Source organism: Pantoea sp. Sc1 (assembly GCF_000255315.1).
GTDB classification, from domain to species: domain Bacteria; phylum Pseudomonadota; class Gammaproteobacteria; order Enterobacterales; family Enterobacteriaceae; genus Pantoea; species Pantoea anthophila.
Map to the genome: position 1 here is coordinate 226,061 of NZ_AJFP01000002.1, position 115,343 is coordinate 341,403.

Below are 115,343 nucleotides of genomic sequence, written 5' to 3' on the forward strand. Positions count from 1 at the left end.
TGTGCATGCCGTAGTCATCGGGCGCAGCTGGGTAAAATTTTCCAATCTCATCATCACAGGCGCGATAACACTCAATCAGACAGATCGGCTGATCGTTGCAGCAGCCAATCAGTGCCGCTTTGGGATCCTGTGCCGTCAGTGTCTGATAGAACGCCGCAACCTGCTCCAGGCTCTGCTGCTGCATGCCCCAGAAGCGCGCATAGTCGCGGGTGACCCAGCTGTGGATGAGCGGCGCATCGCTGGCCTGCATCGGACGAAGGGTGAACAGACCCGCGGGACGGCGGGCGCTGAACAGGACAGATGAACTCATTTCAGCGCTCCGTTTTAGCCGGGAAGGTCTGGAAGGCGATCTGACGCTCGATCGGGTAAACCTCGCGTCCGGTCAGTTCGCGCAGCAGCACCGAGTTGCGGTAGCAGGCCATCCCCAGATCCGGGGTGACAAAGCCGTGGGTGTGTAGCTCGGCGTTTTGGACAAAGACCTGATTGTGATGGTCAATGCTGTAGTTGCGCTGCACGTCGTAGCGACCTTTCTCATCCCAGCGCAGACGCGTGGTGATCCCCTCCAGAAACATCGGTGGCCGATAGTGATAGCCGGTTGCCATCACCAGCCCTTCGGTGCGGCGGGTAAAGGTACAGTCCTGCTCCTCCTGATGCAGCGTCAGCTCAAATTCCCCCTCCGGCAGCCAGCGCATCGCGGTCAGGGCCGAGTGGGTGAAGAGATTGACGTTCAGATCGCCATCGAGCTGTTTAACGTACATCAGATCGTAAATGTCATTAATCAGGCTGCTGTTGATCCCCTTGTAGAGGTTCTTATGCCGGGCATTGAGTTCGTCGCGGGTGCTGGCAGGCAGGGCGTGGAAGTAGTCCACCCACTCTGGCGAAGTCATCTCCAGCGTCAGCTTGGTGTACTCCAGCGGGTAAAAGCGCGGCGCACGGGTGATCCAGTTGAGCTGATAACCAAAGCGATCGATATCGGTCAGCAGGTCATAGTAGATCTCGGCTGCACTCTGACCGCTGCCCAGCACGGTTATCGACCGCTTCTGCTGCAACGCGGCTTTGTTCGCCAGATAGTGACTGGAGTGGGTCAGGCGCTGACGATGCGGCTGGCTGCACTCCGGCATCCAGGCCACCGGGCCGGTGCCGAGAATCAGATGGCGCGCCTGATAACGCTGTTTCTCGCCGCTGCGGGTCTCTCTGACCTCCAGCTGATAGAGGCCGGAGGCCTCATCGTAGCTGACATACTCGACGTGGCTGTTCCAGCGCAGATTTGACAGCTTCGAGCTGGCCCACTGGCAATACTGGTTGTACTCCTTGCGCATCAGGAAGAAGTCTTCCCGGATGTAGAACGAGTAGAGTTTCCCCTTCTCCTTCATGTAATTAAGCAGGCTGTACGGGCTGGTCGGATCGGCCAGCGTCACCAGGTCAGCCATAAACGGGGTCTGCAGATGAGCGCTTTCCAGCATCATGCCGGTGTGCCAGTCAAATCCCGGATTCTCATCCAGGAAAAGACCGTTCAGACCCTCAACCGGCTCACTCAGGCAGGCGAGACTCAGGTTGAAAGGGCCGATGCCGATGCCAATAAAATCGTAAACAGGACTCTTCATTTCACATCTCTCCCTGGTTCGCCGCGCGCAGCGCAGACGCCCGGACCTGCTCGCGGCCATAGTGCGCAATCAGGCTCAGCACATCTTCGAGGTCGGCAGGGGTCGTGGTCGGATTTAGCAGGGTAAATTTCAGATACTGGCGGCCGTCGACTTTGGTGCCGGCAATCACGGCATTTCCGGAGCGGAACAGCGCTTTGCGGATTGCGGCGTTGATTTCGTCGATCTGCGCATCACTGGCGTGTTTGCCCGGTACGTAACGGAAAATCTGGGTGGTCAGCTCCGGGGCGTGCAGCACTTCGATAGACGGGTGATCGCTCAGCAGCTGATGCGCCGTCTGCGTCAGCGCGATCAGAGTATCGAAGGCCTCACCCAGCGCCGCCGGCCCCATGACGCGCAGCGTCAGCCACATTTTCAGGGCATCAAAACGGCGGGTGGTCTGAATGCTCTTGTTGACCAGATTTGGCGTCCCTTCCTGCTGGGCGCTGAGCGGATTCAGGTAGTCGGCATGGTGGGTGACATGCTTCAGGTTCTGGCTATCCCGGACGAAGAAGGCCCCGCAGCTGACGGTCTGGAAGAAGGATTTGTGATAATCGACGGTGACGGAATCCGCCCGTTCAATGCCGTTCAGACGTGAGCGATGCTGCTCAGAGACCAGCAGCCCGCAGCCATAGGCGGCGTCAACGTGCATCCATAAACCGTAATCGTCACAGAGACGGGCGATTTCCGGCAGCGGATCGATGCTGCCAAAATCGGTGGTGCCGCTGGTGGCGACAACCGCAATCGGGATCAGCCCTTCGCTGCGGCAGCGCTCAATCTCCTGCGCCAGCAGGGCCGGGTCCATACGGAACTGCTCGTCGTGATCGATAGCGATCACCGCATCGTAACCCAGCCCCAGGATCGCCATCGATTTCTGGATGCTGAAGTGGCTCAGCTTCGACGTAAAGACGCGCCACTTCGGAGCGGTCTCTGGCAGGCCGCGCTGCTTGATCAGGTGACCGGGATGATGCGCCGCGCACCAGCTGTCACGCGCCAGCAGCATCGCCATCAGATTCGACTGGGTGCCGCCACTGGTGAAGATCCCGTCTGATCCGGCGGGCAGGCCGATGCGGCCCAGCGTCCAGTCGATCACCTTCTGCTCAATGAGGGTGCCGCCTGCGCTCTGATCCCAGGTATCCACCGAGCTGTTCACCGCCGCCATGATCTGTTCAGCCATCAGCGAAGGCAGCACAACAGGGCAGTTGAGGTGCGCCAGATATTTCGGGTGATGGAACCAGACGGCGTCACGCAGATAGAGCTGACTCAGCTCCGCCAGAGCGTCATCGTTGTTACCCAGAGGACGGTCAAGATCGACATCGCTGAATTCCGCCGCCAGTTCATGAGGCAGGATGCCGCTGAACGGCTTCTCGACACCGGTGACGGTGCGGGTCATCAGCGCCAGCACCTCCTGCGTCTGCTGCGACCAGGCAGCCAGTTGCCGATCGTTGAAAATCGCCGTTTCGGCCGTGCAGGCAGTGGAGGCCGGTTCGAAGTCCTGTGCCGATTGAATAGATGAGCGTAAAAGCATGTTCAGTTCCTGTGCGTTAAAACCATAACCCTGCCGACCTGAATCAGCAGCGTGGGATATCCGCTCAAAACTCCAGTAAACATAAAAATGACTAACCAGATAAAAGCCCTGACAATCCTGGGGACCAGGGTTTTCATCCTGAAACAGGTAAATACCGCATATTTTTTGTGGATTAGGCCGCGTTTATCGCGTTGTTATATGCGGATGAGAGTGTAAATGTTAATCATTATCATTCAAATGTTTTGTTGTTAAATTTTATTTATTAGCGCATCTAATGTTGAAAGTGTGACTCAGATCACTTTTTTGAATCGGAATAGTCCTTTTTTTTGCGGCTTTCAGGGCCAGCAGAAGGCCGTGAAACAGGCAAAATAGCGCCTGCAGGCGGAGCAGAAGAGAATGGAGAGGGGATGGAAAAGGGGCGTCTGACGGCTCTGAGAAGGGCGGCACTCACCTGAAAAGAAACAACCAGAAAGTCACGCCTGCCCTTTCTGGTTGGGAACAAAAATGGAAACTAGCCTGCATCGGTTTCGGCAGGCATTTTCTTTCTGGCGGTGAAGTTATAGAGCACTAACAGAGCGAAAATACCGGTAACGATCAGGGTAATGGTGCCCTTATCCATAAAGTGAGCCATGTTGCCCAGCAGAATGCCTGTGACGCCGAAGTCGGTGTCTGAGAAGGTGGTGTTGGTCAGCCCAATCTGTCCCAGCACGGGCAGCAGCGCCACCGGCAGGAAGGTGATTAACAGGCCATGTGCAAAGGCCCCGCAAATCGCCCCGCGTTTGCCGCCGGTCGCATTACCAAAGACCCCCGCGGTGGCACCGCAGAAGAAGTGAGGAACCACACCCGGCAGAATCAAAACCCAGTGCAGCTGGCCGAGGACAAACAGCCCCACCAGACCCCCGGCAAAGCTGGAGATGAAGCCAACCAGAACCGCGTTCGGGGCATAGGGGAAGACAATCGGGCAATCCAGCGCCGGGCGGGCTTCCGGCACCAGTTTTTCTGAAAAGCCGGTAAAGGCCGGAACAATTTCAGCCAGGATTAAGCGAACCCCCTGCAGAATGATGAAGACGCCTGCGGCAAAGGTAATGGCCTGAATAAACGAGTAAACGAGGTAGTTCTGACCATTGCTGAAGGTGGATTCCACATAGGCTTTACCGGCCGAGATCGACAGGATTAAGTAGATAATCATCATCGTCAGTGAGATGGAGATGGTACTGTCGCGCAAAAAACTCAGGTTTTTTGGCATGTTCATCTCTTCGGTCGAGCGCGAGCCTTTTCCGACCAGAGAGCCGATCCAGCCCGACAGGACATAACCGATGGTGCCGGTGTGCGCCAGCGCCACCTGGTCACCGCCAATGATCTTCCGCATATAGGGCTGAGCGATGGCCGGAAACGTGGCCATCAGCATCCCCAGTGCCAGCGAACCGGTATAGATGAGCTGAATGCCTTCAAAACCCGCGACCGATAATATGATCGCGATCATGCAGGCCATATAAAAGGTCACATGCCCTGACAGGTAAATATATTTAAGCCGGGTGAACCTGGCGACGAGGATATTGGCGACCATACCAAAGGCCATAATCATCGTGGTCGGCGCACCATATTTTGCCAGTGCGATAGAGACCATCGCCTCATTATTCGGGATAATGCCCTGAACATTGAACGCATGTTTAAAAATGTCGCCAAGCGGCGTCAGGGAACCGACCAGAACGGTCGCGCCACCGGCCAGCACCAGGAAGCCCAGAATCGTTTTTACCGTGCCCTTAATCACATCCGGGAAGGGTTTCTTCTGCGCAACCAGGCCGAAAAATGCCACCAGTCCGACTAATATAGAGGGCACTTTCAGCACGTCGACGACGAACTGCAAAAGATTTTGAGTAAACATATTAACCTCGAGGGTAAGTGTTTATCGGCTTATAACTGTCCGTTTTTCTCAAAATAGTCTCGTATTTTTTGCTCAATCTCTTTCAGGTCAATAATGTTATTGATGATGATGATTTTCTCTTCCGGAAGATTGGCGCTGTAGGCAATATCTTTTGCCATCACAAAAATATCCGCCACGTCGGGCGTCACCGAGCCGAGATCGGAATGTTCAACCTCAGCCTCCACCCCTAATGTCTTCAGCACTTTTTTGATGTTCATTTCCATCATGAAACTGCTGCCCAGACCTGAACCACACACTGCCATCATCTTCATATCAGACCTCATTCTCTGGTGATCAAAATTAACGTGTTAACGGGTACATCAGACGCCTGACAAAATTGCCAGCAGCGCTTCATGGCTGTCTGCATTAAAAACCTGCGCCATGATGTTCTCATCGGAGAGGACTTCCGCCAGCTGGGAAATCATTTCGATATGGCTGTTACTGTCCGGTGCGGCAAACATAAAAAGCACTTTCACCGGATCGTTCTCTTCAGAATCAAATTTCACCGCCGTTCCCAGCAGCAGCACCGACAGCCCCAGTCCGAGCGCGCCCTGTTCAGGACGAGCGTGAGGCATGGCAATCTGCGGAGCGATAACAAAAAAGGGGCCGATCGCCTTTTTTGCTGGATGATGGCATCAATGTAAGCCTGTGAGATGACGCCTTCGCTGAGCAGAGGACGCCCTGCCAGCACAATCGCTTCCTGCCAGTCAGCCACGCGCTCCACGTACTGAATTCGCTCGCTATTCAACCAATCCGCCAGATGTGACATCGCTGTAATCCTGTCTCTCGTTGCGCGTTCAAAGTTAACGCCACGCAGATGCCGTTTGCGCGTCGCCGCGCTCTTCGGCACGGCTGCGTTCGTTAACTCTCCCTGAACCTGTACAGACACTTTCCAGAGATTCGCCCTGATGACTTCCCGCTGTGAGGGGGCCAGCCGGTGGATGAGTGACCCGGCAACACATCTGTACAGGTTAAAGATGTCTAGTCATCCTGATGATGTCCTTCGACGTGTAGGGACACAACCGCTAAAATTAAAATATGGCTACACAGGCTTAACATCTGTGCCAATTTGATAGGTTGGTCACATATTCACCTGACCGGAGTAGTACTTCTCCGGCAATGTCAGGCAGAAAGGGAGTGGCACGGATACAGGGAGTCTCTCCTTCACGCAAATGGGAAGAACGTCGATGGCTGATGGCATGACTGAAAAGCAGAAAGAGGTGGTCGATTATATCCTCACGCGGATTAAAGATGACGGCCTTCAACCCGGCGAAAAGCTGGATACGGAAATAGCTATCGCAAAGTGCCTCGGTATTACCCGCACAACGGTGCGTGAAGCGACCCGAATTCTGGTGGAGCAGCAGCGTATTTATCGGGTGAAGGGATCGGGGATATTTGTGGGTGCGACGGAGATCAGTAGCCAGGCTCACCGATATCACGTGCTTTCCCCGTTTGATTATCAGGCGCAGAGAAACGGACACAAAGGCGTCCGTAAAATTATCTCTGCCAGCATTATCCGGGTGCCGTCGGCAGAGATGGCGCAGGCGCTGCGCATTAAAACCAGCGATCCGATCTACAAAATATTACGACTGATGTGCTTCGATGAGACGCCGGTGGCGCTGGAACATATTCATCTGCCGGTGAATATGTTTAACAGCATGGAGTTCAGCAAGCTGGAAGTGTCGAAATATGCCTATATCGAGGAAGTGACCGGAAAAAAAGTGCAGCTGCGCGACCAGCATTTAACGGCCATTAACCTGACGCAGGCTGAGACGCTGGCATTACTGAAATTAGGGGCGGGGGATGCGGTTATCCAGATTAATGAGACGGTTTTTCTCGATGATGGCGTTCCCTGCGAGGTTAATGTGGCGATTATCAACACCCGCTTTTTTCCACTGAAGCAGAACTCTCAGCGCCCCTGAATAAAGCCGGTAATTCAGCGCTTCACATAAGACGATTTTGTGCAATCCTTTGCCACTCTGCACGTTTTATTCACTCTGAACCCGCCCTGATAAGGCGATAACAGGCCCGGCCTCGGGGCTTTCGTCGCTTATTTGTCTTTTATTTCGCCGCGCCCCGCCAATATGACGAATTCAATAAAGCATAAAACAATATGATGTTTTACCAATAATCGCCTGCGCAGCACACTGGTCAGCAACCGGAATCAATAAGGACCAGGTGAATGGCATATCAATTAAGTCTGTTAGACAAAGCGCCCATCCTGCAGGGCGAGACGCCTGCGGCGGCGCTTCAGCGCACGCTGCAACTGGCGCAGCGGGCAGAGGCGTGGGGCTATCACCGCTTCTGGCTGGCGGAACATCACAACACTGCACAGCTTGCCAGCCCTTCACCGGAGCTTCTGATCGCCTGGATCATTGCGCAGACCCGCCATATCCGGGTCGGATCGGGCGGCGTGATGTTGCAGCACTACAGCCCCTATAAAGTGGCCGAAAACTTTAACCTGCTCGCCTCACTGGCGCCGGGGCGCATCGATCTCGGCGTCGGGAAAGCGCTAGGCGGGTTACCGCTCTCCACCCAGGCGCTGCAGCGGGGTGTTGATGCCGCCAGCAAAGGCAGCTTTGCCGAACAGCTTCAGCTGCTGGATAGCTGGCTGAAACCAGATCAGCCGAAACCGGATGAAGAGGGGCTGGCGGCGACACCGTTGCCTGCACGTCCGGCTAGCCGTTTTCTGCTGGGGGCCAGCGAAGAGAGCGCACGGCTGGCTGCCTCGCTGGGCTGGCAGTTTGTCTTTGCGGCGCATCTGAATGGTGACCGCGCGTTGCTTGAGCATGCGCTGAGTACCTACACCCGCCTGAGTCACGGTCAGCGCGCGCTGGTTGCGGTTCAGGTGGTGGTGGCTGACTCGCCCGCCGAAGCTGACCTGCTGGTTGCCTCTCTGCGCCACTATCATGTGGCGGTGAAAGGGGGCCCGGGTGTCAACGTCGCCAGCCTGGAGCAGGCGGAGCGCTTCGTGCGTCAGGGAGGCTATCGCGACTATCAGATTGAACCTCGCACCCCGTCACTGCTGAAAGGCACGGCGGCGCAGGTGCATGCTCAGCTGGACGCCCTGCATCATCACTTTGCTATCGACGAGTTCGTCATCGATACGCCCGTTACCGATCCGGTTGCCCGCCAGCGCTCGCTGGAACTGCTGGCCACCCACCATCTGATTGCGGCCTGATCCCCAGCCAGCGGAGAGTCATCATGTACCCTGAATCACAACTGATTGAATGGCGACGCGAACTGCATACCTGGCCGGAGCTGTCCGGACAGGAGTTTGCGACGACCGCACGGCTGCGCGGCTGGCTGCAGGCCGCAGGCATCCGGCTGCGCGATTACCCGCTGGAAACCGGTGTGGTCGCTGAAATCGGCCAGGGTGAAACGGTGATTGCTCTGCGCGCCGACATTGACGCGCTGCCCATCAATGAGGCGAGCGGGGTGCGTTTTCACTCCCGTCATCCCGGCGTGATGCACGCCTGCGGTCACGACCTGCACAGCGCGGTGATGCTGGGCGCGGCCCTGCAGCTTCAGGCTCAGGCCGACACCCTGCCCGGACGGGTGCGCATCCTGTTTCAGCCCGCCGAGGAGATTGCGCGTGGTGCCCGGCAGTTCATCGGGGCGGGCGTGCTGGATGAGGTGCAGGCTATCTTCGGGATGCACAACGAACCTTCGCTGCCGCTTGGTACGTTTGCCACCCGCAGCGGCGCGTTCTACGCCAATGCCGACAAATTCATCATCCGCGTGACCGGTAAAGGTGCGCATGCCGCCTACCCGGAGCAGGGCGTCGACAGCATCGTGACGGCCAGCCAGATTATTCAGGCACTGCAGGGGCTCACCAGCCGCAGTTTTAGCGCCTTCGACAGCCTGGTGCTCAGCATCACCCGCATCGACGGCGGCAAAAGCTGGAATGTGTTGCCGGGCGGGGTGGAATTTGGCGGCACGGCACGTACGCACGACCTGCAGGTGCGCGCCGACCTGGAGCAGCGGGTGCGTACCCTGGTAGAGCAGTTTGCCGCGGCCAATGGCGCGCAGGCGACCCTGACCTGGCAGTCTGGCCCGCCGGTGCTGATCAACGATCCCCACTGGGCAGGATTCTGCAGCGATGTGGCCCGCCAGGCGGGTTACCGGGTCCAGACCGCCGAACTGCATCTGCTGGGTGAAGACTTTGCTTTTTATCTGCAACAGGTGCCCGGCGCCTTTGTCAGCATCGGCAGCGCCAGCGAGTTTGGCCTGCATCACGCCAGCTTTACTCCCGACGAGGCGCTGATTGCGCCCGCCGCTAACTACTTCGCTCAACTGGCCCGCCAGGCGCTGCAACATCTCAGTGCGCGATGTCCGGCATCCCTTCCACTCTGAATAGCATTTATCTGCTGCCGTAACCGCACGACGGTGCTGAACAGCGTCGTCAGGCACCGCGACGACTAAAAAAGAGAGAACATCATGACCACAAGACAACTTCGGCTGGGCACCATTCTGCATGGCGCCTCAGGCAACATGTCCGCCTGGCGGCATCCGGCGGCCCAGGCCGATGCCAGCATCAGCCTGGATTACGCCAAAAAAATCGCCCGTAAGGCGGAGCAGGGCAAACTCGATTTTCTGTTTGTCGCCGACGGGTTGTTTATCAATGAGAAATCGATTCCCCACTTTCTTAACCGCTTTGAGCCGCTGACGCTGCTCTCGGCGCTGGCCGGTGTCACGGAGCACCTGGGGCTGGTCGGCACCGTCTCCACCTCCTACAGCGAGCCGTTCACCGTGGCGCGTCAGTTCGCCAGCCTCGATCATCTCAGCGGCGGGCGCGCAGGCTGGAACGTGGTGACGTCACCGCTGGAAGGATCGGCAAAAAACTTCTCCCGTCAGCAGCATCCGGAACATGCGCTGCGCTACCGCATTGCCGATGAGTATCTGCAGGTGGTGAAAGGGTTGTGGGATTCGTGGGAGCAGGATGCGTTTGTGCGGGACAAGGCGAGCGGGCGGTTTTTCGATCCGGCGAAGCTGCACACCCTGGATCATCACGGTGATTTCTTCCAGGTGCAGGGGCCGCTGAATATCGGCCGCACGCCGCAGGGCCGTCCGATTATCTTCCAGGCGGGCGCATCCGCAGACGGCAAAAAGCTGGCGGCGCGTCATGCCGACGCCATCTTCACCCATCAGCCAACGCGCGAAGAGGCGCAGGCCTTCTATCAGGATGTGAAGCAGCAACTGGTGGCCAATGGCCGTCAGCCGGAAGATCTGCACATCTTTCAGGGTGTAAGCGTGATTGTGGGCGATAACGCCGATGATGTCGAACAGCAGTACCAGACCACTGCGGCGCTGGTTTCGGTGACTGATGCGCTGAACTACCTTGGACGCTTCTTTGACCATCACGACTTTTCGCAGTACCCGCTGGATCAGCCGTTTCCCGATATCGGCGACATCGGACAGAACAGCTTCCGCAGCACCACCGACGAGATCAAACGCAAAGCGAAAGAGCAGGGTCACACCCTGCGTCAGGCGGCACTGGAAGCGGCCACCCCGCGCCCCCTGTTTCACGGCACGCCTGAAGAGGTGGCGGATGGCCTGCAGCTCTGGTTTGAAACCCACGCCACTGACGGCTTCATCATCAATGGCGGCACGCCTGACACCTTTGAACGCTTTGTCGATCGGGTGGTGCCGATTCTGCAGGCACGCGGCCTGACGCGCCGTGACTATCCGGGCACCACCCTGCGCGACAGCTTCGCCCTGCAATCACCCGTTAATCAGTTCACCTCACAATAAGAGTCCGGATCATGCAAAAACCCTTACGTCTCATCGCTCTGCTTATGCTGGCCGCCAGCAGCCACGCTCTGGCAGAGGGCACCAGCGTCTCCTACAACGGCCAGCGTGTCAGCGTGGAAGCCAATAAAACGCCGATCAACACCGCGAAAAATGCGGAGGCCATCGCGCAGCTGCCCGCCGGTCACCATTTTGTGGTGCCGGGCGCGTTTACCGTGGCGGTGGCCGCGCTTAACTCTCCGCCGCTTACGGTCTTTTCTGACGACAACAAAACCCTGCTCGGCAGCGAGGTGGATATCGCCCGGCTGGTCGCCGACAGCCTGGGACTGAAGCTGAATGTCGTCCCGACCTCCTGGGAGGACTGGCCGCTCGGCGTCGCCTCGGGCAAGTATGACGCGGCGATCTCGAACATCACCGTGACGAAGCCACGTAAAGAGAAGTTCGACTTCGCGACCTATCGCAAAGACTCGCTGGGCTTTTATGTCCGGACCGGCAGCCCGATTCAGTCGCTGACCAAAGCGGAGGAGATTGCCGGACTGCGGATCATCGTGGGATCCGGCACCAATCAGGAGGCGATCCTGCTCGCGTGGGATAAAGAGAATCAGGCTAAGGGCCTGAAACCCTTTACGCCGATCTATGCCAAAGATGATGCCGCGCAGACGCTGGCGCTCCAGTCGGGTCGGGCAGACGCCTATTTCGGGCCGAATGTGATCGGGGCCTGGAAGGCGGCTCTGACCGGGAAAACCCGGCTGGTGGGGAGTGTGGATGGGGGCTGGCCAAAAGCGGCTCACATTGCGGTGACGGTGAAAAAAGGCAGCGGTCTGGCCGAACCAATTAGCACGGCGCTGAATGGCGTGATCGGCAATGGCGACTATCAGAAGGTGCTCAACCGCTGGGGCGAGGGCGTTGAGCAGATTGGTCATTCTGAAGTTAATCCCGCCGGACTGGGCGATTAAGGAGCTGAGATGAGTGAATTAACGTTTCGCGAGGTGTCGCCCGAGGCGCCGGAGCTGCAACCGATCCTGGGCGGCCTGTTCGGTGAATATGCCGCACGCTACGGCGACTATTTTGCCCGGCTTAAGGAGCAGGAGCTGACAGAGTGGTATCTGCCGCCGCAGGGGCTGTTTATTGTCTTGGAGCGCGACGGCGAGATCATCGCGATGGGCGCCTACAAACCTTATGACCTGCAGACCGCCGAGCTGAAGCGCATCTGGACCCGCAGCGATCTGCGCCGTCAGGGTCTGGCGCTGGTGGTCCTGCAGGAGCTGGAGCGTCGGGCCCTGCAGGCGGGCTACCAGCGGCTGTTTCTCACCACCGGCTTCCGTCAGCCTGAGGCCGTCCGGCTCTACACCGGCCACGGTTATCAGCCTCAGTTCGATCTCAGCGGCGATCTGGAGCGTTACGGTCAGCCGCCCCACGACGGGCGACTGCGTTTCATTAAAGTGATTGGCGTGTACAACGTCGCGGAAGCGAGTTAAGGATTGACGATGAGTAAACCTCAGCATCAACAGTTACAGGTGGTGCCGGCCCGTTATCCGGCACGCACCGCTGGCGCGATCGTTGCGCTGTTTATCCTGGCAGGCGTCGTGCAGTCGGTGGCCTTTAATCCGCGCTGGGAGTGGGGGGTGTTTGCACGCTGGTTCTTTGATCCGGTGATCCTGCACGGTCTGGGACAGACGCTGCTGCTCACCCTGCTGGGGACGATCTTCAGCCTGCTGGCTGGCGGTCTGCTGGCTCTGGCGCGCCTCTCCTCCTCCTGGCTGCTGAGCACGCTGGCATGGGGCTACATCTGGCTGTTTCGTTCACTGCCGCTGATCGTCGTGCTGATTATTCTTTATAACTTCTCCTATCTCTATGAAACGCTCTCGATAGGGATTCCGTTTACCGGCCTGTCGTGGGGCGCGTTTCAGACCATCAATGTGCTGGGACAGTTTCCGACCGCAGTCATCGGCCTGACACTGGTGCAGGCGGCCTACAGCGCGGAGATCATTCGCGGCGGCATTCTCGGTGTCGATCAGGGGCAGGTGGAGGCGGCTTCTGCGCTCGGCCTCTCTGCCACGCGCCGCACCTTCCGCATCATTCTGCCGCAGGCGCTGCGCACCATTATTCCGACCACGTTCAACGAGATCATCAGCCTGGCGAAAGGCACGGCGATGGTTTATGTGCTGGCCATGCCGGAGCTCTTTTACACCATTCAGATGATCTATAACCGCAATCAGGAGGTCATCCCGCTGCTGATGGTGGGTGCCGCGTGGTATCTGATTATCACCACCGTGCTCTCCGTCATTCAGTACAACGCAGAACGCTGGATGGCCCGCAGCGTGACGCGTGAACCGCAACCCTCTCGCTGGCGTCAATGGCGCAACCGCGTCTCGCCACTTCAACCGACCGAGGAGATCAGCCATGTCCGAAGCCATTGATTATCGTCTTTCTCACACCAGCGGGGCCATCAGCATCACCGGCGTCAGTAAACGTTTTGGCAAACATAAAGCGCTGGATAATGTCTCACTCTCCCTGCCGCCTGGCTCGGTCACGGTGATCCTCGGCCCCTCCGGCTCCGGTAAATCCACCCTGCTGCGCACCATCAATCATCTGGAGCGGGTCGATGAAGGCTTTATTCAGATTGATGGCGACTATATCGGCTATCAGCAGCGCGGCAACAAGCTCTATGAGCTGAAGGAGCAGGCGATTCTGCGGCAGCGCATAAACGTCGGCTACGTCTTCCAGAACTTTAACCTGTTCCCGCACCTGAGCGTGCTGGATAACCTGATTGAAGCACCGATTGCGCATCGCCAGCTCTCCCGGCAGGCGGCGATTCAGCGGGCCGGTGAACTGCTGGACATTGTCGGCCTGCGCCACAAAGCCGATGCCTGGCCGCGCCACCTGTCAGGCGGGCAGCAGCAGCGCATCGCTATCGCGCGGGCGCTGATGCTCAATCCCAGGGTGATGCTGTTCGATGAACCCACCTCGGCGCTGGACCCGGAACTGGTCGGCGAAGTGCTCGATGTGATCAAGAAGCTGGCGCGCTCCGGCACCACGCTGGTCATTGTGACGCACGAGATCGGGTTTGCCCGCGAAGTGGCTGACCATGTGGTCTTTATGGTGGATGGCCGTATTGTGGAGCAGGGCACGACCCAGCAGGTGCTCAGCAATCCGCGTCACGAGCGCACCCGTCGCTTCCTGGCGCGCGTCTTATGAGGCGCCTGACTCCCCTGGCGCTGGCTTTCGTGGGGCTGATCCCGGCGCTCTCCATGGCCGCCCCGGAAAAGCCCGACATCCGCCGCAACGAAACGCCCATCCATGCTCCGGCTAATCCGCTGGCGATCGCTAAAATTCCGGCGAACTATCATTTTATCGAGCCGGGCACCCTGACCGTGGCGACCTCAGCCACAAACTCGCCGCCGCTGGCGCTGCTGGCCTCTGACAACGTGACCCGCATCGGCAGCGATCCCGACATCGCCAGGCTGCTGGCTGACAGTCTGGGGTTAAAGCTGAAGCTGGTGCCGGCCTCCTGGGAGGACTGGCCGCTGGGGATCAGCGCCGGGCGCTATGATGTGGCGATGTTTAATATCGCCGTCACCGAAGAGCGTAAGAAGAAGTTCGACTTTGCCACCTATCGTGCTGACAACCACGCTTTCGCGGTGAAAAAGGAGAGTCCGATCAGACAGATTAGTGCCCCTGCTGACATTGCCGGGAAGCGCATTATCGTGTCGTCGGGCACCAATCAGGAGCGGATCCTGCTGAGCTGGGATGCGCAGAACCGGGCGAAAGGCCTGCCTGCCGTGACGCCAATCTATCTGACCGATGATGCCTCTGCGACGCTGACGCTGCTGTCGGGACGGGCCGACGCCCTGTTTGGCCCGCACTCCATGGCCGCCTGGAAAGCCGCCTCGCGCGGCCAGACCCGACTGGTGGGCAACGGGCCGTTTCGTGCCTGGGTCGCCGTCACCACCAAAAAGGGCAATGGCCTGGCCCCCGCTCTCCAGACTGCGCTGGATGGCACCATCGCGGGCGGCCAGTATCAGCAGGTGCTGGCCCGCTGGGGTGAACAGGATGAGGCCGTCGACCACTCCCTGATAAACCCGCCGGGTATCGTTTACTGACACCGCCAGACCGGTTGCACTGCGCTAACCGGTCTGGTGCACGGCATGCTGATAACCCGATAATTGCACTACACTCTCCGGCGTGACTGTTTTATCCTGCCCCCTCAAACTCATAAAAAATTCTGTTGTGTGGCGGAGTTTCAGCCCTGGAAGCCCATGAAAATCAGATTCCTTTCTGCCAATGAGCAAAAGCTGGCGGAGGTGCGCAAGATACTCGAACCTGTCGGGGTCGAAGTGCTGCCTATCGCCCGTCGCATCGAAGAAATACAGACAGAAAACGAGCTTGACCTGGTGCGTGACAAGCTGACCAAAGCTTTCGCGCTGATCGGGCGGCCGCTGTTTGTTGAGCACACCGGCCTCTATCTGGATGGCCTGAATGGGTTACCCGCGGGTCTGACCCGCATCTTCTGGAATCGCCTCGACGCTGAGCGCTTTACGGCGCTGGTGCAGGGACTCGACAGCCAGGCCGTCACGGCCAAAACGGTGCTGGGTTACTGTGACGGCCGCAAGATGTATCAGTTTTCAGGCGAGCTGCGCGGCACCATCGCGGCAAAACCCGCCGGCACGCGCGGCTTTCAGTGGGACTGCGTCTTTATTCCGGAAGGCTATGAGCAGACCTTTGCGGAAATGGGTGAACTCAAGAATGAGATCTCCATGCGGCGTATCGCGCTGGATCGCTTCGCCACCTTTTTGAAAACCGCCCGGGGAGTGGCATGAAACCTGAACTCAAACGCGCCTATGATTCCGGCAAACTGATCCTGTTTGCCGGTGCCGGTATCTCACGCAATTTCGGCCTGCCGGAGTGGCATGAGCTGATTGCTCACCTCGCGCATGAACTGGGCTACGATCCAAAAATCTTTAATACTTACGGCACGCACCTGTCGCTGGCGGAGTATTACAAACAGAAAAAAGGCTCGCTGGGCCCGCTGCGCAGCTGGATGGATCGCGAGTGGCACCGGCCCGATATTGATGTCCGCTCTTCTGAAATTCACACCATGATTACGCAGGGTAATTTCTCGCGTATCTACACCACTAACTACGATCGCTGGCTGGAGGCGGCGCACGATGCGCACGGGGTTCCCTATTATAAAGTGGCGAATGCCGCCGATCTGGTGTCGCTGACCGAAGAGAAGCGACATATCATCAAACTTCACGGCGATTTCGACGACGATACCTCTATTGTGCTGGATGAAAGCAGCTATTTTGAGCGTCTCTATTTCGACTCGCCGCTCGACATCAAACTCACCCACGACGTGATGGGCAATTCGGTGCTGTTTGTCGGCTACAGCATCAGTGACTTCAACATTCGCCTGCTCTTTTACCGCCTGACGAAAATGTGGGGCCGCACCGGGCTGGCAACGGCCCGGCCAAAATCGTACCTGTTTACCAACCGCAACAACCCGGTGGCAAAAGAGGTGCTGGGGCAGTGGGGGATCGAAGTGATCGTCTCAGAAGAGGATGATCCGCGTAAAGCGCTGGCACAGTTCCTGGAAGAGTTGCTGGTGTAATGCCCGTATCGCCTGCTCAGAGAGTGGCTGCTTACAATCAATCAATGCGTGGCGTTATGATCAGAAGTGTTGTGAAGGGTACAGTGATCGGTTTTACGGGGCTTGTTCTGCTGGCCCTGACAGGGACAGGAGCGCTGATCTATCTGAAAACGGGTGACCAGTACTACAGTGAGGAAAACCTTGCGGCGTGCAAACATTACACGGTTGAGCAGGCAAAACAGACCGTGCTGAGTGCCTGGCTGAGACAGCCCAACGACTGGCAAAACTGGCATGAAGCAGCCGAAGTCGCCCGCCAGCAGGGCATACGGTTCATTGACGCAGAGATAAGCGGCCCGGCTGAGCAATGGCTGGTCCCTTTTTATGCAGAACGCGTTACGGACAGAAAGCAGTACGGCATGCTGGATTGCGGCAAACTCAGCGTTGAGTTCGCGTCAGATTAGCAAACCCTGCGCAATAACAAGGTCTGACTGCCTGTTCCCGTTAAACTCCATTCTCTGCTGGCAAAGCGAACTGAGCATGATATACTGTATGTATACACAGTACCTGAGGGCGAAAAGATGGCTGTTGAAACAAAATTTGTAGTAGTCAGAAAGGGTGAAGAGAAGATGACGTTTGCCAATAAGAAAGAGGCCGATGCCTACGACAAAATGCTCGATATGGCCGAAGCCTTCACCGACTGGCTTTTACAGCATCAGCCCGCGATGGACGAAGCACAGGCGGAAACGCTGGGCCTGCTGATTGCTGAGCAGAAAGAGTCGGTACAGCATATCCTTCGCACCAGCAAACTGCCGGAGGCGACGACCCACGCTTCCCGCTCAGACGATGCTGACAGCCAGGCTGATGAGCCTGCGGCGAAGAAAGTGCGCGCAGTAAAAGCGGCCTAATCTTCACTACAACGCCGGAAGCGAACCTTCCGGCGTTGCTGTTTCTGACTTAAGATTCTCTTCCCGTCTCATCCGTATTAGCTCATTAAATGAGCCCCATCGTTCATCGTTATTCCTGAGCACCCTGATTCTGACAGAACAGGCGGGGGGTAATGCACATTAAAATTCTTTTCTGAAAAATATAAGCTCATCAAAATTCTTTGCCCGCACTCTCCCTCTGCCATTCTGTGCGACCCATCAGTGATGACAGTAGTGCTCAGACAGGGTCAGCATGCCTGTTCCGCCTCTATCAATCTCTCCTGGCAGTAAATAAGGCATCCTGAAACAGAGTAAATCCTGCTTAAGTCCGGAAAGAAAATGTGAAAACCCTTCCGGAACCTCCCCAATCATTGAACAGGAAAGTGCTACTGAATGTTTTAATTCTTTTATGAACCTGTACGTTAAAAACGCGCTTTCCAAAAAAATTATTATATTGGACTTTTTTTAATTAACATCTACCGCCTGTCATGTATAGAAATCATAAAAACGGAGAGGAGGTTCGATTTTGATTATACTTGTGAATAAAAAAACCAGAAGCCTGTTTTGTAAAGGAAAGGTAATTTCCCTCAGCAGGAACGAATTCACACTTTTTATTTTTATGATCAAAAGCAGGAAAGCAAGGGAGATTGATGTTGCCGATTTAATTTTACAGGTATGGGAAGCAAGATATAAATCCATCTCTGCTAATAATATCTCTCAGCTTTTCTATCTGTTGAGAAAAAAAGTTCAGATAATAGACCCCCTTTTGAATCTGACTTACTCAAAAAGCAAAGGCGTTCAGTTTTTTATACCCAAAAGCCTCGTTTTTATCATCTGTAATGAAAAGCTCTACTTCTTTTTACAAAAGAAAATGACCTGGTTCAGGAAATTTACACGCCGCACTCTGTTTTTTATTTGAGCATTGCGCTGATCTTCATTATCACTATATCCACTCCAGTTACGACAGGAGGCGTTAACATGTCAGGGGAGATATATGAGAAATGAACCTGAAACAATCTGGCTGATGATCTTCTTGCTGATATCCTTTTTCGGGGGCGTAACAAGATATCTGTTAAGTGCTTACGCAGGAAGAGCAGCGCCAACGATACAAACACTTTTATCTGCGCTGACCATCTCAATTTTCTGGGGACTTCTTGGAGGTATTATATGTGTTAATTATGGATTAAGTCTGTATGAAGCCATTGTTATAAGTGGGTCTGTCTCATTTTTCTGTGGTGGATGTGTTTACCGTTAAATCTGAAGAGGTTAAATAAGGACATTCTATGAGCAACCAGATTACAACTGCATTCCCGTTAAAAACGTTCCGCACTGATTTTTTAAACTGGTCAAAAGAGACATCCGGGAAAAATATTCTCTCATGTTCACCTAAGACCAGTGCTGAATTACTCGATGTCATTAACTGGGCTGTTGATAATAAATTCAAAGTTCGCCCGGTAGGTATTCAGCATAACTGGTCAAGATTGACTATTGATAATAATGCTGACAACAGTGATGTTGTCCTGGTTGACATGACGAAACATCTTAATGCTGCAACGATAGTTAAACATGGTGATTACGGCTATATCACGGCTCAGACCGGCATTCAGATGGAAGCTCTTGTTACTCTGCTTGAGAAAAAGAAACTAGGCTTTTACAGCATGCCTGCACCGGGCGATCTGACGCTTGGCGGTGTTCTCGCAATAGGAGGACATGGGACCGGCATCGCCTCTGTCAATGAAGAACGCCCCGCAGGGGGGAGTTGGGGAACCGTCAGCAATAACATTGTCGAACTCAAAGCCATTGTGTGGGATGACAAGCTTAAGCAGTACGTGTTGAAAACGTTCGAAAGAACCAACCCGGAGATATCAGCCTTTATGGTGCATGTCGGGAGAGCATTTATTTATGAAGTTAAACTTCAGGTGCCGCGCAACAAGCGTTTACGCTGCCAAAGTTTTGTCAATGTTCCCGCCGTCGAATTATTTGGTCAGGAGGGTGAAGGTATCAGAACCTATACCTCCTATCTGGATAAATGCGGGCGTGCTGAGATCATCTGGTTTCCGTTTACTACCACACCATGGTTAAAAATCTGGACAGAGTCTCCAGCCTACAACAGGATATCTAAACCCGTCCATTCTCCCTTTAACTATCCTTTTTCGGATAATATTCCTGTTCAGGTTTCCGATTTGGTCAGGAAGATTCACAATGGCTTTCCGGAACTCACACCTTCATTAGGAAACCTGATGTTCAATCTGGTCAATATCGGACTTGGTGCGACAATCAGTAGCGACCTGTGGGGGTGGAGCAAAGATGTCTTGATGTATATCAAGCCAGACACGCTTCGGGTGACGGCTAACGGCTATGTCATCATCACCCGCAGAGAGAACATTCAAAAGGTACTCAGTGAATTTAAGGCGAAATATGAGAGCATGGTGGATATCTACAAAAAATCTAACGCTTATCCCATGAATGGTCCGATTGAAATTCGTGTGACCGGTTTAGATAATCCAGCTGATACCGATATTGCTGGTGCTGTTCCTCCTGCACTCTCCGCAGCCCGGCCTGTTGATGCTCACCCTGAATGGGATGTTGCAATCTGGCTGGATAATCTGACGATGCCTGGTACTCCTGACTCACTGAAGTTTTTCAGAGAGTTGGAAGAGTGGGTGTTCAATCACTATTCTGGCGATTATGCAACGGTACGCGTTGAGTGGAGCAAAGGCTGGGGATATTCAGAAAAAGATGCCTGGGATAATGAGACGGTTATCGACACCCTTATTCCTGATAGCTTAACTCAGGGTATCACCGATGGGTATGACTGGCGTTTTGCAAAAGCGACGCTCGATAAGTATGACCCTCACTACCTCTACTCTTCACCTTTAACCATGAGGCTTTTTAAAGCGACCCTGTAGTCATCATTCGGTCGCTATGAATGAAGCCACCTAAACGGTGGCTTCATATCCGGATAGCTTATTTTTAATCACCCCATTCCTCATTGAAATGGTAGTTAATCTGACTGGCATCGCCACCCAGCGCACTGCCTAATGAAGCAATCGTTGTAAATATAGCAAAGCCAATCGAGTCAAGGGCGTGATGAATGCTTCCTAAGCCGATGGCATCCAAAAGTCTCCCTGGAAAAGAGAGCAGGGGGGTATTGAATAAGTCGTTAATCAGCTTTACACCACCAACAATAATTTCACCAACGTTGCCACCTGAGACTGAGTTTACTTCGCTTATAGTAAGTTCACGCATTGAAATTTCCTTATCACAATAATAAATGGCAAATTTATTACAAAATAATTCCGCCTTCAATTGATGGTTGCATAAGCCAGACAGGCTGTCAATAATCCGGAAGACAACCTCTTTTCATGATAAAATAATAAATCTTCTCCAGCCTGATATCCGGAAGGAGTCGTTTAAATTATTTGTCATTATTCAGGATGTCTATTTCCGGTTTTTTATTGTGCCCTCGCGATCTCAGTATCGGTGGCATGTTAATTCGCTCACGCTTTTTCTGAAACAGAAATTCCCCGGCTTTTCACTGCCCGCGTTCGATATTAGTGTGGCCTCATCATCTGCAAGGGGTTATTACTGGTTAACAGGAAAAACCTGAGCGTTTCACGGTTTCTGCCACTGTGAGGCGCTCAGGTTTTTTTTGCCTTGCTCGTCCCTTCAGCTGGCTGGAACTGCAGCCCGGCATTCAGTACTGGCATCGCCCGGCGGGTATCGCCCGCACTCAGGATGCCTGGGTGACGAAACGTAAAACCGTGGAGACATTTTAAGTTTCCCTGTGGAGCAGGATCGCCGTCACGCTTTTCACCTAGGCAGATTGAGGTCCGTCTCAAAAATGGTAGAGTGCGCGTACTGGATTGTTACTGCTCAGGCAGGCAAAACCTGATTTCTGGCGTCAGCCGGAGGTCAGGTTTTTTGTTTTTGGGGTCTGGATGAAAATCGCCAAAGTGCTTAATAACAATGTGGTGGTGGTTCAGGACGAACAGGGACGTGAGCAGGTCGTGATGGGACGCGGACTGGCTTTTCAGAAGCGTGTCGGGGACAGTCTTGATACCGCGCAGATTGAGAAAGTATTCGCGCTGCAAAGCGATCTTCTGGTGCGCCGTCTTGAGGAGTTACTGAACCAGATCCCTGCTGAGGTCATGACGACCTGTGACCGGATTATCAACCTGGCAGCGCAGCGATTAGGGAAACTGCAGGAGAGTCTCTACATCACATTAACGGATCACTGTTTCTTTGCCATCGAGCGGCAGAAGAAGGGGCTGGCGATAAAAAACGTGCTGCTCTGGGATATCAGGCGACTCTATCCGCGGGAGTTCGAGCTGGGTCAGGAAGCCCGCGCCATCATCGCCCGTCGTCTGAATGTTGAATTGCCTGAGGATGAAGCCGGATTTATCGCGCTTCATCTGGTAACGGCTCAGCTCAACAACGAAATGCCGGAAGTGATGGATGTGACGCGGGTGATGCAGGACGTTCTGCAACTGGTGAAGTATCAGCTGCAGCTGGACTATGACGAGTCATCGCTGAGTTACCAGCGGTTCGTCACCCATCTGAAGTTTTTTGCCCAGCGGATGCTGACACGCACCGTCGTTGATGACGATGATGTGTCACTCCATACCGCGGTCAAAGAGAACTATCCCAAAGCGTGGAAATGCGCGGTGAAGATCGCGCAGCATCTGCAGCAAAGCTATCAGCGCGATCTGACAGCGGAAGAGATGATGTTTCTCGCCATTCATATCGAACGGGTGAGAAAAGAGGGGCGTTAACCCCCTTAACCTGGATTGTTACTGCATAGTGCAGGCAAAACCTGAGCGCGGCCTCTGAAAAGAGGTCGTTCTCAGGTTTTTTTATTTTTTGGCTCCCTCAACGGATGTCTGCGGACATTGCTTGTAAGGAAAGAGAGATGGAATATCAGAAACTGGCGCAGGAGATCCTCAGCCATGTGGGTGGTAAAGCGAACATCGTCAGCCTGGAGCATTGTGCCACCCGGCTTCGTTTCAGACTGAAAGAGAGTCAGAAGGCGGATGCGGAGGCACTGAAGAAAAACCCGGGTGTGATTATGGTGGTTGAAAGCGGCGGGCAGTTCCAGGTCGTCATCGGCAACCATGTGCATGCGGTCTGGCAGGCGGTTCGCGCTGAAGCGGGACTGCGCGGTGACGCTCCTGTCGCAACGGATGAAAACGACAGTGGCGGTAACCTTTTCAGCCGGCTTATTGACATCATTTCAGGTATTTTCACCCCTTTTATCGGCATTCTGGCCGCTTCGGGCATTCTTAAAGGCCTGCTGGCCCTGGCTGTGGTCTGCGGCTGGCTTTCCGTTGAGAGCGGCACCTATAAAATCTGGTTTGCTGCCAGTGATGCGCTGTTCTTCTTTTTCCCGCTGGTGCTGGGTTATACCGCCGGTAAGAAGTTTGGTGGCAATCCCTTCATCACCATGGTGATCGGCGGGGCACTCACCCATCCGACCATGATCGCCGCCTTTAATGCCAGCCAGCAGACCGGCGCAATGGCGGACGCGTTTCTGGGTATCCCTGTAACCTGGTTCAACTACAGTGCGTCGGTCATTCCGGTGATTCTTGCTGCGTGGGTGAGCTGCTGGCTGGAAAAACAGAGCAACAGGCGGCTTCCTGCCTCCATGAAGAACTTTTTTACGCCCCTGATCTGCCTGGGCGTTACCGTGCCGCTGACTTTTCTGGTGATTGGCCCCGTGGCCACCTGGCTGAGCATGATGCTGGCCAACGGCTACCAGTGGATTTATGCGCTGGCCCCCTGGCTGGCTGGCGCCGCCATGGGTGCGCTGTGGCAGGTCTGTGTGATCTTTGGTCTGCACTGGGGGCTGGTGCCTCTCATGATCAACAACCTGGCGGTGCTGGGGCACGACTCAATGCTGCCGATGCTGCTGCCCGCCGTCATGGGTCAGGTTGGCGCCGCGCTGGGGATTTTCCTGCGCAGCCGTGATGCCCGGCAGAAGGTCCTGGCTGGCTCGTCCGTGACGGCAGGGATTTTTGGTATCACCGAACCGGCTGTGTATGGCGTCAATCTGCCGCTGCGCCGTCCCTTTATTTTTGGCTGTGTTGCGGGTGCTATCGGCGGGGCGATTGTCGGCTTCAGCCACACACACGTTTACTCCTTTGGCTTTGCCAACGTCTTCACGATTGCTCAGATGATCCCGCCCACCGGGGTCGATGCCACGTTATGGGGCGGGATTGCCGGAACAGTGCTGGCGCTGTTTCTGAGCTGTGGCATGACCCTGCTTGCCGGTATGCCCAAAGCCGCCCCCCCTGTGGCGGCGACAGCCCTCTCCTCAGACGAAAACGCGATCCTTTCCCCGCTGTCTGGCACCGTGCTGGCGCTCGATCAGGTGCCGGACGCCACGTTCGCCAGTGGCCTGCTGGGACGCGGTGTCGCCATCATTCCGCTTGATAACAAAGTCATCGCGCCATTTGCCGGTGAGGTCGCCTCGCTGTTTCAGACCCGGCACGCCATCGGCTTACTGAGTGATAGCGGCGTCGAGCTGTTGATCCACGTCGGCATCGATACGGTAAAGCTCGACGGCAAGCCGTTTATCGCACACGTCAGCGCAGGCGACAAAATTCAACCGGGCGATCTGCTGCTGGAATTTGATCGCCAGGCGATTCTTGCTGCCGGCTATGACCTGACCACCCCCATCATTATCAGTAACAGCGATGACTACGCTGATGTCACCACGGCTGCAGCCAGCACCGTGACGGCCGGACAACCGTTACTCAGCCTCAGCCATCAATAACAGGAGAACAGCATGAAAACTTTCCCGGATTCATTTTTATGGGGCGGCGCCGTTGCCGCAAATCAGGTGGAAGGGGCCTGGCGTGAGGCGGGTAAAGGCCTTTCGACCTCCGACCTTCAGCCGCAGGGGATTTTTGGTCCGGTTTGCGAGCGGGGCCCAGGCAGTCACAGCCTCAAGGATGTGGCGATTGATTTTTACCACCGCTATCCGGAGGATATCCGCCTGTTTGCCGAGATGGGTTTCAGCTGCCTGCGGGTCTCAATTGCATGGACACGCATCTTTCCGCAGGGTGATGAGCAGCAGCCTGCCGAGGCAGGTCTGGCTTTTTATGACCGGCTGTTTGACGAGCTGGCCGCGCACAACATCACGCCACTTGTGACACTGTCACACTATGAGATGCCCTGGGGTCTGGTGACGCAGTATGGGGGCTGGGGCAATCGGCGGGTAATTGATTTCTTCAGTCACTACGCCCGCACGGTATTTACCCGTTACCGGCATAAAGTCAGACTCTGGCTGACCTTTAATGAGATTAACATGTCGCTGCATGCCCCTCTGACCGGGGTGGGTCTGCCGGAAACCGCCAGCAAAGGTGAGGTGTATCAGGCGATTCACCATCAGCTGGTCGCCAGCGCGCTGGCGGTAAAAGCCTGCCATGAAATTATCCCTGACGCCCAAATCGGCAACATGCTGCTGGGTGGGCTGGTCTATCCATTGAGCTGCAAACCCGAAGATGTTCTGGAAGCCCTGCAGGAGAACCGGACATGGCAATTCTTTGGCGACGTTCAGTGCCGTGGCGCTTATCCGGGCTACATGTTGCGCTTCTTCCGCGACAACCATATTGCCCTTGAGATCACCGACGCCGACCGTGAAGCGCTGAAATCGACCGTCGATTTCATCTCTTTCAGCTACTACATGACTGGCTGCGTCACCGCCGATGACGCGCTGAATCAGCAGCTGCGGGGCAATATCCTGAGTATGGTGCCGAACCCCCATCTGCCCGCATCTGAATGGGGCTGGCAGATTGATCCGATCGGCTTGCGCACGCTGCTCAATCTGCTGTGGGATCGCTATCAGAAGCCGCTGTTTATCGTTGAGAATGGGCTTGGCGCGAAAGATAAACCCGATGCCGCCGGGGTCGTGCAGGATGACTACCGCATCAGCTACCTCAACGATCATCTGGTGCAGGTCCGTGAGGCGATTGAAGATGGCGTGGAGGTCATGGGCTATACCAGCTGGGGCCCGATCGATCTGGTCAGCGCATCGAAAGCCGAACTCTCTAAACGCTACGGATTTATCTACGTCGATCGCGACGACAACGGTGAGGGTTCACTGGCGCGCAGCCGCAAAAAAAGCTTCTACTGGTATAAAGAGGTCATCGCCACCCGAGGAGGATCGCTGAAAGGGTGATCGCCGCGGGAAAGCGGCATCGCGCTGCCTGCGGTCTCTTTTCCCTCCGTGCAAAACCGGCTGAGTCAGGGTGTCTCGCCGGTATTAACCTGATAGCGGGTGCTCCTGCCGCCGCCTTCCAGCCGGTAAAGGCACCCTTTTTCGACCAGATCCGCCAGATGTCGGGTTGCGGTCGCTTTACTGACTTTTGCCACCTTCTGATACTGACTGGCGCTGATCCCCTGTTCAAATCCCTGCTCGCCGCCATCCAGCAGCCGGTTCAGCACTTTAACCTGCTCCTGACTCAGTCCCGTTCCCTGATAGCGCAGCCAGAATCGCGCCTTAATCTGCGTGCGGTCAATCACGCTCATCGCCTGTTGCAGGCTCTCATCAAGGATATCCAGGAACCACACCAGCCAGCGGGTGATGTCGGTGTCGCCTTTTTGCGTCTGTTCCAGAATGCGGTAATAGTCCGCACGGTGCGCCAGAATGGCGGGAGACATGGCGTAGAGACGGATACTCTGACTGTCGGCCTGGGCCAGTGCCAGGTCGGTAAGTGCCCGCGTGATGCGGCCGTTGCCGTCATCAAAGGGATGCAGGGTCACAAACCAGAGGTGACAGATCGCGGCCCGCAGCAATGGGTCGAGCATGACGTCCTGCTGGCTCTGGTTAAACCACGCAATAAACTGCGCCAGCTGCGGCTCCAGTCCGTCACGCGGCGGGGCTTCAAAATGGACGGTAGGCCGGTCGATACGCCCTGAGACCACCTGCATCGGCTCGCTGCCACGCAACATCCCGACGCTCAGACGCTGCACCGTCCATTCATCTGCCGGAAACAGCCAGTGATGCCACTGATACAGTCGCTCCATCGTCAGCGGCTGGCTGCGATTGTTGATCGCGTCCAGCATCATCGCCGCCAGGCCCTCTGAGCGGTCAGAGACCGGCCAGGGCTGCTCTTCCGTGACGCCCAGCCGCCGTGCCAGCGACGAGCGGACCGACTGCACGTTAACCCGCTCCTCTTCAATGGCCGATGAGGAGAGGATATTACTGAGCAGGGTATCCAGCGTCTGGCTTTCGCTGTCGGGGTGCAGACTGGCGCGGCCCAGCAGCAGGCCGCGCTGCTGCTGCAGATGGCGCAGGCGCGGTAACAGCACGGCATCCTGCCAGTGAAAGTGGGGCCAGTCGGCCTGTTGCCAGATCCAGTGGGTGTTCATCGTCAGCTCAGGGTCAGGAAATGAGCCGAATCACGCACCTTATTCGGCTCACAGAATGAGGCGATAATAACAAACAATCGGCTCACAGAATACGCTGGCGAACCTGAGGACAGAAAAAAAGGGCCCGAAGGCCCTGTCTGTTTAGCGGGAGAACTGAATAAAGGTGTCTGAGTAGTAATGTACAATCCAGGCAACATAAGCCAGCCAGATAATTAACCCACCTGTTAAACCGAATTTACCAATCATTGATTTCTCTCCACAGTGATAAAGGTCTGCAGCAATGTTTTACATAAACTGACAGTTGTGGAGAGCGGCTGTATTGTCGCAGATCAAAAAAATCCTGTTCATCATTCACGACATAATCCCTTAGCGATCAATTTCCCCGAAATAATCAGGCAGCGTTCTGGGTGCCGCAGGCTTAGCGCAGGGTAAAGTTCAAAAAAACGCCGCCGATAGATGATCTCAGGAGCACTATAACCACAAGGAGGTAAAGAGCAGGATCATTTCCAGGGGAAAAAATTATGTCCAGTTCGTTACTAAAAAAGAAAAAATGAGTACCCGTGCGCAGATGCTGCTCATGGGCGGTTTAACCATCACGCTGGGCTTTACCGTCACCATCGGTGTCCTCAGCTGGCAGTCCGGTAAAGAGCAGAAAGCGCTGGCAGAGAAGTATCTGCAGCAGATTGCCCAGAGCCGGGGTCTGCAGGTGCAGCAGGAGCTGACGCATGCGCGCGATGTGGCCAGTCATCTTGGACAAAGTCTGATCGCTTTACCGCATGCAGGCATTACCGATCGCAAGGCAGCGGACAAAGTGATGGAATATGCGCTGCGCGCCAATCCTGAGTATCTGTCGATGTCAGTGATATTCGAACAGAATGCGTTCGATGGCCGCGATGCGGAGTTCGCCACCCAGCAGGGTCAGGCGCCACAGGGCCGCTATGCCTGGTTTGTTGACCGTGATGCCTCAGGCCATTACGCCATGCATCCTCTGCTTTCTTACCTCACGCCGGGACAGGGCGACTACTATCTCATCCCGCAAAAGTCTCAAAAAGATACGCTTACCGAACCCTATAGCTACGCCTATAACGGCGTGCCGACATTACTCACCTCTGTTGCTGCGGTAATTATGGATCAGGGCACGCTGAAAGCGGTCGTCACGTCAGATATTTCGCTGGCCTCGCTGCAAGCGAAAGTGAACCAGATTAAACCCTGGCAGGGCACCGGCTATGCGCTGCTGCTCTCCAATGGCGGCAATGTGGTCTCATCGCCGGTTAAAGAGGAGGCCGGAAAACCCTGGAAAGGCCAAACCGATAACTTTACCTCGAAGGTGGTGCAGCATTTTGATGGGGTACTGGGTGAAGAGGCGCTGGTCACCTGGCAGCCGGTCGTGATCGGCAACAGCGATAAGCCCTGGTATCTGGGTGTGGTCGCGCCGGTCAGCCAGGTGATGGCCGCCGCCAACCGCCAGCTGATGTGGGCGGTGATCCTGATGGTGGTGAGCATTCTGCTGGTCGGTACGGTGCTGGGTATGCTGTTCAGCCGTAAGGTGCTGCGTCCGATTGGCGGCGAGCCGGTTGAAGCGGCTCAGATCGCGCTGGCGGTAGCCGATGGCAAACTGGATAACGCGATTGCCGTGCAGAAGGGCGATCGCAGCAGCCTGTTCTTTGCCCTTGAGACCATGCAGACCCAGCTGCGACAGATTGTCGGACAGATTAAAGATGCCAGTGAGTCGGTGCGTCAGGGGGCGGGGGAGATTGCCAGCGGCAACCTCAACCTGGCGTCGCGCACCGAGGAGCAGGCTGCTGCGCTGGAGCAGACCGCCGCCAGCATGGAGCAGATTAGCGCCACGATTCGTCTGAACGCCGACAACGCACAGCAGGCGACCAGCCTGACCGAAAACGCCACGCACATCGCCAGCCGCGGTGCCACGCTGGTCGGTGAGGTCGTGCAGACCATGGCGCAGATCGATGACAGCTCGAAAAAAATTGGCGATATCACCACGATGATCAACAGCATCGCTTTCCAGACCAATATTCTGGCGCTGAATGCGGCAGTGGAAGCGGCGCGTGCTGGTGAACAGGGACGCGGCTTCGCCGTGGTCGCCAGTGAGGTGCGTAATCTGGCTCAGCGCAGTGCCAACGCTGTGAAAGAGATTGGCGCGCTGATCGAAGAGTCAAGCGTGCGGGTCGAAAGCGGCGTCCGGCTGGTGAACGATGCCGGTAAGACCATGCAGGAGATGATGCAGGCGGTGAACTCGGTGCAGGGAATTATCGGTGAGATTGTCACTGCCTCTGACGAGCAGGCGCGTGGCATCAGTCAGGTCACGATTGCCGTCAACGAGATGGATGGCACCACCCAACAGAACGCCGCGCTGGTGCAGCAGATGTCCGCCGCCGCCAGTTCACTGGAGGATCAGGCGCAGCAGCTGGCGCAGACGGTGGAGCAGTTTCACCTGGCATAAAACGCACTGACAACGCCGTCGCTGCCGGACAGGGCGACGGCGCAGATGCCTTCCGCAAAGTCGCAACACCCGCCATCCCTGGCGGGTTAGCCCTCTGTGTGGGCTGTCTGATGCAGATTCATTACGCCTCTGTCAGGCGCTCACCGCTGACGGCATCAAACAGGTGCATCTTGTCCGGATTAACCGTTACCGGCAGCGTGCCACCCGGCACGGCATCACTGCGGCCGCTCAGCTGCATATGCAGCAAAAATCCCTGCCACGCCAGATGTAACAGCGTCGACTCCCCCGTAATCTCGACGATATTCACCGTTGCCGGTTGCCCGCTGACATCGGTGACCAGATCGTGAGGGCGCACGCCCAGCGTGACCGGCTGACCCGCCTGCTGCTGTGCGGCACGGTGCCAGCGGGAAGGAAGCCGCAGCCACTGCTCACCACAGCAGACGCCTGGCACGGCGTCCCGTACTTCAAAGCGGGCATCCAGCAGATTCATCGGCGGTGAACCGATAAACCGCGCCACGAAGGTGTTAACCGGGCGATCATAAATCGCCAGCGGCGCACCCTGCTGCACGATAACGCCATCCTTCATCACCACGATCTGATCGGCCAGCGTCATCGCTTCGACCTGATCGTGGGTGACATAAACCATGGTGGTTTTAAAACGCTGATGAAGCGATTTGATTTCGGCGCGCAGCTCCATCCGCAACTGCGCATCCAGGTTCGAGAGCGGCTCATCGAACAAAAATACCTGCGGGTTGCGCACCATCGCCCGGCCCATCGCCACGCGCTGCCGCTGTCCGCCCGATAAAGCCCGGGGATAGCGCTGCAACAGCTGATCGATGCCAAGAATGCCCGCAATCCGGGCGATTTTGCTCTTCTGCTCCTCGCGCTTCACCTTTTTCACCTGCATATGAAACGCCAGGTTCTCAGCAACGGTCAGGTGCGGATAGAGCGCGTAGCTCTGAAACACCATCGCGATATCCCGGTCGGCGGGGTCGAGATCGTTGATGCGCTTTTTGTCGAGCAGGATGTCGCCGTCAGAGACGCTATCCAGACCGGCAAGCAGCCGCAGCAGGGTGGATTTACCGCAGCCGGAGGGACCGACCAGCACGGTAAAAGTGCCGTCAGGAATGGTTAAATCCAGCGGCTGCAGTACGTTCTGTTTACCGTAGCGCTTCGCCACCTGTACAAGTTCAACACTGGCCATGATCAGCGCACCTCATTTGAAAGTTGGAGTTGTTGCCAGCTGGGATAGCGGCGCGGTGAGCTACTGATTGCCTGTGACGCCACGTCAATGCCCCAGCGCAGGGCGGTATGAGAGGAGTGCTGATAGAGCAGGGCGGTGAGAAAACCGGCATTGAAACTGTCCCCCGCACCGATGGTGTCGACCACCGTCACCGGTTGTGCGGCGGCAAATTGCACAGAGGCGGCAGACCAGAGGCGTGCGCCCTCTGCGCCGCACTTGATCACACATCCGCCGCGGCCGCTGAGCCGCGCTGACAGCTGTTTGCCGCTCTGCTCCAGCAGCTCTGCGCCCGCCAGACCCAGCGCCTCCACCTCATTCAGCAGCAGCCAGTCGCAGTCCGCTAACCAGGACGCAATCTGTAAGCGAAGGGCATCGCTCCAGCCCGCTGGCGGCCAGCCGGTGTCCACCGCCACACAAAAACCACGCTGCTGTAAGGTGGCCAGCAGCGCGGGATAGTGTGCATAAAGTTCCAGGCAGAGAAAGGTGCCGCACAGCAGCACGATGTCACCCGGGACGGCCTGCGGCGGCAACTGAGCCAGCACATCGTCGACGGTCAGCAGGGTGATGTGCCCGTAGTTGCTGAGAAAGGAGCGTTCGTTATCGGGGTGAGTCACGCCCACCGTCAGTGACGTCTCGCAGGCGTAGCGCGGCCACTGCTTCGCGCTGTGCGGAAAATGGCTGGCCAGCCAGTGACTCAGACCATCATTACCCTGGTTGGCGATAGCGCGATGCGGCACCTGCATCGCCTCCAGCGCCAGCGCGCAGTTTCCGGCCGAGCCGCCGGGACGAAGCTCACTGTGCTGCAGCATCACTTCGGTGCCGCGCTGCGGCCAGTCACTGAGCGTACTCATGATTAAATCGACGTTGATATTGCCCACCACATAGAGGGTGGCGACAGTGGAATGGTTCATAGTTATCCCTTACTTCCCCCGCTGGTGAGGCCACTGACCAGCGTTTTCTGCAGCCAGATGGCGATAAACAGAGGCGGTACCGATGCCAGAATGCCAATGGCGGCGATCAGCCCGTCATCCGTCGCCCGTCCGGCGGTAAAACCGGCAATGGCGACCGGCAGAGTCTGGGCCGACAGATTGCTGGTGAACAGCAGCGCGTAAAAAAACTCATCCCAGGCGAGCAGCCAGCCAAACAGGGCAGCGGCACCCAGCACCGGTTTTGCCAGCGGCAGCGTGATGCGCAGCAGAACCTGCCAGAAGCGCAGGCCATCCAGCCGGGCTGCCTGTTCAATATCACGGGGCAGGGCGTCGAACTGATTCTTCAGCATCCAGGTCAGAAACGGCAGGATCAGCGAGCAGTAGACCATCACCAGACCGGGACGGGTGTTGAGCAGACCCAGCTGTTGCAGCAAAAAGTAGAGCGGCAGTACAAAGGCCACGGGCGGCACCATATAGATCGCCAGGGCGCCGGAAAGCCAGGCATCGCGACCGCTGTAGCGTGAGAAGCTGAACGCCGCCGGGATCGCCAGCAGCAGGGAGATCGCCGTGGCGACCGACGCGACCAGCAGACTGTTTCCCAGCGCATGCAGGAAAATCGTGCCCGGCTGGCCAGGTGCCAGCGAAATCAGCCCCTGATAGCGGCTGAAATCCCACTGGCGCGGCAGCCATTCTAACGGCACCCGGGAGAGATCGCTGGCGGAACTGACGCTCATCAGAAACAGCCAGCCCATCGGGGCGAGAATGCTGAGGGCGACCAGCAGCGCAGCCCCGTAACGCAGCCCCTGGCGCAGTTTAGTTTTCATAGGCGGAACTCCGGCGGCGCTGATGCCATAACATCAGCAGATAGAGCGTGATCAGCAGGGCGCACATCAGGGTCATCAGGATGGCGTAGGCAGCGCCGCTGCCCGCACGCAGGTAGCTGAACGACTCCTGATAGACGAAGAAGCTCAGGGTTTTGGTGCTGTCCACCGGCCCGCCGCGCGTCATCACATAGATGATGTCAAAAATTTTGAAGGCATCGATGGTGCGCAACACCAGCGCCACGCCCAGCGGCGCGACAATCGCCGGGAAGGTGATCGCCCGGAAACGACGCCAGGCGGAGGCCCCATCCAGTCGCGCCGCCTCAAACAGATCGTCGGGGATCGACTGCAGCGCAGCCAGCACCAGCAGCGTCACCAGCGGATAGTTTTTCCAGATGTCTGCAAACATCACCGCATTCAGGGCGGCATCCGGCGACCCCAGCCAGCTGCGATAGCCGTCAATAATGCCCAGCTGGGTGAGCAGGGCGTTGATGCTGCCGTAGTCGGGGTTGAAGTTCAGCCGCCACATCATGGCGTTGACAATCGTGGGCAGCGCCCACGGCAGGATCACCAGCACCCGCAGCACGTTGCGTCCGTGGAATCGCTGATTCAGCAGCAGCGCCACCAGCACGCCGATGATCCCTTCACAGATGACAGAAACCACGGTGAAATAGAGGGTACGCCAGATCGAAGCCCGGAAATCGGGATCGCTCAGCGCATAGAGGTAGTTTTCCAGCCCGACCCAGCCTGGCGTTTCCCCGCTGCCAATCAGCGCAGCATCGGTAAAGCTGAGCCAGATTGTGCGCACCAGGGGCCAGGCGGTCAGCAGCAGCATCACCAGCAGCATGGGTGCCAGCAGCACCCATGCCTGACGCTGTTCGCGTTGACGCAGACTCAGCATCATCACTCCTTAACGCAGCCGGGCGGCGCTTTTATCAACCGTCGCCATCGCATCCTGAGCCGACGTTTTGCCCAGTAACACCTGCTGCAACTGCTGCTGGAGCTGGTTCGACAGGCGCGAGTAGTCGGCCGTCTCAGGACGTGACAGCATCACGTTAAGCGATTTATCCGCCGCGGCGATCAGACTCTCCTGACCTTTTTTCACCGCCTCATCCTGATAAGACGATTTCCAGATCGGCAGGCTGAGTTTCGCATACTGATTCTGCACCGGCTGAGAGGTCATATAGCGGATGTACTGCCACGCTTCATCCGCATGGCTGCTGCCTTTGGTGATGCCCAGCCCCATTGAGCCGTTGACCGCACCCACTTTGCCCGGTGCATCCCCCGGCGCAGGCATGATGCCTACCTCACCCGCCACTTTGCTCTGCTTGGGATCGTTGGCCATGTTGTACATGTAGGTCCAGTTCAGCGCGAACGCCGCATCGCCATTGGAGAACGATTTACGCACATCCTCTTCCAGATATTCACGCGACGCCGGATTGCTCAGCCCCTGATCGAGTGAGCTTTTCATCAGCGCCAGCGCCTTCAGAGAGGCCGGGCTGGAGAAGCTGAGCTTACCGTTCTGATAGAACTGGCCGCCAAAGCCGGAGACCAGTGTGGTGTAATCGCACACCAGCGCTTCCGCCTGAGACCAGCTCCAGACGAGCGGATAGGTGACGATCTTTTTCTCTTTAATGATTTTCGCGTCATCCAGCACCTGCTGCCAGGTCTCTGGCAGCGTCGTAATGCCCGCTTTCGCCAGCATCGCTTTGTTGTAATAGAGGTACTTGGTGTCGAGGATCCACGGCATGCCGAGCGTTTTGCCTTTGAAGACCACCGTGTTCATCGCACCCGGGAATACCTTCTCTTTTTCGTCAGGGGTAATGCGTGATGAGACATCCTGCAGCAGATCGAAACGGCTGAATTCTGCCGGCCAGATGGCATCGAACAGCACCACGTCATAACCATTGCCGCCCGCACCGCGCGCCGCCACGATCTTGTCATGCAGTGCTTCATAGGGAACAAACTCCAGATTGACGCTGACATCCGGATGCGCTTTCTGAAAGTTCTGCGTCATGGCGCGGATATCATTTTCGCTATAGGCGGCCTGCGTCATAAACAGGGCATTAATCTGCGTGGCCGCCGCGGCGCTGCCTGCGCTTAACATCAGTAAGGCGGCGAAGCCGGCTTTGAGTCGGGGGGTATAACGCTGTGACATGGTCTTCTCCACTATGCAGCAACAGGCTGTCGGTTAATTAAATCAATTTGATTGATTTAATCAGGGGCGTAATGGTCAGCGGGCAGGCTGACCTGTCAGGAATTAAGCAAAGGACGTGCCAGTAAAGGGCGGTAACATTAACAACGTCGTAACAACGCTGGCGCCCAGCCTGCGCTTTTATCGCCGCCTTGCCTATCCTGAACCGCGGAAATTGCGTACACGATCAAAGATATTGTTTGCCTCCATTGCTCCGCATACCAATACTGTGAGGTCGCGCTGTAAGGGAAAACAACATGAGAACCTCAGGCACCAACCTTGAACATGCGCGGGCGCATAACCGCCGTGTGGTGATTGAAGCGATTCGCCTGCATGGTGAGCTGACCCGTGCCGAACTGGCACGGCTGACTGCGCTGACGCCGCAGACCGTTTCCAACATCGTGGCAGAGCTGGAGCAGGCTGAACTGCTGACCAGCCGCCAGCCACGCCGCAGCGGGCGTGGTCAGCCCTCCATTCCGGTCACGCTGAATCCGACCAGTGCCTGGTCGATCGGGATTCACCTCGATCACCAGACCCTGCTGCTGGTTCTGGTCGATCTCAGCGGCGAAGTCCACTTCCGCCGCCTCCTGCTGGTGCAGAAGCCCCAGCCTGCTGCCACCCTGGCGTGCATTGCTGACGTGCTGACGGAGATGCGGGCCTTTCTCGGCGCGCAGTGGCAGAAAGTGTTAGGCATAGGCGTGGTGATGCCGGGACCGTTCGGCGTAGAGGGCATCTCATCAGTGGGCCCGACCACCCTGAACGGCTGGGAGCAGGTCGATATCGAAGCTGAACTTGGCGCGATCAGTGGCCTGCCGGTGACGCTGGAGAATGACGCCACCGTGGCCGCCATTGGTGAACGGTTTCATGGCATAGCCCGTCAGCTTAACTCCTTTATCTATCTCTATATCGGCACCGGCCTGGGCGCGGGGATCTTTACCGATGGCCATATATATACCGGCCATGCCCATAACGCGGGGGAGATCGGCCACATCGTGGTCGAGCCGGGCGGGCGCGACTGCTACTGCGGCAATCAGGGCTGTCTTGAGCGTTATGTCTCGTTACAGGCGGCCTATGAGTTCTGCGGCCTCGATCCGATGCGGGCGCTGCCTGACGACCTGCTGCAAATTGATCCTGCGCGTTTCAGTGCCTGGATTGAAAGCATAAAGACGCCACTGCGCCAGGCAATCAATATTCTGGAGTCGGTGTTTGATGCAGAAGCGGTGATTATCGGCGGGATGATGCCCGCGCCGTTGCTGGAGCAGATGGTCGCGCAGTTACCGCCGCTCTATCAGTCGGTGCGCGGACGCTATCTGAATGCGATGCGACTGAAGACCGGCATGACCGGCAGCGATACCGCCGCGCTGGGTGCCGCCGCGCTGCCCATCTTCGATGAGTTTAACCCGCAGTTTCAGGTGCTGATGAAGTAGAGAGGAAATGGCGCTGTTGCAGACAACAGCGCCACCGGGATCAGCCCGGATAGATCCCGCGATCTTTACGCGCCATCAGAATACGCTCACACGCCACGATGTAGGCCGCGGTGCGCAGTGAGCACGCTTTCTCTTTCGACTTGTCCCAGACGTGAACCATCGCTTCTGTCATGATCTTGTCTGAGCGACGATTGATCTCATCTTCACTCCAGAAGAAGCTGGCCATGTCCTGCACCCATTCGAAGTAGCTGACGGTTACGCCGCCCGCATTGCAGACCACATCCGGCACCACGATAATGCCGCGCGAAGCGAGCATGTCGTCGGCGTCAGGGTAGGTGGGGCCGTTCGCGCCTTCCAGCACGATTTTGCAGCTCAGCACCTCAGCACGCTCACGGGTAATCTGACCTTCCAGCGCCGCCGGGATCAGAATGTCCATCTCCGTCGTCCAGAACGCCTCTTTCTCAATGCTCTGCGCGCCCGGGAAACCGGCGATCTGCTTGTGCGCAATCTGCCATTCCGTCAGGGCTGCCATGTCGATACCGTCGGCATTGAACAGGGTGGCCGTGTGATCCTGAATCACCACCACGCGCGCGCCCGCCTCGTCAAACAGTCGGGCCGCTTCACTGCCGACATTACCAAACCCCTGAACCGCCACGCGGGCACCTTCAATTTCAATGTCTGCGCGACGCGCCACTTCGCGTCCGGTGATAAACACCCCGCGGCCGGTGGCTTTCTCACGGCCCAGCGAGCCACCCAGATGAATGGGTTTACCGGTGACGACGCCGGTGACGGTGGTGCCGAGGTTCATGGAGTAGGTGTCCATCATCCACGCCATCACTTTACCGTTGGTGCCGACATCCGGAGCCGGGATATCTTTCTGCGGCCCGATGATGATGCCAATCTCACTGGTATACCGGCGTGTCAGACGCTCCAGCTCGCCCTCAGAAAGTTTAAAAGGATCGACGCGGATGCCCCCTTTTGCGCCACCGTAGGGCAGGTTGACGGCCGCACACTTGATGGTCATCCAGGCGGAAAGCGCCATGACTTCGTTAAGGTCGACATCCGGATGATAGCGAATGCCCCCTTTGCCGGGACCGCGTGAAAGGTTGTGCTGAACGCGATACCCTTCAAAATGGCGAATTGAGCCATCATCCATCTGCAGGGGAATGTCGACAATCAGTGCCCGCTTGGGATGACGTAAAGTATCTATCCAACGTGAAAGATCGCCCAGATAGGGCGCCACCCGGTCGATTTGCTGCAGGTAGGTTGACCAGGCAGATGTGCTGCTTTCAGACGCATAAGATAACTTATCCATAAAAAACCTTTCTTAATGAAGTTATTTATTGTGTGGAGCCGTGGATGACGCGCGTACTGTTTTGCGCCGTCATAATCTAACACTCCTGAAACAAATAAGATGTGGCAGGCGCCCGGCCCCGACCGGGTTATGCCCCATTCTGGGGCAGACAAAGTGAATAGTTTGCTGATTACACCCCGCACAAGGCGAATAATGATGCGCGTGAAGTGCGTATTTTGTGCATAGCGTGAGAAAACTCGCTATCTTTCAATTCTTTGAAGGCGTTCAAAAAGTTAAAGAATTGATCGACGCGATATTGACTTTATTGCACCAATTAAGTGCATGAGAATAAGTAATCAACCGATTACATTAAGTAATGGATAAAAGGTGAATAGCGGTGATTATTCAGCAGGTTAGAAAACAGACGGGAAAAATTAAAAAATAAGAGGCCAGCGCTGCTGGCTGGCCTTATCAGATTAGTGAGTCAGCGCCTGTTCCGCTTCCTTCAGATCCTGACGCGCCTCAGCAAGCTTCTCTTCACGCTTGCGGATTTTGCTGGCACTGCGTTCTTCGGCTTTCGCCTGAGCCAGTTCCTGTTCACGCTCCTGAACCTTACTGCGCTTTTCGGCCACTTTTTCCTGACGCTGCTTCAGCAGGCCGCTTTCGGTGCAGTGCTCTTCAACCTCACGCCGCGCTTTTTCCAGCCCGGCAATCTGGTGAGAATTATTGTGCTGTCGGGCAAAGGAGAGCTGCGTCTCAATCTCCTGCTTTTTTGCTGCACAACCGGTTAACGCAGAGTCGGCATGCGCCGCCGTGAAGGTCAGGGGAAGCAGGCAAAGGCTGAGGGCCAGTAAGGTCTTTTTCATTGTCGTCTCATCTATGAGTCAGGAGGTGGAGACAACAGTATACGAAGCCGCCTTAAGCGGTTCTTAACAGAAAAAAATATTCACTGGCGCGGAAAAAGCGGAGAGGGGGAAAGGCTGCCTGCTGTCAGGCAGCGCTTGAGGCGTTTGACCGGGAAAGGCTAAGGCGGCAATCAGGACCACTGAGCATGACGGGATGCCCCTGCTGACTCTGCTGTCTGAAATAGTCCTGCATCACCTGACTGATGCCGGCACCACACCACATGACATGATGCGCATGGCGTCCGGTGTTAAACGCCGGTTGTCCGCTGGCACTGGCGTCCACCTCGACAGTAAAACCCATCGCGGTCAGACGAATGGCTTCCAGCCAGATTTCGGTTTTGTCCAGGACGCTCACGGCTTCCAGAAACAGCGGAACAGAGGCGTGGTTTCGCGCCGCGTCACGCATCATCAGGTCAGCCTGCTGCTGCACCGTTTTTTCAAACCGGGCAAGACGGCGTGTGGCCCCCTGACGCCGGTCTGCGTGAAGCCAGACACTCAGAGGGCGCAGCAGATTAATAATGAAGTCATCACCGCTGTAGTTACCGGACATATTGTTCATCTGGCGCGAAAGCGACAGGGGTGTCCCGAACTCAAGCTGCCAGAGCATGTCACCTTTACGCGCCGCCCAGCCGTGGGTCATGATCGAGGTGGCAGTCTGCTGACCCTGTCTGATCTCCTCGGGCGTCGCGCCCGTGGCAGTTAAGTCAACCAGCGTGCGGATTTCACTGAGCTGTGCGTCACTCCAGTGTTCAGCGTGTTGTCTGGGTGTCAGTAACCCCTGCTTCACCCAGCGCTTCAGGTTCGCAGGATGCGTGCCGGTTATTGCACAGACCGTTTCCGTTGTATGAAAAAGCATATCGTGCCCTCTGTTGAGGGAATGGCCGCCGGGGTTAACCGGGGATGAACGTCTACTATGAACCTGATAACCGCTAATGAACAGGGGGGCTCCGGAGGAAAAACAGCGTCCCCGCGGCGTGACGCTGCGTTTATTCGTCGTGAGCAGCCGGGTAAATTGAGGCTGATCAGCAGGTTAAAAAATCTGCGGCTCGTGAAAAAAAGACTGTTTATTTATTCAGTAAAAATTCTTTACGCAACTATACCGGGCAAACCAGGGATATTTTAACTTTTTTAAGAGGATACCGATCTCTCCTCCTCTTTTATCTGCCAGGCAAACGACTAAAATATGGGGTTCTGATGATCAGGAGAAAGAGTGCCCAATGCCTTATCGTTTTACCTTCGCCGCGTTGACGGTTGCTGCGTTATTAACCGGCTGTGCGAAACAGACGCCCAGCGATACGCCAGATGAATTTGCTGCGGGTCCGACGCAGATTGATGTTTCACACGTTAAAACCCGTGCCGATGATGGTTCAAGCGTCTTCCTGACGGTAGATGGCAAAGATGCCGGTAAATTACCGAATGGCGAAAGCATGCTGCTGCACGTTCCGGCCGGAAAACACCAGATTGGCGGTTATGTACCGACGCTGTTCGGGATGGGGCGCGTCACCATCGCACCGGTGGAAGTGACCACGTCACCTCAGGACGTCAAGAAAGTGGCCTATACGGTCACCCGTAACAAAGCCACCTTTGTCGAGAACAAGGACGAGCAGGGCTAAGCAGAGGACAGCGGAGAGCAACGCTCTCCGCTGAACGCGCCACGGTTATAAGCCGAGTTCACTCAGGGAAGGGTGATCGTCAGGCCGGCGTCCCTGCGGCCAGTGGAAAAGCCGCTGCGCTTCGCTGATTTTCAGATCGTTGATGCTGGCAAAGCGCTGCTTCATCAGACCCTGCTCGTCAAACGCCCAGTTCTCATTGCCGTAAGAGCGATACCACTGCCGCCGCTCATCGTGCCATTCATAGGCAAAGCGCACCGCTATCCGGTTTTGATCGAAACTCCACAGCTCCTTAATCAGCCGGTACTGCTGCTCCCGCTGCCATTTTTGCTCCAGAAAGGCGATGATCTCACTGCGGCCGGTCAGAAAGGTATCGCGGTTGCGCCACTGGCTGTCCACAGAATAGGCCAGGGCTACCCGCCCGGCATCGCGGCTGTTCCAGCCATCCTCAGCCAGACGCACTTTCTCTGCCGCCTCTTCAGGCCGGGTAAAAGGGGGTAAGGGCGGACGTGAAGTTTCCAATATTTCTCCTTAACGACGCAAAGGCCCGGATGTTATCGCTGCCCGGGCTCTGTTGCGTCCATATTAAAGTTCAAGCGCGTGGATCTGGCAGACGGCACGGGCCGCTTCCTGACCTTTTTTCACGAAGTGCTGGGTATAAAAGTCGATGAACTCCGCTGAAGGCTGGAAGTTATGCGGCGTCAGGGAGACCGAGAAGACCGGCACGTTGGTGGCCAGCTGGGCCTGCATCAGACCACTCACCACCGCCTGAGCCACAAAGTCATGGCGATAGATGCCGCCATCCACGACCAGCGCCGCGCAGACAATCGCATCAAAGTTGCCGGTCTGTGCCAGACGCTGTGCCAGTAGCGGCATCTCAAAGGCGCCCGGCACATCCCAGGTTTTGATCTCATAGGAGGTTCCCCGGCTCTCCAGCTCCTGTTCGAATCCGGTCAGAACCTGAGAAACGATTTCGCTATGCCAGTTAGCTTTAATAAAGGCGACTTTCAACGGCTGCATGACTTACTCCAGTAAAAGGTAATATCCCGTGGTAATGAGCGCGATGACGTCCCTGAACCCCGGATGAAACGTTAAGCCGGACAGGCCGGTAACCTGCTGACTCTCATCACTATACTGTAATGTAAACAGCCTGTGTCCACCATTGTCATTATGTGTGAATAACCTTTCCTCTCTTTGCGGGGATTAAACTCTGTCAGACAACCGCCAGAGCCGTTCAGACGCCTGATCCTGCCCGCAAAATCACTTTCACCGCCCGGTTTGCGTAACAGCTTCCGGTTATGAAACTGCTTAAATAAAATACTGGATATCTGAACAGTATTTTGTATAATAAATGGACTGCCCGCCGGGTATTGGTAGCGTTAGCGAGGGGTGAACCCATGATGATTTCGACTGAAAGCCTCAAATCTCTGGAACAATCGGTCACAATGAGCAGCCGTGAGCTGGCTCAGATGACCGGTATTACACATGGAGAAGTGAAGCGGTTAATCAAAAGTCTGGAAACGGCTCAGCGTCTTTCTCAGCCGCTCAAAGTGAATGACTATGAGCGCGAAGGGGAGGTGCGTCAGGAGTACCGCCTGAGCAAGCGTGACTCCCTGCTGGCCGTGGCACGCCTGTCGCCAGGCTTTACGGCCGAAGTGCTGGATCGCTGGCAGGACCGGGAAAGAACCACCCATCTGCCGGACTTTACCAACCCGGCTGAGGCTGCACGTGCCTGGGCTGAACAGTTTGAACAGCGTCAGGCGGCGGAGCAGCAGCTGGCTCTCTCCGCGCCTAAGGCCGCCTTCTTTGATAACTTCGTTCAGGTGGATGACTCGCTGGGCTTTCGTCAGCTCTGCAAAATGCTGAAAGCGAAAGAGCCGGAGTTTCGTCAGTTTCTGCTGGAGCGCAATATCATGTACCGCGCCAAAGGTACCCTGACGCCGCAGCATTACCATCTGCAGGCCGGCTACTTTACGCTGCACACCGGCACCGGCGAAAACCAGCACGCCTTCTCGCAGGCGCGTTTTACCGCAAAAGGGGTGAAATGGGTGGCCAGCCTGTGGGCAGCGCATCTTTCCGCTCAGCCAAAAGGGGCCGCTGCGTAGCGGTGCCTCTGGCCTGGCGGGCTGGCGCGGCGTGACTGGCAGAGGTTAAGGCGCAGGCATCCGCTCATACTGTGCTGACATAAAAAAGGCCGCATCGGAATGCGGCCTTTTTTGATTTTTTGATCTCAGGGATGCATTGCGGGCGATTACCAGCCTTTAATTGCATCGCCTTTATAAACTTCTTCCGCTTTAGCCGCGACTTCAGGCGACTGCAGCGCCGCTTTCAGCTTCTGAATTTTATCGCTGTCTTTATTGTCTTCGCGTGAAACCAGCGCATTGACGTAAGGCGAAGAGGCGCTCTCCATAAATAAACCATCGCGGTGAGCGGATAATCCCGCCTGAGCCGAGAAGTTGGTATTAATGATCGAGAACGCCACGTTCGGATCATCCAGCGTGCGGGTCAGCTGCGGCGTATCCACTTCAACCAGTTTCAGGTTTTTAGGATTTTCGATGATATCCAGTGAGGTGGGTAAATAACCCACACCCTCTTTCAGCTTAATCAGGCCCTGCGCCTGCAGCAGCAGCAGGCTGCGTCCCAGGGTGGTAGCTTCGTTAGAGATGGTCACTGTCGCACCATTCTGCAGCTCACTGATGTTCTTGATTTTGTGCGAATAGGCAGCAATCGGGAAGACGAACGTCTTGCCAACTACCGCAAATTTATAGCCGCGCTCTTTAGACTGATCTTCCAGATAAGGCAGGCTCTGGAAAGCATTGGCGTCGACTTCCTTGTTATTCAGCGCTTCGTTCGGCAGAACATAGTCATTGAAGTTCAGCACTTCGACATCGAGCTGATATTTATCTTTTGCAACCTGTTTCACCACCTGCCAGATCGCTTCATCCGGCCCGGTATTAATCGCCACTTTGACTTTGTTATCGTCATCTTTAGAGCAGGCGGATAATAATAAAACAGAACTGGCCAGTAATGCGGCAAACAAACCTTTCATTATCAGAAATCCCTCAGAGAATTGATGGCTTCAAAGATAATACAGAAATGTCAGGTTGCGAACTGACGGTGGGATATATCTTATAACCACACACCGGATATTGTTCATTAATTCACCATGCTGGCGGCTTATGCCCGTGAATTAACCGATGCCATTCACGGCTGTCCGGGCGGTTTTATTCCTCTGGCGCACTCATCCGGTCAACATCCCCTCAGTCAGTCCGCGCATTCTCTTCTACGCTTAAAGCCTGCGGTTCGCAGCATTGCATTGATTGTTAACAGGGAATACTGATGTCAAAAGATGAAAAGAACGGGATCGAAGCGGTTGAAGTCATGCGCAGCGGGGAGGCCTGGAACGGAGAGGTCATTGAATCCTATCCGCACGGCGAGCCGGAACTGACCGTAATGCGCCTGTCACTGCCTGCCCATACGTCATTGCCGTGGCACACGCATCCGATGCCGAATGCGGCGTTTATCCTTTCAGGCACCCTGATTGTGGAAGACAAAGCGAGCGGGGAGCAGCGTACCTTCCACGCCGGAGAAGCGCTGAATGAGACGGTCAACAGTGCGCACCGCGGTTACACGCTGGAGGAGCCCGCCGAGCTGGTGATTACCTATGCCGGGGTCAAAGGACAGGCGCTGACCGAACCACTGCCGGGAGAACCCGAAGAGTTCTGACGCCCTTGCAAAACGGCGGTGCAGCGCGCTGCCGTTATTCATCCCGCCCGTAGCGCCGACGCTATTCACTTCCCTGATAAGCGATTCGCCAGAACCTGCATATCCACATCCTGAAACCGCTGTTTTAGCGACAGGCGAGGCGCGTCACAGCTGAGTTCACCTGCGCTCAGAAATGGCATCGTGAAGAGGAGTGAATCCCGGCACTGATTATGTGCAACGCACGCTGCTGACTCACCATCACGGGGCCTGTCGTTTTACAGCCTTTATAAGTGCATGATTAAATAGAATTTAAATTCTGGTACGCCAATTGCAATAACCCGTTCAGTAAGCAGCGCACTACACAACTGATACTGAATAGCTGGCTAGGGTTCCGGTTCACGCAGGTGAATGTCTGGTCCGAGAGCTGGCGACCTCTGCGAGGTTACACGGCGGGACAAAAGCCCGGGAGACAGCGGCACCATCTGGTGTCTTGCGCTGCTCCCGTTTTTTTGTGCCAACCAGAGGTCAACCATGAAGACATTTTCCCTTCTCCGCACGCTCATTCTCTCCCTGGCACTGCTGACCAGTGTGCCCTCTTTCGCCGCAGTTAAAAAAGAGTTCAACGTCTGCTGGACCATCTATGCGGGCTGGATGCCCTGGGGCACGATCGCTAATGAAAAAATCATCGATAAGTGGGCCAGCAAATATGGCATTAAAATCAATATCGTCCAGCTGAATGACTATATCGAATCGATCAACCAGTACACCGCAGGGCAGTTCGACGGCTGCACCATGACAAATATGGATGCCCTGACCATTCCCGCCGCGGGCGGCGTCGATTCCACGGCGCTGATCACCGGCAGCTACTCCGAGGGTAACGACGGCATCGTTCTGAAAGGCGTGAATAAAAAACTCAGCGACCTGAAAGGCATGTCGGTTTATCTGCCCGCGCTGTCCGTATCGCACTATCTGCTGGTGCGCGGTCTGGAAAAGGCCGGACTGCAGGAGAAGGATGTTAAGGTCGTGAACACCTCCGATGCCGATATCGTCTCCGCCTTCGGCACCAGCGGTGTCAAAGCCGCAGTGGCCTGGAACCCACAGCTTTCCGTCATCAAAAAGAGTCCGCAGACCACAGAAGTGTTCAGCTCCTCCGCCGTGCCGGGCGAGCTGATCGATATGATGGTCGTGAACACAGAAACCCTCCACGATAACCCCGCACTGGGCAAAGCGCTGACCGGTGCATGGTTTGAGATGATGGCAAAAATGCAGGCGGGTGATACCCAGGCGCTGAGTGCGATGGCCGCGGATTCCGGCACTGACCTCGCCGGTTATCAGGCACAGCTCAAAACCACCCATCTGTTCTGGACCCCTGCCGATACAGAGGCTTTTGTCGCCTCGCCCGACCTGGCAAAAACCATGCAGCGCGTGGCCGCGTTCTCTTTTGATAAGGGTCTGCTCGGCGAGGGTGCGCAAAGCGCTGACTTTATCGGTATGGCCTTTCCCGGCAACCAGACCCTCGGGGACAAAGCCAACATCAGGCTGCGCTTTGACGACAGCTATCTGAAGATGGCCGCGGCAGGCCAGCTCTGAATTCCGGGCTGAGGAGCTTACGCCATGCGCCACATTAACCGTTATCCCCGACAGGGAATGCGCCTGACGCTGATGCTGTTGCCGTTTGTCTTGCTGATCGCCGCCTGGTTTATCAGCTCGGCGGTGCGGCTGGAAGCAAACCCGCAGGATAAACTGCTGCCCGGTCTGTCGCAGATGATCGCCGCGGTTGACCGGATGGCGTTCACGCCCGATAAACGCAGCGGTGAGTTTCTGCTGTGGGCGGATACGCTGATCAGTCTCACCCGTCTGCTGACGGGCCTGATGATCTCTGCGCTGATCGGCCTGGGCATCGGTATTGCCGCCGGGGTGTTTCCCATGACCCGCGCGGCGCTGTCGCCGTTTATGACCGTCGTGTCGATGATCCCGCCGCTGGCGCTGCTGCCGATGCTGTTTATCGTCTTCGGGCTGGATGAGCTGTCAAAAGTGATGCTCATCGTCATCGGCATCACCCCGATGCTGGCCCGCGACCTGGAACAGCGGGCTCGGGAGATCCCGATCGAGCTTTTCATCAAAGCCCAGACGCTGGGCGCGAACAGCTGGACGGTGGTGTTGCGGGTGGTGCTGCCCCAGCTGCTGTCGCGACTCATTACCTCGCTGCGCCTGCTGCTGGGTTCGGCGTGGCTGTTCCTGATCTCCGCCGAAGCCATCTCTGCCACCGCCGGGCTGGGTTACCGCATCTTCCTCGTCCGCCGCTACATGGCGATGGACGTCATCATTCCTTATGTCATCTGGATAACCCTGCTGGCCTGGCTGATGGATCTTGCGCTGCGTCAGCTGCACAAAGCCTGTTTCCCGTGGGCGGAAGGAGGCCGGGAATGAGTTTTATCGATATCAAAAACATCTGGCAGGAATATGGCGATCACGTGGTGCTGGAGCGCATCAATCTGCAGGTCAGGGAAGGGGAGTTCTGCTCGCTGGTGGGTGCCTCCGGCTGCGGAAAATCGACCTTCTTACGGCTGCTGCTCGGTCAGGAGCGACCAACGCGCGGCACCATCACGCTCGATGGTGAGCCGCTGCCGGCGGAGCCCGATCGCAGTCGTGGCGTGGTCTTTCAGCGCTACTCGGTTTTTCCTCATCTCAACGTGCTGGATAACGTCACCATCGGTCTGGAACTGCCGGCGTCACCGCTGTGGGGCCGGCTACTGGGCGCCCGAAAACGTCAGGCGCGTCAGCAGGCCAGAGAGATGCTGGAGCGAGTGGGGCTGAGCCACGCGCTCGACAAATATCCGGCGCAGCTGTCGGGCGGGATGCAGCAGCGGCTGGCGATTGCCCAGGCGTTTGTCATGCAGCCACGGGTGCTGCTGCTGGATGAGCCCTTTGGCGCACTCGACCCCGGCATCCGCAAAGATATGCACGCCCTGCTGCTTCAGCTCTGGAGCGAAACCCGCATGAACGTCTTTATGGTCACGCACGACCTTGCAGAAGGGTTCAACCTGGGCACCCGGCTGCTGGTTTTTGACAAGGTGCGCTTCGATCCCCAGGCACCCAACGCGTGGGGGGCGCGTATCACCTATGACATTCCGCTCAACGAAACGCGGCTGTCCCAGCTGGCGACCGGCCGCAAAGACAACATTTACCCCTTAAAGGAGAACGCTCAATGACGGCACTTTTTCACTCCGGCCCCAGCCTGCGCGAAGAGCAGCTTCCTGGCGGCGCGCATACCTCGCTGATCCTGCGTAAGGGCGGGATCCTGCGCCTGACCGATATCGACGGCGGGGCTAACGTCAGCGCCATGATGCTCAATCCGCACGAAAAAAGTGAACGGCTGAACCTGCCCGACACCCTTAAGGGTCAGCACACCGCGCGGCTGACCACCGGCCACTGTTTTTACTCTGATATGGGTCGCGTCCTGGCGGCTATCGTGGCGGACAGCTGCGGCTGGCATGACCCGTTCGGCGGCGTCCTTAACGCCGCCGAGACGCACGACAAGTACGGCAGCGGACGCTATCAGGAACTGCGCAACGGTTTCTACCGTAACGGCGTCGATAACCTGCTGGTGGAGATGGGCAAATGGGATCTCGGCCTGCAAGACCTGCTGATGGTGGTGAACTTTTTCAGCAAAGTCACGGTGGATGAGGCGGGACGCTTTGCCTTCATTTCAGGCAACAGTCAGCCCGGCGATTTTGTTGAGCTGTATGCGCCGATGGACGTGCTGATCGTCCTGACCGCGCTGCCTCACCCTCAGGATCCCGCCACTGAGTATCTGCCGCGCCCGATTCAGCTGAACTGGTATCAGGCCGATGCGGGTCAGGCCCTCAGCGACGCCATTTTCACCCGCGATGAAAATCAGCGCGCCATGCAAAACACCCAACACTTTTCCCTGTAAGGAGGCTGTGATGACAGCGATTACCCCTGATTATCATCCTGAAACGGCCGTCTGGCGTCATGTGATCCCGGCCGGGGAGCCCTGTCTGTTCGAGGTCAAAAAAGGGCAGCGGCTGCGGCTGCTCGATCTCGAAGGTAACCAGGCGATCGATACCCTGTTCTATCGCGCCGATAACCCCCGCGAGCGTTACGATCCCCAGCGCACCCTGCGTCGTCAGGGAAAGGTCTATCTGACTACCGGCAGCGTGCTCTACTCCAATCTCGGTAATCCGCTGCTGACCCTGGTTGCCGATACCTGCGGACGCCACGACACCCTGGGCGGGGCCTGCTCCCAGGAGAGCAACACCGTGCGCTATGCCCACGATAAGCGCTACATGCATAGCTGCCGGGATAACTTTCTCTGCGCCTGCCTGCATGATGGCCGCCTTCACAAGCGCGACATCGGCGCCAATATCAACTTTTTTATGAACGTTCCGGTGACGCCGGAAGGGCGGCTGACCTTTGAAGATGGACTGTCAGCCCCCGGCAAATATGTTGATCTGATCGCGGCGTGTGACGTGATGGTGCTCATCTCGAACTGTCCCCAGCTCAATAACCCCTGCAACGGCTGGAACCCGACGCCTGCAGAGGTGCTGGTGTGGAACTGAATCTGCATCCGACAGCGCAACATCCGGGCCTGACATTCCCGCTCTGATCGATCGCCTGTCTGCCTCTACCGCCGCTGCACTGTTCAGGTGCCGGTCATCCCCGGGGACGGCCCCAGGGAATAGCAAATTCTGCGGGACGACCCGCCTCCCTGTGAGCATCACCTATGTTTGATACGTTACTGATTGCCAATCGCGGCGCGATCGCCTGCCGCATTCTGCGTACCCTGCACGCCATGCAGGTGAAAGGCATCGCCGTTTACTCTGAGGCTGACCTGAGCAGCCTGCATATCCGTGAGGCGGATAGCGCGATCAGCCTGGGCGACGGGCCCGCCGCGCAAACCTATCTGGTGGCGGAGAAGATCATCGCCGCCGCACGGCAGAGCGGGGCGAAAGCGATCCACCCCGGCTACGGTTTCCTCTCGGAAAATGCCGCCTTTGCCGAGGCATGCGAGGCGGCGGGCCTGATTTTTGTCGGCCCCACGCCGCAGCAGCTGCGTACTTTCGGCCTGAAACACACGGCACGCGCTCTGGCAAAAGCCGAAGGCGTTCCGCTGCTGGAGGGAAGTGAACTGCTGGCGGACCGCCATGAAGCCCGCCGGGCAGCGGCCCAGGTCGGCTATCCGGTCATGCTGAAAAGCACCGCAGGCGGCGGCGGCATCGGTATGCGCGTCTGCCGCGATGAGGATGAACTCGCCGACGCGTTTGACACTGTGCAGCGTCTTGGCCAGAACAACTTCAGCGATGCCGGGGTCTTTCTCGAAAAATATATCGAACGCGCCCGTCATCTTGAGGTACAGATTTTCGGTGATGGCAAAGGCGGAGTGATCGCGCTGGGGGTGCGTGACTGCTCGGTTCAGCGCCGTAATCAGAAAGTCATTGAAGAGACACCTGCACCCAATCTGCCTGGCGGCATGGCAGAGGCACTCTGTTCCGCCGCCATCGCCCTAGGCAAAGCGGTGAACTATCGCAGCGCCGGAACGGTGGAATTTGTCTATGACAGCGCGGCGCAGCACTTCTATTTTCTGGAAGTGAACACCCGCCTTCAGGTCGAACATGGGGTCACGGAGCAGGTGTGGGGGGTTGACCTGGTGCAGTGGATGATCGAACTGGCCGCCGGGGAGCTCCCGCCGCTGGATCGTTTAGCCGCCACGCTGAAACCACAGGGCCACGCCATTCAGGCCCGGATCTACGCGGAAGATCCGGGACGGCAGTTTCAGCCATCACCCGGTCTGCTGACCGATGTTTTTTTCCCGCCAGCCGGAGGAAAGACGCTGCGTATCGACCGCTGGGTGGAGGCGGGCAGTGAAGTGCCGCCCTTTTTCGATCCGATGCTGGCGAAAACCATCGCCTGCTGTCCCACTCGCGACGAAGCCATTGCCACGCTGGCTCAGGCGCTGGCGGAAACCCGGTTATATGGCGTCGAGACCAATCGCCTCTATCTGCTGCAGATACTGGCTTTTGCGCCATTCACCACGGGGGAACCCTGGACCCGCTGTCTGGAGCAGCTCGGTTATCACGCGGCCACGCTGGAGGTGCTGAGTGCCGGAACCCAGACCAGCGTGCAGGACTATCCCGGCCGTCTGGGCTACTGGGCGGTGGGGGTGCCCCCTTCGGGGCCGATGGATGACCGCGCGCTGCGCTTCGGCAACCGCCTGCTGGGCAACGCTGAGGGCGATGCCGCGCTTGAGATCACCCTTAACGGCCCGACCCTGAAACTGAATACCGATGTGCAGGCGGTGGTCTGCGGAGCGCCGCTCCCCGTCACGCTGGAGGGGGTCGATCAGCCGATGAATACTGTCTTTACTGTTCCGGCAGGCTCAACGCTGAAGCTGGGCGCGATCGCCGGTTCAGGCGTCAGAAGCTACCTCTGCCTGAGCGGCGGGATTCAGGTGCCGGATTATCTGGGGAGCAAAAGCACCTTTACGCTCGGCCAGTTCGGCGGACACGGAGGCCGGGCGCTGCGCAGCGGCGATGTGCTTCACCTGGCACCGCGCCCGGCCGACGTGACGGGCACATCACTGCCCGCCTCGCTCTGCACGGGGCTGGCCGCGGTGCGCACGCTGAGGGTGATTTATGGCCCCCACGGCGCGCCGGAGTTTTTTACGCCCGACTATATCGGGACTTTTTTTGCCACCGAATGGGAAGTGCACTTCAACTCCAGCCGTACCGGTGTTCGCCTGATTGGACCGAAGCCGATCTGGGCCCGCGAGAGCGGGGGTGAGGCGGGACTGCATCCTTCCAACATTCATGATAATCCTTACGCGATTGGCGCAGTGGATTTCACCGGCGACATGCCGGTCATTCTCGGTCCCGATGGCCCCAGTCTGGGCGGCTTCGTCTGCCCGGTGACGGTCATCGAAGCGGATCTCTGGCAGCTGGGGCAGCTTAAAGCCGGTGATAAAGTGCAGTTTGTGGCGGTGGACATTCCCACCGCCCGCCGACTGGCCGCAGGAGGACGTGCCGAGCTGGCAACGCTCGAGCCACAGGCGATCGCCTGGCAGCCGGCACCGCTCACGTCGCCTGTCGTGATGACCTGCGGTGAAAAGGATAAGCGTCTGGTGGCGCGTCTCTCAGGCGATACGCATCTGCTGCTGGAAGCTGGCGAGCCGGAACTGGATCTGGTGCTGCGTTTTCGCATCCACGCGCTGATGCAGGCGATGGAAGCGCAATCCCGTCCGGGGGTCGTTGATATCACGCCCGGCATCCGCTCCCTGCAGATCCATTTCCAGCCGGAAACCCTGACCCCGGAGGCGCTGCTGGCGTGGGTGCGGGAGGCGTGGGAGGGGGTCTGCACAAGTGATGACCTTCAGGTGCCGACGCGCGTGGTGCATCTGCCGCTCTCCTGGGACGATCCCGCCTGTCAGAAAGCGGTCGAAAAATATATGACCACCGTGCGGCAGGACGCCCCCTGGTGCCCGGACAACCTGGAGTTCATCCGCCGGATCAACGATCTGCCGGATAAACAAGCCGTATGGCAGACGGTGTTTGATGCCCGCTATCTGGTGATGGGGCTGGGCGACGTCTATCTCGGCGCGCCCGTCGCCACACCGCTGGATCCCCGCCATCGTCTGGTCACCACGAAATATAATCCGGCACGCACCTGGACAGCCGAAAACTCGGTGGGCATTGGCGGGGCTTATCTCTGTGTCTACGGCATGGAAGGGCCTGGCGGCTATCAGTTTGTTGGCCGCACGCTGCAGATGTGGAATCGCTATCGCGATGTCGCCGATTTTGGCGGTAAGCCCTGGCTGCTGCGCTTTTTCGACCAGATTCGTTTCTATCCGGTTTCGGCTGATGAGCTGCTGCAGATCCGTCGCGATTTTCCCGTAGGACGCTATCCGCTGCGCATAGAACAGGGCACGCTGCGGCTGGCGGAATATCAGCATTTCCTCGACCGCGAAGCCGGAAGCATCAGCGCGTTTCGTCAACATCAGCAACAGGCGTTCAATGCTGAGCGTGACCGCTGGCTAGCCAGCGGACAGGCACATTACACCACGCAGGAGAGTGAGGTGGCGGAAACGGGAGACGCGCCGCTTCAGGCCGGGGAGCAGGGCGTTGAAAGTCCGGTTTCCGGCAACCTTTGGCAGGTTCAGACGGCAGCGGGGTGCCGCGTGAAGGCGGGCGATACGCTGGTGGTGCTGGAATCGATGAAAATGGAAATTCCGCTGCTGGCCCCCTGTGACGGGGTGATTCAGCAGGTCAGCGTGCAGCCGGGCAGCGCCGTGCGGGCAGGACAGCGGGTAGCCATCATTCTTGAAGATCGGTCTTAACAGTCCTGCGTGACAGGGTCACCTGTCACGCAGAACACTTCTTAGCCTGCGCCCGCTTCACGCAGCCAGCCGATCAGCGCCTCGCTGCCCGGCTGACTCAGCGTGCGCTGCGGCCAGGCAAGATAATAGGGTTTGCTCAGCGGCAGACTGAAATCGTCGACAATCACCAGTTCGCCCCGCGCCAGCTCCGCCGCGATCAGGCGGCGCTGCCCCAGCAGCAGACCGGCCCCCGCCACGGCAGCATCAATTGCCAGCGAGGTCAGATTGAAACTGAATGCGGGCTGCGGAGCCGGTTCGTCCACGCCTCTGGCCTGAAACCAGCTTCGCCAGTCCGGCAGAAACCGGCCCTCATTGCCCCAGTCGAGGTGAATTAAAGGTGCCTGACGGAAGATCGTTTCTGGCGTATAGCGCTGGAGTAAGGCGGGGCTGGCAACCGGCAGCACCTCATCATGGAATAACCACTGTTTGTCCAGCTGCGGATAGCGATCTTCCCCAAAGCAGATGACGAAGTCTGCAGGCATCGCCGTGAAATCAACCTGCGCGTGCGTGCCGTGTAACGACAGATCGCTATCGGGGCAACAGGCGCGCCAGCTCGCCAGCCGGGGCAACAGCCATTTGGACGCCAGCGCCGGTAAGGCATAGAGCGTGAGTGTCGGCGCTTTCGCCGCATGGCGGATATTCTGCTGACCCAGGTGCAGGATATCAAAGGCTTCGGTGACGTAGCGCAGATAGGCCTTGCCGGTGTCAGTCAGCATCACGCCGCTCTGGGTGCGTAAAAAGAGCGCACTGCCGAGCTGCTCCTCCAGCTGACGAATCTGCTGGCTCACCGCCGCCGGCGTCAATGCCAGCTGGGCCGCCGCTTTCGCCAGGCTGCCCAGTTCGGCGGCCACTTTAAAGGACTGGATAACACTGATTTTGGGCAACCGGGGTGAGTGGGCAGGCATTAACGCTTCCTTATCAGGGTATTAAGTTTTTATCGTTACACAGGCTTAGCAGGCGACAGGTAGAGTAGCATCACTCCTGCTCATGATGAGAACTGTTGCTATGACTGACTCCCTGGTTCGTCTCGATCTTCATCCGCTGGCCGATCGTGGCTGGCGTCACCGCTGTCGTGAACAATTAAATCACGCTGGCGCGCTGGTCCTGCGTCAGTTCTTACAGACCGCCGCTCTGGAAGCGATAGTTCAGGAGGGCAACGCGCAGCGTCACCTGGCTTATCACACGCTCAGCAAACATAACGTTTATCTGATGAAACCTGATGCGGCCTTCAGCGCCGATCATCCGCGCAATCGTGACGTGATCAGCACCAAAGGCTGCATTACCGATGACGCTATTGCGACCGACTCCCCGCTGCGTCAGCTTTATACGGATGAGCTGTTCAAACAGTTCCTGTGCGACGTGCTGGGAGAGGACGCGCTCTATCCCTATGCCGATCCGCTTTCGTCGATCAACCTGCATTATGCGCCTCACGGCCAGGAGCTGGGCTGGCACTTTGACAACTCCTCTTTTGCTATCACCCTGCTGGTGCAAAAACCGCAGGCGGGCGGAGTGTTTCAGTATGTGAAGGATCTGCGGGATGCCGATGCCGGTGAGATGAATTATGCAGGCGTCGCGGCGGTGCTGGATGAACGCCAGCCGGTCGAGGCCCTGGCGATTGAGCCCGGCGATCTGGTGCTGTTTCGCGGGCGCAACGCCCTGCACCGCGTGACCCCGACCGAAGGTGAGGTGACCCGCATGCTGGCGGTGCTGGCTTACAACACGCAGCCCGGCATTGCGCTATCCGAAACCGCGCGGATGACTTTTTACGGCAGACTGTGAAATCAGGGCACGCCAGCCGCGCTCAAAGATTTGCTGCGTGCGGAAAGCCACTAACGCCCGCCAGTCTGCATCGCAGGGCCAGAATCCTTCGACAAGGTTTGCTTTGATCCTCTGGCCCTCTGCACTGGCGGGGTCGCCAGAGAGATGAAGCCAGTGATCGTCCCGCACCCGCCGATGCATCTCTTCCCCTTCATAAGTTCCGCATTCGACCACCAGCGGTAAAATCAGCGTACCGTCGAGGGCGGTCAGCAGATACTGTGACAGATAGCCTGTTGCGGTTGCCGTAATGCCGGTGGCGCTGTCCCGCCCGGCGCCGGTATAGAGCAGCGTCAGCCACTCGCTATAAATGTCTTTGCCCCACTCATGGGCGGCATAATGCTGCTCTGCAATGGAGAGCAGCATGGGATGGCCCCAGGCTCCGGCTCCGGTGTGGAGATCGAAGCTGATGATGGTTTTCGCCACGGAGAGATGCTGCGCAACGATCTCCGCCATCGTGTTAAAGGACCAGGCGGGCTGTGTTCCACCAAAGAAAAAGCCTTCAGCAGACGTATACTGCCCCGCTTCTGCAATGCGTTTAACTGCCTGCCAGCCGGTGTCACGCAGGACTTCGGCCAGCTGCCGATCAGCGCTGTCACGGTCGCCATGATATAGGGAGTGTAACCCGGCGTAGGCGGGGTTAGCGGGCAGCGGCTGGCTGAAGTCGATAAAATGACGGTTAAGATCGATATTATCTTCATTGACGCGCCGCAGATGAGCTGCGCCCCAGGGATTAAGCAGATGCACCAGCACCAGCGCCGTGTCAGCAGGGAGCGCGTTTTCGTCGCGCGTCTCCAGCCAGTCTATCTGGCAATCCGAACCATAATAACCTTCGACGCCGTGTATGCCGGAGATAACCAGCATCACGCGTGACGCGTCGGCAGGACCCCGTCGGGCCACATCCGTATAGAGCGCCTCGCCCTGCGGGCCAGGCAGGGGATGGCGGTAAGAGGTCACCACCGCACCTGTGCGCTCTGCAGCCACCAGAAAGCGTGCGCGCTGAACCTGATAGTCGGGCAAGGCCATAGTATCCAGACGCCTGCAATCGTCGCGCGGGACCGTCACGGGTAAACCCTGAATCTGAAGTACTTTCTGGTCAGCTGGTCGTAGGTGCCGTTGTGATGAAGCTCCGCCAGCGCCGCGTTGATCATCTTCAGGTTAGCATCATCGCCCTTGCGTAACGCGATACCCACACCATCGCCAAATATCGCTTTATCCACCAGGGTGCCTTTAATGGCGTAGGGCTTGCCTTCCTGAGTGGTGAGAAATCCCTGCTCAGCGGAGACCGCGTTGGCCAGGCTGCCATCGAGACGCCCGGCAACCAGATCGGGATAGACCTCCATCTGATTAGGGTAAGAGATGACTTTCACGCCCTGGCCTTCCCATTTAGTTTTGGCGTACGTTTCCTGAATGGTGCCCTGAGCCACCCCGATCGTCTTGCCGCGTAATGTGGCAACGTCGGTCGTCAGATTACTGGCCGCCGGTGCCAGTAACGCACTGGGGGTGTTATAGAGCATGTCACTGAAAGCCACCTGCTGGCGACGCTTATCGGTCATCGACATCGCTGACAGGATGGCATCAAATTTCTTCGCCTGAAGGGCAGGGATGCTGCTGTCGAACCCCATCTGCACCCACTGACACTTCACCTTTGCCTGCGCACAGATGGCATTACCAATATCAATGTCAAAACCCTGCAGCGACCCATCTGCCGCCTTAGATTCAAAAGGGGGGAATGTCGGGTCAACCCCGAAGCGCAGCGTCTGCTGCGCCAGAGCCACCTGTGAGAAAGCGGTGAGCGAAAACAGTAACGCGAGAGAGACGTTCTTTTTCATGTTTATTTCCCCGAGTCAGGTGAATGTCATAGTGACCTCAGATTTAATAGCATGGGGGTTCTCTCATCACCAGCGAATAACCGCACTGAACCAGAGCAAAATCTTATAGTAATAAAGGGGTTAGCGGGTTTTTATGCGGTATTAACTTTTGCTTAATGACGGATCATTACCCTCTGAGGGACGTGAGCCGCTGATGCAGGAAATCGATAAACGATCGGACTTTCTCAGGCACATGGCGCGTATTGGGGTAGAGCGCATAAATCCCCTGCTGCGGAAAGTGATGATCGGGCAGCAAGCGAACTAATCCGCCATTCGCAATGTCATCTGCGACAAGCCACTCAGGCAGGATCGCCACACCTGCCCCTGATAACGCAAAAGCCCGTAAAGATGAGGCGCTGTCGGCGACAATCCTGGCGGGGTGACGGGCGCTCAGAAGCACACTCTCTCCGTCCGGGGTCACTATCTGCCAGCTTAAGGGCGTCGACAGACGACTGTGCGCTATCCATGTTGCTGACGCGAGCTGTTCGGGATTCTGGATGGCGGAGTCAGCCAGGGTGTTGAGATAAGAGGGCGCTGCGACCGCATAAATCGCAAACTGATCGAGACGTCGCGCATGATGAGTCGAATCGGCAAGATGACCCAGTCGTATCGCCACATCAAAGCGCCCGGCAATAAGGTCATCGGTCTGAGACGATGACACATGCTGTATCCGCAGCTGAGGGTGTTTTTCCGCAAACGCAGCCAGGGCTGGCACGATGACGCGCGCACCATACTCAGGGGTAGTCGTAATCCTTAGTGAGCCGCTTAATCCTGTGTGATCGCCGCGAACATCCTCCAGCACGCTTTCCGCATCCTGAAGCAGCTGAAGGCAGCGATGATAAAATCGTTCGCCGGTATCGGTGGCTGAAACACGTCGGGTGCTTCTGACGAGTAACGAGACACCCAGCTCTTCTTCAAGCTGTTTGATGTTGAAGCTCACGACGGCCCGGGTAAGTCCGAGCGTCTGAGCGGCCCCGGTAAAACTGCCAGCCCCGACGACGGCGACGAAGATTCCCAGCCGCTGCATATTGATCATTGTGCTTCCTTTGGGTGAGACCATTGTCAAAATAATTTTGACAGTGTAACAAGCGGGAGTGAATTTATCCCCATACTGGCTCCCCCTATACTGCGTGCCTCCTGTTCTCTACGCCGGAAAAAATATGAGTTATCGCGGGCGCGTGGCCAGCCTTTACCTGCTGGGTTTTTTCGTCGACTTAGTGAATATGTTTATCGCCAATGTGGCATACCCTGAGATCGGCAGACAGTTTGATGCACCGGTGAGCCAGCTGGCTTGGATAAGTAATGGTTACATCCTGGGTCTGACACTGGTCATCCCGCTGAGTGGCTGGCTGGCCAGACGTATAGGGTCCAGACGCCTGTTTATGCTTTCACTGCTGGTTTTTATGGCTGGCACCTGTGGCACAGGCGCATCAACCTCAATGGCTCAGCTCATCCTATGGCGTTTCATCCAGGGCCTCGGTGGTGGACTGTTGATCCCCCTGGGTCAGACGATGACTTATCAGCTCTACAGGAGCAGTGAACGCGCAAAGTTATCGTCTGCCGTCATGCTGGTAGCTTTGCTCGCACCTGCACTTTCGCCTCTGTTGGGGGGTGTGCTGGTGGAGAGCCTGAGCTGGCGCTGGGTGTTCCTGATCAGCCTGCCACTCGCGGGTGTGGCGTTTGTCCTGGCGGCATGCTGGCTGAAAGCAGAGAGGGTGGTGGAATCATCTGAAGCTCTGGACCTGGTGGGTTTAATCAGCAGCTGTACCGCACTCACGCTGATCCTTCTCGGACTGACCGTGCTGGGTGAAGCTGACCGCTTTGCTCAGGGGGCAGGGATGCTGCTAATGGGTGTGATAACGCTGGCTGGCTACGTGAAGAACGCGCTGGGAAAGCGCCATCCCCTGATTAACCTGCACCTTGTCAGGGAGCCGCTTCTGCAGACCGCCATGCTGATTTATCAGTTCATACCCGGGGTGTTCACCGGGGTCAGTATGCTCACCATGCTCTATCTGCAAAACCAGCTCGCTATGCACGCAGGCTTTGCGGGCGCACTGATGCTGCCATGGTCACTGGCTTCCTTTGCCGCCATCAGTCTGACCGGCAGGCGATTTAACCTCTGGGGACCGCGCCCGCTGTTTATCGCTGGATGTCTGGTGCAGGCTGCAGGTATTGGCATGCTGGCAATGACAGACCAGACAGCAGATGCCGTTGTTTTTGTCATCGCATTCACGTTGATGGGATTGGGTGGCAGCTTGTGTAGCAGCACGGCTCAGAGTTCTGCATTTATTCAAATCACCCATAACGATCTGGCTGATGCCAGTGCCATATGGAATATCAACCGGCAACTCAGTTTTTGCCTGGGTGTCACACTGGTCAGCCTGCTGTTTAACCTGCTGGTGAATACAGGCTTCCCGGTGATGCGCGCTTATCATCTCTGTTTTGTTATAGCGGCATGCAGCGCTGTCATCCCTGTGCTGTGCTGTTTTCGTATTTCAAATCAAAAGGTTGTCAGTACACTTAATGAGGAGTGAAAAATGAACCGTTACTGTCAGGAAGTTCTGGATGCCCATACGCTGATCAGCCGCTGGCTCGGCGATGAAGCGGCTCACGATGACGTTTGCGAGAAACTGCTGGGCCGTTTTAGTCCTGCGTTCTCCATGGTGACACCGGGCGGCGCCGTGATGGACTTTGCTGCTCTGAACACTTTTTTCCGCACGCAGCGCGGGGCAAGACCGGGTCTGAACATTGATATCGGCGATATGCAGGTCATTGCTGAAGGCGAAAAATCTGCCACCGTCGTCTATAAAGAGTGGCAGCAGCTTCCCGGACAAAGCGCCACACTCCGTTTTTCTACGGTGGTGTTTGAATCAGAGGATGATGGCAATATACGATGGCGCCATCTGCACGAGACAGCGTTGCCGCAGGCATAAAATCAGATGGCCGCTAAATGCGCATAATCTATCTTATGTTAAATAGGGTCTCTCAGACATTCAGGGGGGTCGATGCGACATCAACTCACCTGCTGTTCAGGTTCTTTAGTCACATGGAGGCAGTAGCGTTACTACTCCGGAAGAGTTTTTATGATTAATTTCAGCGGTGATGTACTCAGTTAGTCCGGTCAAAATTAGCTTTCTGGCGGCTCCCGCTCAGATAAAAGCGTAATAACATCCCGCGAGCTATGCAGAAATCTTTCTATACGTACTTCGTAATCCATCACCCTGAACACAATAAGATATCGTCCGTAAGCACAACTTCTGATGCTCTGACCCAGTTCCGGTCTTTCCCGGTAGATAGCTGGGGACTCCGCTATCAGCAGACACTGCTGATACAGTTCTTCCATAAAACTTATCGCACGGATCGGGTTATCCTGCGCAATATAGTCACCGATGGCCTCCAGATCCTGTTCTGCCAGAGGCGACAGACCCAGTTTCATTACGCTTTACCACCCTCGGCCTGCCGCCGATATTTCTGCGAAAGGCGACTAAACACCTCTTCCGCGTTTTTACTCTCGCCGCTCTCTATGCCAGCGCTGACTGCTTTTTGCAGAGCATCAAGTTTCATCTGTTGCTCACGTTCTTCAAGCGCTCTGAGTCCCGCACGGATCACTTCACTGGTGTTGTTATATCGCCCGCTTTCTATCTGGTCTCGTATAAATGCTTCAAAATAAGGGCTTAGGGCTACGCTTGTTGGCATGATGACACTCCCTCCGGGTTACTATCAGTTAATAACTATTAGTATTTCAGAGTTATCTTTCCCCATCAACTTTCGGCTTCATGAGTTCCGGCAATTTTGCCGAATAAGTAACTTTGCATCGGCCAACGGTGTGCTCTCGCAATGGCACTGCTGATACATAACGTTAAACCCCGGCAATTTAGCCGGGGTCAGAATCACGCGTTACTCTTTCGCGATCGGCGTCTCGCTCTCGTCAATCTTCGTCTCGCCCTGAATGCTCCTGATGCGTTTCTCTACGTCACTGACCTGCTCGCTGCTGTGCAGCAGGGTGTAAGTCAGATCAAACGCGGTGCTGGCACCCGGCTGCAGCTGCTTCACGCGCTTCTGCTCACGTTCAATCGTCACCGGATAGGCATAACTGGTACCGGGTTCAATGCCGGTGACATAACCCTGTTTCAGGGTGTCGGTATTTTTCCACAGGGTCAGCAGCGGCAGCTGGCGGGTATCAAACTGAATTGAGGCACCGCCCGTCCCGGCTTTATTGATGACTGCGGCAACGGTCTGGTGATTGCTGTCCGACAGCGGCTTGATGTTAAACACCATCTCATCAAAATCTTTGGTCGGACCTTTATAGGTCTGCCACTCTTTTAATCCGGCTTTGGCATAGTCGTTGAACGGACTGATACCGGACATCGGTGCCAGGAAGCGTGCGCCCTCTTCCAGAATCGGCGTGCCGAAGTTGCTGTGATAGATGATCTGATAGTCGTGCGGATAGTCAGCATGGTTGGTCAGCACATCATGCAGGCTGAAGCTGTTACTGCCCGGCACATAGCGCAGTTCGGTCAGGGTCTGCAAATCGGCTTTCTTAAAGGTGCTCTCTTTAATCAGACCCCGAATGCGGATCTCATGGGGTGCCGCGTCAGCCACCTCAACTTCCAGCTGAGAGACGGGTGTGTTACCGGCTTTGCCGTGCAGCGTATAGATGCGCCCTTCGTCCGTCACCGGATGACCGGTCCATTCATAGCCGCAGCGCACCATCATCTCATTAAAGCCATCCAGCCAGCCCAGGCCATTACGGCTTTCAAGATTGATGTAAGCCGGGTTGACCACCTCTTTCACGGGAGAATCCCAGCCCATACGGGAACCAAAACCTTCCACGCGCAACAGATTCATCCCGCGGGTCGGACTCAGCGTAATGGTCAGGCCATCCTGACTGCGAATCGTCAGGATCTTACTGCCCTCCTGCTTACCGCCATGAAGCACTTTCTGTTCGATGCTGAACGGTTTACCCTGCAACTTCAGCTCACCGCTGGAAATCTGCCAGTTTCCCTGCTCAGTGCCCTGTTCAGCACTCGTCAGCACCCAGGTTTTTGCCGCAGCAGAACCTGAAACCAGCACCGCCAGTACCGTTAACGCCAGTTTAATCTTCATTTATAGCTCCGTTAGCTGAATCGTTTTTTCATAACATAAGTAAAATTTACTGACTGAAGGTTAAAAGAAACGTGACGATGCTCACCTGACGTGAAATGGCTCTGTTTTAGCGACAGTAATGCGGGCTGAATCACATAAAAAGCGTCCGGAAATGAATAATCACGACGGATTTTGTGAAATTGAACTTGCCTGGCTTTACTCGATTCAGCGTGTGACACGCACTGTTCGCATAACCGGCAGATAACAGTGGATTAAAAAAACGATAAAAAAATTTTCAGACGCCGCAACTTTTTCCGTTTTTAAACGAACCTGTTAACAGGGACGTCAGACAACCCCGTCTGATCGTCAATGGAGAGAGTAAAGCCAATGAAAAAGACCCTGAAAACCCTGGCTGTCGCGACGCTGCTGGCCCTTAGCGTTCCGGCAACCTCCGCCTTTGCGGCATTACAGGCTGGAGAGAAAGCGCCAGATTTTAAACTGGATGCGGCCCTCGCGGGTAAATCCACCACCTTTTCACTGCAACAGGCCCTGAAAAAAGGCCCGGTTGTGCTCTACTTTTTCCCTGCGGCCTTCAGTGCGGGCTGTACGCTGGAAGCGCACGATTTTGCTGAAGCGACCGACGAGTTCAGTAAACTGGGTGCGACCGTCATTGGCGTGACCGCGGGTAACACCGATCAGATTGCGAAGTTCTCTCAGCTTGAGTGCCGTGACAAGTTTACCGTTGCCGCCGATCCGGGTGCGAAAGTTGCCGCAGAGTATAAGAGCACGATGGAGATGAAGGGGCAGAAGGTGTCAGACCGCACCTCTTACGTCATCGCGCCCGATGGAAAAATCCTGCTGAGCTACACCGATAAAAACCCTGACGCGCATATCCAGAAAGCCATGGATGCCGTTAAGAAATATCGTCAGGCCAACCCGGCATAACTTCATCATCTGAGCAGGTAAATCATGCTGACTGCGATTGCAGCCGCCTTTCTGGGCGGCATTATACTGAACCTCATGCCCTGCGTGTTTCCGGTGATTTCACTGAAAGCGCTGAGCCTGATCCGCCATCATGCCACCCCTTCGCACGCCAGAGCGGAGGGCGTGGCGTTTCTGCTGGGCGTCGTGGTGACCATGGTCGCCCTGACGGCGGTGCTGCTGCTGGCACGGGCAGGCGGTGCATCGGTGGGCTGGGGCTTTCAGCTGCAATCGCCACTGGTCATTGCTGCCCTGATTCTGGTGATGCTGGGTTCGGCGCTGAACCTGCTCGGACTGTTTGAAGTCGGGCTGTCGATACAGCGGGTTGGCGGCGTGGGAAGCGACCGCGGTGGTCTGGTGGGGTCGGCACTGACCGGCGCGCTGGCTATTATCGTCGCCACGCCCTGTAGCGCACCTTTTATGGCGAGCGCAGTAGGCTACGCGCTGACGCAGCCCCCGCTGGTCAGCCTGGTGATCTTTATCGCGCTGGCGCTGGGCTTCGCTGCCCCCTTCACCCTGATCTCCTTTTTCCCGGTACTGGCGCGGATTCTGCCAAAACCGGGCGCCTGGATGAACACGCTCAAACAGGGCCTGGCCTTCCCGATGCTCGGCGCGGTGGGCTGGTTGATCTGGGTGCTGGAACGTCAGGCAGGCTCAGCCGCTCTGGCCGCAATTCTGGCCTGCTGCCTGCTGCTGAGTTTTGCAGCGTGGCTGTATGGCATGGCGCAGAAACGCCGTATGATGGATCAGCGTCACGGGCTGCTGCATGTTGCCACCGCGTTTTTTCTCGCGCTGGTCGTGGTGCCTTTGATGAACCTTAACAGTTTTGCCGCCGCGCCTGCCGACACAGATACCGCCTCACAGGCGGCCGCTGCCGTTGCCTGGTCACCGCAAAACGTTGACGCGATCAAAGGCCAGGGCAAGCCCATTTTAGTGAACTTCACGGCCTCCTGGTGTATCACCTGTCAGGTCAACGACCGCACCTCGCTGTCGACGCAGGCGGTAAAAGCCGCGATGGCGCGCACCAGTACGATCTACATGGTGGCGGACTCCACCCAGTACAATCCTGATGTGGAACAGGCACTCAGCGACTTCGGTCGTGGCGGACTCCCGCTCTACGTGGTCTACCCGGCTGACGGGGGGAAACCGGAAGTGCTGCCACAGGTGCTGACGCCGGGGATTGTCATATCAGCGCTGGATAAGGCGACGGAAAAAGGAAAGAAAACCTGAGACAACTAATAAAACGCGCGCCCGGGGCGCTGACCGGCTGATGTCCGATGCCAGAAACTGATCGGCGCGCACAGCAGTGGCCAGCGCTGATGGCACGCGCACAGGCGGGCGACAGAGCGGCCTATAACCAGTTACTGAAAGCGATGGTTCCGGCCATCCGGGCACTGGTGTGCAAAAAAATCCGCGACGAGGCCCTGGTTGAGGATGTGATTCAGGAGACGCTGCTGGCGATCCACCGGGTGCGGCATACCTACGATCCGCAGCGGCCTATCCTTCCCTGGGTAGCGGCTATCACCGCTGCCCGGACCATTGATGCGCTGCGTCAGCATGGCCGACGTCAGGAAGTCCAGGATGAGGAGGTGCTGCAACGCCAGCCTGCTGCAGGGGCTGACACCGCCGCGGATGCCGATATCCTCTCGGGTTATCTGGAAACCCTTCCGCTGCGTCAGCGGGAAATTGTTGAATCCGTACATCTGCGTGAGCAGAGCCTGGCGCAGGCGGCCGCTGAAACGCATCAGTCGCTCTCTGCGGTTAAATCCCTGTTGCATCGCGCAATGGTTAATCTTCGTAAATATGGACGGGGTCATCATGAAAAATCATGACCAGTTAATCAATCAGCTCAGCGCCTCTGCGCAGCCGGTACGACGGGTGTGGCCAACACCCTGGCGGGTGGCGGGCTGGATCGCGCTGGCCCTGCCATGCGGTGCGCTGAGCAGCTGGGCATTTCACACCAGGCAGACAGACTGGTCACAGCCCGGCGCGTTACTGGCGCTTGCCGGCCTGGTGCTGTCACTTATCATCGCGGGCAACATGCTGGCGGCAGCCTTTACACTGAGCATTGCGGGAAGGAAACCCCTCAGCCTGCGCGGTTCGGCGGTGCTGACGGCGATCTGGCTGGCGCTGAATCTGATCAACATGTCATCGTCGGAACCGCCAGCGGCAGCAGGCCGGTTTGGTGAAGGGATACACTGCTATCTGTTTATGCTCTCTGCCAGTGTGCCGATGATGCTGATCTCCGTGGTTGCCCTGCAGCGCACCCGATCACTCCATCCGGCGCGCAGTCTGGCCCTGACCGGCTGCAGCAGCGCATTCACCTCATCTATGCTGCTGTCGCTATGCCATGAAACCCACCTGCATGCCATCGACTTCTCCATGCATCTGGCCGCAGGCCTGACCATCGTGGCTCTGACGGTGCTGGCGGGCCGCCGCTGGGTCAGGCTGGAGAGGTAACCGCGACGGCGTTCACTCTCAGCAGCCACTTTACCCCGCGCTGACCACCCCCGCTCTCCGTGTTAGCAACAAATCCGGCGCGGAGGCTGCCAAAACTCAGGCTTTGGCGTAGGCTGAAAGCTGGCTGGAATTACGACACGGGAGAAGGCAATGCACGAAGAACTAACGGCTCAATGCCACTGTGGCGCAGTGGCATTCAGGGTGACGCTGAAAGATGGGTTTAACACGGTGCGCCGCTGCAACTGCTCATTTTGCCGCATGCGCGGCGCAGTCGTGGTATTTGCCACTAACGTGGCGTTAACGCAGGGTGACGCGCAGCTCACCGAATATCGCTTTAACAGCAAACAGGTGGGACACTACTTCTGCTCGATCTGCGGCATCTACACCTTCCATCAGAGCCGCTCGCAACCCGATCAGTTCGGCGTGAACGTCGCCTGCCTGGACGGGGTTTCGCCCTTTGATTTCACCGACGTGCCGGTCTCCGATGGCATGAATCACCCCAAAGATGGCGGTGCCGGTGGGATCGCGGGTCATCTGGTTTACACGCCGACCCGCTGAGCCAGCCGGGAAGCACTATTCCCGGCTCGGTTTGCCGCTGAAACGGGTGATGGGCTTCTCCTCTTCCCTGTCGATCTGCTGAGAGAAGACATCCAGCGCCGTCAGGAGAGGTCGCAGGCCGCGCCACAGCTCCTCATCATTGAGCAGACGGATGATGCCGCGAATGCCCGGCGCGGCTTTTTCCTGACGGGCCTCTTCCCGCGCCGGTTTGACGGCCATTGCCGCCTCACGCACTGCCTGCAAAAGATGATTGAACCGCTCGGGCGGTACGCTGCCCAGCGTCATCATCAGCAGCGAAATGTTCTGAAGGGCATTCTGCGTGTCGGGCTGATTAAGGCCCGACACCAGAATCTTACCCACCTCGCTATTCGACTTCACCAGATCGTTCGCCAGGCGCAGAAAACCGTGCTGGTGGAGATTTTCAATCAGCTCATCCATCGCCTCTCTGGCGGTCGGTTCGGTTCGCGCAGGCGTGACCTGATATTTTATCCGTTCAGCCATTAAAATTTCTCCGGTTTTTCAACATGTTCAGGTGGCTCACGATAGCCGGCCTGCTGCCACTTTTGCTCAATGGGCAGATGATCGAGTGGGGTCCGGCTGCCGTGCCGGAAGTTGTGAAGCGGCATCGGATCGGGCTGCGGCCGGCGGTCAATGCGCTTCATATTGACGGCAATCTCTTTATAGGCGGGTGTGTTGACATCAGGATCGTGATGTTCCCCGGTCAGGGCATTAACGCCATCCTTTCCGTGGTGGATTGGCATAAAGAGAATATGACCGGCCACGCGTTCGGTAATGACAACCGGCACATCGACCGAACCGCGCCGCGAGGTGATACGCACCCACTCCCCTTCGGTCAGGCTGCGCGACGCCGCCAGCGCCGGTGAGATCTCCACAAAGGCGTTGGGCGAGAGTGAGAGCATGCGTCCGCCCTGCCCGGTCTGATTCATCGACTGAAAATGCTCCAGCATCCGGCCGTTATTCAGCAGCAGATTATATTCCGCATCCTCCTGCTCGGCGGGAGGCTGCCAGCTCAGCGGATAGAGCCGGGCTTTGCCATCCGGGAAGTTAAACCGCTCGGTATAGAGCCGCGGAGTGCTTTCGCCCGCCGCGCTCACCGGCCAGAGCTGCGACTGCCAGCCGACCAGCTGTTCATAGCTGACGCCTGCAAAGATTTCTGCAATCCCTGCTGCCTCCGCCATGATCGCCCCGGGATTCGGATAGTGCCACGGGTGGCCCAGACGGGCGGCGAGTTCGGTGAAGATCTGCCAGTCAGGCCGGCTGTCACCCAGGGGTTTCATCGCCGGAGAGAAGTGCTGGATACGCCGCTCGGTGTTGACATAGGTGCCCTCTTTTTCGACGCTCGGGCAGCCGGGTAAGACGACATCGGCAAATTCAGCGGTGCGCGACATAAAGATGTCCTGCACCACCATAAATTCCAGTTTACTGAAGGCAGCGTGCACCGACGCGGAATCGGCATCGGCAAACGCCGTATCCTCCCCGGTGATGTACATTGCGCGAATCGTGCCCTCACCGGCCTCTTTCACCATTTTAAAGTTATCGGCCCCCGCTTTGTCGGAGAGCGCTTCCGGTGCCACGCCCCAGGCACGCGCCCATTTTTCACGCATTGCCGGATCGGTCACTTTCTCATAGCCAGGGTAGAGATTACTCAGACAGCCAAAGTCACTGGCGCCCTGCACATTGTTATGGCCCCGCATCGGATAGCCACCGGTGCCGGGCCGGCCATAGTTGCCGGTGACCAGCAGCAGATTCGACAGTGCCGTGCTGGTGTCAGCGCCGTGGCTGTGCTGCGTGATGCCCATCGCCCATAAAATACAGGCACTGCCCGCCTGGCCGATCATCTCTGCGGCTTCGATCAGCGCTGGTTCGCTCAGGCCACAGATCTCGCTGGCAAAAGCCAGGGTAAAGGGAGCCAGTGAAGCCCGGTACGCCTCCACCTGATTAACCCGCTGCGCCAGAAACGATTCATCGGCATAACCGTGGTCAAACATATATTTCGCCATCGCTGAGGCCCACACCAGATCGGTGCCGGGACGGATGCGCAGATAGCAATCGGCACGCTCGGCCATTTCATGACGGCGCGGATCGACAACCAGCAGCTTCTGACCGCGATGTTTGTGACTCTGTTTGATGTGAGAGGCGATAACCGGGTGATTTTCAGAGAGGTTACTGCCCACCAGGACTATCAGTTCCGTCTGCTGCAGGTCTGCAATCGTGCCGGCGTCACCGCCATAGCCCACCGTGCGAAACAGTCCCTCTGTCGCCGGGTTCTGGCAGTATCGGGAGGAGTTGTCGACGTTGTTAGTGCCGAAGATCAGTCGGGCAATTTTCTGCGTCAGATAGGCTTCTTCGTTGCTGGCTTTACTGGAGCCGATAAAGCCAATCGCATCCCCGCCGTGACGCCGCGCCACGGCCTGCAACCCCTCCGCCACCCGTTGCAGCGCCTCATCCCAGCTGGCGGGCCGGAAACGTCCGTTCTCACGGATCAGCGGGGTGGTCAGTCGTTCAGGACTGTTCACGAAGTCCCAGCCGAATTTGCCTTTCACGCAGGTCGAAATACCGTTGGCGGGGGCCTCTGCCACCGGCTGAATTTTCAGGATGTGGCGATCGCGGGTCCAGATTTCAAAACTGCATCCGACGCCGCAGTAAGTACAGACCGTTTTAGTCCGTTTGATTTCCGACTGCCGCAGTGCCACATCAATTTTTGAAACGCCGGTGATCGGCTCCATGCCGATGCTGTTCTCCAGCGCTTTTACGAAGTCGATAAGCGGGCGCTTCAGCCCTTCATCCATCGCCGTAAAAGGCCCCGCATCGGGCTGCATGGTTTTTTCCAGCAGCGCATTACAGGGGCAGACGGTGACGCAGTGACCACAGCTGACGCAGCTGGAGCCGGCGATTTCGGTGCCGCCATCCCACAGCACACGCGGGTGCGCCTGGGTGTAGTCAATGGAGAGCGTCTCGTTAACCTCGACATTCTGGCACGCTTCAACACAGCGGCCGCACAGGATGCACTGGTCAGGGTCGTAGGTGTAAAACGGATTAGAGTGATCTTTCGCGTAGGGCTTGGGCTGATGAGGATAGTACTGAATCGGAATATGCATATCGGCCACGGCGTTATGCAGCGTGCAGTCCCCGGTATTGTGTTCACAGACGGTGCAGTAGAGTTCATGACGGTTAAGCAGGCGATCCATCCCCTCCTGCTGCATCGCCTCCAGCACCTGGCCTTCACTCTGCACCGTTAAGCCCTCTTCGGTTCGCAGCGTACAGCCCCGCACCCGCTCACCGTTGGCTTCCACCCAGCAGACATCACAGCTCTGTAAGGGCGACAGCGCCGGATGGTAACAGACATGAGGCAATTTTTTTCCCTGGGCATCCAGAAAATCGATCAGCGGCTGGTCGGCCAGGCCCTGCATCCGTTCACCATTGAAAACAATAGTGCAGTAATTTTCACTCATATAAGCCCCATGGCGACATTGCGAATAGCTTCCGGCTGGAAAAATACCCCTGAATTTATAGGGTTGCCTCACAAGCTTAGTGAGGATTAGCCACTACGCCATCTGTACGGCTACGCTTATCCGGGTTAATCGCTGACAGTTAAGGCTTTTTTTAAATGTAATGACTTTTTACCAGACAGAATCAGCGCGCCTGATGAGACAGGCGTCGGACGATGCCCGGCTCAATGGGGTTCCGCTGCTGAGCGACATTCATGCCGCTGCTGAAGAAGGGTGTTCAGGCTTCTTATTAAGAATGTTGTAACTATGAAAAAGTGAGAAGCCATTTATCTGAAACGTCACGCGCGTTTTATCCTGCCTTGCATAACGCTTTTTTCGGCAGAAAACGTCTCCGTGTTTATCTGACAGGTGCCGGTTTACCGTACCGCTTATTAACTGAGTGTAATAACGCACCGTCACTTCATTATTTCAGACGAAATAAGGCTGAAACGATTTTATCGTCTCGGCCGCTCTATGGATTATTATGATGCCGCAAAAGTCCTATTCTCCTGTCCGCTGGTCACTCCTCTCAGCCTGTTATAAACAGGAGGATGAACTGAGCCTGTCCCGATATTGCCCACCGTGAAATTCGCGATCATATCAGGCGTGGGCGCTCATCATTTAGCCATACCAATCAGCCATTTATCCGAATCAGTGCGCCCCTGCAATAAAAGGATGATAATGATAATTGTTATGGTAATATCCTGTTAACCCTGCCCGTGACTTTCTCATCAGGGCCTTCTGGTACGTCATGATTAATTAACTGACCAGTAAACAACTGGCTGGAATGAGGTTCCAATGAATCCCATCGTATATATCGTTGACGACGACGCAGCAGTGACCTCTGCATTGTGCAATCTCTTTATTGCTGACGATTACACGGTTATCGCTTTTTCTTCTGCGCAAGCGTTTCTGGCGCATACGCTGACGTCCCTGCCCTGTTGCCTGATTCTGGATATTAATCTGCCGGACGCAGATGGGTTTGATATCGCCCGGTCGTTAATCGATCGCGGATATGCCATTCCCACCATCTTTCTGACCGGCTTCGGCACGATTCCGGTCACGGTGCGGGCGATGAAAACCGGCGCGTATGAGTTTCTGACCAAACCGGTCGATCCCGACCGTATATTGCAGGCGGTCTCGGAAGCCTTACGCATCGCTGAGCAGAATATGGCTTCCTCCGAGGAGCGGCGTGAGTTACTGCAGCGACATCAGACGCTGACCCCGCGTGAAAGTGAGGTGATGCTGCTGGCAATCAGTGGCCTGCTGAACAAGCAGATTGCCGCCGAGATGGGCGTCAGTGAAATCACGGCAAAAGTCCACAAGCGGCGGGTGATGGAGAAGATGAATGCGCGTTCGCTGACCGATCTCGTCCGGGCGGCAGAACGGCTCAACATCGATCATACCCGGCGTCGCTGAGTGCCTGCGCAGCGACGCCGCACCCTTATCCCAGCGGAAGCGTGAACCAGAAGCGGCTGCCGCCTTCCGCCCGGTTTTCCGCACCTAACTCACCGTGATGCTTTTTGATGATCCCTTTGCTGATGGTCAGCCCCATCCCCATGCCGCTTTTTTTCGTGGTGTAGAACGACTCAAAGATCCGCTCACGCACCTCATCCGGTAAGCCGCAGCCGCTATCCTGCACCTCAAACCGCAGCGTTTCCGGCGTCGGGTTTTCGGAGGTGAGACGCAGCAGGGCTGCGCGGGGTAATTCATCGGACATGGCATCGATAGCATTGATCACCAGATTCAGCAGCACCTGCTGAATCTGCACGCGATCGCAGAAAATATCCGCTTTTACGGCCCTGAACTTCAGCTCCAGGGAGATCCCCCGTCGCTCCAGTTCAATCCTGGAGAGCGCCAGTATATCCCGGGCGATCAGATGCAGATTCTCAGAGGCGAAGTTCGATTCGTTGTTGCGGGTCAGCGCCTGCAGACCACGAATAATCTCTCCGGCTCGCTTACCCTCATTGATAATCTCATTAAGGCCGCTGGTAACATTTTCCAGCATCAGCGGTTCCCGCTTTAACCAGCGCAGGCTGGCTCCGGCGTTAGCGACTATCGACATCAGCGGCTGATTAATTTCGTGCGCGATGGACGCAGTGAGTTGCCCGACCGTGTTAGCGCGTGTTACCCGCGCCAGATCCGCCTGCGCCATTCGCGCACTATCTTCAGCCGCGCGCTGTGAGGTGATATCCGTAATCGTGCCGAAGTACTCTTTAACGTCGGGGTAGTTTTCCACCGGTTCGCCGATGCCTTTGATATAACGACACTCACCGTCCGGTCTGAGCACGCGGAACTCAGCCTGCATACTGCGTCCCTGACTGACGCTGTGCGTGACGAGTTCGCTGATACAGGTGTGGTCATCGGGATGCACCCGGGTCAGAAAGTCAGCCATCGACAATCTTTTCTGGCCGGCGGGCAGGCCCATAATGCGGCCATACTCATCGGATACCCGCATCATGTCCTCAGTGACCTCCCAGCGCCAGGTGCCGGTATGGCTGATCTTCTCGCCGAGCATCAGCGAGGTTTTACTGGCGCGCAGCTGTTTCTCTACCCGTCGCCGGTGGTTGTTCTCCTCCAGCAACTCGGCATAGAGCCGTGCCGTCTCCAGCGAGACGGCTGCCTGCGCACTCAGGGTTTTGACAATGTGCGAGTGTTCAGCGGTAAACGCGTCGGGCATCAGGCGATTTTCCAGATAGAGCACGCCAACCAGCGTCGCCTGCCTGAACATCGGCACACACAATACGGCGGCACCCGACGCCACCAGATAGGGGTCCTGACTGAAGGGGCTGAACGCTTCCGGTTTGCCGGTGCGGATCTCCTGACCGGTGCGGATGACGGCAGAGAGAACCGACAAAGGGAGATCGGTCGCGACCGGTCGCTCTTTGACTATCTGCACCCGCACGCCATCGGCCGTACTTTCGGCCCAGGCCTGCGTCTCCGGAAGGCTGCCCTCCAGAACCCGGATGAGCCTGCAACGCTGGGCCCCGGCGCGTTCCAGCAGCATACGCATCAGGGTATGTACCAGCCGATCCAGATTGATCTCCTCGGTCAGGGCACGCACGGCCGTCAGCATGCTCTCCAGATCGTAAAAAGAGGCATTCTGCATAAAGGGGATGGTGGTCAGCGCACTCTCCGGCACTGGCACGGTCTGATGCGGAACGTGCTGCTCCAGCTGGTGCACCAGCGCCTGCGCACCCCAGTTTTCCCAGCTCGCCATCGCCGCTTTAAGATAGGCGTCCGCGGCGGTATCCAGCTGCAGAGTTTTGCAGCAGCGGCCCGCCAGCTGATTCGCCAGCGCATGAATGTGCAGATAACCCGCCTGGCGTGAGAGCCGGATCGCCTCCTCGTACAGCGTCAGCGCGTCACCTGTCTCCTGCCTGAGGCGCGCGCGCTCTGCCCGCAGCAGGGCAACTTTGTCAGCAAACAGTCCCGGGTTGAGGCGAGCCCAGCCCGAAAACGTCTCCAGATGGTGATCCAGCGCCGCGCTGTCTGCTGACCGCGGCTGCTGACACAGTGATAAGGCGCTGTAAAAATGCAGATCCATCAGGTAGATATAAGCCGGAACCGCGCTGATCAGTGGGCGAATCTCCGTAAAACAGCGCAGTGCGTCATCATATTCAGTGGCATAAAAATGCGCCATGCCCTGATAGAGACCGGCCCAGAAGCGCACCATCGCTTTAGGGCCGGCGACCGGGCCCGGTTCACTGCCCGCCACCAGCGGCAGAGAATCGGCGCGATCCCCGTCCCTGAACCCATTGCGGTCACGCAACTGCACCACCAGGTGCTTCTGCATCACCAGCACGTTTTCGACGTCGGGATAATGCGTTTCACGCGTAAAGGCGAGGCCCCGCTCAATGGAGGTCTGCACCGACTCAAGATGATCGCCACGCGTCAGCATGTTCATAATCTGATGACGCAGCGCAAGGCAGGCAAAGGAGCGATCGCCATGCTGCACCGCAACACGGAAGCTCTCCCGGGCAGATTCCACCGCAACGTCAATGGGCTGTGTCCAGATCCCGACCTGATCCAGCGGCAGCATCGTGCGCGCTTTATAGCGGGCAAAATCATGCTGCTCCACCAGTTCACGGGCCACCCGGCCACAGGCATAGGCAAACTGCCACGCCTGATAGCGTTCGCCAATCAGCACGCTCAGCCAGGCCAGGCTGAACGCAGAAGCGCCGGTCATGCCGTGATCCAGCGTCATCTCCAGCATACGGCAGACCAGTAACAGATGCAGTTGCGGACAGTCGTAGGCGGAGACATAAATGGTGCTGGCCATCAGATCGAGCACCGCTTCAATGTCACGATTCTCGTTCAGCGGCAGGCGGGAAAAGGCGGCATGCGGCGAGTCGCCCATTCTCGCCCTGAGCGCCTGCCAGGCGGCGTCAATCTCCGACTCATCCGGGTCACGCCTGAAGTGCACGCCGGAAACTGCCAGCCAGGCGAGTGCGGTTTCCAGCGCGAGATGGTTGTCAGACTGCCGCATATGAATTTCGGTAGCCAGACAGGCTGCCAGCGATTTCTCACTGAGCGTGCCCGGTTTGCTCAGCAGCTGGCTACAGAGCATTTGCGCGGTGGCGAGATTGCCCTGTAAAAACTCGCACTCCGCCTCATCGATACGCAGCATAAAATCACGCCCGCTGACGCCCTGCTGACCCAGCCGTTGCGCAGTGCGCAGATAGCGCAACGCTGAAAGATAGTCCCCGGCGCGTTTCGCCGCCTGTGCGGCACGCAGGCAGAGCGGATAATAACGCTCGCAGTCGGTGGCGCAGAGCGGCAGTTCAGCAATTCTGTCCACGTGATAAACCGTTCTGAAGAGCGCCTCATGACTTTCAGCGGTAACGGCGGCGGCTGTCAGCCAGGCCGCGGCTTGCTGATGAAGATGCTGTTGCTGCCGGAGATCGAGCAGTAAAAACGCCGCGTGATGGACCCGGTCATGGGTAAAGGCGTACTCCCCGCCCGTCAGGGTAATGAAGCGACCGCTGACGGCCGGTTCAAGCCATTCGATAATTTGCGCCACAGGATGCGCGCTGATATGAGCGATCAGGGCGAGCTCACCACTGGCACCCAGACAGGCCAGCGATCCCAGCAGCTGGCGGGTGATCGCCGGGAGCTGCGCCAGCTGATCGAGGACCAGACCGGCGACATTGTCAGTGTACTGTCGCGCAATCAGCTGCCCGCGGTCGTAATGCCACTTCAGCGGGCTCTGACGCACCGCAATCACCCCATCCTCAACCGCCTGCCGAAAGAAGGTCTGAACAGAAAGCGGATTGCCGCCGGTTTTCTCATAGAGGATCTGTGCCAGTTCGCGATGGCCGCAGGGGCGGGAATGCAGCATGTCAGCCAGCCAGCGGGCGATGCCTTTAACGCTGAGCGGCTGGGGCGTCACCACCACCACCCGCGCCGCGGAGGCTCTGATCCGCAGCAGAAATCCGGCCACCATCGGACAGGGCATCGCGTCTCCCTCCCGGAAGGCCAGCACCAGCATCCAGGGCAGATGGGCATTACGGGTGACCAGATGCTCCAGCAATTGCAGCGTGGCATTGTCTGCCCAGTGAACATCATCAATCAGCAACACCAGCGGCCGCTCAGGCGTGGCAAAAGCGTCAATAAGCGCAGAAACCATCAGATTGAACTGATCGCGGGCCTCCTGGGCAGGGCGCACCACCGGCTGCACCGCCCGGAGGTTGAGCAGCTGTTTCAGCTCCGGCACCAGTTCAATGGCCAGATCGGCATAGCCGCTCAGGCGCTGCCGCAGGCGAATTCGCCATTGGCTGACCTCCGGAGCGGACAGTCCTGACAGGTAAAGCGTTACGCTGCGCAGCGCGGAGGCGAGCGGGGCATAAGGGGCCATCGGCGAAAGCGGGTCGGCCTTGCTTGCCGCCAGCAGTACCTGTCGGCGCTGCAGGTTTTTCAGAGCAGAGGCGATAAGGGCCGATTTGCCTGAACCGGGCGCGCCGCTCAGCATGACCAGGCGCTGCGTACCGCTGCGGCTGACGTCATCCAGCGTTCTCAGCAACTGATGCGCCTGCGGATGCTGCATAAACAGACCCGTGGCGCGAAACCCGGCGATAAACGGTTCCTGCAGGCCGGGCGTGAACGGTTCGATGGTGTTCTCTGCTGTCAGCGTCGCCTGACAGCGGCGTAAGTCAGCCATCACGCCCTGAGCCGTCTGGTATCGCTCAGCGGGTGATTTGGCCAGCAGGCGCAGCAGAATGGCAGAGAGAATGGCTGGCACCGCCTCTCTGACCTGATCGGCGGGCCGGGGAGCGGTGGCAATGTGATGGTGGATCCACTCCGCCTCACCCGCACAAGGAGAGCCAAAGGGAAGCCTGCCGGTCAGGCATTGATAGAGCACCACGCCCAGGCTGTAGAGATCGCTGAGCGTGCTGACCGGATGGGGTGTCCGCCCGGTATGTTCAGGTGACATGTAGGCCAGGGTCCCGCCAGAGGCGCGCAGACCCTCCGCCGACTGCCCCGCCAGGGTGGCGAGCCCGAAATTGCCCAGCAGAAAGCGGTCATCGTCACCGATGAAGAAATGGTCTGGCTTGATATCCCCATGGACGATGCCCTGATGATGCGCCTGACTGAGCGTGGCGCAAAGTCGCAGCGCCACCTCGAGAAAATCCGTCAGGGTGCCAGGAGGATGCGCCAGCCTGTGCGCCAGGGTCTGAAAGGGAAAGGCGGGATAAACGAGCGCATAACGATTCTGGTAGCGGGTGGAGCCTGTGGCGGTGATGGCCCAGCGTGGCGAAAGATATCCCGCCAGCGCCCGTTCATTCTTAAGCCGCTGCGTCGCCTGATACGTAACCTCGTCACTTTGAGGCGTCGCGATAATGAACGCGTCGCCGGAAGGACGGTGAACCGCTATCCAGCACAGGCAGCCATCCTGCGCCAGCGTGGTCAGCGTGTCGGTTTCGTCAGGGGTGGAACCCGCGTCGTCACCCTCATGAACAGTGAGTGAAAGAGTGCTCATCAGCGCGCTTCTCCCTGAGATAACGCACAACGGATCAGCGTCAGCAGCGTATCAACATCGATGGGCTTGCGCAAAAAGGTCACGGCACCCAGTGCCACGGCATACCAGAGCGTGGTCTCTTCCTGATCGGCCGAGATAAAAATGACCGGCGGCAGGCCGGGCCGCTGTTTCAGAAGCGTAAACAGCTCAAAACCGGACATCCCCTTCAGTCCGATATCAATAATCAGCATCGCCGCCCCGGCCAGCGCATCATCATCGTTCAGCAGCGCCTCACCTGACTCAAATAATCGGGTGGCGTAGCCGTCTGAATGCAACAGATTGCTCAGTCCACTGCGGACCGCGCGTTCATCATCAACAATGATAATACGCTGTGACAGCGTCATGCAGATATCCTCTGGAACGCCTCACCCTGTGGCAGGCGAGGACTTAGGGCGTTTTATCGCCGTCGGGCGGCGGTGTGCCACTGATTTTTGGCACACATTCATGGCGAAACCACCTCAGCGTGACGGGCTGGCGGCGGCACAGACGCGTCGCCAGCGGAACCAGCTGCTCCCCCACCAGCATGCCAAAGAGTCCCAGCAGCGCCATGACAGGCGGTGCCGGTGAATTGACGTTGATCAGGGCATAGATTACCCCAGCCAGCAGACCCACCGCGAGAGAAATAATGTAGGATTTCAACATGATCGGCTTATCCCGTTGTGGCTGTCACAGGCCGTGCAGGACTCTGCTGCTGGAGAGTGGCAGGCTGCTCAGCAGGCAGGATCGCATCGATCAGCGCCCCGCCCAGCAGCATCCCCAGCAGTCCCACCAGCGCAATCGCTGGCGGAGCGGGCGAACGCACCTTAAGCAGGCCATAAAGCACGCCGATTACACTCCCTGCCGCCAGAGAAAGAAGAAAAGGATTCATCACCGGACTCCTGTTTTGCCACGCTGCTGACCGGAACAGGGGCACCGATCAGCAGCACGCGACTTAGCGGACGGGTGCGTGCACCGGGGCCAGGGTACGGTGTTCACTCTTCTGACGGGATGGCGCTTTGTGCACCATGGTATAGGCGTAATCCACACCAATGCCGTAGGCACCTGAGTGTTCTTTGGCAATGTTCATCACCGCATCGTAAGTGTCACGGTTGGCCCAGTCACGCTGCCACTCCAGCATCACCTGCTGCCAGGTGACCGGCACCACACCCGCCTGAATCATGCGTTGCATGGCGTAGTCGTGCGCTTCTTTGGTGGTGCCGCCAGAAGCATCCGCCACCATGTAGATCTCGTAATCCCCTTCCAGCATCGCGCACAGCGTAAAGCTGTTATTGCACACTTCCGTCCAGAGGCCTGACACCACCACCTTTTTCTTTCCGTTTGCCGCCAGCGCGTCACGCACTTTCTGGTCATCCCAGGAGTTCATTGAGCTGCGCTCCAGAATATCCTGTCCCGGGAATACATCCAGCAGCTCCGGATAGGTATGACCGGAGAAACTTTCCGTTTCGACCGTCGTGATGATGGTGGGGATATTGAAGACTTTCGCCGCCTTCGCCAGGGCGACCGTGTTGTTTTTCAGCACCTGACGGTCAATGGACTGCACACCAAAGGCCATCTGCGGCTGCTGGTCGATAAAAATAATCTGGCTGTTATGTGGCGTAAGGACTTCAAGCTTAGCGTTGGACATGCGTTCACCCATAGAGGTTAAGTAACGGAATTCCGCCAACCGGCGCGGAGCAAAAGGAGCAGCCTGTACCGGGTTAACACCCCGCAGCTGGCTGTCTGAACCCAGTTTAGGGTGAGCTGTCACGGCAAACTATTATCTCTGCGTATAACTATACGAAGGTATAGGTATCCCTCTGTATAACTAGACGCGCCCTCAGCCCGCTCACCATAATCCGCCTGATTCGAGGCCGCCTGTCTGCGGCACTTCCTGTCCGGCGGGATGCCGGACAACCCCGTTGAGGAGGATCTATGGTTACGCTGGGTAAAGCTGAACTGATACTGACCCATGGCAAATTTCATACTGTTGACCGCAGCAATCCGGTGGCAGAAGCCGTTGCGATTCGTGACGGAAAATTCGTTGCGGTGGGGACGCTTGCCGACGCGATGGCGTTTCACTGCGACGGCACCCGGGTGATCGATCTTAAAGGTCACACCGCCGTGCCTGGTCTTAATGACTCTCACCTGCACCTGATCCGCGGTGGCCTGAACTACAACCTTGAGCTGCGCTGGGAGGGCGTTCCCTCTGTCGCTGATGCGCTGAGGATGCTGAGAGATCAGGCGCTGCGAACCCCGACGCCTCAGTGGGTACGGGTCGTGGGCGGCTGGACGGAATTTCAGTTTGCCGAGCGGCGCATGCCGACGCTGGATGAGATCAATGAAGCCGCGCCCGACACACCGGTCTTCCTGCTGCACCTCTATGACCGCGCCCTGCTCAACCGCGCCGCGCTGAAAGCGGTCGGCTACACCAGAGAGACGCCCAACCCGCCGGGGGGAGAAATCCAGCGCGACAGCAACGGTAATCCTACCGGCCTGCTGATCGCCCGTCCCAACGCCATGATCCTTTACGCCACGCTGGCGAAAGGCCCGACGCTGCCACTGGAGCAGCAGGTCAACTCAACCCGGCAGTTTATGCGTGAGCTGAATCGCCTGGGGCTGACCAGCGCCATTGATGCGGGCGGCGGCTTCCAGAACTATCCCGAAGATTACGAGGTGATTGCAGAGCTGCATCAGAAAAAGCAGATGACGGTGCGCATCGCCTATAACCTTTTTACCCAGCGTCCGGGCCATGAGCTGGAGGACTTCGAAAAGTGGACTGACATGCTGACGCCAGGTCAGGGCAGCGACTATTTCCGTCACAACGGCGCAGGTGAAATGCTGGTCTTCTCAGCCGCCGACTTTGAAGACTTTCTGGAGCCGCGACCCGACCTGGCCCCCGGCATGGAGGATGAGCTGGAGCGCGTGGTGCGTCATCTGGTGGAACATCGCTGGCCTTTCCGCCTGCATGCGACTTATGACGAATCGATTAGCCGGATGCTGGATGTATTCGAGAAGGTCGACCGTGACATTCCGTTCAACGGGCTGCACTGGTTCTTCGATCACGCGGAGACGATCACGCAGCGAAATATCGACCGTATCAAAGCGCTGGGCGGCGGCATTGCCGTGCAGCACCGCATGGCCTTCCAGGGGGAATATTTTGCGGAGCGTTACGGCATTGAGGCGACCCGCCATACGCCGCCGGTGCATAAAATGCTGGAAACCGGCGTTCCGGTCGGACTCGGCACCGATGCGACCCGCGTGGCCAGCTATAACCCCTGGACCGCGCTCTACTGGCTGGTTTCCGGCCGCACCGTGGGCGGCATGCAGATGTATGACGTCAATGCCCGCCTTGACCGCGACACGGCGCTGATGCTCTGGACCCAGGGCAGCGCCTGGTTCTCCAGTGAGCAGGGCAAAAAAGGTCAGATCCAGGTCGGACAGCTGGCGGATCTGGCGGTGCTGAGCAAAGACTACTTCGGCGTGCCGGAAGAGGAGATCAAGGGCATCGAGTCCGTGCTGACCGTGGTGGATGGCAATATCGTCTATGCCGCCGGTGCATTCAGCACGGAGGCACCGCCCGCCATTCCGGTTCTGCCAGAGTGGTCGCCGGTGGTCAGGGTTCCCGGCCACTATCGCAGCGCGCCGCCGGTGGCACAGAGCCGTGCCGGGATGATGCCTGCCGCGCACCATTGCAGTGGCCCGTGCGGTGTCCATCGCCATTCGCACGAAATTGCCCGTGGTGCCGGCGTGCCGGTCGCTGAGGATAACGCCTTCTGGGGGGCGCTGGGCTGCAGCTGCTTTGCATTCTGATGATGAAGAACGTATCTGCTTACTCGCCCCGTCTTAATGCGGGGCTGTTCTTCCTGCGCCTGACCGGCAGCCTGCTGCTGTTACAGGTGCATGGCGTGCCGAAAATTCTGCATTTCAGCGAAGAACTGACGCGTATCGAGGACCCGTTTGGGCTGGGCCCGATGATGAGCCTGCTGCCGGCCATTCTGGCGGAAGTGATCTGCCCGATCCTCATTATCTTCGGCTGGGGGAGTCGGATTGCCTGCCTGCCCATCATCGGGGTTCTGCTGGTCGCGATGCTGGTGGTGCATCCGGACTGGTCACTGGCGGAGGGCCAGTTCGGCTGGCTGTTGCTGATCATCTTTACCACGCTGGCACTGACCGGGCCGGGCGACTGGCGGCTGGGCGCGGCAAAACCCCGGGAGGTTCGTCATGGCGCAGGCTAAGGATATTCAGCTGTCTGAACAGGCCCTGCCTGGTGAACAGCCCGCTGGCGAGGTGTCGCCCTTAGCGCCACTGCGCCAGCCGGTGTTCCGCATGCTCTGGATTGCGACCGTGGTTTCCAATATCGGGTCATGGATGAACGATGTGGGGGTCAACTGGAGCATGCTGACGCTGAGTGCTGACCCGCTGGCCGTCGCGCTGGTTCAGGCGGCCAGCAGCCTGCCGATGTTTCTGTTCGCGCTGCCTTCCGGCGTCATGGCCGATATCATTGACCGTCGTAAATACCTGCTCTTTTCTCAGATCTGGACATTTATTGCCGCCGCCGGTCTGACGCTGCTCGCCTGGACCGGACAGGTGACACCGGAATACCTGCTGGCCGCCGCCTTTTTACTGAGCGCCGGGGCTGCCATGAGTTCGCCCCCCTTCCAGGCAATCGTGCCGGATCTGGTCGCAAAAAAGGAGCTGGGTGCCGCGATTGCCCTTAACTCGCTGGGTATCAATATCAGCCGCGCGATAGGTCCGGCGCTGGGCGGCCTGATCCTGTCGTTTACCGGCCCGTGGATGGTCTTTCTGCTCAATGCGCTGTCGGTGCTGGGTGTGACCTGGGTGCTCTGGCGCTGGAAAGCGGAGCCGGCCATTCAGCGTCTGCCCCCTGAGCACTTCTTTTCAGCGGTGCGCGCCGGTCTGCGTTATGTTCACGCTGCACCGGTGTTGCGAAACGTCCTGGTTCGCACCCTGGCATTCTTTCTGTTTGGCAGTGCGGGCTGGGCGCTGCTGCCGCTGGTGGCGCGGCGTGAACTCGGCCTTGGCCCCGGCGGCTACGGCATTATGCTGGCCTGCATCGGTGTCGGCGCGATTACCGGCGCGGTGCTGCTGCCGCGTCTGCGGCGTCATTTCAGTTCCGATCGCCTGATGGTCATCGCCAGCCTGATCTTCGCCCTGACCCTGCTGGCACTCGCCTTTGTGCGTCACTTCTGGCTGCTGAATGCGTGTGAGTTTTTCACCGGGCTGGCCTGGATTACGGTGCTGTCGACGCTGAATCTCGGCGCACAGCGCAGTGCCGCGAAGTGGGTGAAAGCGCGTGCGCTGGCGGTCTATCTGACGCTCTTCTTCGGTTCCATGACCGCAGGCAGCGCAATCTGGGGACAGCTCGCCTCCCGCTTCAGCATTCCACTGTCACTCTGCATCGCCGCGGCAGGGATGGTCATCGCCAGCGCGACCGTCTGGCGCTGGCGGCTCGATCAGGACCCCGATCTCAATCTCGACATAATCGGGGATGGCGTCACACCCCCCGCACTGGATATCCGCCATGAACGCGGACCGGTGATGGTGAATTACGAATATCGGGTTACGCTTGATGATGTACACGCCTTTACGATCTGCATGCAGGATATGCGGCGGGTCAGGCGTCGCGGCGGCGCCATCAGCTGGTCTCTTTATGAAGATATTCTGCAGCCCGGCATTTTCGTGGAAACGTTTGTGGTGGGCTCCTGGGTCGAACATCTGCGGCAGAAGGCGCGCTACACCATGAACGATAAAAAGATTGAGCGGCGGGTTTTCGCCTTTCATCAGGGTGAAACCGCCCCTGAAGTTCGCTATCTGGTGGCCCCGGTTTAACGGGCGCATCACCGACATATCATCCATCACGTCAGACAGAGGGCAATATCATGAGCACGTTTAAAGCAACCGACGGCACGCAAATCTATTTTAAGGACTGGGGCACCGGCAAGCCTGTTTTATTCAGTCACGGCTGGCCGCTGGACGCGGATATGTGGGATAGCCAGATGAACTTCCTGGCCGGGCGCGGTTATCGCGTGATTGCCTTTGACCGCCGCGGTTTTGGTCGCTCCGATCAACCCTGGAACGGCAATAATTACGACACCTTTGCCTCAGATATCAACGATCTCATCACCCATCTGGATCTGCAGCAGGTGACGCTGGTCGGCTTCTCTATGGGTGGCGGCGACGTGACGCGCTACATCGGCCAGTATGGCAGCGAGCGCGTGGCGGCGCTGGTGCTGCTGGGTGCCGTCACACCCATCTTTGGTAAAACGGCAGACTATCCGCAGGGGGTGGATATGTCGGTCTTTGAAGGTATCCGTGACGGCCTGCTTAAGGATCGCGCCCAGTTTATTAAAGAGTTTGCCACCCCCTTCTATGGCACCAACGCCGGGCAGACCGTTTCCGAGGGCGTCCTGACGCAGACGCTGAACATTGCCCTGCTGGCCTCGCTGAAAAGCACCGTGGATTGCGTAACGGCTTTTGCCGAAACCGATTTCCGTGCCGACGTGGCGAAGGTGAAGGTGCCGACGCTGGTGATTCATGGCAGCAACGATCAGGTCGTTCCGTTTGAGTCTACTGGCAAAGTGGCGGCGGAGATGATTGAGGGGGCGGAACTGAAGGTTTATGACAATGCGCCACACGGTTTTGCGGTAACGCATCAGGATCAGCTCAATCAGGATCTGCTGGCCTTCCTGAACGCACTCTGACCCATACAGGGCGCAGCCGCGACTGCGCCCTTTTCACCCGCCTGCGCGCCTTGCCTGCGGCAGCCGGTTCATGCCGGATTGTCACGCGCTGTCGCTTCACCTCACGTCATTGTGCCGGAATCCGCATCTTTAACCACTGACCCGCACCACCAGCTCAGCCGGCATCACTACCCGCTGCGGCGGCACATCGGGCTGGGCAATTTTTTGCAGCAGCAGCTCGCAGGCCCGGCGCCCCATCACGCCTGAAGGCTGTGCCAGGGTCGTTAACGGGGGTGACACCATCTCCGCCAGGTCGCTGCCATCGAACCCCACCACGGCAATATCCTGCGGGATCCGCAGGCCCGCCTGCTGGATCGCCGCCATCGCCCCTGCCGCCAGCGTGTCAGACACGGCAAACACCGCATCGGGCCGCGTCTCCCCGGCCAGCAGCGCAAGCATCGCCGCTTTACCGGCGCTGAAACTCAACGCGCTGGCGCAGATGATGGTCTGCCATTCCCGCTGCTCCTCTTCCAGCTGCCGGAGGTAGCCCTGCTGCCGCAGCCGGGCATATTTGTAGCTCAGATCATGATTGATCAGCGCAATACGCTGGCGTCCCTGGGCGGCCAGATGTCGCACCACAGCCTGCGCGGCACGCTGATCGTCAATGCCGACGCAGGAGACCCGCCCCTCATCATCGTGTTCGGCGCACTGCACCCAGGGCGCAGCGCCAATCAGCTGACTCAGCTCCGGCAGCTTACTGAAAGCGTCCATGGTGATGATGCCATCCACCATCTTGCCGGAAAGCAGTTGCAGACTGGAACGGGATCGGGCGATATCGGCCCCCGAATTACAGAGCAGAATGCGATACCCCTGTTGCTCCGCCTGCGCCTCAATGCCTTTCACCACTTCAGCGCAGAAGGGGTTAGAGATATCGGAGACCAGCACCAGAATCATCGAGCTGCGGGCGGTGCGCAGCTGTCGCGCCAGCAGATTGGGCTGATAGCGGCTCTCTTCTATCGCCGCCAGCACTTTCTCCCGGTTGGCCGGTTTAACCCGGTCGCTGTTATTCAGCACTCTGGAAACCGTGGCGACGGACACCCCGGCCATCCGGGCGATTTTCTGAACAGACATAGCGCTCCCTGTTTTAATCCTGGGCGGTTCCGGTTATCCGCGCACTTCACGCGTCGCGATCCAGCCCCAGCTGCTGACGCACTGACGGGCGGTTTTCACCGGACGCGGCAAAATCATCAAAGGCGCGATCGGCCACCGGAATAATATGACGCTGGATAAACGCCGCACCTTCCCGCGCGCCCGTCTCACCCGCCTTCAGGCAACACTCCCACTCCAGTACCGCCCAGCCGTCATAGTCATACTGCGCCAGCTTACTGAAGATGCCGCCGAAGTCTATCTGGCCGTCGCCCGGCGAGCGAAAACGCCCGGCGCGCGTCAGCCAGGGCTGATAGCCGCCATAGACCCCGCTACGCCCGTTAATCTGATACTCCGCGTCCTTGACGTGAAAGGCTTTGATGCGTGAATGGTAGTGGTCGATGAACTGCAGATAATCGATGTGTTGCAGGTGAAGATGGCTGGGATCGAACAGGATATTGCAGCGGGGATGATGATTGACCTCAGCCAGAAAACGTTCAAACGTGACACCGTCATGCAGATCTTCGCCGGGATGGATCTCATAACAGAGATCAACACCGTGCTGGTCAAAAACGTCCAGCAGCGGCATCCAGCGGCGCGCCAGTTCGGCAAAGGCTTCTGCAAACAGCGCGGCATTGTGGGGCGGCCAGGGATAGAACCAGGGCCAGGCAAGCGAGCCGGAGAAGGTGGCGTGAGCGCGCAGGCCGAGCCTTTCCGACACGGCTGCGGCACGTCTGAGGGTGGTCATCGCCCACTCCGTGCGCCGGGCCGGATCGCCACGCAGCGTTGCCGGTGCAAAATTATCGAAAGCGCTATCGAAGACGGGATTGACGGCAATCAGCTGTCCTTCGAGATGCGTCGACAGTTCGCTGATTTCGAGGCCAGAATCGGCCAGCAGCCCCCGCACGTCATCACAGTAAGTCTGGCTCACCGCCGCCTGTTCAAGGTCAAAAATGGCGGGCTGATGGCAGGGGATCTGCAGCGCCCGGTATCCCAGTCCCGCCGCCCATTCCGCCAGCCCGGCCAGCGAGTTGAACGGAGGCTGAGAGGTAATGAACTGTGACAGGAAAAGTCCCGGCCCTTTAACTGTTTTCATCTGTCGCTCCTGCGCGCCGCCAGCGCTTATTCACGGTATCGGAATGAGAAGAAGAAAATAATCGCGATTAGCGCGGCGGCGCCCGCCGGGATCCACCAGAACAGCGCCCAGTTCTGCGCACTCACCTGACCCGCAACCAGATGGTTGTAGACCGCGCCGGAGATTTGCGAACCCAGCAGCATGCCGATGCCATAGGTGAACATCACCACCATGCTCTGCGCCTGTCCCTTGACCTTTTCACCGGCGATGCGATCGGTGTAGATAAAACCCACCACAAAAAAGAAGTCGTAGCAGACGCCATGCAGCAGAATGCCGAGGTAGATCAGGGTGCGCGTCTCATCACTCATGCCCAGTGCAAACAGGGCATAACGCACAAACCACGCTGACATGCCAATCAGCAGCATCGCCTTCACGCCGAGGCGGCGAAACAGCAGCGGGATGATCAGCATGAAGAGAATTTCAGACATCTGGCCCAGTGACATCAGTGTGCTGACGTTGCGGACACCGGCATCCGCCAGCCAGGAGGCGGTGAAGGCGTAGTAGGTGCCCAGCGGAATCGAGATCAGGGTGGCGCACAGCGCGAAGACAAAGAAATGACGCTGTTTAAGCAGGGCAAAGGCATCCGCGCAGAAGAGATCGCGGACTTTCAACGGCAGACCTTTAGCCGGCGCTGGCGTGTGCGGCAGCGTCAGGCTGTAAAGAGCGAGCAGCACGGAACAGAGTGCGGCCAGCTGGAACACGGCCACACTGTCGGCAATGGCGGCGACACCAATAAAGATCCCCGCCACAATCCAGCCGATAGTGCCGAAAACCCTGACGATAGGAAAACTCTTCTCACTGCTGGCGAGGCTGTGAAAAGCGATATTGTTTGCGAGCGCCAGCGTCGGCATAAAGCAGAGCGTGTAGCCAAATAAGAGCGCGATCAGCAGCGCCCCGTTCTCTGCCATAAGTGCCTGTGGCACAAACCAGAGAATCATCGCACCGGCCAGATTCATCACCGCCATCACCTTCTGGGAAGGGAAAAAGCGATCCACCAGCATGCCGAGCACAAACGGCGACAGAATCGAGGCGATAGGCCCGGCAGAGAAGGCATCCCCGATCAGCAACGGCATGTTGTGGCGGGTCATGACCAGGCCCAGCGTCACCGACCAGCTGCCCCAGATAAAGAACTGCATAAACATCATCAGAGAGAGGCGCGGAACCAGCAGCTTATGCTGCACCCGCTGGCCTGCACTCTCCTGCACCGTTGCAATCATAGGAACCTCACCCGTGAGTCATCGATTACCTTGTCTGAGTGTAAAAGTAATCGATTACAAAATGAGCTTCTCTCGCCGGGATCACAAATTATTAACGCTGCGTTATCATTGCGCACTTTACACACGCGCGCGGGATGCAGCAGATCACGAGCTGACATTTACTATCTGCGTTTTGCGGAAACGATAACGCTCATAGAGCACGGCGTAGAGACCCCCTGTTACCACCAGGATCGCACCGACCACGGTGGCAGAGTCCGGCAGGCTGCCCAGTAGCAGATAGCCCACCGCCACCGACCAGATCAGGGTGGTGTAGTCAAACGGGGCCAGTAGTGAGGCCTCGGCGTAGCGCAGACTCAGCGTCATCAGGATCTGGGTGATGCCGCCCAGCAACCCGCAGCCCACCAGCAACGCCAGTTGATTGCCCTGCGGCACCTTCCATCCGGCAGGCAGCGTAACCAGCGACGTTAAGGCGGTGGTGATGGCGAACCAGAAAGCAATAGCGCCCGGTTTCTCTTTGCCGTTAAGAAAGCGGATCTGAACCAGCGCACAGGCGGTGCAGAATGCGGCCATTAACGCCAGCAGGATCCCGGCCGACGCGGAGAGCGAGAAGCTGCCCTGCTGCGTCAGCGAGAGATGCCCGGAGAACATGACCAGAATGCCGGTGAATCCCATAAACACGGCAACCCAGCGGTGATGACGGACTTTTTCACGCAGCAGCAGTGCCGCCAGCAGCACGGTAAACAGCGGCGCGGCATAGTTGATCGCGGTGGCATCGGTCAGTGAGATATAAAGCAGCGAAAGATAGCTGAAATAGAGCCCACCGGTCCCCGCCAGCCCGCGCACAACGTGGCCGCCAATGTTACGGGTGCGGATGCCGTCCAGCACGCTGCCCTGGATACGCAGCCAGATTAACAGCGGCACCAGCGCCAGCAGCGAGCGAAAAAAGATCACTTCGCCAACCGGTATCGCCCCATCCAGTTGTTTTACACAGGCCAGCATCAGCGTGGAGCTCAGCGCAGCCATAACCTTCATTGCAATGCCAGCAGAGGCGTTCATAGAGCAGATAACCTTCCGGGTGGTAAACGTCAGCAGGAGAAGTTCTTTGCCTCTATAGTCGCACAGCGATAAACGGCTATCTGCCGCGATAAGCCTGCTGACGGCATTTTATCTTTTTTTCTCACCGTTTTACGGCATGAAGAGGTCAGCGGCTCATCCGCTGTCAGGAGGGAGTGGCTTAATGGCAGGCTTGATGACGTTTACAACGAAACAGGAGTCAGTGAGGTGTGTGCTGCGGTTGGATCGATTCGCCTGACCATTTTCACAGGTTTTCTTTCAAAATGAATCGTTTGTTGATTGCAGGCACGAGGGCCATTGACAGAAACACGTAGCTCACGATGATGCCACCCATTGCGCTTTCAGACAGGTTAAGAGCGGCACATACCATACCTACAGGAATGCAAAATAAAAGAAACAGCAGTTCGATAAACAGCAGTGAAGCAAACTTTTTCATCGGTTAATCCCTTTTATTATCGTTACTTCAACAGGTCAGGAACATCATCGGTAAGCGGTGACATGGCCTGATTGATAAAATACAAATCCTCACCTGGCTTCGGGAAGCAGATAAGGGTAAACAAATATTTTTACGCGTCTGTGTGCATCCCCGGCATTGAGCACATCTTCATTAACGCAAAAAACCCGCACAGGGCGGGTTTTTTCAATCATCAATGCTCGCTTAACTGCTCAGGCTGTTGCCGTCATCGCTATCGTAAGCCGCATTGATTATCAGATGTTACATCGGGACAACGTTTGCCGCTGATGGGCCTTTCGCGCCGTTTTCAATGGTGAATTCGACCTGCTGACCTTCATCGAGAGTTTTATAATCGTTGCTCTGAATGGCAGAGAAATGAACAAATACATCTTTGCTGCCATCCTGCGGGGAGATAAAACCAAAACCTTTGCCCGCATCAAACCATTTTACTAAACCAGTCATTTTATTCGACATCGATACTTCCTTAATAATGAGCCACAAGGTGGCAGAGATGGCCTGTCTTCCAGAAATAAACTTACCAGGATTTTAGGAGGAGACTCACGAAGAAGGGGTATCTTGAGATATCGCTTGCACTGAGGACTGCTTGACTAAAACTGCTTTGATAAGGTCTGTGTTCCAAACCGATGACGCTATTAAGTCATGCCTGCCCGACATTAGCAAACATTATTTTAATTTAATTTTAACATCCAGACGGCCAGGCATCTTTACTGATTTGTCTGGCCTTTTTTATTTCCCGAACGGCGGAAAAGATAACGAACGCTGAATCTTCATAGCCGCAACCCGATTCTGAGGCTGGCTGCACCCCGTTTCCCACGGGTTTCAGCCAGCCCCGCGCAGCGACAACCCCGGCTGCCGCTGCGCCCTGCCCGGCGGCTATCAGGCCAGTTCAGCCTGCTGGCGGGCGGCATGCCGCGCCGTCATCACAAAGACCATCAGGCCGCCGACCCCCAGCGCCACGCCAACCCACGCCGTTGACAGCCAGCCATAACCCAGCGACACCGTCAGGCCACCGAGATAGGCGCCCATCGCATTGGCGATATTCAGCGCCGAATGGTTCATCGCGGCCGCCAGGGTCTGTGACTCATTGGCAACATCCATCAGGCGGATCTGCAGTGATGGCAGCAGCACTGAACAGGTGCCGATCAGGAAGGTCGCCAGCAGGCCGGTTGCCACATGCTGGACCAGCACCGGGAAGGCCAGCATCACCAGCACGTTCCAGAGCAGTGTCCAGCCGATAATGTTCAGTACCGGCCCATCCGCCAGACGGCCACCGACCAGATTACCGATGATCATCCCCAGCCCGAACGCCACCATCGCCCACGGGATCAGCGAGGGAGAGATACCCGCAATATTGATCAGCGTCGGGGCGATATAGCTGAAGATCGCAAACATGCCGCCAAAACCGACGGCGCCCACCAGCAGAGTCAGCAGCACCTGCGCGTTTTTCAGCGCACCCAGTTCACGCAGCGGATGAGCCTCTGAATCGCCGGGTGTATAAGGCACATAGCGGCCAATCAGCAGACAGGTCAGCAGACCAATCGCGCCAACAAAGGTGAAGACCACGTGCCAGCTGAACAGCTGACCTATCCAGGAGCCGAGCGGCACCCCGATAAGGGTGGCCACCGTCAGTCCCAGCATCAGCGAGGCCAGCGCACGCCCCCGCCGCGCCGGCGACACCAGTGACGCCGCGACCAGAGAGGCCACGCCAAAGTAAGCGCCGTGCGGCAGGCCGGTCAGAAAACGCGCCACGATCAGGCCGTGATAACTGTCGGCCATCGCGCTGGCGACGTTGCCGATGCTGAAGAGTGCCATCAGGATGAGCAGCAGCGATTTACGCGCCATCCGCGCCGCCAGCACCGCAATAAATGGCGCGCCAACCACCACCCCCAGCGCATAACTGGCGATGGCGTTGCCCGCCTGCGGTTCGGTGATAGCGAGCGAGCGCGACACGTCCGGCAGCAGGCCCATCATGATGAATTCGCCGGTTCCGATGCCGAAGCCGCCCAGTGCAAGGGCCAGCAATGCCCAGCGGACAAAACCGGCATCGTCGGTTTTATGATCTTTTCTTAACAAAATGGATTCCCAATGGCCTGAGCTGAAAAACTGAAGTGAGCCGGAGGAAGGAAGCAGAGCGTGTTCCGTCCGGATGAAGCGGCCAGACTATAAAAAGTCAGGCCGCGCATGGCAACCCATTTTGTGATCTGGCGCACATTCCATCCGCACAGGCGACTATGGCATGCCGGTATTCACCCGACGGCCGATGTCTTTCAGCTGGGAATACTTCTCCAGCAGCTGAGGGCCATCATCGAGGCTCATGGCAAACATCCACATATAGGTCATCACCGAATAGATGTGACCCGCGCTGGTGCCACCCCGGCCCGCCATTAACGCGATGGTGCCAGCAAACAGCAGCGCGGCCATGCTGCCGATGGCCAGATAACCGCAGGCTTCCCGATTAGAGAGACGGATACGCAGGCTGGCTAAAACCCCATAATGACGGCTGAGTGAAGCGGCGTTCGCATGGGTAACGAAATTCACCTCTTTCTCCAGCCGGTTGTTAAGACGATTAAACAACACATCATTTTTGCGGGTAAAGCCTGGCAGAAAACAGGCGAAAAACAGCAGGATCGCCAGACACCCTGCGCCAGTCCAGAACTCAATGGCCAGCAGCATCACCGCCGCCCCGGTCATCGACGCCAGCGAGGTAATCAGCACCGGCAGATGCTTCTCAAAGAAATCGACAAACTCGCGTGATAACGCCACCCTTGCCGCAATCGTCGACGCGCTCTGATTTTCGCTGCGCTGCGCCACAATCACTGGCACCGCCAGCTCCGCATAGATGCGGGCAAAGGTGTGGGTGTCGACGCTGCGCCGGGCTGCGCCAATCGCCCACATGGTAAACACCATCGCCGCATAGAGTATCGCCTGCCAGGTTCTGCCGGAGAGGATGGCATTGATAGCAAAGCCCGCCAGCAGCGGATAAAGCAGATACATGACATTTTCCGCGACCACCAGCAGCAGCGTAAAGAAGAGCTTGCGGCGATGGCGACGGCCGAGCGCTTTCAGTGTCAGAATAGCGCTGCGGGGAGCCGCAACGGGAAGGATAAGTTTAGAGGAAGACATCGTTTCTGTTTCTGATAGTGTTATCCTTGAGCGGTTGCTCAAGTATGAAAAAGAGTCTATTTGAGCATTTGCTCAAAGTCAATGTGAGAGTCATGATGAAAGCGTCAGCAGAAGCACTGAAGACAAAAATCCTGGATGCCGCGATAGCATTATTTATTGAGAAAGGGATAGAAAAGGTCACCACCCGCGAGCTGACCGAGTCGGTGGGCATTTCACGCAGCCACATTTATCACTACTTCAGTAACTGGCAGAGCCTCTGTCTGGCCGCACTGGAGCGCTTCATGCGGCAGGATTATGAAGCCTTCGCAGATTCCCTGTCCGGCCTCATGCCGCGTCAGAAACTGCTGCGCCTCTTTGAAAGCCATCTGCCCGCCGCACCGGATGCCACCTGGCAGCTTTATGCCTCCTTCTGGCAAAGTGCGGCACACTATCAGCCCTATGCCAGGCTGGCGGAGACGATGACGGCAGAGTGGCAGGAATTGACGGAAACCATTATCCGTGACGGCGTCACTGACGGGACACTGCGCTGCGCCGATGTTGCCCGCACCGCCAGACAGATCAGCGCCATGCTTAACGGTTATGCCGACTTACTGACGGTTAATCCCTCAGAAGCGAAGGCGCGTGAAGCGCTGGCGGATTTAAACCAGTTTATAGATTGTGTGCTGGGATAAAGCGAATAAACCGCGCACTGACCCAACTGCAACGGGACGTTTTTAATTAAATGTTAAAAAAAGGTTTATTATTTTAATTGGTCATTACATCTATAGCGGGATATATGCAGCTTCGCTAATTAAACTGACTTATGCTTTTTCTGTCTGAAAAGCGCCCTTTTTGATAGCGTTTCGGCTCCGAAACAGCTGTTTACACAGATTATTATCATTGACTTAGCACAGGCTGTGAGCTGTAAGCCGGTGTTTTTTCGCCATTTATTATTTAACCATTAGCGAAGCGGCAGTAAAGCATGCGGTCACAATCTCAACAACTGGTTGATAACTATAGCAAAGAAGTACTTTTTTTCTGATCAAATTAATCATTGAGTCGGACCTTAAAAACCCCTATATTGGCCGCGCTTTAAACATACCCATGACTTTTTTAATTCATTTATTCAACTGAGACGTTACTCCCGTCGCGGTTGTAGGAGAGATATGATGACGGATAAAGTCCGTATTGACAGTTCGAATGCACAGACATTAAACGCAACCAATGAGACCTATTTAGCCCGTCAGGCCGAATTTGAATCTAACGTTCGAAGTTATCCGCGCAAATTGCCGTTCGCGATTGCGAAAGCACAGGGTGTCTGGATCACCGACGTCGAGAACAATCAGTATCTTGATTGTCTTGCGGGTGCCGGAACGCTGGCATTGGGCCATAACCACCCAGACGTTCTGCAGAGCATTCAAAATGTCATTACCAGCGGCTTGCCGTTACATACTCTGGATTTAACCACGCCGTTAAAAGACGCGTTTTCTGAGTACCTGCTCTCCCTGTTACCAGGCCAGGGCAAGGATTACTGCCTGCAGTTTACCGGCCCGTCCGGCGCCGATGCCGTGGAAGCGGCGCTGAAGCTGGCGAAAAAGCACACCGGCCGTTCCGGTGTTATCAGCTTCTCCGGTGCCTACCACGGTATGACCCATGGCGCGCTGTCAGTGACCGGTAACCTGTCACCGAAAGAAGCCGTTGACGGCATGATGCCGGAAGTGCAGTTCATGCCTTATCCGCACCTCTACCGCTGCCCGCTGGGCATTGGCGGCGAAGCGGGCGTGAAAGCGCTGACCTACTATTTCGAAAATCTGATCAACGACGTTGAGAGCGGTGTGCGTAAACCTGCGGCGGTCATTCTGGAAGCCGTTCAGGGTGAAGGCGGCGTGAACCCGGCTCCGGCGGAATGGCTGCAGCGCATCCGTAAAGTCACCCAGGAGCACGGCATCCTGCTGATCCTCGACGAAGTTCAGGCAGGCTTTGCCCGTACCGGCAAATTCTTCGCCTTCGAGCACGCGGGTATTGAGCCAGACATCATCGTGATGTCCAAAGCTGTGGGTGGCGGTCTGCCACTGGCCGTGCTGGGCATTAAGAAAGAGTTCGATGCCTGGTCACCGGGTCACCACACCGGCACCTTCCGCGGAAACCAGCTGGCGATGGCAACCGGCCTGACCACGCTGAAACTGCTGAAAGAGAACAACATCGCAGATAAAGTCGCGGCACAGGGCGAACTGCTGAAAGGCAAACTGAACGAACTGCAGCAGCGCTACCCGGTGATTGGCAATGTCCGTGGCCTGGGTCTGATGATCGGTATCGAGCTGGTGAAACCTGACGAAGCCGCTGATCACATGGGCAGCTTCCCGGCTGACGGCGAGCTCTCTGCGCTGGTACAGAAGAAATGTTTCGAGAACGGCCTGATCCTGGAGCGCGGCGGACGTCACGGTAGCGTATTGCGCCTGCTGCCTTCCCTGCTGATCACCGATGCTGAACTTGACGTGTTTATGGATAAATTTGAAAACGCCCTGCTGTCAGCTGGCGTGAAACCAGTATAAGTGGAGTGAATGCAATGTCCCGGTTAAACCCAATCCTGGCGGCCTCATCTCAGAGTACCGAGGCCTACCAGCAGGCGATCGCCCAGAGTAGCGCGGCGGTCGTTAAGTGGCTGGAACAACCTGAGATGTATCAGGGAAAAACCGTCGCAGAGCTGCGCGAGCGTATTACGCTGGACTTCAATCCTGACGGCCTGGGCAACCAGGCTGCGATTGAACGTGCCATTGAGTACTTCCTGAAAGACAGCCTGTCGGTGCATCACCCACAGTGCGTGGCGCACCTGCACTGCCCTAGCCTTGTGATCAGCCAGGCGGCGGAAGTGCTGATCAACGCCACCAACCAGAGTATGGACTCCTGGGATCAGGCTCCCTCTGCAACCCTGATTGAGATGAAGCTGATCGAATGGCTGCGTACCCAGGTGGGTTATCAGCCGGGCGATGCCGGTGTCTTCACCAGCGGCGGTACTCAGAGCAACCTGATGGGCCTGATGCTGGCGCGCGACGCGTGGTATGCCCGTCAGGGTCACTCTGTTCAGCAGGATGGCTTAACCGGTGACCTGAAGAAGATGAAAGTCTTCTGTTCAGAAAATGCGCACTTCTCCGTTCAGAAGAACATGGCGCTGCTGGGTCTGGGTTATCAGTCCGTCACGCAGGTGAAAACCGATAGCTTTGCCCGCATGGATATGGATGACCTGCGTCACAAGCTGGCCGCAGCCAAAGCCAACGGCGAGCATATTCTGGCGATTGTTGCCACCGCAGGCACCACCGATGCCGGTGCGATCGATCCGCTGCGTGAAATTGCCACGCTGGCGGCTGAAGAGAACATCTGGGTTCACGTGGATGCGGCGTGGGGCGGCGCACTGCTGCTCTCCGAGCTGTATCGCGACTATCTGGACGGCATTGAGCTGGTGGACTCCATTACGCTGGACTTCCACAAGCAGTTCTTCCAGACCATCAGCTGTGGCGCTTTCCTGCTGAAGGAAGCACGTCACTACGAGCTGATGCGTTACCAGGCTGCGTATCTGAACTCTGAGTTTGACGAAGCGCAGGGCGTACCGAATCTGGTGTCGAAATCCCTGCAGACCACCCGCCGTTTTGATGCACTGAAACTGTGGATGGGTCTGGAAGCCCTGGGTCAGAAACAGTATGCCGCCATCATCGACCATGGTGTGACGCTGGCACAGCACGTGGCAGCATATGTGGATGCGCAGCCGGCGCTGGAGCTGGTAATGAAGCCGCAGCTGGCAAGCGTGCTGTTCCGCTACCGTCCGGCGCATCTGGTGCACCTCAGCGACGCGGATATCGCGCTGCTGAACCAGCGTATCGGGGATGCCCTGCTGGAGTCGGGCCGTGCTAACGTCGGCGTGACCGAGCACGATGGCGTGACCTGTCTGAAGATGACGCTGCTCAACCCGACCGTGACGCTGGAAGACATTAAAATCCTGCTGACGCTGGTAGAAACCACGGCTCAGCAGCTGGTTTAACGGTTCTGCTAAAACTCTGAAGGGCGCCTGAAGGCGCCCTTTTTTTATGCCGCTGTTTCCCTCTTTTCCCGCTTTCCGGTCAATTCAGTATCAGGATCAAAGAATGCGATCCCGCCATCAGGCACTCTCTATGGGTGTTGTAATTAAAGCCGAGCTGGTCAGCCGTTACGGCCCCGGTATCAGACCTCACTGAACTGTCAGGAATACACATTTACTATCATGCGTAAAATCTTCATCCTCCTTCTGGCGTTAGCGATGGCCGCCATCATCCTGATCGCCGATAGTCACGGGACCAAGGTTCACAACCGCGATCAGATTTTCAGCCTGAATGCCCCCTCCGGGCGCTGAGCCTGCGGTCACCCCTCATCCAGCGCTCGCTTATGATCGTCTTTGTTCAGCGTTATCAGCGCCACAATACTGACCAGTGCGGTCGCCATGACATACCAGGCGGGAATATCGGGATTGCCCGTCTCTTTAATCAGCCCGGTGATGATCAGACCGGCACAGCCGGAGAAGAGCGCGTTAGAGAGTGAATAGGCCAGGCCCAGACCGGTATAACGCACCCGCGTCGGAAACATCTCTGACAGCATCGCCGGTCCCGGCCCGGCCAGCAGGCCCACCACACCCCCTGCGATAAAGACCACCAGCCCTTTCAGCCCGGTTGCGGTGTTCTCAGCCTGCAACAGGTTGAGCAGCGGCAGAGAGAGCACCAGCAGCAGGATCGCCGCCGAGACCATCACCGTCCGGCGGCCTATCCTGTCGCTCAGCATTCCCGCCGGAATAATCGTGACGGCAAAACCGAGGTTCGAAATCACCGCAATTAGCAGCGCCTCATTAAAGCCGGTGTGCAGTGAGGCCTGCAGGTAGGTCGGCATGATCACCAGCCAGGTGTACCCGGCCGCCGACCACACCATCAGCCGGCAGATGCCGAGCAGAATCGTTTTCAGGGTGTCACTCAGGCTGGCGGTCACTTTTTCGCGGGGCCGCGTCTGCTGCCGGATAAACGCCGGAGTCTCCTCCATGCCAGCCCGCAGCCAGAGCGCGATGCCCCCCAGCGGCAGGGCAACAAAGAACGGGATGCGCCAGCCCCAGCTCTGCATCTCTTCCGGCGTCAGCAGCCGCGAAAGCAGCGCAACAATCGCTGCACCCGCCAGCAATCCCAGCGCAACGGTAAAGGATTGCCAGGCACCATACAGGCCACGCCTGCCGGGCGGAGCAAATTCGGTCATCAGCGACACCGCCCCGCCATACTCGCCTCCGGCAAACAGCCCCTGCAGAATACGCAGCCCGGTAACGATCAGGGGAGCCAGCACGCCCAGCTGGGCATAGGTCGGCACCAGGCCGATAGCCGCGGTGGCCAGCGTCATCATGATCAGCACAAAAATCAGGGTAGGCTTGCGCCCAATCCTGTCGCCCATCCGGCCAAACAGCACGGCGCCAAGCGGACGGAAGAAAAAGGCGATGGCAAAAGAGGCGTAGGTCAGCAGGATACCGGTCAGCGCGGATTCGCCCTGAAGCCGGAAGAAGTTCTCCGCAATCAGGGTAGCCAGGAAGCCATAAACGGCAAACTCATACCATTCAATGAAATTTCCGACCGAACCGGCAATCAGGGCACGTTTGCGGCGGGGGGAGCTGAGCAGATCAGTATCGGAAGCGGACATGGCAGGCGATCCTCAGTCAATCATGGGTCGCTTATGATTAGCACAACTGCTGCCCGGCTGCGCACGCTTCTGCCCGTCACGTTAGCGCGTACACAGAAAAAAGGGTGATAGCACGGTGCGACAGACCTTTTTCATCCTCAGCCCTTGCACATCCGCTTTACCGTTGTCAGGATGTGCGCCATTGACTGAATCAGGCGAAAAGATAATGAACGCGCACACCTCAAAAGATCCTCTGCACGGCGTCACCCTGGAGATGCAGATCAACCATTTAGTCGCGCAGTATGGCTGGGCGGAACTGGGAAATCGGGTCAACATCAACTGCTTTAAAAACGATCCCAGCGTGAAATCGAGCCTGAAGTTTCTGCGACGCACCCCCTGGGCGCGGGCGGAAGTGGAAGCGCTCTATCTCGCCTCGCTAAAAGCGTAACGCAGCACACTTGTTTCTCTTAAGCATAACCGGGGTGAGTCTGAGCTTATCCACTGTTGTTACTGATGCTGCACATCCCGGCATTAACAAGCCCGCGGGTGAACATTATGCGCAGCATTACGTTCAGCGATAGCCCGGACAAGGGCAATCCTTCGCCCTGCCAATCTTAATCCTGACGATGAGCAGTCTCTCTGGCTTTCCACAACGCGAATAGCGTAATCGCCAGTGCCAGACTGACGTACAAAGAGACCCACAGCGTGCTGCCCATTTCTTTAAATAACGTGGTGATGATCAGAGGCGCAAAGCCCCCGCCGACAATGCCCGCCAGGGTATAGGCCAGGGATGAACCCGCGTAACGCACATGTCCCGGAAACTGCTCAGTGACAAACGCGGCCTGCGGCCCGTACATCATCGCATGGATCAGCAAACCGCCAATCACCGCCAGCACGATCAATACCGGATGCGCGCTATCAAGCAGCACAAAGAACAGAAATGACCATACAATCGCCAGCAGCGCGCCGGTAATATAAACCGGGCGTCGTCCCCACCTGTCTGAAAGCGCGCCAAACATCGGCACCGTAATCGCGTTAACTATTGCGCCCAGCATTGTAGCCATTAACGCCAGCGGTCGCGGTAATTGCAGCACGGTGGTGACGTAGGTCAGCGTAAAAACGACCACCAGCGCGTAAAGGACATCAGAGCCGATACGCGATCCTCCGGCAATAAAAAGCTGTTTCGGATAGTTTACGAAAACCTCTTTTAACGGGGTGTGCGTGGTTTTCTCCTGTTCCTGCATTGCGACAAAGGTGGGTGTCTCTTCCACACCGCGACGCAGCCACAGGCCAAATATGACCAGTACCAGGCTTAGCAGGAACGGAATGCGCCAGCCCCACGCCTGAAACTGATCGGCGCTCATCATCACCGTGACCAGCGTAATAAAGCCCGTGCCGATCAGCGTGCCGCAGGATGGACCAACCTGCGCAAAGGAGGCGTTACGCCCGCGTTTATTCGCGTCGCCATGCTCCATCGATAACAACACGGCCCCTGCCCATTCGCCGCCCAGCGCGATGCCCTGCACAAACCGCAGTGCGACTAACAGAACCGGACTCCAGATGCCCCAGACGGCATAGCCCGGCAGCAGGCCCATTAGCGCCGTGGTCACGCCCATTATCACCAGCGTGATGATCAACACCGCTTTGCGCCCCGCGACATCGCCAAGGTGGCCGAACACAAAGCCCCCCAGCGGACGTGAAATGTAGCCTACCGCGTAGGTCGAAAACGCCAGAATGGTGCCGACCAGCGGATCGAAGCTGGGGAAAAAGATATGGTTAAACACCAGCGCGGCCATGATGTTGTAAACGGTAAAGTCGTACCACTCAAGCGCGGTGCCAATCGAACTGGCCGCAGCCAGACGCCCGGTCTTCGATTTGGTGCGCACGGCGCCTGCTGCATGTTGCAGAGAATCGGTATCAGCCATGGGTCAGCTCCTGTTTTGTTAACTGCCAGTTGAGGGCATAACGCTGTATCTCTCCCGCAAACAGCTGTGCCGCGGCCGCAGCGAGGCGATCGCAGCTCCGTGCATCGCTGCAATGAATCAACAGCATCGGCTGCATTTTCCGCTGATCCTGGCTTTCCTTCGGTAACGGCGAACTCAGGACGCTGTCTGGCATCAGGACGCAGGAGGAGATGTAGCCCGGTGTCTGGCTTATCTGCTGCTGCCAGGCGCTTAGCGCACTGCCATCGATCGCCTGCAGCGTCAACACCGCTAACTGATTGCCCGTGCCTTTGCCATGCTTGTGCACGACCGTGCTCACCCGGCGCATGGGGTTAACCATTCTTTGCAGATTCTGCACCGACCATGCCGTCTGGTGCGTGAATGCGGCGTGATAATCGGCGCTGGTAAAAGCGTCCAGCGAGTCGGTTTCATATAAACCGAGATATTGATACTCAGCGTTAACTGCCTGATAGCGTGTACCGCTCAGGAATCCCGTAATGGCTACACGCTCCTCTACGTGTTCATGGTCATACCACTGGTTAAAGTCAGCCTCATCTTCAGCGCCAATGTTGGTGGCGACATACAGCATGCCGTGGGGTTGAGTCATCATCAGGATCTCCGGTTAAGGGCAGTTTCCACGGCAAGCGACCAGCTGATTAAGCGGGCGTCATCACCATGAGTCGAAGCAAGGCTCAGGCCAACCGGAGCAGAGCCCGGTTGATGGCAGGGTAAAGAGAGCGCACAGCCGTCCAGCATGTTGATAATGCTGGGGTTGCGCAGCATCAGCGCGTTGATCTCCATATAGCGCTGCGCATCACTGAGTGACGCGATAGTGGGCGCGACAAGCGGAACGGTTGGCATGAGTAACGCATCAAAATCCCCTAGCGCTGCGTTGATGCGCTGTTGCCATGCAGCACGCTGCTGGTAGAGCTCGGTGGCATCCTGCACGGTGAGATGGCTGCCACGCTGGATGCGCACCAGCACCTGGGGATCGTAAGCTTCAGGGTGTGCCTGCGCGCTTTTTTTATGCCATTGCCAGGCTTCATAAGCCGTAATGCCGCCACGCGCATTCATAGCATTCAGCTCATCCAGCTCAGGCAACGTGATGTCGGTAACCATCGCACCCGCCTGCTTCAGAAGCGTGATGGCATGCTGCCAGGCCTGCGCCACATGCTGATCCAGACCATCCAGTACGCGCGTTTGTGGCACAGCAAAGCGCGCGTTTCGCACATCCAGCGACTGTAACGCCAGCGGCCGATCGGCAATGACGCTATCCAGCAGCCAGCAGCTGCGTACGTCGTCCGCGATCACCCCGATGCTGTCGAGTGAGGTCGAAAGCGGCAACGTTCCCCGCTGGTTGATGCGCTTTGCCGTGGGTTTGAAGCCGGTCAGGCCACAGAGTGCAGCAGGGATCCGCACCGAACCGCCGGTATCGGTGCCAACAGCAGCCAGACACATGCCCTCAGCAACCGCCACGGCCGCGCCAGAGGACGATCCGCCGGGGATACGCTGCTGTTCGCGCTGCCACGGATTGACTGGCGTGCCGTAATGGGGATTGATGCCTAAGCCGGAAAAAGCGAACTCCGTCATCGTGGTTTTACCAACGATGGCGGCGCCCGCCAGCAGTAGCTTATCGACGACGCTGGCATTGGCAGCCGCCACGGGCGCATCGGCCAGTAAGCGTGACCCGGCCCTGGTCGCCTCTCCCTCGACATCGAACAGATCTTTAATGCTGACTGGCAGTCCATCGATGGGACTTAGCGCCTGCTTTGCCTGCCAGCGGGCGTTTGCCGCGCTACAAGACGCGGCGTAGCGTTGCGTGAACACCAGTGCCCCCTGTTGTTCAGGATCCTGCGCGGCCTGCAACGCGGATTCAGTAAAGGCTTCGGGCAGAGCATCGCCGCTCTGCAACTGCTGACTGGCTTGCCAGAGTGTGGTCATCGGCGCTCTCCTCATGCCACCACCGGCAGCGCGCCGGTGGTGTAAGTGTGTTCCAGCGTGCGATTAAGCACCGGGTCATGCAGCGCCATGCGGAACTGGCTGGATGGCCGGATGCCGCCAATGGCGCCCAGCGTGCCGCAGGACATAGCAACGCCCTCTTCCACGACACCGCCAGCAAAATAGCGCGCGAGCAAATCCTGTGGTGTCAGCAGTGAGGCCAGCGTGCCCTGTTGATAGATGACCCATTTACCCTGCTCTTTAATCCATGAGCTGAGTTCAAGCACATCCCAGTGTTCGGTAACGTCGCTCATGCGCCACGCGGCGCTGGCAACCGGCTTGATGCACGCCTGCTTAGAGAGCGCGACGCTAAAAGTTTCCAGATGGCGGTCGGTATGATCAGACGTGAGGGACACCCACAATTCGCCGCGATGCGAGAAAACGAAGGGTTCGGCTTCGCCGGAGGTCTGCTCGCCTACCACTTCAAGCTCTGATTGCTGGCTGAGCTGATTAACCGCAACCCGGTAAAAAAGCGGTACTGCACCGGGTGCGGGCACACCGAGGGCTTCTAATTCACGAATATGGTGCAATACGGCTTCCTTATCGCGGCCGGCCCAGCCAGCAATAATGAAATGCGTAATGTCCACGTTCAGTGTGGTCGCGGCTTTGTCGCCCGTAGAGAATCGCAACTGCATGAGAAAACCTCCGGTTGAAAATCACAGTGAAATTTCACAGTAATTTTAAACTAGCGATTTTCATGCCAGATTTTTGTGTAAGATGTCTTACAGGTAAAAAAGGAACGTGGTGATGAGTGAATCAGTGGCGAAAAATGTGAACCCAGGCAGTGCAGATAAAAGCCTTTCTCTTAATGAACAAGCCTATCTGGCTTTCAGGCACAAGCTCATTACGTTGCGTTACAAACCTGGCGAATACCTTAATACCGCTCAGGTGATGGATGATCTGGCGATAGGCCGCACACCGGTTAATCAGGCGGTACATCGCCTCGCAACCGAAGGTTTACTGCAAATTATCCCGCGTAAAGGTGTCATGGTGGCGCCATTATCGATTGATGACGCACTGGAGTTGATTGAAGTACGGCTGGTAAATGAAACGCTCTGTGTTGAGCTTGGCAGCCAGAAGGTAACGGATGCGCAGCTTGAGCGTCTGCGTCATCTTAATCAGCAAATTGATGAGGCGAGCCAGTTACGCAGCCGCGAACAGATGATGCTGCTGGATCGCGAGTTTCATCAGGTCCTGGCCGAGATTGCCGGTAATCGCCATCTTGCCGATATCCTTAGCGTGATTCATGCACAAGCGCAGCGCTTCTGGGCCACCACTCTTTCCAACGTGGCGCATATGGATGAAGTGATCGCTGAGCATAATGAAATCATTGCCGCGCTGGAATCAGGCGATACGCAACGTGCAGCCGAAGCCGCACGTGCGCATATTTTCTCATTTAAGCGCGCCCTACTTTCCGCTTAAAGACCAGGCCACGAGCCGTCGCAAGTCCCCTTTCTGACAGCGCCTGATCGATTTCAGTTTATGCATGACCCGGTTGCTGCGGGGGCACGCTAATGATGGCTGGCGGCTGATAAAGTTTTCAGGGCAGCAGCGGCGCTCGCGAACATGATATGCCCGTTGGGGAGTGTTGCCGGTTCGCTGTTTAGCCTGGGGCAATCGCGTTGAAACGGGGGCACGTCCGCCTGGTGTCAGAAGCGGACATTGCTGACATCGGGATGAATTAATCTGCGGGGAGCAGCTCAACAGGTGTTGTGTCAATTTAATGCCTGAACCAGTAGAACACTATAAAAGCAATGTCAGCCATTTCCTGAAAATGAAGGTAAGAAGAGTGACATTAAAAAACGAAGAGTTTGTTTAATACGGGTACATATAGCACTTTCCGGGCCGTCACGCGAAAATGACAGACAGGGTATATCATAGAGATGTTACATTAATTGAAAACATTGATTTGATGTTTCGTCTTCATAAATTCAATAAATTCGTCAACAGGTAATGGTCTGGAGTAATGAAAGCCCTGCAGGATAACATTTCCCATGTTAAATAAGATCTGTGCGACCTCTTCAGTTTCAACCCCCTCTACAACAACGCTCATTCCAGTTTTTTCTGCCATTTCAATTACGTTCTCTATAATTATAATGTTCTTCGAATTATTAATTCCATTTTTCAAAAGCGCTCTGTCTATTTTGACTTCATCGAATGGCATTTCGTTCAAAACATTGAGTGAGGCATAACCAGAACCGAGATCATCAAGAGACCATGACACTCCTTTTTTTGAAAGATCATTCATAATGATGGCTACTTTTTTCTTATCGTAAAGAAATGTACTTTCAGTGATTTCCAGAGTTATGTCTTTGAATGATATTAATTCTTTGCCAAGTATATTTTGGGTATTATAATCAAAATCTGGCTCCATTAACTGTAAAGGGCTTAAATTAACAGATACTTTAATATTAATGTTATGACTATTCATTGCCCGCATATCTCTGCAGACCTGTTCCAGAACCCAATACCCTAAAGGTATAATTAGCCCTGAAGCTTCAGCTACGGGGATGAAACTATCAGGCGGTATAAAACCTTTAGTCGGGTGCTTCCATCTTAGTAGCGCTTCTGCTGATCGAATATGTCCGTTATTATCTATCTGTGGCTGATAGCAGACAAATAATTCTTTCTTTATCATTGCCTTAGTCAGCGCTAATTCAATATATTTCTCATTAGAATAATCACTACGATATATAACAAGAATACCAGATATCAGAAGAAGGCAAAGACCATAGTTAACATATACGCCATTGATCATTATCGACACGGGAGGATGAAATTTTTCAGAGGTAAAGCTAATATCAGAGACGGAAAAGGTGAAGTAAAGCAACAGACTGAATAGTGGGATAAAGTTTTTAAAATAAGCAGATTCATTCCTGAGAAATAACAACCCACCTATTGAATAAACCAGCAAATATGTATGAGATGAACGAGGGATATTAACCAGTGGATAATCAGTAAGGGAGATAATTATGCAAATGAAAAGAATAAGATGGCAAAATATAGAGACATCTCTTTTTCGAAGTCCGTTATATGCTGTATATAATGAATAAATTCCTAGCATGACAACAGATGAACATATTGCGGCCAGATATGGTTTATCATTATAAATATAAGCACCAGACCAACCAACCCCACCAACGCAACAAATGATGCCGGTAAGAAAAAGCAGGAAACACTGACGTCTTTTATGATTCTCGTGGGGGAGTCGATGAATATATGATTCCACAAAAGATGTCGCACTTTGAATTCTTTCCTGCATACAAATTTCCTTTACCAGATACATATTTAATCTAGTTTACAACTATACCTGACTTCCGCGAACAATTAAATTGACCCGTTTCACCTGGATTAAAAGACTGCTATGTCTGCAATGACAACACTTGTTTTGAGCGAAACACCTGACCTCCGCTTCTCGCTCAAATCAGACATCCATTACCTGAAACCACCACAAGCCTTAAAACACCCGCTTTAGTTGACACTAAACACAACTGCTCGCCTGCCGGGAACCCGTCACGCGGCAAGCCGTCAGCCTGAAGCACTGAACAGCACGCAATAAAAAAGCCCGCGCAGGGTCACCCGCGCGGGCTTTTCACATCAGGACGCGATTACAGCGCCATGTCGTGTTTGGCTGAAGGCGCTGCCTGCTCAGGCTGAGCCGCTGGCGCCGGTGCTGATTTGCCATCCATGTTGATCACAGGCGGCGTGGTCAGCTGCAGGGTTGCCGCAGTGTCATTCCACACCTGCTGCAGCAACGGCACGTTGTCGTTCAGCTTCTGGCCATAACCAGGGATCATTTTGTGGATCTTGGCCTGCCATTCTGCTGACTTAAACTCTTCCGGGAACAGTTTCTGCATCACGCTTAACGCGATAGGAGCAGCGGTTGACGCGCCAGGCGAGGCACCCAGCAGGGCTGCGACAGTTTTCTGCTGATCGGTCACAATTTCTGTACCCAGTTTCAGCACGCCACCTTTCTCAGCATCTTTCTTGATGATCTGAACACGCTGACCGGCCTGAATCAGTTTCCAGTCCTCTTTCTTCGCGTCCGGATAGTACTCTCTCAGCGCGTCGAATCGATCTTCATCACTCAGCATCACCTGACCGATCAGGTATTTCACCAGGTCAAAGTTATCGATACCGACATCGGTCATTGGCACGATGTTATGGGTCGTGGTGGTGCTCAGCAGGTCAAACAGCGAGCCGTTTTTCAGGAACTTGGTAGAGAAGGTCGCAAACGGTCCGAACAGCACGACGCGCTTGCCATCCAGATAACGGGTATCCAGATGCGGAACAGACATCGGTGGTGCACCGGTTGAAGCCTGACCATAGACTTTCGCCAGGTGACGATTCGCAATTGCGCTGTTTTCGGTCACGAGGAACGAGCCGCCAACCGGGAAGCCAGCGTAGTTGTCCGCTTCCGGAATGCCGGTTTTCTGCAGTAACTTCAGCGCGCCGCCACCGGCACCGATAAAGACATATTTCGCATCGACCGCGCGCTCGCTGCCATTTTTGACATCTTTAATGGTGACGTGCCAGGAGTTGTCGCCGTTGCGCTTGAACTCGGTAACTTCAGAGGAGGTTTCCAGACGGAAGTTGTTATTCTTCTTCAGGCTGCCGATCAGCTGACGGGTAATTTCACCGTAGTTAACATCGGTGCCGACCGGGGTCCAGGTTGCCGCGACTTTCTGCTGCGGATCACGACCTTCCATAACCAGCGGCGCCCACTGTTCGATCTGCTTGTGATCGGTGGAGAATTTCATGCCCTGGAACAGCGCGGTTTTCTGCAGTGCAGCATAGCGCTTGGTCAGGAAGTCGACGTTGTCGCCCCAGACGAAGCTCATGTGTGGTGTAGAGTTGATGAAAGAGCGCGGATCGTGCATCACGCCCTCTTTAACCTGTGCGGTCCAGAACTGGCGTGAAACCATAAAGGCTTCGTTAATTTCCAGCGCTTTGGACACGTCGATAGAGCCATCTTTACGCTCAGGCGTGTAGTTCAGCTCCATATTGGCAGAGTGACCAGTACCGGCGTTGTTCCAGCCGTTTGAGGATTCCAGCGCCACGCCATCCAGCTTCTCAACCATGATCTGTTTCCAGCCAGGCTGCAGCTCTTCCAGCATGGTGCCCATGGAGGCGCTCATGATGCCGCCGCCAATTAACAGAACATCGGTTTTTTCTGGTGAGGTTTCAGCGTGAAGTGCGGATGAAACTAACAGGGCCGCAAGAGACAGCGCGGGAATAACTTTTTGTGAATTCATCATTTTAATCTACAGCTCGGACCGTACTGGTTAAAAAAAGTCCTCAAAGTTTAAAATAATGTTATTTACGAGTTAATGCGAAATTAGTTATAAAATTAAAAATAGCAATTTAGCCTTAATTTAATTACAAAAGGCTTACTTTATTGAGCGATTATTTTAACCACACATTAAGGGTGTCCTTTGAATTATACAATCCCCTAACACAAATATTCTTACTGAAACCGACGGCGGTCAGGCCGCTAAAACTGTACTGATGCGGCGAGTTAGCGTATGTTTCCCGGCGATCTCCCATCCGTACTGAAAGCCTATGACAAGCCAACCACAGAACCGACACGCCGTGACGAAACGACCCATGAAACTCAGTACCCTGACCACACTGATGATGACCGCGGTTATCTTCACCGTACTGCTGGCTGTCCATCTGCTCTATTTCGTTCAGATCGATAACTTTGCCCAGTCGCACCTGAAAGATAAGGCGATGGCGGTCGCCCGAACGCTGGCGGACAGCCCGGAAATTCAGCGGGGATTGCTGTTGCCTGACGGCAGCAGCCAGATCCAGCCGCTGGCCGAGGCGGCGCGTAAACGCAACGGCCTGCTGTTTGTAGTGGTGACGGATATGCGCGGCATTCGCTTTTCGCATCCCAATGCTGCGGTGATCGGCAAGCACTTTGTCGGTAACGATATCTATCCCACCCTGAGCGGTCGGGAGAATGTGGCGGTCAATCATGGTGTGCTGGTGGAAGCGTTACGGGTCTTTACGCCGGTGTTTAACGCGCAGCATCAGCAGATCGGCGTGGTGGCGATCGGCATTGCGCTGAATGATGTGGCGGCGCAGATTGCGAAAAGCCGCTGGAACATCGTCTGGACCAGCCTGTTTGGCGGCGTGGTCGGGCTGCTGGGTATCCTGATTCTGGTCCGGCGGCTGAAAACCATCCTGCTGGGTCTGGAGCCACACGAGATTTCCAGCCTGTTTGAGCAGCGCCAGGCCATTCTTAACTCCATCAAAGAGGGGGTGATCGCGGTAGACGATCACTCCCGCGTCAGCCTGATCAATCAGGCCGCGCAGCAACTGCTGCATGAGACCACACAGAAAACGCCAGCCAGCGGCGATCTGATTGCTGAAGAGAGCGTGATGCACCGCCACCAGCAGGATGCGCTGCATGCGGGGAAAGCCTGGTATGATGAAGAGCTGACGCTGGGAAATCGCATCCTGATCACCAACACCGTACCGGTGCGCAGCCGTGACCGGATTATCGGGGCGGTGACCACCTTCAGGGACAAAACCGAGATCAGCCAGCTGATGCAGCGTCTGGACGGCATGGTAAACTATGTGGATGCGTTGCGTGAGCGGTCCCATGAATTCATGAATAAGCTGCATGTCATTCTGGGCCTGCTGCATATGAAAAACTATGCGCAGATGGAAGAGTACATTCTCAAAACCGCCAACGCCTATCAGACGGAGATCGGTTCACTGCTGCAGAAGATCAAATCGCCGATCATTGCCGGTTTCCTGCTCAGTAAAATCAACCGGGTTACCGATGAGGGCCATCAGCTGATTATCGATGAGGCCAGTTTTTTGCCCGACTGCGGCAGTGAGGAGCAGAGCGCGGTGCTGATTACGGTGCTGGGCAATTTAATTGAGAATGCGCTTGAGGCGCTGGACCCGGAGACTGAGGGTGAAATCCACCTCATGCTGCACTATCAGAATGGCTGGTTAGCCTGCGAAGTGAGTGATGATGGTCCCGGTATTGATGCCGCGCAGCTGAACACCATCTTTGAACGGGGCGTCTCCACAAAGGGTGAGGATCGCGGTGTCGGACTGTTTCTGGTCAGACAGCAGACCGAAAGCCTGGGGGGTAGCGTCAGCGTCGAGTCAGAACCCGGCGTCTTTACCCAATTCTTAGTACAACTTCCGTGGGAGAGAGGAATGATTACCCAATGATTAATGTGTTAGTTGTCGATGATGACGCCATGGTCGCGGAGCTGAACCGCTGCTACATCGGGCAGATCCCGGGATTTACCTGCTGCGGAACGGCCTCGACGTTACAGCAGGCGAAAGAGCGGCTGGCCCAGGCCGAGCCACAGGTGGATCTGATTCTGCTGGATATCTATATGCAGCAGGAAAACGGCCTCGACCTGCTCCCGGAGCTGCGCAGCGCAGGCCGTCCTGTTGACGTGATTATTATCTCGTCTGCTGCCGATGCCGCCACCATCAAAACCTCACTTAACTACGGGGTGGTCGATTACCTGATCAAACCTTTCCAGTTTGCCCGGTTTGAAGAGGCGCTCACCGGCTGGCGACAGAAGAAGTCGCTGATGGATAATCATCAGTTTTACCAGCAGTCAGACGTGGACCAGCTTCTGCATGGCAACCCGCCGGGGGCCAGCGAACAGAAACGCCTGCCGAAGGGACTGACGCCGCAGACGCTGCGGACGCTCTGCCTGTGGATCGACGCCCATCCGGGTACCGAGTTCTCGACCGACGAGCTGGCAACCGAGGTGAATATCTCCCGCGTCTCCTGCCGCAAATACCTCATCTGGCTGGCGCAGATCAATATTCTGTTCACCAGCATTCACTATGGCGTCACCGGTCGCCCGGTTTACCGCTACCGCCTGCAGCCGGAATATCACACCCTGCTCAAACAGTACTGTCAGTGAACCAGCCGGTAATCGTCATCCAGCAGCTGAAACGAAAAGTGACGTTGTGACGAACAGATGACCCGCCTGTCGCGGGTCACAAACAGGGCTTCAATACCCGGTTTGTCCGCCAGACAGGCAATGCCCTGTTCCACGCCCAGACCATACAGCAGCGTGGTGTAGATATCGCCATCCAGCGACCGGTCAGAAATGACGGTAACGCTCAGCAGTTCGTTATCCAGCGGATACCCGGTACGCGGGTCCAGAATATGGTGATAACAGATCCCGTTCAGCTCGAAGTAACGTTCATAGATGCCGGATGTCACTACGGAGCGATTGTTCACGCCAATCACGCCGATCAGCTCGTCGGCTGCGCCAAACGGTTTTTTCAGGCCGATTGCCCAGCCCTGTTCATCAGGGGGTGCCCCCACGGTCTGCACGTTGCCGCCCAGATTGATCAGCGCATGGCTGACCTGCTGCTGGCGCAGAAAAGCCTGCACAAGATCGGCGATATAACCTTTGGCGATGGCCCCCAGGTCAATCTCCATGCCCGGTCTGGCCAGCATTACGCTGCGGCCGTCGGCGTCAAGCATGACCTCATGGGGATCGATGAGCGCCCTGCGAGCCTGAAGCTCCGCTGGTGACGGCACGCTGTGCCCCTGAAAGCCGATTTTCCAGCACTTCACCAGTGGACCGATCGCCAGATTAAACAGGCTGTCGGGCAGCAGGCTCACCGCATGCGCGCAGGCGATAAGATCGAACACCGGCTGGCTGACCACCACCGGATGCTGCCCTGCCGCATGGTTGATCGCCATCACCTCAGAGGCGGCGCGGTTCACGGTGAAGAGATTCTCCTGCTGTCTGATGAGCCGGAAAACCTGTGCGGCGAGGGTCTGATTGTCTTCGAAGAGTTTGAGCAGGATGGGTGACCCCATCAGGACGGCGGAGTAAGCATAGACACGCGCTTCAGTTAACATAGGCGACTCTGCTTCAGAATGGGAAAACCGGCACCCGCCAGAGGCGGATGCCGGAGAGGACCGTTAACGTCGGGCGTAAGCGGCGGCGTTACCACCGGCCAGAATACCAAAGATGATGATATCGGCGACGGCGTTCCCGCCGATACGGTTTGCGCCGTGGATACCGCCAACCACCTCACCGCAGGCCCAGGCACCGTTGATCACCTGTTTCTGAGTGTCCAGCACCGCTGTCGTGGTGTCGATGGTCACGCCCCCCATGGTGTGGTGAACACCCGGCGCGATACGAATCGCGTAGAAGGGGCCTTCACTCAGCGGGTGACGCAGCGCGGTCTGACGACCAAAATCTTCATCTTTCTGCTGGATAACAAAGTTGTTGTAACGGGCCAGTGTCGCTTCCAGGGTGTGATGTTCGCCCATGTTAAGTTTCACCGCCAGCTCCGCCACGGTAGGCGCGCTGATGACAAAGCCTTTAGCGATATACTCGTCGGCCGCTTTGTTATTCATCCGCACCTGTTCGTCAAACACAATCCAGGCGCTCTTCTCAGGCAGGGCGATAATCTGCGCCGAGACTTTGTCGCGGGTTTCCATTTCATTATAGAAGCGCTTGCCCGCCTGGCTGACCAGGATAGCACCGCCGCCGCGAATGGATTCAGAGACCAGATAAGAGGTGGTCTGCTCCACCGTTGGGTGAATCTGGATCTCACCCATATCCACCGTGCCCGCGCCGATTTTCTCCAGCATCGCAATCCCGCTGCCGGTAGCGCCTTTATGGTTAGTGGTGACAAAGCCATCGAGTTCTGGACGGTATTTCACCACCAGCTCGCGGTTGGCACTGAATCCGCCGGTCGCCACAATCACGCTTTTCGCGTAGAGGATGCGGCTGTCGTTGTATTCATCGACCACCTTCACGCCGGTGACCGCGCCATTTTCATACAGGATTTCTGCGACCGAGGTCTCCAGCAGGACTTCGATGTTACGGCTGTTGATGTTTTTCACCAGACCGCTGATCAGGAAGCCCCCCACCGCGGAACGGTCAGCCGGACGGTGAGTCCGGTCAATGCTCATCCCGCCGGTAATGGTAATGTCGTTGAGTTCGATGCCGTGGTTAGCCAGCCATTCGATCGCTTCCGGTGCCAGATCCACAAACTCACGCAGCAGCACCGGGTTGTTTTTGAACTGACCGCCCTTCAGCGTCTCTTCATAGAACAGCTCTTTGCTGTCCTCGATGCCTTTGAGTTTCTGGAAGCGGGTTTCGGCAGCATTCATACCGACCGACGCCTTGATGGTGTTACCCCCGATGGTCGGCATCTTCTCGATGATGACGACGCGAGCGCCCTCGTCGTGCGCCTGAATCGCCGCAGCCAGACCTGCCCCGCCACTGCCGACAATCACCACATCGTAATTCTGCGGTGCATTCGGGTTGCCCCCCTCTTCAATCACATGCGCTTTGCTGGAGGTGGTCATGGCGCGTGAAACCGCTTTTTTCAGCGCCTCACTCTGGGTGGTTGCGCCGGTAATGGCGTCGACGTGCGGGCTGTTCGCTACCAGAATGCGGTTACGCAGGCTTTCAAACGTGGTGGTGAAATCGACATCCAGGGTGTCATCCGGCACCAGTGAAATGTCGGTGATACGGTCCGTGTCGAGCGTCACGTTGATTTTCAGCTTCAGCGCTTCTGCTTCCACTTTTTCCTGATAAACGCCCGCTTTGTATTTACGGCCCGATTCGCTCATGTCGCGGATCATCGCGTCGACCAGCGAGAAGCGCCACAGCGGTTCCGGGATCTGCAGCTCTTCGCGTTTGTTGCTGTCGATATAGAGTTCAAGGTGCTCGTTGTTGATGATCCGGTCAGCCCAGTTCGGGTAGGCGATACAGGCTTTACCAATCGCCACCAGATCGTAGCCTTTTTCCAGCGCCATCTCGGCATCGGCCCGGTTTATAACGCCGCCGACGCCAATCACCGGCACTTTTGCCAGTTCAGGCGACCGCATGGCGAGGTACTTCTCGATCAGCGGCGTCGGGTCCTGGGTATCCACAATCGACGGACGCAGCAGCTGGCCCACAGAGAAGTGGACATAATCCAGGCCACGCGCGGCCAGTTTTTCCAGCAGATAGAGGGTGTCGTCAAAGCGAATGCCGGGCACTTCGATCTCTTCAGGCGAGAAGCGATAGCCGATGATGAAGGAGTTGTGGGCGAAGCGCTCCGCCATCTTGTGGGTGATTTCCAGCACTTCCAGCGGGAAACGAGCGCGGTTGTCGCGGCTGCCGCCCCACTTGTCATCGCGCTGGTTAGAGTTGGGTGAATAGAACTGCTGGATCAGATAGGTATTGGCGCCATGAATTTCCACACCATCGAAACCCGCCTTGATCGCACGGTTCACTGCATCACCAAATTTGGTGATCATGGTATCGACTTCTTCAGCGCTGAGCGCCAGCGGTTGGGTGGCACCTTCACGCGGCGCCGCGATGGCGCTCGGCGCAACCGGGGTTTTCCCGCCAATCAGCTCCGGCTCGACCATACGGCCGCCGTGATAGATCTGTAAAATGGCGGTAGAACCTTCAGATTTGATCGCGTCCGCAATGCGTTTCAGACCGGGGATTTTGTTGTCGCTGTCGATAGCAATGGCACCCGGAAAGGCCGGGCCGCGGTTATCGATAAAGCAGCACTCGACAATCACGGTTCCGATGCTGCCTGCCCGTGCGCGATAGTATTCAACCAGTTCACTGGTGACCGTGCCGTCATAGAAACCGGTACAGGTGGTCATCGGGGCCATCACCAGTCGGTTTTTTAACACGGCGCCATTTGGCAGGGTCAGTGGATTAAGGATGGGAGTGAGTGTATTCATTGCGATAAACTCCAAGATTTAAAAGTCTGGAAATTTTTTAGCGGACGCAAATTATCGCTTAATTAAGTGGTCCGATGTCATGCAGTTAATATACGCCTTTCTTTGCTTACGTAAGCGATAAATTTACTTATTTAACTTTTAAAGCATCTGGAGTTTTTATTTGCTGAATGGCGGAACTAAAGTTATATTTATTGTTAATCAAGGGTAACCAAAAATCAACCATTTGTTTACATTGAAATAAAATCATTCATTATCAGAAAGTTATGTGATAACCTCCTGCTTTTCCGCCCTGCTCATTTGTTGACCCGCTTCACAAAAGTGTCAGAATGCCGGTGGCAGAAATATAAATAGAAAATAAATGTTAAAAAATCGCGAATAATGAATTAATTTCTTTGATCTGGATCAAAATTTATATTTTCAGAAATCGCATCATATTTACAGGCTTTTAAAAATGCTGCTCAATCCTCAGGCAGCGGATTAAACAAATCAGTGCATCGCGGTTTATTCACACTATCAAGAATAAGAACGAAATTCATCAGTGAAGGTCCGGGGCGCAAATCGTATTCTTCTTAACTTGCAGATAAAACACTATGAAAACACTCTCAGCTGTAACTGAACCCCCAAAAGCCGCACCTGCGGGTGCGGGGAAAAAGAAAGCGATCATGCTGGCGCTGCCGGTGCTGGTGGCCGTGCTGCTGTTACTGGTGCCGACACCTGCGGGCCTTGAACCCTACGCCTGGCACTTCTTCGCCATCTTCGTCGGCGTCATCGTCGGCCTGATCTTTGAACCCCTGCCCGGCGCCGTGATCGGCCTGACGGGCGTTGTCGTCATCGCGCTCTTCAGTCAGTTCCTGCTTTTCAGCCCGGCAGAGCTGGCTAATCCGAAATTCAAAGTCGCCAGTGAATCCTTCAAGTGGGCGGTCAGCGGTTTCGGTAACTCCACGGTCTGGCTGATCTTCGGTGCCTTTATGTTCGCCGCAGGGTATGACAAAACGCAGTTTGGGCGTCGCCTGGCGCTGATCCTGGTGAAATATCTGGGTCGCCGTAGCCTGACGCTGGGTTATGCCATCACCTTTGCTGACCTGTTGCTGGCACCCTTTACCCCGTCGAACACCGCGCGCAGTGGCGGCACCATCTATCCGATTATCGCCAACCTGCCTCCGCTCTACGGCTCTAAACCGAATGACCCAAGCGCCCGCAAAATCGGTTCCTATCTGATGTGGGTCGCCATTACCGCCGCCTGTATCACCAGCTCAATGTTCCTCTCTGCACTGGCACCCAACCTGCTGGCCCTGGCGCTGGTGAAAAGCATCATCGGTTTTGATATCTCCTGGGGCATGTGGTTCCTGGCCTTCCTGCCGCTGGGTCTGCTGCTGATTCTGACCATGCCGCTGCTGGCTTACTGGTTCTATCCGCCTGAAGTCAAAATCAACGATGAAGTGCCAAAATGGGCAATGGCTGAACTGGAGAAACTGGGCAGACTGACCCGCAATGAGATCCTGCTGCTGGTGTTCGTGGTCTGCGCCCTGCTGATGTGGATCTTCGCGACCTCGTGGATTGAGCCCGCCCTGGCGGCACTGCTGGTCGTGGTCCTGATGTTATGGACAGGAGTGCTCAGCTGGAACGATATCACCAGCAATAAACCCGCCTGGAACACCTTTGCCTGGTTCGCTACCCTGGTGGCGCTGGCGGACGGTCTGGCTCGCGTCGGTTTCATCACCTGGTTAGGTAAAGAAGGTGGCATGCTGCTGCAGGGCTACGACCCGCAGATTTCAGCCGTCGTCCTGTTAATCGCCTTCTTCCTGCTGCACTACCTGTTTGCCAGTACCACCGCGCACACCACCGCGCTGTTACCAGCCATGCTGACCATTGCCGCCTCGATTCCTGGCATCAATATGCCGGTCTTCTGCCTGATGCTCTGTACCTCTCTGGGTGTGATGGGCATCATCACCCCTTACGGCACCGGCCCAAGTCCGATTTACTACGGCAGCGGTTATCTGCCGACTAAAGACTACTGGCGTCTGGGTACCATCTTCGGCGCTATATTCCTGGTCTCCATGATGGTGATTGCCTATCCGTGGATGGTGTGGATGTTCTGACGGATACAACATGCAGATCAACGCGTTATAAGATACCATTCCTGCACTTCCCCGCTGCACCCGCGGCGGGGAAGCATAATAAACGATTAATTCGCCTATGATGTTGCGCCCCGCAGCCTGCTCGCGGTGGTTCAGCCGGTCATTAAGTGAGAAAAAATGTCGAACAAACCTTTTGTCTATCAGAACCCTTTTCCGCTGTCCCACGAAGAAACCGAATACTATCTGCTGAGCCGTGAGCATGTCTCAGTCGCCGAATTTGAAGGTCAGGAGATCCTGAAAGTTGACCCGCAGGCGCTGACGCTGCTGGCTCAGCAGGCCTTCCACGACGCCTCTTTTATGCTGCGTCCGGCTCACCAGCAGCAGGTTGCCTCAATCCTTGCTGACCCGGAAGCCAGCGACAACGACAGATATGTCGCCCTGCAGTTTTTACGCAACTCTGAGATTGCCGCCAAAGGCGTGCTGCCAACCTGTCAGGATACCGGCACCGCTATCATCATGGGTAAAAAGGGTCAGCGCGTCTGGACCGGCGGCGGGGATGAGGCCGCGCTGTCGCAGGGTATCTATAACACTTACATCGAAGATAACCTGCGCTACTCCCAGAACGCCGCACTGGATATGTACAAAGAGGTGAACACCGGCACCAACCTGCCTGCGCAGATTGACCTCTACAGCGTGGATGGCGACGAGTACAAATTCCTCTGTATTGCCAAAGGGGGCGGTTCTGCTAACAAGACCTATCTCTATCAGGAGACCAAAGCACTGCTGAGTCCCGGCAAGCTGAAAAATTACCTGGTGGATAAGATGCGCACCCTGGGCACGGCCGCCTGTCCGCCGTACCATATCGCATTTGTTATCGGAGGCACCTCAGCGGAAAGCACGCTGAAGACGGTTAAGCTCGCCTCGACCCACTACTACGATGGTCTGCCGACCGAAGGCAACGAACATGGTCAGGCATTCCGTGATGTGCAGCTGGAGCAGGAACTGCTGGAAGCCGCGCAGAAGCTGGGTCTGGGCGCACAGTTTGGCGGCAAATATTTCGCGCACGACATTCGCGTGATTCGCCTGCCGCGCCACGGTGCCTCCTGCCCGGTCGGCATGGGCGTCTCCTGCTCCGCTGACCGTAACATCAAGGCGAAGATCAACCGCGAAGGCATCTGGATTGAGAAACTGGAAGCCAACCCGGGCCGACTGATCCCGGAAGCGCTGCGTCAGCAGGGCGAAGGTGAAGTCTTACAGGTTGATCTGAACCGTCCGATGGAGCAGATTCTGGCGCAGCTCTCCGCCTACCCGGTCTCTACCCGTCTGTCTCTGACCGGTACCATTATCGTGGCGCGTGATATTGCGCATGCGAAGCTCAAAGAGCGTATCGATAACGGTGAAGGGTTGCCGCAGTACATTAAGGATCATCCGGTCTATTACGCTGGCCCGGCCAAAACGCCTGAAGGTTACGCCTCCGGTTCACTCGGCCCGACCACCGCCGGGCGTATGGACTCCTACGTGGATCTGCTGCAGGCACACGGCGGCAGTAAGATCATGCTGGCAAAAGGCAACCGCAGCCAGCAGGTGACGGATGCCTGTCACAAGCATGGCGGCTTCTATCTCGGCAGCATCGGCGGCCCGGCAGCGGTGCTGGCGCAGCAGAGTATTAAGAGTCTGGAGTGCGTGGAGTATCCGGAGCTGGGGATGGAAGCGATCTGGAAGATTGAGGTCGAGAACTTCCCGGCCTTTATCCTGGTCGATGATAAAGGTAACGACTTCTTCCAGCATATTGAGCGCGCGCACTGCGCGAAATGTGTGAAGTAAGAGATGCGGTAAAAGCCCCCGATTTCGGGGGCTTTTTTTTGAAGATCTCAAAGGAAAATCTGGCTGTGGTAGCGAGCCTGCGCAGGGAACGGGGTCAGATCGGAAAGACGCAAAAGCCGTCATCCATGACACGCTCGGCCCGCGCCGTCCTGGCGCGGGACGCTTTCCTCCTCTGACCCCGTTCCCCACGCCCTGAGCGAATTTACTGCTGTCAGATTCACCCTGCTTTGTCTTCAGCGTCGGTCTGCAAAAAAGGCTATCGAAGCCTTTTTAGCC

At 56.7% G+C, this 115,343-nt stretch carries 100 protein-coding genes, 3 pseudogenes and 1 riboswitch (2 of these 104 running past the window's edge); of the genes and pseudogenes, 52 read left to right on the top strand and 51 right to left on the bottom strand.

Translation table 11 applies throughout. The features are described from left to right. The 6 genes and pseudogenes from S7A_RS18895 to S7A_RS18920 all read right to left on the bottom strand — a co-directional run. Window positions 1-310: the beginning of a GNAT family N-acetyltransferase gene (locus tag S7A_RS18895; protein ID WP_009092929.1), read on the bottom strand. The gene continues 2,045 nt to the left of window position 1, outside the view; 310 of the gene's 2,355 nt are visible here — the first part of the coding sequence; the start codon lies at window positions 308-310; its stop codon lies off the left edge, out of view. A 1-nt stretch (window position 311) separates the two neighbouring features. After that, complete coding sequence (locus S7A_RS18900) at window positions 312-1,604, bottom strand: lysine N(6)-hydroxylase/L-ornithine N(5)-oxygenase family protein (protein WP_009092930.1); 1,293 nt, start codon at window positions 1,602-1,604, stop codon at window positions 312-314. Window position 1,605: 1 nt separating this feature from the next. Further along, the gene (locus S7A_RS18905; protein WP_009092931.1) at window positions 1,606-3,168 is read right to left on the bottom strand and encodes an aspartate aminotransferase family protein; all 1,563 of its coding nucleotides are present in this window, start codon (window positions 3,166-3,168) and stop codon (window positions 1,606-1,608) included. 511 nt (window positions 3,169-3,679) lie between these two features. Next, window positions 3,680-5,053 (bottom strand): PTS ascorbate transporter subunit IIC, encoded by a 1,374-nt coding sequence (locus S7A_RS18910; protein WP_009092932.1) that lies wholly within the window; start codon window positions 5,051-5,053, stop codon window positions 3,680-3,682. Between the two features lie 29 nt (window positions 5,054-5,082). Then, a complete protein-coding gene (locus S7A_RS18915; protein WP_009092933.1) occupies window positions 5,083-5,364 on the bottom strand; it encodes a PTS sugar transporter subunit IIB in 282 nt (93 codons plus the stop codon). Window positions 5,365-5,412: 48 nt separating this feature from the next. After that, window positions 5,413-5,861: pseudogene (locus tag S7A_RS18920) on the bottom strand (PTS sugar transporter subunit IIA). Between the two features lie 418 nt (window positions 5,862-6,279). Between S7A_RS18920 and S7A_RS18925 the strand changes: the two are divergent. From S7A_RS18925 to S7A_RS18995, 15 genes are all read left to right on the top strand, one after another. Continuing rightward, entirely contained in the window at window positions 6,280-7,014 is a 735-nt protein-coding gene (locus tag S7A_RS18925) for a GntR family transcriptional regulator (RefSeq protein ID WP_009092935.1), read from the top strand. Between the two features lie 260 nt (window positions 7,015-7,274). Beyond that, window positions 7,275-8,273 carry an MsnO8 family LLM class oxidoreductase gene (locus tag S7A_RS18930; RefSeq protein ID WP_009092936.1) on the top strand — a complete coding sequence of 333 codons (999 nt, stop codon included), beginning with the start codon at window positions 7,275-7,277 and terminating at the stop codon, window positions 8,271-8,273. Window positions 8,274-8,296: 23 nt separating this feature from the next. Beyond that, on the top strand, window positions 8,297-9,448 hold the full coding sequence (locus S7A_RS18935) for an amidohydrolase (protein WP_009092937.1): 1,152 nt from the start codon (window positions 8,297-8,299) through the stop codon (window positions 9,446-9,448). Between the two features lie 84 nt (window positions 9,449-9,532). Beyond that, a complete protein-coding gene (locus S7A_RS18940) occupies window positions 9,533-10,846 on the top strand; it encodes an LLM class flavin-dependent oxidoreductase (protein WP_009092939.1) in 1,314 nt (437 codons plus the stop codon). An 11-nt stretch (window positions 10,847-10,857) separates the two neighbouring features. Beyond that, window positions 10,858-11,799, top strand: a complete 942-nt coding sequence (locus tag S7A_RS18945) for an ABC transporter substrate-binding protein (protein ID WP_009092940.1) — start codon at window positions 10,858-10,860, stop codon at window positions 11,797-11,799. A gap of 9 nt (window positions 11,800-11,808) precedes the next feature. Next, a complete protein-coding gene (locus S7A_RS18950) occupies window positions 11,809-12,321 on the top strand; it encodes a GNAT family N-acetyltransferase (RefSeq protein ID WP_009092941.1) in 513 nt (170 codons plus the stop codon). Between the two features lie 9 nt (window positions 12,322-12,330). After that, window positions 12,331-13,263, top strand: a complete 933-nt coding sequence (locus S7A_RS18955; RefSeq protein WP_009092942.1) for an amino acid ABC transporter permease — start codon at window positions 12,331-12,333, stop codon at window positions 13,261-13,263. Further along, a complete protein-coding gene (locus tag S7A_RS18960) occupies window positions 13,247-14,041 on the top strand; it encodes an amino acid ABC transporter ATP-binding protein (RefSeq protein ID WP_009092943.1) in 795 nt (264 codons plus the stop codon). Before S7A_RS18955 ends, S7A_RS18960 begins: the two co-directional genes overlap by 17 nt. A 53-nt stretch (window positions 14,042-14,094) precedes the next feature. Further along, window positions 14,095-14,946, top strand: a complete 852-nt coding sequence (locus S7A_RS18965) for an ABC transporter substrate-binding protein (protein WP_369750607.1) — start codon at window positions 14,095-14,097, stop codon at window positions 14,944-14,946. A gap of 156 nt (window positions 14,947-15,102) precedes the next feature. Next, complete coding sequence (locus S7A_RS18970) at window positions 15,103-15,663, top strand: non-canonical purine NTP pyrophosphatase (protein WP_009092945.1); 561 nt, start codon at window positions 15,103-15,105, stop codon at window positions 15,661-15,663. Then, window positions 15,660-16,454 carry an SIR2 family protein gene (locus S7A_RS18975; RefSeq protein WP_009092947.1) on the top strand — a complete coding sequence of 265 codons (795 nt, stop codon included), beginning with the start codon at window positions 15,660-15,662 and terminating at the stop codon, window positions 16,452-16,454. Before S7A_RS18970 ends, S7A_RS18975 begins: the two co-directional genes overlap by 4 nt. 23 nt (window positions 16,455-16,477) lie before the next feature. Beyond that, on the top strand, window positions 16,478-16,894 hold the full coding sequence (locus S7A_RS18980; protein ID WP_141629844.1) for a hypothetical protein: 417 nt from the start codon (window positions 16,478-16,480) through the stop codon (window positions 16,892-16,894). 117 nt (window positions 16,895-17,011) lie between these two features. Next, entirely contained in the window at window positions 17,012-17,338 is a 327-nt protein-coding gene (locus S7A_RS18985) for a YebG family protein (protein ID WP_009092949.1), read from the top strand. A 1,042-nt stretch (window positions 17,339-18,380) separates the two neighbouring features. Beyond that, window positions 18,381-18,611, top strand: coding sequence for a phage holin family protein (locus S7A_RS21840; protein ID WP_369750608.1), 231 nt, complete (start codon window positions 18,381-18,383; stop codon window positions 18,609-18,611). 28 nt (window positions 18,612-18,639) lie between these two features. Continuing rightward, on the top strand, window positions 18,640-20,265 hold the full coding sequence (locus S7A_RS18995; protein WP_009092951.1) for a cholesterol oxidase substrate-binding domain-containing protein: 1,626 nt from the start codon (window positions 18,640-18,642) through the stop codon (window positions 20,263-20,265). A 64-nt stretch (window positions 20,266-20,329) separates the two neighbouring features. On the opposite strand, the gene S7A_RS19000 is transcribed toward S7A_RS18995, so the two are convergent. After that, window positions 20,330-20,605, bottom strand: a complete 276-nt coding sequence (locus S7A_RS19000) for a hypothetical protein (protein WP_009092952.1) — start codon at window positions 20,603-20,605, stop codon at window positions 20,330-20,332. 413 nt (window positions 20,606-21,018) lie between these two features. On the opposite strand from S7A_RS19000, the pseudogene S7A_RS21695 reads away from it, so the two are divergent. The 4 genes and pseudogenes from S7A_RS21695 to S7A_RS19015 form a co-directional block, all read left to right on the top strand. Then, window positions 21,019-21,135, top strand: a pseudogene (locus S7A_RS21695) (hypothetical protein); the annotation flags it as partial. 162 nt (window positions 21,136-21,297) lie between these two features. Further along, window positions 21,298-22,131: a BglG family transcription antiterminator LicT gene (gene licT / locus S7A_RS19005; protein WP_009092953.1), complete on the top strand. Its 834-nt coding sequence runs from the start codon at window positions 21,298-21,300 to the stop codon at window positions 22,129-22,131. A 137-nt stretch (window positions 22,132-22,268) separates the two neighbouring features. After that, entirely contained in the window at window positions 22,269-24,131 is a 1,863-nt protein-coding gene (bglF, locus tag S7A_RS19010; RefSeq protein ID WP_009092954.1) for a PTS beta-glucoside transporter subunit IIABC, read from the top strand. Window positions 24,132-24,143: 12 nt separating this feature from the next. Beyond that, window positions 24,144-25,538, top strand: coding sequence for a glycoside hydrolase family 1 protein (locus S7A_RS19015; protein WP_009092955.1), 1,395 nt, complete (start codon window positions 24,144-24,146; stop codon window positions 25,536-25,538). Between the two features lie 65 nt (window positions 25,539-25,603). On the opposite strand, the gene S7A_RS19020 is transcribed toward S7A_RS19015, so the two are convergent. Beyond that, window positions 25,604-26,731, bottom strand: coding sequence for a Fic family protein (locus S7A_RS19020; protein ID WP_009092956.1), 1,128 nt, complete (start codon window positions 26,729-26,731; stop codon window positions 25,604-25,606). A gap of 550 nt (window positions 26,732-27,281) precedes the next feature. Here S7A_RS19020 and S7A_RS19025 point away from each other — a divergent pair. Continuing rightward, entirely contained in the window at window positions 27,282-29,192 is a 1,911-nt protein-coding gene (locus S7A_RS19025; protein ID WP_009092957.1) for a methyl-accepting chemotaxis protein, read from the top strand. Between the two features lie 121 nt (window positions 29,193-29,313). Here S7A_RS19025 and S7A_RS19030 read toward each other — a convergent pair whose 3' ends face one another. Genes S7A_RS19030 through S7A_RS19050 form a run of 5 tightly spaced genes read right to left on the bottom strand, consistent with a single transcriptional unit; the run spans window position 29,314 to window position 34,343 of the window. Beyond that, window positions 29,314-30,396 (bottom strand): ABC transporter ATP-binding protein, encoded by a 1,083-nt coding sequence (locus S7A_RS19030; RefSeq protein WP_009092958.1) that lies wholly within the window; start codon window positions 30,394-30,396, stop codon window positions 29,314-29,316. A gap of 2 nt (window positions 30,397-30,398) precedes the next feature. Continuing rightward, window positions 30,399-31,346, bottom strand: a complete 948-nt coding sequence (locus S7A_RS19035) for a carbohydrate kinase family protein (protein WP_009092959.1) — start codon at window positions 31,344-31,346, stop codon at window positions 30,399-30,401. Between the two features lie 2 nt (window positions 31,347-31,348). Further along, window positions 31,349-32,188, bottom strand: a complete 840-nt coding sequence (locus S7A_RS19040; protein ID WP_009092960.1) for a carbohydrate ABC transporter permease — start codon at window positions 32,186-32,188, stop codon at window positions 31,349-31,351. Then, window positions 32,178-33,086, bottom strand: a complete 909-nt coding sequence (locus S7A_RS19045; protein WP_009092961.1) for a carbohydrate ABC transporter permease — start codon at window positions 33,084-33,086, stop codon at window positions 32,178-32,180. The genes S7A_RS19040 and S7A_RS19045 overlap by 11 nt, the downstream gene beginning before the upstream one ends. Window positions 33,087-33,095: 9 nt before the next feature. Next, complete coding sequence (locus tag S7A_RS19050) at window positions 33,096-34,343, bottom strand: extracellular solute-binding protein (protein WP_009092962.1); 1,248 nt, start codon at window positions 34,341-34,343, stop codon at window positions 33,096-33,098. Window positions 34,344-34,636: 293 nt separating this feature from the next. On the opposite strand from S7A_RS19050, the gene S7A_RS19055 reads away from it, so the two are divergent. Continuing rightward, the gene (locus S7A_RS19055; RefSeq protein WP_009092963.1) at window positions 34,637-35,806 is read left to right on the top strand and encodes an ROK family transcriptional regulator; all 1,170 of its coding nucleotides are present in this window, start codon (window positions 34,637-34,639) and stop codon (window positions 35,804-35,806) included. Between the two features lie 40 nt (window positions 35,807-35,846). Here S7A_RS19055 and S7A_RS19060 read toward each other — a convergent pair whose 3' ends face one another. The 3 genes from S7A_RS19060 to S7A_RS19070 all read right to left on the bottom strand — a co-directional run bounded on the left by S7A_RS19060 (window position 35,847) and on the right by S7A_RS19070 (window position 38,861). Next, complete coding sequence (locus tag S7A_RS19060; protein ID WP_009092964.1) at window positions 35,847-37,121, bottom strand: Glu/Leu/Phe/Val dehydrogenase; 1,275 nt, start codon at window positions 37,119-37,121, stop codon at window positions 35,847-35,849. A 455-nt stretch (window positions 37,122-37,576) separates the two neighbouring features. Next, the gene (locus tag S7A_RS19065; protein WP_009092965.1) at window positions 37,577-37,966 is read right to left on the bottom strand and encodes a DUF1090 domain-containing protein; all 390 of its coding nucleotides are present in this window, start codon (window positions 37,964-37,966) and stop codon (window positions 37,577-37,579) included. A gap of 124 nt (window positions 37,967-38,090) precedes the next feature. Then, window positions 38,091-38,861 carry a MerR family transcriptional regulator gene (locus tag S7A_RS19070; protein WP_009092966.1) on the bottom strand — a complete coding sequence of 257 codons (771 nt, stop codon included), beginning with the start codon at window positions 38,859-38,861 and terminating at the stop codon, window positions 38,091-38,093. Window positions 38,862-39,222: 361 nt separating this feature from the next. On the opposite strand from S7A_RS19070, the gene S7A_RS19075 reads away from it, so the two are divergent. After that, entirely contained in the window at window positions 39,223-39,618 is a 396-nt protein-coding gene (locus S7A_RS19075; protein ID WP_009092967.1) for a hypothetical protein, read from the top strand. A gap of 45 nt (window positions 39,619-39,663) precedes the next feature. Here S7A_RS19075 and S7A_RS19080 read toward each other — a convergent pair whose 3' ends face one another. Both S7A_RS19080 and S7A_RS19085 read right to left on the bottom strand, forming a co-directional pair. Then, entirely contained in the window at window positions 39,664-40,137 is a 474-nt protein-coding gene (locus S7A_RS19080; protein ID WP_009092968.1) for a nuclear transport factor 2 family protein, read from the bottom strand. A gap of 63 nt (window positions 40,138-40,200) precedes the next feature. Next, a complete protein-coding gene (locus S7A_RS19085; protein WP_009092969.1) occupies window positions 40,201-40,635 on the bottom strand; it encodes a 6,7-dimethyl-8-ribityllumazine synthase in 435 nt (144 codons plus the stop codon). A 377-nt stretch (window positions 40,636-41,012) separates the two neighbouring features. Here S7A_RS19085 and S7A_RS19090 point away from each other — a divergent pair, with 377 nt between their 5' ends. Beyond that, window positions 41,013-41,720 (top strand): phage antirepressor KilAC domain-containing protein, encoded by a 708-nt coding sequence (locus tag S7A_RS19090; protein WP_009092970.1) that lies wholly within the window; start codon window positions 41,013-41,015, stop codon window positions 41,718-41,720. A 146-nt stretch (window positions 41,721-41,866) separates the two neighbouring features. Here the strand turns inward: S7A_RS19090 and S7A_RS19095 are convergent, their stop codons facing one another. After that, window positions 41,867-42,664 (bottom strand): MetQ/NlpA family ABC transporter substrate-binding protein, encoded by a 798-nt coding sequence (locus tag S7A_RS19095; RefSeq protein ID WP_009092972.1) that lies wholly within the window; start codon window positions 42,662-42,664, stop codon window positions 41,867-41,869. 290 nt (window positions 42,665-42,954) lie between these two features. Here S7A_RS19095 and S7A_RS19100 point away from each other — a divergent pair, with 290 nt between their 5' ends. The 7 genes from S7A_RS19100 to uca all read left to right on the top strand — a co-directional run bounded on the left by S7A_RS19100 (window position 42,955) and on the right by uca (window position 51,673). After that, window positions 42,955-43,341, top strand: a complete 387-nt coding sequence (locus S7A_RS19100) for a cupin domain-containing protein (protein WP_009092973.1) — start codon at window positions 42,955-42,957, stop codon at window positions 43,339-43,341. Window positions 43,342-43,692: 351 nt separating this feature from the next. After that, window positions 43,693-43,791: riboswitch (guanidine-I (ykkC/yxkD leader) on the top strand. Window positions 43,792-43,851: 60 nt separating this feature from the next. Continuing rightward, on the top strand, window positions 43,852-44,910 hold the full coding sequence (locus S7A_RS19105) for a putative urea ABC transporter substrate-binding protein (RefSeq protein ID WP_009092974.1): 1,059 nt from the start codon (window positions 43,852-43,854) through the stop codon (window positions 44,908-44,910). Window positions 44,911-44,934: 24 nt separating this feature from the next. After that, complete coding sequence (locus tag S7A_RS19110; RefSeq protein WP_009092975.1) at window positions 44,935-45,750, top strand: ABC transporter permease; 816 nt, start codon at window positions 44,935-44,937, stop codon at window positions 45,748-45,750. Continuing rightward, window positions 45,747-46,532 (top strand): ABC transporter ATP-binding protein, encoded by a 786-nt coding sequence (locus S7A_RS19115; protein WP_009092977.1) that lies wholly within the window; start codon window positions 45,747-45,749, stop codon window positions 46,530-46,532. Before S7A_RS19110 ends, S7A_RS19115 begins: the two co-directional genes overlap by 4 nt. Then, window positions 46,529-47,257, top strand: a complete 729-nt coding sequence (locus S7A_RS19120; protein WP_009092978.1) for an urea amidolyase associated protein UAAP1 — start codon at window positions 46,529-46,531, stop codon at window positions 47,255-47,257. The genes S7A_RS19115 and S7A_RS19120 overlap by 4 nt, the downstream gene beginning before the upstream one ends. Window positions 47,258-47,267: 10 nt before the next feature. Continuing rightward, window positions 47,268-47,903, top strand: a complete 636-nt coding sequence (locus S7A_RS19125; RefSeq protein WP_009092979.1) for an urea amidolyase associated protein UAAP2 — start codon at window positions 47,268-47,270, stop codon at window positions 47,901-47,903. 164 nt (window positions 47,904-48,067) lie between these two features. Beyond that, on the top strand, window positions 48,068-51,673 hold the full coding sequence (gene uca, locus S7A_RS19130; protein ID WP_009092980.1) for an urea carboxylase: 3,606 nt from the start codon (window positions 48,068-48,070) through the stop codon (window positions 51,671-51,673). A gap of 41 nt (window positions 51,674-51,714) precedes the next feature. Here the strand turns inward: uca and S7A_RS19135 are convergent, their stop codons facing one another. Beyond that, entirely contained in the window at window positions 51,715-52,617 is a 903-nt protein-coding gene (locus tag S7A_RS19135; RefSeq protein WP_009092981.1) for a LysR substrate-binding domain-containing protein, read from the bottom strand. Window positions 52,618-52,717: 100 nt separating this feature from the next. Here S7A_RS19135 and S7A_RS19140 point away from each other — a divergent pair, with 100 nt between their 5' ends. Beyond that, the gene (locus S7A_RS19140) at window positions 52,718-53,491 is read left to right on the top strand and encodes a 2OG-Fe(II) oxygenase family protein (protein WP_009092982.1); all 774 of its coding nucleotides are present in this window, start codon (window positions 52,718-52,720) and stop codon (window positions 53,489-53,491) included. Here the strand turns inward: S7A_RS19140 and S7A_RS19145 are convergent. From S7A_RS19145 to S7A_RS19155, 3 genes are all read right to left on the bottom strand, one after another. Next, on the bottom strand, window positions 53,450-54,553 hold the full coding sequence (locus tag S7A_RS19145) for a DUF2817 domain-containing protein (protein WP_009092983.1): 1,104 nt from the start codon (window positions 54,551-54,553) through the stop codon (window positions 53,450-53,452). The two genes, S7A_RS19140 and S7A_RS19145, sit on opposite strands and share 42 nt — an antisense overlap. Before the next feature lie 35 nt (window positions 54,554-54,588). Beyond that, complete coding sequence (locus S7A_RS19150) at window positions 54,589-55,359, bottom strand: ABC transporter substrate-binding protein (protein ID WP_009092984.1); 771 nt, start codon at window positions 55,357-55,359, stop codon at window positions 54,589-54,591. 166 nt (window positions 55,360-55,525) lie between these two features. Beyond that, window positions 55,526-56,434 (bottom strand): LysR family transcriptional regulator, encoded by a 909-nt coding sequence (locus S7A_RS19155; protein WP_009092985.1) that lies wholly within the window; start codon window positions 56,432-56,434, stop codon window positions 55,526-55,528. 124 nt (window positions 56,435-56,558) lie between these two features. Between S7A_RS19155 and S7A_RS19160 the strand changes: the two genes are divergently transcribed. Both S7A_RS19160 and S7A_RS19165 read left to right on the top strand, forming a co-directional pair. Beyond that, entirely contained in the window at window positions 56,559-57,932 is a 1,374-nt protein-coding gene (locus S7A_RS19160) for an MFS transporter (RefSeq protein WP_009092986.1), read from the top strand. Window positions 57,933-57,935: 3 nt separating this feature from the next. Then, a complete protein-coding gene (locus S7A_RS19165; RefSeq protein WP_009092987.1) occupies window positions 57,936-58,331 on the top strand; it encodes a hypothetical protein in 396 nt (131 codons plus the stop codon). Window positions 58,332-58,525: 194 nt separating this feature from the next. Here S7A_RS19165 and S7A_RS19170 read toward each other — a convergent pair whose 3' ends face one another. The 3 genes from S7A_RS19170 to S7A_RS19180 all read right to left on the bottom strand — a co-directional run bounded on the left by S7A_RS19170 (window position 58,526) and on the right by S7A_RS19180 (window position 60,504). Then, window positions 58,526-58,834, bottom strand: coding sequence for a type II toxin-antitoxin system RelE/ParE family toxin (locus S7A_RS19170; protein WP_009092988.1), 309 nt, complete (start codon window positions 58,832-58,834; stop codon window positions 58,526-58,528). Continuing rightward, window positions 58,834-59,094 (bottom strand): type II toxin-antitoxin system ParD family antitoxin, encoded by a 261-nt coding sequence (locus S7A_RS19175; protein ID WP_009092989.1) that lies wholly within the window; start codon window positions 59,092-59,094, stop codon window positions 58,834-58,836. The genes S7A_RS19170 and S7A_RS19175 overlap by 1 nt, the downstream gene beginning before the upstream one ends. Window positions 59,095-59,295: 201 nt before the next feature. Beyond that, entirely contained in the window at window positions 59,296-60,504 is a 1,209-nt protein-coding gene (locus S7A_RS19180) for an aldose 1-epimerase family protein (protein ID WP_009092990.1), read from the bottom strand. Window positions 60,505-60,870: 366 nt separating this feature from the next. Between S7A_RS19180 and S7A_RS19185 the strand changes: the two genes are divergently transcribed. The 5 genes from S7A_RS19185 (at window position 60,871) to S7A_RS19205 (ending at window position 64,482) form a co-directional block, all read left to right on the top strand. Next, the gene (locus tag S7A_RS19185; RefSeq protein ID WP_009092991.1) at window positions 60,871-61,428 is read left to right on the top strand and encodes a peroxiredoxin; all 558 of its coding nucleotides are present in this window, start codon (window positions 60,871-60,873) and stop codon (window positions 61,426-61,428) included. A gap of 24 nt (window positions 61,429-61,452) precedes the next feature. Beyond that, a complete protein-coding gene (locus S7A_RS19190) occupies window positions 61,453-62,694 on the top strand; it encodes a protein-disulfide reductase DsbD (protein WP_009092992.1) in 1,242 nt (413 codons plus the stop codon). Window positions 62,695-62,741: 47 nt separating this feature from the next. Further along, window positions 62,742-63,296, top strand: a complete 555-nt coding sequence (locus S7A_RS19195) for a sigma-70 family RNA polymerase sigma factor (protein WP_009092993.1) — start codon at window positions 62,742-62,744, stop codon at window positions 63,294-63,296. Next, window positions 63,283-63,924 carry an NrsF family protein gene (locus S7A_RS19200; RefSeq protein ID WP_009092994.1) on the top strand — a complete coding sequence of 214 codons (642 nt, stop codon included), beginning with the start codon at window positions 63,283-63,285 and terminating at the stop codon, window positions 63,922-63,924. Before S7A_RS19195 ends, S7A_RS19200 begins: the two co-directional genes overlap by 14 nt. A gap of 150 nt (window positions 63,925-64,074) precedes the next feature. Beyond that, window positions 64,075-64,482, top strand: coding sequence for a GFA family protein (locus S7A_RS19205; RefSeq protein ID WP_033736762.1), 408 nt, complete (start codon window positions 64,075-64,077; stop codon window positions 64,480-64,482). Between the two features lie 15 nt (window positions 64,483-64,497). On the opposite strand, the gene S7A_RS19210 is transcribed toward S7A_RS19205, so the two are convergent. Both S7A_RS19210 and fdhF read right to left on the bottom strand, forming a co-directional pair. Next, a complete protein-coding gene (locus tag S7A_RS19210) occupies window positions 64,498-64,983 on the bottom strand; it encodes a DUF1641 domain-containing protein (protein WP_009092996.1) in 486 nt (161 codons plus the stop codon). After that, window positions 64,983-67,955 carry a formate dehydrogenase subunit alpha gene (fdhF, locus tag S7A_RS19215; protein ID WP_009092997.1) on the bottom strand — a complete coding sequence of 991 codons (2,973 nt, stop codon included), beginning with the start codon at window positions 67,953-67,955 and terminating at the stop codon, window positions 64,983-64,985. The genes S7A_RS19210 and fdhF overlap by 1 nt, the downstream gene beginning before the upstream one ends. A gap of 834 nt (window positions 67,956-68,789) precedes the next feature. On the opposite strand from fdhF, the gene S7A_RS19220 reads away from it, so the two are divergent. Then, window positions 68,790-69,410 carry a response regulator transcription factor gene (locus S7A_RS19220; protein ID WP_009092998.1) on the top strand — a complete coding sequence of 207 codons (621 nt, stop codon included), beginning with the start codon at window positions 68,790-68,792 and terminating at the stop codon, window positions 69,408-69,410. A gap of 25 nt (window positions 69,411-69,435) precedes the next feature. Here S7A_RS19220 and S7A_RS19225 read toward each other — a convergent pair whose 3' ends face one another. The 5 genes from S7A_RS19225 to S7A_RS19245 all read right to left on the bottom strand — a co-directional run bounded on the left by S7A_RS19225 (window position 69,436) and on the right by S7A_RS19245 (window position 76,633). Further along, window positions 69,436-74,970, bottom strand: a complete 5,535-nt coding sequence (locus S7A_RS19225) for an AAA family ATPase (RefSeq protein WP_009092999.1) — start codon at window positions 74,968-74,970, stop codon at window positions 69,436-69,438. Further along, on the bottom strand, window positions 74,970-75,353 hold the full coding sequence (locus S7A_RS19230) for a response regulator transcription factor (protein ID WP_009093000.1): 384 nt from the start codon (window positions 75,351-75,353) through the stop codon (window positions 74,970-74,972). The genes S7A_RS19225 and S7A_RS19230 overlap by 1 nt, the downstream gene beginning before the upstream one ends. A gap of 43 nt (window positions 75,354-75,396) precedes the next feature. Next, a complete protein-coding gene (locus S7A_RS19235; RefSeq protein WP_009093001.1) occupies window positions 75,397-75,651 on the bottom strand; it encodes a XapX domain-containing protein in 255 nt (84 codons plus the stop codon). 7 nt (window positions 75,652-75,658) lie between these two features. Continuing rightward, a complete protein-coding gene (locus S7A_RS19240) occupies window positions 75,659-75,877 on the bottom strand; it encodes a DUF1427 family protein (RefSeq protein ID WP_009093002.1) in 219 nt (72 codons plus the stop codon). Window positions 75,878-75,940: 63 nt separating this feature from the next. After that, on the bottom strand, window positions 75,941-76,633 hold the full coding sequence (locus tag S7A_RS19245) for a hydrolase (protein WP_009093003.1): 693 nt from the start codon (window positions 76,631-76,633) through the stop codon (window positions 75,941-75,943). Between the two features lie 287 nt (window positions 76,634-76,920). Here S7A_RS19245 and S7A_RS19250 point away from each other — a divergent pair, with 287 nt between their 5' ends. From S7A_RS19250 to S7A_RS19265, 4 genes are read left to right on the top strand one after another with little or no spacing between them, the layout of a single operon-like run. Continuing rightward, window positions 76,921-78,798 (top strand): amidohydrolase, encoded by a 1,878-nt coding sequence (locus S7A_RS19250; RefSeq protein WP_009093004.1) that lies wholly within the window; start codon window positions 76,921-76,923, stop codon window positions 78,796-78,798. A gap of 2 nt (window positions 78,799-78,800) precedes the next feature. Beyond that, entirely contained in the window at window positions 78,801-79,223 is a 423-nt protein-coding gene (locus S7A_RS19255) for a DoxX family protein (RefSeq protein WP_033736826.1), read from the top strand. Then, window positions 79,210-80,838, top strand: a complete 1,629-nt coding sequence (locus S7A_RS19260) for an MFS transporter (protein WP_009093006.1) — start codon at window positions 79,210-79,212, stop codon at window positions 80,836-80,838. The genes S7A_RS19255 and S7A_RS19260 overlap by 14 nt, the downstream gene beginning before the upstream one ends. A 50-nt stretch (window positions 80,839-80,888) precedes the next feature. Further along, window positions 80,889-81,710, top strand: coding sequence for an alpha/beta fold hydrolase (locus tag S7A_RS19265; protein ID WP_009093007.1), 822 nt, complete (start codon window positions 80,889-80,891; stop codon window positions 81,708-81,710). Window positions 81,711-81,839: 129 nt separating this feature from the next. On the opposite strand, the gene S7A_RS19270 is transcribed toward S7A_RS19265, so the two are convergent. The 8 genes from S7A_RS19270 to S7A_RS19305 form a co-directional block, all read right to left on the bottom strand. Next, window positions 81,840-82,820 (bottom strand): LacI family DNA-binding transcriptional regulator, encoded by a 981-nt coding sequence (locus S7A_RS19270; protein WP_009093008.1) that lies wholly within the window; start codon window positions 82,818-82,820, stop codon window positions 81,840-81,842. 46 nt (window positions 82,821-82,866) lie between these two features. After that, window positions 82,867-83,931 (bottom strand): sugar phosphate isomerase/epimerase, encoded by a 1,065-nt coding sequence (locus S7A_RS19275; RefSeq protein ID WP_009093010.1) that lies wholly within the window; start codon window positions 83,929-83,931, stop codon window positions 82,867-82,869. Window positions 83,932-83,957: 26 nt separating this feature from the next. Continuing rightward, window positions 83,958-85,187: an MFS transporter gene (locus S7A_RS19280; protein WP_009093011.1), complete on the bottom strand. Its 1,230-nt coding sequence runs from the start codon at window positions 85,185-85,187 to the stop codon at window positions 83,958-83,960. A gap of 144 nt (window positions 85,188-85,331) precedes the next feature. Further along, the gene (locus S7A_RS19285; protein ID WP_009093012.1) at window positions 85,332-86,243 is read right to left on the bottom strand and encodes a DMT family transporter; all 912 of its coding nucleotides are present in this window, start codon (window positions 86,241-86,243) and stop codon (window positions 85,332-85,334) included. Window positions 86,244-86,505: 262 nt separating this feature from the next. Next, window positions 86,506-86,697 carry a hypothetical protein gene (locus S7A_RS19290; protein WP_009093013.1) on the bottom strand — a complete coding sequence of 64 codons (192 nt, stop codon included), beginning with the start codon at window positions 86,695-86,697 and terminating at the stop codon, window positions 86,506-86,508. 279 nt (window positions 86,698-86,976) lie between these two features. Further along, window positions 86,977-87,189, bottom strand: coding sequence for an RNA chaperone/antiterminator CspA (gene cspA / locus S7A_RS19295; RefSeq protein WP_003855207.1), 213 nt, complete (start codon window positions 87,187-87,189; stop codon window positions 86,977-86,979). Between the two features lie 423 nt (window positions 87,190-87,612). Beyond that, window positions 87,613-88,809: an MFS transporter gene (locus S7A_RS19300; protein ID WP_009093014.1), complete on the bottom strand. Its 1,197-nt coding sequence runs from the start codon at window positions 88,807-88,809 to the stop codon at window positions 87,613-87,615. A gap of 156 nt (window positions 88,810-88,965) precedes the next feature. Beyond that, window positions 88,966-89,859 (bottom strand): ABC transporter six-transmembrane domain-containing protein, encoded by an 894-nt coding sequence (locus S7A_RS19305; RefSeq protein WP_009093015.1) that lies wholly within the window; start codon window positions 89,857-89,859, stop codon window positions 88,966-88,968. Between the two features lie 95 nt (window positions 89,860-89,954). On the opposite strand from S7A_RS19305, the gene S7A_RS19310 reads away from it, so the two are divergent. From S7A_RS19310 to S7A_RS19320, 3 genes are all read left to right on the top strand, one after another. Continuing rightward, on the top strand, window positions 89,955-90,530 hold the full coding sequence (locus S7A_RS19310) for a TetR/AcrR family transcriptional regulator (RefSeq protein WP_033736766.1): 576 nt from the start codon (window positions 89,955-89,957) through the stop codon (window positions 90,528-90,530). Window positions 90,531-91,004: 474 nt separating this feature from the next. Further along, the gene (locus S7A_RS19315) at window positions 91,005-92,390 is read left to right on the top strand and encodes a diaminobutyrate--2-oxoglutarate transaminase (protein ID WP_009093017.1); all 1,386 of its coding nucleotides are present in this window, start codon (window positions 91,005-91,007) and stop codon (window positions 92,388-92,390) included. Window positions 92,391-92,404: 14 nt separating this feature from the next. Beyond that, window positions 92,405-93,871: an aspartate aminotransferase family protein gene (locus tag S7A_RS19320; protein WP_009093018.1), complete on the top strand. Its 1,467-nt coding sequence runs from the start codon at window positions 92,405-92,407 to the stop codon at window positions 93,869-93,871. 356 nt (window positions 93,872-94,227) lie between these two features. Here S7A_RS19320 and S7A_RS19325 read toward each other — a convergent pair whose 3' ends face one another. Further along, window positions 94,228-95,532: an MFS transporter gene (locus S7A_RS19325; protein WP_009093019.1), complete on the bottom strand. Its 1,305-nt coding sequence runs from the start codon at window positions 95,530-95,532 to the stop codon at window positions 94,228-94,230. Between the two features lie 205 nt (window positions 95,533-95,737). Between S7A_RS19325 and S7A_RS19330 the strand changes: the two are divergent. After that, a pseudogene (locus S7A_RS19330) lies at window positions 95,738-95,950 on the top strand (VF530 family DNA-binding protein); the annotation flags it as partial. Between the two features lie 175 nt (window positions 95,951-96,125). Here S7A_RS19330 and S7A_RS19335 read toward each other — a convergent pair. From S7A_RS19335 to S7A_RS19350, 4 genes are read right to left on the bottom strand one after another with little or no spacing between them, the layout of a single operon-like run. After that, window positions 96,126-97,436 (bottom strand): MFS transporter, encoded by a 1,311-nt coding sequence (locus S7A_RS19335; RefSeq protein WP_009093021.1) that lies wholly within the window; start codon window positions 97,434-97,436, stop codon window positions 96,126-96,128. Then, on the bottom strand, window positions 97,429-98,064 hold the full coding sequence (locus S7A_RS19340) for a DUF4286 family protein (protein WP_009093022.1): 636 nt from the start codon (window positions 98,062-98,064) through the stop codon (window positions 97,429-97,431). Before S7A_RS19340 ends, S7A_RS19335 begins: the two co-directional genes overlap by 8 nt. Then, a complete protein-coding gene (locus S7A_RS19345; protein WP_009093023.1) occupies window positions 98,064-99,395 on the bottom strand; it encodes an amidase in 1,332 nt (443 codons plus the stop codon). The genes S7A_RS19340 and S7A_RS19345 overlap by 1 nt, the downstream gene beginning before the upstream one ends. A gap of 11 nt (window positions 99,396-99,406) precedes the next feature. Then, window positions 99,407-100,087 (bottom strand): DUF2848 domain-containing protein, encoded by a 681-nt coding sequence (locus S7A_RS19350; RefSeq protein WP_009093024.1) that lies wholly within the window; start codon window positions 100,085-100,087, stop codon window positions 99,407-99,409. A gap of 112 nt (window positions 100,088-100,199) precedes the next feature. Between S7A_RS19350 and S7A_RS19355 the strand changes: the two genes are divergently transcribed. Continuing rightward, window positions 100,200-100,874, top strand: coding sequence for a GntR family transcriptional regulator (locus tag S7A_RS19355; protein WP_009093025.1), 675 nt, complete (start codon window positions 100,200-100,202; stop codon window positions 100,872-100,874). Between the two features lie 469 nt (window positions 100,875-101,343). Here S7A_RS19355 and S7A_RS21125 read toward each other — a convergent pair whose 3' ends face one another. Beyond that, on the bottom strand, window positions 101,344-102,714 hold the full coding sequence (locus S7A_RS21125; protein WP_158000262.1) for an EAL domain-containing protein: 1,371 nt from the start codon (window positions 102,712-102,714) through the stop codon (window positions 101,344-101,346). Between the two features lie 346 nt (window positions 102,715-103,060). Then, window positions 103,061-104,710 (bottom strand): malate dehydrogenase (quinone), encoded by a 1,650-nt coding sequence (gene mqo / locus S7A_RS19365; RefSeq protein WP_009093028.1) that lies wholly within the window; start codon window positions 104,708-104,710, stop codon window positions 103,061-103,063. A 349-nt stretch (window positions 104,711-105,059) separates the two neighbouring features. On the opposite strand from mqo, the gene S7A_RS19370 reads away from it, so the two are divergent. Together S7A_RS19370 and dcuR are read left to right on the top strand one after the other, a co-directional pair. After that, on the top strand, window positions 105,060-106,649 hold the full coding sequence (locus tag S7A_RS19370; protein ID WP_009093029.1) for a sensor histidine kinase: 1,590 nt from the start codon (window positions 105,060-105,062) through the stop codon (window positions 106,647-106,649). After that, window positions 106,646-107,365, top strand: coding sequence for a two-component system response regulator DcuR (dcuR, locus tag S7A_RS19375; RefSeq protein WP_009093030.1), 720 nt, complete (start codon window positions 106,646-106,648; stop codon window positions 107,363-107,365). The genes S7A_RS19370 and dcuR overlap by 4 nt, the downstream gene beginning before the upstream one ends. Here the strand turns inward: dcuR and S7A_RS19380 are convergent. Then, on the bottom strand, window positions 107,359-108,321 hold the full coding sequence (locus tag S7A_RS19380) for an FAD:protein FMN transferase (RefSeq protein WP_009093031.1): 963 nt from the start codon (window positions 108,319-108,321) through the stop codon (window positions 107,359-107,361). The two genes, dcuR and S7A_RS19380, sit on opposite strands and share 7 nt — an antisense overlap. A gap of 63 nt (window positions 108,322-108,384) precedes the next feature. Further along, a complete protein-coding gene (locus tag S7A_RS19385) occupies window positions 108,385-111,165 on the bottom strand; it encodes a flavocytochrome c (protein WP_009093032.1) in 2,781 nt (926 codons plus the stop codon). A 590-nt stretch (window positions 111,166-111,755) separates the two neighbouring features. On the opposite strand from S7A_RS19385, the gene S7A_RS19390 reads away from it, so the two are divergent. Beyond that, window positions 111,756-113,264, top strand: a complete 1,509-nt coding sequence (locus tag S7A_RS19390; protein ID WP_033736769.1) for a DASS family sodium-coupled anion symporter — start codon at window positions 111,756-111,758, stop codon at window positions 113,262-113,264. A gap of 156 nt (window positions 113,265-113,420) precedes the next feature. Beyond that, the gene (gene fumA, locus S7A_RS19395) at window positions 113,421-115,067 is read left to right on the top strand and encodes a class I fumarate hydratase FumA (protein ID WP_009093034.1); all 1,647 of its coding nucleotides are present in this window, start codon (window positions 113,421-113,423) and stop codon (window positions 115,065-115,067) included. A gap of 270 nt (window positions 115,068-115,337) precedes the next feature. Here the strand turns inward: fumA and S7A_RS19400 are convergent, their stop codons facing one another. Next, a protein-coding gene (locus S7A_RS19400; RefSeq protein ID WP_009093035.1) for an NAD(P)H-binding protein crosses the window boundary here: on the bottom strand, window positions 115,338-115,343 show its 3' portion. 651 nt of this gene lie beyond the right edge of the window; the window shows 6 of its 657 coding nt (coding positions 652-657); its start codon lies beyond the right edge, outside the window — the gene reads right to left on this strand; the stop codon is at window positions 115,338-115,340.

What these genes read in the sequence shown, in the direction of transcription:
- S7A_RS18900 (WP_009092930.1), bottom strand. Translation starts at nt 1,604, where the DNA reads ATGAAGAGTCCTGTTTACGATTTTATTGGCATCGGCATCGGCCCTTTC.
- S7A_RS18905 (WP_009092931.1), bottom strand. Translation starts at nt 3,168, where the DNA reads ATGCTTTTACGCTCATCTATTCAATCGGCACAGGACTTCGAACCGGCC.
- S7A_RS18910 (WP_009092932.1), bottom strand. Translation starts at nt 5,053, where the DNA reads ATGTTTACTCAAAATCTTTTGCAGTTCGTCGTCGACGTGCTGAAAGTG.
- S7A_RS18915 (WP_009092933.1), bottom strand. Translation starts at nt 5,364, where the DNA reads ATGAAGATGATGGCAGTGTGTGGTTCAGGTCTGGGCAGCAGTTTCATG.
- S7A_RS18925 (WP_009092935.1), top strand. Translation starts at nt 6,280, where the DNA reads ATGGCTGATGGCATGACTGAAAAGCAGAAAGAGGTGGTCGATTATATC.
- S7A_RS18930 (WP_009092936.1), top strand. Translation starts at nt 7,275, where the DNA reads ATGGCATATCAATTAAGTCTGTTAGACAAAGCGCCCATCCTGCAGGGC.
- S7A_RS18935 (WP_009092937.1), top strand. Translation starts at nt 8,297, where the DNA reads ATGTACCCTGAATCACAACTGATTGAATGGCGACGCGAACTGCATACC.
- S7A_RS18940 (WP_009092939.1), top strand. Translation starts at nt 9,533, where the DNA reads ATGACCACAAGACAACTTCGGCTGGGCACCATTCTGCATGGCGCCTCA.
- S7A_RS18945 (WP_009092940.1), top strand. Translation starts at nt 10,858, where the DNA reads ATGCAAAAACCCTTACGTCTCATCGCTCTGCTTATGCTGGCCGCCAGC.
- S7A_RS18950 (WP_009092941.1), top strand. Translation starts at nt 11,809, where the DNA reads ATGAGTGAATTAACGTTTCGCGAGGTGTCGCCCGAGGCGCCGGAGCTG.
- S7A_RS18955 (WP_009092942.1), top strand. Translation starts at nt 12,331, where the DNA reads ATGAGTAAACCTCAGCATCAACAGTTACAGGTGGTGCCGGCCCGTTAT.
- S7A_RS18960 (WP_009092943.1), top strand. Translation starts at nt 13,247, where the DNA reads ATGTCCGAAGCCATTGATTATCGTCTTTCTCACACCAGCGGGGCCATC.
- S7A_RS18965 (WP_369750607.1), top strand. Translation starts at nt 14,095, where the DNA reads ATGGCCGCCCCGGAAAAGCCCGACATCCGCCGCAACGAAACGCCCATC.
- S7A_RS18970 (WP_009092945.1), top strand. Translation starts at nt 15,103, where the DNA reads ATGAAAATCAGATTCCTTTCTGCCAATGAGCAAAAGCTGGCGGAGGTG.
- S7A_RS18975 (WP_009092947.1), top strand. Translation starts at nt 15,660, where the DNA reads ATGAAACCTGAACTCAAACGCGCCTATGATTCCGGCAAACTGATCCTG.
- S7A_RS18985 (WP_009092949.1), top strand. Translation starts at nt 17,012, where the DNA reads ATGGCTGTTGAAACAAAATTTGTAGTAGTCAGAAAGGGTGAAGAGAAG.
- S7A_RS21840 (WP_369750608.1), top strand. Translation starts at nt 18,381, where the DNA reads ATGATCTTCTTGCTGATATCCTTTTTCGGGGGCGTAACAAGATATCTG.
- S7A_RS18995 (WP_009092951.1), top strand. Translation starts at nt 18,640, where the DNA reads ATGAGCAACCAGATTACAACTGCATTCCCGTTAAAAACGTTCCGCACT.
- S7A_RS19000 (WP_009092952.1), bottom strand. Translation starts at nt 20,605, where the DNA reads ATGCGTGAACTTACTATAAGCGAAGTAAACTCAGTCTCAGGTGGCAAC.
- licT (WP_009092953.1), top strand. Translation starts at nt 21,298, where the DNA reads ATGAAAATCGCCAAAGTGCTTAATAACAATGTGGTGGTGGTTCAGGAC.
- bglF (WP_009092954.1), top strand. Translation starts at nt 22,269, where the DNA reads ATGGAATATCAGAAACTGGCGCAGGAGATCCTCAGCCATGTGGGTGGT.
- S7A_RS19015 (WP_009092955.1), top strand. Translation starts at nt 24,144, where the DNA reads ATGAAAACTTTCCCGGATTCATTTTTATGGGGCGGCGCCGTTGCCGCA.
- S7A_RS19020 (WP_009092956.1), bottom strand. Translation starts at nt 26,731, where the DNA reads ATGAACACCCACTGGATCTGGCAACAGGCCGACTGGCCCCACTTTCAC.
- S7A_RS19025 (WP_009092957.1), top strand. Translation starts at nt 27,282, where the DNA reads ATGAGTACCCGTGCGCAGATGCTGCTCATGGGCGGTTTAACCATCACG.
- S7A_RS19030 (WP_009092958.1), bottom strand. Translation starts at nt 30,396, where the DNA reads ATGGCCAGTGTTGAACTTGTACAGGTGGCGAAGCGCTACGGTAAACAG.
- S7A_RS19035 (WP_009092959.1), bottom strand. Translation starts at nt 31,346, where the DNA reads ATGAACCATTCCACTGTCGCCACCCTCTATGTGGTGGGCAATATCAAC.
- S7A_RS19040 (WP_009092960.1), bottom strand. Translation starts at nt 32,188, where the DNA reads ATGAAAACTAAACTGCGCCAGGGGCTGCGTTACGGGGCTGCGCTGCTG.
- S7A_RS19045 (WP_009092961.1), bottom strand. Translation starts at nt 33,086, where the DNA reads ATGCTGAGTCTGCGTCAACGCGAACAGCGTCAGGCATGGGTGCTGCTG.
- S7A_RS19050 (WP_009092962.1), bottom strand. Translation starts at nt 34,343, where the DNA reads ATGTCACAGCGTTATACCCCCCGACTCAAAGCCGGCTTCGCCGCCTTA.
- S7A_RS19055 (WP_009092963.1), top strand. Translation starts at nt 34,637, where the DNA reads ATGAGAACCTCAGGCACCAACCTTGAACATGCGCGGGCGCATAACCGC.
- S7A_RS19060 (WP_009092964.1), bottom strand. Translation starts at nt 37,121, where the DNA reads ATGGATAAGTTATCTTATGCGTCTGAAAGCAGCACATCTGCCTGGTCA.
- S7A_RS19065 (WP_009092965.1), bottom strand. Translation starts at nt 37,966, where the DNA reads ATGAAAAAGACCTTACTGGCCCTCAGCCTTTGCCTGCTTCCCCTGACC.
- S7A_RS19070 (WP_009092966.1), bottom strand. Translation starts at nt 38,861, where the DNA reads ATGCTTTTTCATACAACGGAAACGGTCTGTGCAATAACCGGCACGCAT.
- S7A_RS19075 (WP_009092967.1), top strand. Translation starts at nt 39,223, where the DNA reads ATGCCTTATCGTTTTACCTTCGCCGCGTTGACGGTTGCTGCGTTATTA.
- S7A_RS19085 (WP_009092969.1), bottom strand. Translation starts at nt 40,635, where the DNA reads ATGCAGCCGTTGAAAGTCGCCTTTATTAAAGCTAACTGGCATAGCGAA.
- S7A_RS19090 (WP_009092970.1), top strand. Translation starts at nt 41,013, where the DNA reads ATGATGATTTCGACTGAAAGCCTCAAATCTCTGGAACAATCGGTCACA.
- S7A_RS19095 (WP_009092972.1), bottom strand. Translation starts at nt 42,664, where the DNA reads ATGAAAGGTTTGTTTGCCGCATTACTGGCCAGTTCTGTTTTATTATTA.
- S7A_RS19100 (WP_009092973.1), top strand. Translation starts at nt 42,955, where the DNA reads ATGTCAAAAGATGAAAAGAACGGGATCGAAGCGGTTGAAGTCATGCGC.
- S7A_RS19105 (WP_009092974.1), top strand. Translation starts at nt 43,852, where the DNA reads ATGAAGACATTTTCCCTTCTCCGCACGCTCATTCTCTCCCTGGCACTG.
- S7A_RS19110 (WP_009092975.1), top strand. Translation starts at nt 44,935, where the DNA reads ATGCGCCACATTAACCGTTATCCCCGACAGGGAATGCGCCTGACGCTG.
- S7A_RS19115 (WP_009092977.1), top strand. Translation starts at nt 45,747, where the DNA reads ATGAGTTTTATCGATATCAAAAACATCTGGCAGGAATATGGCGATCAC.
- S7A_RS19120 (WP_009092978.1), top strand. Translation starts at nt 46,529, where the DNA reads ATGACGGCACTTTTTCACTCCGGCCCCAGCCTGCGCGAAGAGCAGCTT.
- S7A_RS19125 (WP_009092979.1), top strand. Translation starts at nt 47,268, where the DNA reads ATGACAGCGATTACCCCTGATTATCATCCTGAAACGGCCGTCTGGCGT.
- uca (WP_009092980.1), top strand. Translation starts at nt 48,068, where the DNA reads ATGTTTGATACGTTACTGATTGCCAATCGCGGCGCGATCGCCTGCCGC.
- S7A_RS19135 (WP_009092981.1), bottom strand. Translation starts at nt 52,617, where the DNA reads ATGCCTGCCCACTCACCCCGGTTGCCCAAAATCAGTGTTATCCAGTCC.
- S7A_RS19140 (WP_009092982.1), top strand. Translation starts at nt 52,718, where the DNA reads ATGACTGACTCCCTGGTTCGTCTCGATCTTCATCCGCTGGCCGATCGT.
- S7A_RS19145 (WP_009092983.1), bottom strand. Translation starts at nt 54,553, where the DNA reads ATGGCCTTGCCCGACTATCAGGTTCAGCGCGCACGCTTTCTGGTGGCT.
- S7A_RS19150 (WP_009092984.1), bottom strand. Translation starts at nt 55,359, where the DNA reads ATGAAAAAGAACGTCTCTCTCGCGTTACTGTTTTCGCTCACCGCTTTC.
- S7A_RS19155 (WP_009092985.1), bottom strand. Translation starts at nt 56,434, where the DNA reads ATGATCAATATGCAGCGGCTGGGAATCTTCGTCGCCGTCGTCGGGGCT.
- S7A_RS19160 (WP_009092986.1), top strand. Translation starts at nt 56,559, where the DNA reads ATGAGTTATCGCGGGCGCGTGGCCAGCCTTTACCTGCTGGGTTTTTTC.
- S7A_RS19165 (WP_009092987.1), top strand. Translation starts at nt 57,936, where the DNA reads ATGAACCGTTACTGTCAGGAAGTTCTGGATGCCCATACGCTGATCAGC.
- S7A_RS19170 (WP_009092988.1), bottom strand. Translation starts at nt 58,834, where the DNA reads ATGAAACTGGGTCTGTCGCCTCTGGCAGAACAGGATCTGGAGGCCATC.
- S7A_RS19175 (WP_009092989.1), bottom strand. Translation starts at nt 59,094, where the DNA reads ATGCCAACAAGCGTAGCCCTAAGCCCTTATTTTGAAGCATTTATACGA.
- S7A_RS19180 (WP_009092990.1), bottom strand. Translation starts at nt 60,504, where the DNA reads ATGAAGATTAAACTGGCGTTAACGGTACTGGCGGTGCTGGTTTCAGGT.
- S7A_RS19185 (WP_009092991.1), top strand. Translation starts at nt 60,871, where the DNA reads ATGAAAAAGACCCTGAAAACCCTGGCTGTCGCGACGCTGCTGGCCCTT.
- S7A_RS19190 (WP_009092992.1), top strand. Translation starts at nt 61,453, where the DNA reads ATGCTGACTGCGATTGCAGCCGCCTTTCTGGGCGGCATTATACTGAAC.
- S7A_RS19195 (WP_009092993.1), top strand. Translation starts at nt 62,742, where the DNA reads ATGCCAGAAACTGATCGGCGCGCACAGCAGTGGCCAGCGCTGATGGCA.
- S7A_RS19200 (WP_009092994.1), top strand. Translation starts at nt 63,283, where the DNA reads ATGAAAAATCATGACCAGTTAATCAATCAGCTCAGCGCCTCTGCGCAG.
- S7A_RS19205 (WP_033736762.1), top strand. Translation starts at nt 64,075, where the DNA reads ATGCACGAAGAACTAACGGCTCAATGCCACTGTGGCGCAGTGGCATTC.
- S7A_RS19210 (WP_009092996.1), bottom strand. Translation starts at nt 64,983, where the DNA reads ATGGCTGAACGGATAAAATATCAGGTCACGCCTGCGCGAACCGAACCG.
- fdhF (WP_009092997.1), bottom strand. Translation starts at nt 67,955, where the DNA reads ATGAGTGAAAATTACTGCACTATTGTTTTCAATGGTGAACGGATGCAG.
- S7A_RS19220 (WP_009092998.1), top strand. Translation starts at nt 68,790, where the DNA reads ATGAATCCCATCGTATATATCGTTGACGACGACGCAGCAGTGACCTCT.
- S7A_RS19225 (WP_009092999.1), bottom strand. Translation starts at nt 74,970, where the DNA reads ATGAGCACTCTTTCACTCACTGTTCATGAGGGTGACGACGCGGGTTCC.
- S7A_RS19230 (WP_009093000.1), bottom strand. Translation starts at nt 75,353, where the DNA reads ATGACGCTGTCACAGCGTATTATCATTGTTGATGATGAACGCGCGGTC.
- S7A_RS19235 (WP_009093001.1), bottom strand. Translation starts at nt 75,651, where the DNA reads ATGTTGAAATCCTACATTATTTCTCTCGCGGTGGGTCTGCTGGCTGGG.
- S7A_RS19240 (WP_009093002.1), bottom strand. Translation starts at nt 75,877, where the DNA reads ATGAATCCTTTTCTTCTTTCTCTGGCGGCAGGGAGTGTAATCGGCGTG.
- S7A_RS19245 (WP_009093003.1), bottom strand. Translation starts at nt 76,633, where the DNA reads ATGTCCAACGCTAAGCTTGAAGTCCTTACGCCACATAACAGCCAGATT.
- S7A_RS19250 (WP_009093004.1), top strand. Translation starts at nt 76,921, where the DNA reads ATGGTTACGCTGGGTAAAGCTGAACTGATACTGACCCATGGCAAATTT.
- S7A_RS19255 (WP_033736826.1), top strand. Translation starts at nt 78,801, where the DNA reads ATGAAGAACGTATCTGCTTACTCGCCCCGTCTTAATGCGGGGCTGTTC.
- S7A_RS19260 (WP_009093006.1), top strand. Translation starts at nt 79,210, where the DNA reads ATGGCGCAGGCTAAGGATATTCAGCTGTCTGAACAGGCCCTGCCTGGT.
- S7A_RS19265 (WP_009093007.1), top strand. Translation starts at nt 80,889, where the DNA reads ATGAGCACGTTTAAAGCAACCGACGGCACGCAAATCTATTTTAAGGAC.
- S7A_RS19270 (WP_009093008.1), bottom strand. Translation starts at nt 82,820, where the DNA reads ATGTCTGTTCAGAAAATCGCCCGGATGGCCGGGGTGTCCGTCGCCACG.
- S7A_RS19275 (WP_009093010.1), bottom strand. Translation starts at nt 83,931, where the DNA reads ATGAAAACAGTTAAAGGGCCGGGACTTTTCCTGTCACAGTTCATTACC.
- S7A_RS19280 (WP_009093011.1), bottom strand. Translation starts at nt 85,187, where the DNA reads ATGATTGCAACGGTGCAGGAGAGTGCAGGCCAGCGGGTGCAGCATAAG.
- S7A_RS19285 (WP_009093012.1), bottom strand. Translation starts at nt 86,243, where the DNA reads ATGAACGCCTCTGCTGGCATTGCAATGAAGGTTATGGCTGCGCTGAGC.
- S7A_RS19290 (WP_009093013.1), bottom strand. Translation starts at nt 86,697, where the DNA reads ATGAAAAAGTTTGCTTCACTGCTGTTTATCGAACTGCTGTTTCTTTTA.
- cspA (WP_003855207.1), bottom strand. Translation starts at nt 87,189, where the DNA reads ATGTCGAATAAAATGACTGGTTTAGTAAAATGGTTTGATGCGGGCAAA.
- S7A_RS19305 (WP_009093015.1), bottom strand. Translation starts at nt 89,859, where the DNA reads ATGTCTTCCTCTAAACTTATCCTTCCCGTTGCGGCTCCCCGCAGCGCT.
- S7A_RS19310 (WP_033736766.1), top strand. Translation starts at nt 89,955, where the DNA reads ATGAAAGCGTCAGCAGAAGCACTGAAGACAAAAATCCTGGATGCCGCG.
- S7A_RS19315 (WP_009093017.1), top strand. Translation starts at nt 91,005, where the DNA reads ATGATGACGGATAAAGTCCGTATTGACAGTTCGAATGCACAGACATTA.
- S7A_RS19320 (WP_009093018.1), top strand. Translation starts at nt 92,405, where the DNA reads ATGTCCCGGTTAAACCCAATCCTGGCGGCCTCATCTCAGAGTACCGAG.
- S7A_RS19325 (WP_009093019.1), bottom strand. Translation starts at nt 95,532, where the DNA reads ATGTCCGCTTCCGATACTGATCTGCTCAGCTCCCCCCGCCGCAAACGT.
- S7A_RS19335 (WP_009093021.1), bottom strand. Translation starts at nt 97,436, where the DNA reads ATGGCTGATACCGATTCTCTGCAACATGCAGCAGGCGCCGTGCGCACC.
- S7A_RS19340 (WP_009093022.1), bottom strand. Translation starts at nt 98,064, where the DNA reads ATGATGACTCAACCCCACGGCATGCTGTATGTCGCCACCAACATTGGC.
- S7A_RS19345 (WP_009093023.1), bottom strand. Translation starts at nt 99,395, where the DNA reads ATGACCACACTCTGGCAAGCCAGTCAGCAGTTGCAGAGCGGCGATGCT.
- S7A_RS19350 (WP_009093024.1), bottom strand. Translation starts at nt 100,087, where the DNA reads ATGCAGTTGCGATTCTCTACGGGCGACAAAGCCGCGACCACACTGAAC.
- S7A_RS19355 (WP_009093025.1), top strand. Translation starts at nt 100,200, where the DNA reads ATGAGTGAATCAGTGGCGAAAAATGTGAACCCAGGCAGTGCAGATAAA.
- S7A_RS21125 (WP_158000262.1), bottom strand. Translation starts at nt 102,714, where the DNA reads ATGCAGGAAAGAATTCAAAGTGCGACATCTTTTGTGGAATCATATATT.
- mqo (WP_009093028.1), bottom strand. Translation starts at nt 104,710, where the DNA reads ATGATGAATTCACAAAAAGTTATTCCCGCGCTGTCTCTTGCGGCCCTG.
- S7A_RS19370 (WP_009093029.1), top strand. Translation starts at nt 105,060, where the DNA reads ATGAAACTCAGTACCCTGACCACACTGATGATGACCGCGGTTATCTTC.
- dcuR (WP_009093030.1), top strand. Translation starts at nt 106,646, where the DNA reads ATGATTAATGTGTTAGTTGTCGATGATGACGCCATGGTCGCGGAGCTG.
- S7A_RS19380 (WP_009093031.1), bottom strand. Translation starts at nt 108,321, where the DNA reads ATGTTAACTGAAGCGCGTGTCTATGCTTACTCCGCCGTCCTGATGGGG.
- S7A_RS19385 (WP_009093032.1), bottom strand. Translation starts at nt 111,165, where the DNA reads ATGAATACACTCACTCCCATCCTTAATCCACTGACCCTGCCAAATGGC.
- S7A_RS19390 (WP_033736769.1), top strand. Translation starts at nt 111,756, where the DNA reads ATGAAAACACTCTCAGCTGTAACTGAACCCCCAAAAGCCGCACCTGCG.
- fumA (WP_009093034.1), top strand. Translation starts at nt 113,421, where the DNA reads ATGTCGAACAAACCTTTTGTCTATCAGAACCCTTTTCCGCTGTCCCAC.